The organism is Bacillus stercoris (assembly GCF_029772985.1).
Taxonomy (GTDB): Bacteria; Bacillota; Bacilli; order Bacillales; family Bacillaceae; genus Bacillus; species Bacillus stercoris.
Genome location: NZ_CP121861.1, coordinates 2,637,786 through 2,753,128, shown reverse-complemented (window position 1 = coordinate 2,753,128; position 115,343 = coordinate 2,637,786). Strand labels below are relative to the sequence as shown.

117 protein-coding genes, 1 pseudogene, 2 riboswitches and 1 other annotated feature (2 of these 121 cut by a window edge) are annotated in these 115,343 nt (G+C 43.8%); of the genes and pseudogenes, 116 read left to right on the top strand and 2 right to left on the bottom strand.

Annotated features, from left to right (window positions below):
* The 41 genes and pseudogenes from murB to sirC form a co-directional block, all read left to right on the top strand.
* Positions 1–827: the 3' portion of a UDP-N-acetylmuramate dehydrogenase gene (murB, locus tag QA442_RS14275; protein WP_095431263.1), read on the top strand. 85 nt of this gene lie to the left of the window's left edge; the window shows 827 of its 912 coding nt (coding positions 86–912); the start codon falls outside the window, past its left edge; its stop codon occupies positions 825–827.
* A 129-nt stretch (positions 828–956) separates the two neighbouring features.
* Positions 957–1,748 carry a cell division protein DivIB gene (divIB, locus tag QA442_RS14270; RefSeq protein ID WP_014663890.1) on the top strand — a complete coding sequence of 264 codons (792 nt, stop codon included), beginning with the start codon at positions 957–959 and terminating at the stop codon, positions 1,746–1,748.
* The gene (locus tag QA442_RS14265) at positions 1,745–2,440 is read left to right on the top strand and encodes a DUF881 domain-containing protein (protein ID WP_014663891.1); all 696 of its coding nucleotides are present in this window, start codon (positions 1,745–1,747) and stop codon (positions 2,438–2,440) included. Before divIB ends, QA442_RS14265 begins: the two co-directional genes overlap by 4 nt.
* A gap of 22 nt (positions 2,441–2,462) precedes the next feature.
* The gene (locus QA442_RS14260; RefSeq protein ID WP_041521328.1) at positions 2,463–3,170 is read left to right on the top strand and encodes a DUF881 domain-containing protein; all 708 of its coding nucleotides are present in this window, start codon (positions 2,463–2,465) and stop codon (positions 3,168–3,170) included.
* Between the two features lie 17 nt (positions 3,171–3,187).
* On the top strand, positions 3,188–3,553 hold the full coding sequence (locus QA442_RS14255; RefSeq protein WP_003238683.1) for a small basic family protein: 366 nt from the start codon (positions 3,188–3,190) through the stop codon (positions 3,551–3,553).
* Between the two features lie 173 nt (positions 3,554–3,726).
* Positions 3,727–5,049, top strand: a complete 1,323-nt coding sequence (gene ftsA / locus QA442_RS14250; protein ID WP_003238682.1) for a cell division protein FtsA — start codon at positions 3,727–3,729, stop codon at positions 5,047–5,049.
* Between the two features lie 35 nt (positions 5,050–5,084).
* Positions 5,085–6,233, top strand: coding sequence for a cell division protein FtsZ (gene ftsZ, locus QA442_RS14245; protein WP_014663893.1), 1,149 nt, complete (start codon positions 5,085–5,087; stop codon positions 6,231–6,233).
* Positions 6,234–6,533: 300 nt separating this feature from the next.
* On the top strand, positions 6,534–10,835 hold the full coding sequence (locus QA442_RS14240) for a bacillopeptidase F (protein WP_095431264.1): 4,302 nt from the start codon (positions 6,534–6,536) through the stop codon (positions 10,833–10,835).
* A 194-nt stretch (positions 10,836–11,029) separates the two neighbouring features.
* A complete protein-coding gene (gene spoIIGA / locus QA442_RS14235) occupies positions 11,030–11,959 on the top strand; it encodes a sigma-E processing peptidase SpoIIGA (RefSeq protein ID WP_040083797.1) in 930 nt (309 codons plus the stop codon).
* 62 nt (positions 11,960–12,021) lie between these two features.
* Positions 12,022–12,741, top strand: coding sequence for an RNA polymerase sporulation sigma factor SigE (gene sigE / locus QA442_RS14230; RefSeq protein WP_003221446.1), 720 nt, complete (start codon positions 12,022–12,024; stop codon positions 12,739–12,741).
* A 139-nt stretch (positions 12,742–12,880) separates the two neighbouring features.
* Entirely contained in the window at positions 12,881–13,663 is a 783-nt protein-coding gene (gene sigG / locus QA442_RS14225) for an RNA polymerase sporulation sigma factor SigG (protein WP_014663896.1), read from the top strand.
* 146 nt (positions 13,664–13,809) lie between these two features.
* Positions 13,810–14,604: an ABC transporter ATP-binding protein gene (locus QA442_RS14220; protein ID WP_279473274.1), complete on the top strand. Its 795-nt coding sequence runs from the start codon at positions 13,810–13,812 to the stop codon at positions 14,602–14,604.
* A 10-nt stretch (positions 14,605–14,614) separates the two neighbouring features.
* Positions 14,615–14,716: riboswitch (TPP riboswitch) on the top strand.
* An 84-nt stretch (positions 14,717–14,800) separates the two neighbouring features.
* Positions 14,801–16,081: an N-formyl-4-amino-5-aminomethyl-2-methylpyrimidine deformylase gene (gene ylmB, locus QA442_RS14215; RefSeq protein ID WP_095431266.1), complete on the top strand. Its 1,281-nt coding sequence runs from the start codon at positions 14,801–14,803 to the stop codon at positions 16,079–16,081.
* An 82-nt stretch (positions 16,082–16,163) separates the two neighbouring features.
* A complete protein-coding gene (locus QA442_RS14210; protein ID WP_003232153.1) occupies positions 16,164–16,409 on the top strand; it encodes a YlmC/YmxH family sporulation protein in 246 nt (81 codons plus the stop codon).
* A gap of 162 nt (positions 16,410–16,571) precedes the next feature.
* Positions 16,572–17,408: a peptidoglycan editing factor PgeF gene (gene pgeF / locus QA442_RS14205; RefSeq protein ID WP_095431267.1), complete on the top strand. Its 837-nt coding sequence runs from the start codon at positions 16,572–16,574 to the stop codon at positions 17,406–17,408.
* A 5-nt stretch (positions 17,409–17,413) separates the two neighbouring features.
* Positions 17,414–18,106, top strand: coding sequence for a YggS family pyridoxal phosphate-dependent enzyme (locus QA442_RS14200; protein WP_014663902.1), 693 nt, complete (start codon positions 17,414–17,416; stop codon positions 18,104–18,106).
* Positions 18,103–18,558: a cell division protein SepF gene (gene sepF / locus QA442_RS14195; protein ID WP_014476753.1), complete on the top strand. Its 456-nt coding sequence runs from the start codon at positions 18,103–18,105 to the stop codon at positions 18,556–18,558. Before QA442_RS14200 ends, sepF begins: the two co-directional genes overlap by 4 nt.
* A gap of 6 nt (positions 18,559–18,564) precedes the next feature.
* Positions 18,565–18,837: a YggT family protein gene (locus QA442_RS14190; RefSeq protein WP_003221463.1), complete on the top strand. Its 273-nt coding sequence runs from the start codon at positions 18,565–18,567 to the stop codon at positions 18,835–18,837.
* A gap of 60 nt (positions 18,838–18,897) precedes the next feature.
* Positions 18,898–19,671: a YlmH family RNA-binding protein gene (locus QA442_RS14185; protein ID WP_095431268.1), complete on the top strand. Its 774-nt coding sequence runs from the start codon at positions 18,898–18,900 to the stop codon at positions 19,669–19,671.
* Between the two features lie 93 nt (positions 19,672–19,764).
* Positions 19,765–20,259, top strand: a complete 495-nt coding sequence (gene divIVA / locus QA442_RS14180; RefSeq protein ID WP_003221468.1) for a septum site-determining protein DivIVA — start codon at positions 19,765–19,767, stop codon at positions 20,257–20,259.
* 62 nt (positions 20,260–20,321) lie between these two features.
* Positions 20,322–20,548: a binding site (T-box leader), on the top strand.
* Positions 20,549–20,600: 52 nt separating this feature from the next.
* Complete coding sequence (gene ileS / locus QA442_RS14175) at positions 20,601–23,366, top strand: isoleucine--tRNA ligase (protein WP_095431269.1); 2,766 nt, start codon at positions 20,601–20,603, stop codon at positions 23,364–23,366.
* Positions 23,367–23,511: 145 nt separating this feature from the next.
* The gene (gene ylyA, locus QA442_RS14170) at positions 23,512–23,886 is read left to right on the top strand and encodes a sporulation-related RNA polymerase-binding protein YlyA (RefSeq protein WP_014476755.1); all 375 of its coding nucleotides are present in this window, start codon (positions 23,512–23,514) and stop codon (positions 23,884–23,886) included.
* Between the two features lie 103 nt (positions 23,887–23,989).
* Positions 23,990–24,454: a signal peptidase II gene (gene lspA, locus QA442_RS14165; RefSeq protein WP_014663906.1), complete on the top strand. Its 465-nt coding sequence runs from the start codon at positions 23,990–23,992 to the stop codon at positions 24,452–24,454.
* Position 24,455: 1 nt separating this feature from the next.
* Positions 24,456–25,367: an RluA family pseudouridine synthase gene (locus QA442_RS14160; RefSeq protein WP_014476756.1), complete on the top strand. Its 912-nt coding sequence runs from the start codon at positions 24,456–24,458 to the stop codon at positions 25,365–25,367.
* 181 nt (positions 25,368–25,548) lie between these two features.
* A complete protein-coding gene (gene pyrR, locus QA442_RS14155) occupies positions 25,549–26,094 on the top strand; it encodes a bifunctional pyrimidine operon transcriptional regulator/uracil phosphoribosyltransferase (protein ID WP_095431270.1) in 546 nt (181 codons plus the stop codon).
* A gap of 174 nt (positions 26,095–26,268) precedes the next feature.
* The gene (gene pyrP / locus QA442_RS14150) at positions 26,269–27,576 is read left to right on the top strand and encodes a uracil permease PyrP (protein WP_040083209.1); all 1,308 of its coding nucleotides are present in this window, start codon (positions 26,269–26,271) and stop codon (positions 27,574–27,576) included.
* 144 nt (positions 27,577–27,720) lie between these two features.
* Positions 27,721–28,635 carry an aspartate carbamoyltransferase catalytic subunit gene (locus QA442_RS14145; protein WP_095431271.1) on the top strand — a complete coding sequence of 305 codons (915 nt, stop codon included), beginning with the start codon at positions 27,721–27,723 and terminating at the stop codon, positions 28,633–28,635.
* Positions 28,619–29,905 carry a dihydroorotase gene (locus QA442_RS14140; protein ID WP_040083207.1) on the top strand — a complete coding sequence of 429 codons (1,287 nt, stop codon included), beginning with the start codon at positions 28,619–28,621 and terminating at the stop codon, positions 29,903–29,905. The genes QA442_RS14145 and QA442_RS14140 overlap by 17 nt, the downstream gene beginning before the upstream one ends.
* Positions 29,902–30,996 (top strand): carbamoyl phosphate synthase small subunit, encoded by a 1,095-nt coding sequence (locus tag QA442_RS14135; protein ID WP_095431272.1) that lies wholly within the window; start codon positions 29,902–29,904, stop codon positions 30,994–30,996. The genes QA442_RS14140 and QA442_RS14135 overlap by 4 nt, the downstream gene beginning before the upstream one ends.
* Entirely contained in the window at positions 30,981–34,196 is a 3,216-nt protein-coding gene (carB, locus tag QA442_RS14130; protein ID WP_095431273.1) for a carbamoyl-phosphate synthase (glutamine-hydrolyzing) large subunit, read from the top strand. The genes QA442_RS14135 and carB overlap by 16 nt, the downstream gene beginning before the upstream one ends.
* Positions 34,193–34,963, top strand: coding sequence for a dihydroorotate oxidase B electron transfer subunit (gene pyrK / locus QA442_RS14125; RefSeq protein WP_095431274.1), 771 nt, complete (start codon positions 34,193–34,195; stop codon positions 34,961–34,963). The genes carB and pyrK overlap by 4 nt, the downstream gene beginning before the upstream one ends.
* Positions 34,963–35,898, top strand: coding sequence for a dihydroorotate dehydrogenase (locus QA442_RS14120; protein WP_069838792.1), 936 nt, complete (start codon positions 34,963–34,965; stop codon positions 35,896–35,898). Before pyrK ends, QA442_RS14120 begins: the two co-directional genes overlap by 1 nt.
* Complete coding sequence (pyrF, locus tag QA442_RS14115; RefSeq protein WP_095431275.1) at positions 35,867–36,586, top strand: orotidine-5'-phosphate decarboxylase; 720 nt, start codon at positions 35,867–35,869, stop codon at positions 36,584–36,586. Before QA442_RS14120 ends, pyrF begins: the two co-directional genes overlap by 32 nt.
* Complete coding sequence (gene pyrE / locus QA442_RS14110; RefSeq protein WP_303621173.1) at positions 36,583–37,215, top strand: orotate phosphoribosyltransferase; 633 nt, start codon at positions 36,583–36,585, stop codon at positions 37,213–37,215. The genes pyrF and pyrE overlap by 4 nt, the downstream gene beginning before the upstream one ends.
* A gap of 145 nt (positions 37,216–37,360) precedes the next feature.
* A riboswitch (SAM riboswitch) is annotated at positions 37,361–37,466 on the top strand.
* Positions 37,467–37,628: 162 nt separating this feature from the next.
* Entirely contained in the window at positions 37,629–38,330 is a 702-nt protein-coding gene (locus QA442_RS14105) for a phosphoadenylyl-sulfate reductase (protein ID WP_003238646.1), read from the top strand.
* 11 nt (positions 38,331–38,341) lie between these two features.
* The gene (gene cysP, locus QA442_RS14100; RefSeq protein WP_095431277.1) at positions 38,342–39,406 is read left to right on the top strand and encodes a sulfate permease; all 1,065 of its coding nucleotides are present in this window, start codon (positions 38,342–38,344) and stop codon (positions 39,404–39,406) included.
* A 48-nt stretch (positions 39,407–39,454) separates the two neighbouring features.
* Positions 39,455–40,604, top strand: a pseudogene (gene sat, locus QA442_RS14095) (sulfate adenylyltransferase).
* 12 nt (positions 40,605–40,616) lie between these two features.
* Complete coding sequence (gene cysC, locus QA442_RS14090) at positions 40,617–41,210, top strand: adenylyl-sulfate kinase (protein WP_015252120.1); 594 nt, start codon at positions 40,617–40,619, stop codon at positions 41,208–41,210.
* Positions 41,211–41,309: 99 nt separating this feature from the next.
* Positions 41,310–42,083, top strand: a complete 774-nt coding sequence (gene cobA, locus QA442_RS14085; RefSeq protein WP_014663921.1) for a uroporphyrinogen-III C-methyltransferase — start codon at positions 41,310–41,312, stop codon at positions 42,081–42,083.
* Between the two features lies 1 nt (position 42,084).
* Positions 42,085–42,870 (top strand): sirohydrochlorin chelatase, encoded by a 786-nt coding sequence (sirB, locus tag QA442_RS14080; RefSeq protein WP_095431279.1) that lies wholly within the window; start codon positions 42,085–42,087, stop codon positions 42,868–42,870.
* Positions 42,851–43,339 (top strand): precorrin-2 dehydrogenase, encoded by a 489-nt coding sequence (gene sirC / locus QA442_RS14075; RefSeq protein ID WP_095431280.1) that lies wholly within the window; start codon positions 42,851–42,853, stop codon positions 43,337–43,339. The genes sirB and sirC overlap by 20 nt, the downstream gene beginning before the upstream one ends.
* Positions 43,340–43,378: 39 nt before the next feature.
* Here sirC and rqcH read toward each other — a convergent pair whose 3' ends face one another.
* Entirely contained in the window at positions 43,379–45,091 is a 1,713-nt protein-coding gene (gene rqcH / locus QA442_RS14070) for a tRNA modification protein RqcH (RefSeq protein WP_176465930.1), read from the bottom strand.
* Between the two features lie 121 nt (positions 45,092–45,212).
* On the opposite strand from rqcH, the gene QA442_RS14065 reads away from it, so the two are divergent.
* From QA442_RS14065 to spoVM, 17 genes are all read left to right on the top strand, one after another.
* Positions 45,213–47,885 carry a calcium-translocating P-type ATPase, SERCA-type gene (locus QA442_RS14065; RefSeq protein WP_095431282.1) on the top strand — a complete coding sequence of 891 codons (2,673 nt, stop codon included), beginning with the start codon at positions 45,213–45,215 and terminating at the stop codon, positions 47,883–47,885.
* Positions 47,886–47,967: 82 nt separating this feature from the next.
* The gene (locus QA442_RS14060) at positions 47,968–48,843 is read left to right on the top strand and encodes a YicC/YloC family endoribonuclease (RefSeq protein WP_095431283.1); all 876 of its coding nucleotides are present in this window, start codon (positions 47,968–47,970) and stop codon (positions 48,841–48,843) included.
* Between the two features lie 76 nt (positions 48,844–48,919).
* Positions 48,920–49,189 carry an extracellular matrix/biofilm regulator RemA gene (gene remA, locus QA442_RS14055; RefSeq protein WP_003154355.1) on the top strand — a complete coding sequence of 90 codons (270 nt, stop codon included), beginning with the start codon at positions 48,920–48,922 and terminating at the stop codon, positions 49,187–49,189.
* Between the two features lie 7 nt (positions 49,190–49,196).
* Positions 49,197–49,811 carry a guanylate kinase gene (gmk, locus tag QA442_RS14050; protein ID WP_003232083.1) on the top strand — a complete coding sequence of 205 codons (615 nt, stop codon included), beginning with the start codon at positions 49,197–49,199 and terminating at the stop codon, positions 49,809–49,811.
* Between the two features lie 3 nt (positions 49,812–49,814).
* Positions 49,815–50,018: a DNA-directed RNA polymerase subunit omega gene (rpoZ, locus tag QA442_RS14045; protein WP_003221520.1), complete on the top strand. Its 204-nt coding sequence runs from the start codon at positions 49,815–49,817 to the stop codon at positions 50,016–50,018.
* A gap of 80 nt (positions 50,019–50,098) precedes the next feature.
* Positions 50,099–51,319 (top strand): bifunctional phosphopantothenoylcysteine decarboxylase/phosphopantothenate--cysteine ligase CoaBC, encoded by a 1,221-nt coding sequence (gene coaBC, locus QA442_RS14040; protein ID WP_095431284.1) that lies wholly within the window; start codon positions 50,099–50,101, stop codon positions 51,317–51,319.
* Entirely contained in the window at positions 51,316–53,733 is a 2,418-nt protein-coding gene (priA, locus tag QA442_RS14035; RefSeq protein ID WP_095431285.1) for a primosomal protein N', read from the top strand. The genes coaBC and priA overlap by 4 nt, the downstream gene beginning before the upstream one ends.
* 26 nt (positions 53,734–53,759) lie before the next feature.
* Positions 53,760–54,242: a peptide deformylase gene (def, locus tag QA442_RS14030; protein ID WP_040083192.1), complete on the top strand. Its 483-nt coding sequence runs from the start codon at positions 53,760–53,762 to the stop codon at positions 54,240–54,242.
* Between the two features lie 4 nt (positions 54,243–54,246).
* On the top strand, positions 54,247–55,200 hold the full coding sequence (fmt, locus tag QA442_RS14025) for a methionyl-tRNA formyltransferase (protein ID WP_095431286.1): 954 nt from the start codon (positions 54,247–54,249) through the stop codon (positions 55,198–55,200).
* Entirely contained in the window at positions 55,187–56,530 is a 1,344-nt protein-coding gene (rsmB, locus tag QA442_RS14020) for a 16S rRNA (cytosine(967)-C(5))-methyltransferase RsmB (protein ID WP_095431287.1), read from the top strand. Before fmt ends, rsmB begins: the two co-directional genes overlap by 14 nt.
* Positions 56,531–56,533: 3 nt before the next feature.
* A complete protein-coding gene (rlmN, locus tag QA442_RS14015) occupies positions 56,534–57,625 on the top strand; it encodes a dual-specificity RNA methyltransferase RlmN (RefSeq protein WP_014663932.1) in 1,092 nt (363 codons plus the stop codon).
* Positions 57,626–57,631: 6 nt separating this feature from the next.
* Positions 57,632–58,396 (top strand): protein-serine/threonine phosphatase PrpC, encoded by a 765-nt coding sequence (prpC, locus tag QA442_RS14010; RefSeq protein ID WP_014663933.1) that lies wholly within the window; start codon positions 57,632–57,634, stop codon positions 58,394–58,396.
* Positions 58,390–60,336 (top strand): serine/threonine protein kinase PrkC, encoded by a 1,947-nt coding sequence (gene prkC / locus QA442_RS14005; RefSeq protein WP_095431288.1) that lies wholly within the window; start codon positions 58,390–58,392, stop codon positions 60,334–60,336. Before prpC ends, prkC begins: the two co-directional genes overlap by 7 nt.
* A 14-nt stretch (positions 60,337–60,350) precedes the next feature.
* On the top strand, positions 60,351–61,247 hold the full coding sequence (gene rsgA / locus QA442_RS14000; protein ID WP_095431289.1) for a ribosome small subunit-dependent GTPase A: 897 nt from the start codon (positions 60,351–60,353) through the stop codon (positions 61,245–61,247).
* Positions 61,248–61,251: 4 nt separating this feature from the next.
* Complete coding sequence (gene rpe / locus QA442_RS13995; protein WP_069840339.1) at positions 61,252–61,902, top strand: ribulose-phosphate 3-epimerase; 651 nt, start codon at positions 61,252–61,254, stop codon at positions 61,900–61,902.
* Between the two features lie 76 nt (positions 61,903–61,978).
* Positions 61,979–62,623 (top strand): thiamine diphosphokinase, encoded by a 645-nt coding sequence (locus QA442_RS13990; RefSeq protein ID WP_040083187.1) that lies wholly within the window; start codon positions 61,979–61,981, stop codon positions 62,621–62,623.
* Between the two features lie 72 nt (positions 62,624–62,695).
* Positions 62,696–62,776: a stage V sporulation protein SpoVM gene (gene spoVM, locus QA442_RS13985; protein WP_003221545.1), complete on the top strand. Its 81-nt coding sequence runs from the start codon at positions 62,696–62,698 to the stop codon at positions 62,774–62,776.
* A gap of 72 nt (positions 62,777–62,848) precedes the next feature.
* Here spoVM and rpmB read toward each other — a convergent pair whose 3' ends face one another.
* Positions 62,849–63,037, bottom strand: coding sequence for a 50S ribosomal protein L28 (rpmB, locus tag QA442_RS13980; protein WP_003221548.1), 189 nt, complete (start codon positions 63,035–63,037; stop codon positions 62,849–62,851).
* 276 nt (positions 63,038–63,313) lie between these two features.
* Between rpmB and QA442_RS13975 the strand changes: the two genes are divergently transcribed.
* The 58 genes from QA442_RS13975 to flhA all read left to right on the top strand — a co-directional run.
* Positions 63,314–63,676: an Asp23/Gls24 family envelope stress response protein gene (locus QA442_RS13975; RefSeq protein WP_014663939.1), complete on the top strand. Its 363-nt coding sequence runs from the start codon at positions 63,314–63,316 to the stop codon at positions 63,674–63,676.
* 15 nt (positions 63,677–63,691) lie between these two features.
* Positions 63,692–65,353: a DAK2 domain-containing protein gene (locus QA442_RS13970; RefSeq protein ID WP_095431290.1), complete on the top strand. Its 1,662-nt coding sequence runs from the start codon at positions 63,692–63,694 to the stop codon at positions 65,351–65,353.
* A 138-nt stretch (positions 65,354–65,491) separates the two neighbouring features.
* A complete protein-coding gene (gene sdaAB, locus QA442_RS13965) occupies positions 65,492–66,154 on the top strand; it encodes an L-serine ammonia-lyase, iron-sulfur-dependent subunit beta (RefSeq protein WP_014663941.1) in 663 nt (220 codons plus the stop codon).
* Between the two features lie 24 nt (positions 66,155–66,178).
* Entirely contained in the window at positions 66,179–67,081 is a 903-nt protein-coding gene (gene sdaAA, locus QA442_RS13960) for an L-serine ammonia-lyase, iron-sulfur-dependent, subunit alpha (protein ID WP_003232049.1), read from the top strand.
* On the top strand, positions 67,059–69,107 hold the full coding sequence (recG, locus tag QA442_RS13955; protein ID WP_279473272.1) for an ATP-dependent DNA helicase RecG: 2,049 nt from the start codon (positions 67,059–67,061) through the stop codon (positions 69,105–69,107). Before sdaAA ends, recG begins: the two co-directional genes overlap by 23 nt.
* A 108-nt stretch (positions 69,108–69,215) precedes the next feature.
* A complete protein-coding gene (gene fapR, locus QA442_RS13950; RefSeq protein WP_003232044.1) occupies positions 69,216–69,782 on the top strand; it encodes a transcription factor FapR in 567 nt (188 codons plus the stop codon).
* 13 nt (positions 69,783–69,795) lie between these two features.
* The gene (gene plsX / locus QA442_RS13945; protein ID WP_227098535.1) at positions 69,796–70,797 is read left to right on the top strand and encodes a phosphate acyltransferase PlsX; all 1,002 of its coding nucleotides are present in this window, start codon (positions 69,796–69,798) and stop codon (positions 70,795–70,797) included.
* A gap of 18 nt (positions 70,798–70,815) precedes the next feature.
* The gene (gene fabD, locus QA442_RS13940) at positions 70,816–71,769 is read left to right on the top strand and encodes an ACP S-malonyltransferase (RefSeq protein WP_279473271.1); all 954 of its coding nucleotides are present in this window, start codon (positions 70,816–70,818) and stop codon (positions 71,767–71,769) included.
* Positions 71,762–72,502: a 3-oxoacyl-[acyl-carrier-protein] reductase gene (gene fabG / locus QA442_RS13935; RefSeq protein ID WP_014113766.1), complete on the top strand. Its 741-nt coding sequence runs from the start codon at positions 71,762–71,764 to the stop codon at positions 72,500–72,502. Before fabD ends, fabG begins: the two co-directional genes overlap by 8 nt.
* 83 nt (positions 72,503–72,585) lie before the next feature.
* A complete protein-coding gene (acpP, locus tag QA442_RS13930) occupies positions 72,586–72,819 on the top strand; it encodes an acyl carrier protein (protein WP_003154310.1) in 234 nt (77 codons plus the stop codon).
* A 139-nt stretch (positions 72,820–72,958) separates the two neighbouring features.
* A complete protein-coding gene (gene rncS / locus QA442_RS13925) occupies positions 72,959–73,708 on the top strand; it encodes a ribonuclease III (RefSeq protein WP_151257034.1) in 750 nt (249 codons plus the stop codon).
* A gap of 100 nt (positions 73,709–73,808) precedes the next feature.
* Positions 73,809–77,369 (top strand): chromosome segregation protein SMC, encoded by a 3,561-nt coding sequence (gene smc / locus QA442_RS13920; protein WP_095431295.1) that lies wholly within the window; start codon positions 73,809–73,811, stop codon positions 77,367–77,369.
* A gap of 19 nt (positions 77,370–77,388) precedes the next feature.
* On the top strand, positions 77,389–78,378 hold the full coding sequence (gene ftsY, locus QA442_RS13915; protein WP_014663946.1) for a signal recognition particle-docking protein FtsY: 990 nt from the start codon (positions 77,389–77,391) through the stop codon (positions 78,376–78,378).
* An 84-nt stretch (positions 78,379–78,462) separates the two neighbouring features.
* Entirely contained in the window at positions 78,463–79,233 is a 771-nt protein-coding gene (locus QA442_RS13910; protein WP_095431335.1) for a phosphotransferase family protein, read from the top strand.
* A 121-nt stretch (positions 79,234–79,354) separates the two neighbouring features.
* The gene (locus tag QA442_RS13905; RefSeq protein ID WP_003238590.1) at positions 79,355–79,687 is read left to right on the top strand and encodes a putative DNA-binding protein; all 333 of its coding nucleotides are present in this window, start codon (positions 79,355–79,357) and stop codon (positions 79,685–79,687) included.
* Between the two features lie 13 nt (positions 79,688–79,700).
* Complete coding sequence (gene ffh, locus QA442_RS13900; protein WP_014663948.1) at positions 79,701–81,041, top strand: signal recognition particle protein; 1,341 nt, start codon at positions 79,701–79,703, stop codon at positions 81,039–81,041.
* 105 nt (positions 81,042–81,146) lie between these two features.
* Positions 81,147–81,419, top strand: coding sequence for a 30S ribosomal protein S16 (gene rpsP / locus QA442_RS13895; protein ID WP_003220815.1), 273 nt, complete (start codon positions 81,147–81,149; stop codon positions 81,417–81,419).
* Positions 81,419–81,664, top strand: coding sequence for a KH domain-containing protein (locus QA442_RS13890; RefSeq protein ID WP_014663949.1), 246 nt, complete (start codon positions 81,419–81,421; stop codon positions 81,662–81,664). Before rpsP ends, QA442_RS13890 begins: the two co-directional genes overlap by 1 nt.
* Positions 81,665–81,785: 121 nt before the next feature.
* Positions 81,786–82,172: a YlqD family protein gene (locus QA442_RS13885; RefSeq protein WP_014663950.1), complete on the top strand. Its 387-nt coding sequence runs from the start codon at positions 81,786–81,788 to the stop codon at positions 82,170–82,172.
* 4 nt (positions 82,173–82,176) lie between these two features.
* On the top strand, positions 82,177–82,701 hold the full coding sequence (gene rimM, locus QA442_RS13880) for a ribosome maturation factor RimM (RefSeq protein WP_095431296.1): 525 nt from the start codon (positions 82,177–82,179) through the stop codon (positions 82,699–82,701).
* Positions 82,698–83,429: a tRNA (guanosine(37)-N1)-methyltransferase TrmD gene (trmD, locus tag QA442_RS13875; RefSeq protein ID WP_003232011.1), complete on the top strand. Its 732-nt coding sequence runs from the start codon at positions 82,698–82,700 to the stop codon at positions 83,427–83,429. Before rimM ends, trmD begins: the two co-directional genes overlap by 4 nt.
* Positions 83,430–83,568: 139 nt before the next feature.
* Entirely contained in the window at positions 83,569–83,916 is a 348-nt protein-coding gene (gene rplS / locus QA442_RS13870) for a 50S ribosomal protein L19 (protein ID WP_003220825.1), read from the top strand.
* 144 nt (positions 83,917–84,060) lie between these two features.
* Positions 84,061–84,909 (top strand): ribosome biogenesis GTPase YlqF, encoded by an 849-nt coding sequence (gene ylqF, locus QA442_RS13865; RefSeq protein WP_069149587.1) that lies wholly within the window; start codon positions 84,061–84,063, stop codon positions 84,907–84,909.
* 70 nt (positions 84,910–84,979) lie between these two features.
* Positions 84,980–85,747 (top strand): ribonuclease HII, encoded by a 768-nt coding sequence (gene rnhB, locus QA442_RS13860; protein ID WP_095431297.1) that lies wholly within the window; start codon positions 84,980–84,982, stop codon positions 85,745–85,747.
* Positions 85,748–85,776: 29 nt separating this feature from the next.
* On the top strand, positions 85,777–87,504 hold the full coding sequence (locus QA442_RS13855) for a hypothetical protein (protein ID WP_095431298.1): 1,728 nt from the start codon (positions 85,777–85,779) through the stop codon (positions 87,502–87,504).
* Positions 87,501–87,782 (top strand): FlhB-like flagellar biosynthesis protein, encoded by a 282-nt coding sequence (locus QA442_RS13850; protein WP_014663956.1) that lies wholly within the window; start codon positions 87,501–87,503, stop codon positions 87,780–87,782. Before QA442_RS13855 ends, QA442_RS13850 begins: the two co-directional genes overlap by 4 nt.
* A 174-nt stretch (positions 87,783–87,956) precedes the next feature.
* Positions 87,957–89,114: an ADP-forming succinate--CoA ligase subunit beta gene (sucC, locus tag QA442_RS13845; protein ID WP_014663957.1), complete on the top strand. Its 1,158-nt coding sequence runs from the start codon at positions 87,957–87,959 to the stop codon at positions 89,112–89,114.
* 28 nt (positions 89,115–89,142) lie between these two features.
* The gene (sucD, locus tag QA442_RS13840) at positions 89,143–90,045 is read left to right on the top strand and encodes a succinate--CoA ligase subunit alpha (RefSeq protein ID WP_003238566.1); all 903 of its coding nucleotides are present in this window, start codon (positions 89,143–89,145) and stop codon (positions 90,043–90,045) included.
* Positions 90,046–90,105: 60 nt separating this feature from the next.
* Positions 90,106–90,999 (top strand): DNA-processing protein DprA, encoded by an 894-nt coding sequence (gene dprA / locus QA442_RS13835; RefSeq protein ID WP_071580709.1) that lies wholly within the window; start codon positions 90,106–90,108, stop codon positions 90,997–90,999.
* A gap of 187 nt (positions 91,000–91,186) precedes the next feature.
* Complete coding sequence (gene topA, locus QA442_RS13830) at positions 91,187–93,262, top strand: type I DNA topoisomerase (RefSeq protein WP_014663959.1); 2,076 nt, start codon at positions 91,187–91,189, stop codon at positions 93,260–93,262.
* A 75-nt stretch (positions 93,263–93,337) separates the two neighbouring features.
* On the top strand, positions 93,338–94,645 hold the full coding sequence (gene trmFO, locus QA442_RS13825) for an FADH(2)-oxidizing methylenetetrahydrofolate--tRNA-(uracil(54)-C(5))-methyltransferase TrmFO (protein WP_069149591.1): 1,308 nt from the start codon (positions 93,338–93,340) through the stop codon (positions 94,643–94,645).
* A gap of 67 nt (positions 94,646–94,712) precedes the next feature.
* Positions 94,713–95,627 carry a tyrosine recombinase XerC gene (gene xerC, locus QA442_RS13820; RefSeq protein WP_095431299.1) on the top strand — a complete coding sequence of 305 codons (915 nt, stop codon included), beginning with the start codon at positions 94,713–94,715 and terminating at the stop codon, positions 95,625–95,627.
* A 12-nt stretch (positions 95,628–95,639) separates the two neighbouring features.
* Complete coding sequence (gene clpQ / locus QA442_RS13815; protein ID WP_003238555.1) at positions 95,640–96,185, top strand: ATP-dependent protease subunit ClpQ; 546 nt, start codon at positions 95,640–95,642, stop codon at positions 96,183–96,185.
* A gap of 16 nt (positions 96,186–96,201) precedes the next feature.
* On the top strand, positions 96,202–97,605 hold the full coding sequence (hslU, locus tag QA442_RS13810) for an ATP-dependent protease ATPase subunit HslU (protein ID WP_014476801.1): 1,404 nt from the start codon (positions 96,202–96,204) through the stop codon (positions 97,603–97,605).
* 39 nt (positions 97,606–97,644) lie between these two features.
* The gene (gene codY / locus QA442_RS13805) at positions 97,645–98,424 is read left to right on the top strand and encodes a GTP-sensing pleiotropic transcriptional regulator CodY (RefSeq protein ID WP_003220850.1); all 780 of its coding nucleotides are present in this window, start codon (positions 97,645–97,647) and stop codon (positions 98,422–98,424) included.
* 380 nt (positions 98,425–98,804) lie between these two features.
* Entirely contained in the window at positions 98,805–99,194 is a 390-nt protein-coding gene (gene flgB / locus QA442_RS13800; RefSeq protein WP_014663964.1) for a flagellar basal body rod protein FlgB, read from the top strand.
* Positions 99,194–99,646: a flagellar basal body rod protein FlgC gene (gene flgC, locus QA442_RS13795; protein ID WP_014663965.1), complete on the top strand. Its 453-nt coding sequence runs from the start codon at positions 99,194–99,196 to the stop codon at positions 99,644–99,646. The genes flgB and flgC overlap by 1 nt, the downstream gene beginning before the upstream one ends.
* Before the next feature lie 10 nt (positions 99,647–99,656).
* Positions 99,657–99,977 carry a flagellar hook-basal body complex protein FliE gene (fliE, locus tag QA442_RS13790; protein WP_003238544.1) on the top strand — a complete coding sequence of 107 codons (321 nt, stop codon included), beginning with the start codon at positions 99,657–99,659 and terminating at the stop codon, positions 99,975–99,977.
* A 45-nt stretch (positions 99,978–100,022) separates the two neighbouring features.
* The gene (gene fliF, locus QA442_RS13785) at positions 100,023–101,633 is read left to right on the top strand and encodes a flagellar basal-body MS-ring/collar protein FliF (RefSeq protein WP_040083177.1); all 1,611 of its coding nucleotides are present in this window, start codon (positions 100,023–100,025) and stop codon (positions 101,631–101,633) included.
* Positions 101,634–101,645: 12 nt separating this feature from the next.
* Positions 101,646–102,662 (top strand): flagellar motor switch protein FliG, encoded by a 1,017-nt coding sequence (gene fliG / locus QA442_RS13780; protein ID WP_014663967.1) that lies wholly within the window; start codon positions 101,646–101,648, stop codon positions 102,660–102,662.
* A complete protein-coding gene (gene fliH, locus QA442_RS13775; protein ID WP_041521507.1) occupies positions 102,655–103,407 on the top strand; it encodes a flagellar assembly protein FliH in 753 nt (250 codons plus the stop codon). The genes fliG and fliH overlap by 8 nt, the downstream gene beginning before the upstream one ends.
* Complete coding sequence (fliI, locus tag QA442_RS13770) at positions 103,404–104,720, top strand: flagellar protein export ATPase FliI (RefSeq protein WP_014663969.1); 1,317 nt, start codon at positions 103,404–103,406, stop codon at positions 104,718–104,720. Before fliH ends, fliI begins: the two co-directional genes overlap by 4 nt.
* Positions 104,721–104,723: 3 nt before the next feature.
* On the top strand, positions 104,724–105,167 hold the full coding sequence (gene fliJ / locus QA442_RS13765) for a flagellar export protein FliJ (RefSeq protein ID WP_014663970.1): 444 nt from the start codon (positions 104,724–104,726) through the stop codon (positions 105,165–105,167).
* Between the two features lie 11 nt (positions 105,168–105,178).
* Entirely contained in the window at positions 105,179–105,784 is a 606-nt protein-coding gene (locus tag QA442_RS13760; protein WP_095431300.1) for a MotE family protein, read from the top strand.
* 12 nt (positions 105,785–105,796) lie between these two features.
* Positions 105,797–107,260 (top strand): flagellar hook-length control protein FliK, encoded by a 1,464-nt coding sequence (locus QA442_RS13755; RefSeq protein WP_095431301.1) that lies wholly within the window; start codon positions 105,797–105,799, stop codon positions 107,258–107,260.
* Positions 107,257–107,679 carry a flagellar hook assembly protein FlgD gene (flgD, locus tag QA442_RS13750; RefSeq protein WP_014663973.1) on the top strand — a complete coding sequence of 141 codons (423 nt, stop codon included), beginning with the start codon at positions 107,257–107,259 and terminating at the stop codon, positions 107,677–107,679. Before QA442_RS13755 ends, flgD begins: the two co-directional genes overlap by 4 nt.
* A 21-nt stretch (positions 107,680–107,700) precedes the next feature.
* The gene (gene flgG, locus QA442_RS13745; RefSeq protein WP_040083173.1) at positions 107,701–108,495 is read left to right on the top strand and encodes a flagellar basal body rod protein FlgG; all 795 of its coding nucleotides are present in this window, start codon (positions 107,701–107,703) and stop codon (positions 108,493–108,495) included.
* A 39-nt stretch (positions 108,496–108,534) separates the two neighbouring features.
* Positions 108,535–108,750 carry a swarming motility protein SwrD gene (swrD, locus tag QA442_RS13740; RefSeq protein ID WP_040083172.1) on the top strand — a complete coding sequence of 72 codons (216 nt, stop codon included), beginning with the start codon at positions 108,535–108,537 and terminating at the stop codon, positions 108,748–108,750.
* Positions 108,747–109,169, top strand: coding sequence for a flagellar basal body-associated protein FliL (fliL, locus tag QA442_RS13735; RefSeq protein WP_014663976.1), 423 nt, complete (start codon positions 108,747–108,749; stop codon positions 109,167–109,169). Before swrD ends, fliL begins: the two co-directional genes overlap by 4 nt.
* Before the next feature lie 33 nt (positions 109,170–109,202).
* Positions 109,203–110,201: a flagellar motor switch protein FliM gene (gene fliM, locus QA442_RS13730; RefSeq protein ID WP_003220879.1), complete on the top strand. Its 999-nt coding sequence runs from the start codon at positions 109,203–109,205 to the stop codon at positions 110,199–110,201.
* A complete protein-coding gene (fliY, locus tag QA442_RS13725) occupies positions 110,191–111,330 on the top strand; it encodes a flagellar motor switch phosphatase FliY (protein ID WP_014663977.1) in 1,140 nt (379 codons plus the stop codon). The genes fliM and fliY overlap by 11 nt, the downstream gene beginning before the upstream one ends.
* A 25-nt stretch (positions 111,331–111,355) precedes the next feature.
* Positions 111,356–111,718: a chemotaxis protein CheY gene (gene cheY, locus QA442_RS13720; protein ID WP_014476812.1), complete on the top strand. Its 363-nt coding sequence runs from the start codon at positions 111,356–111,358 to the stop codon at positions 111,716–111,718.
* 14 nt (positions 111,719–111,732) lie between these two features.
* Positions 111,733–112,389 carry a flagella biosynthesis regulatory protein FliZ gene (gene fliZ, locus QA442_RS13715; protein WP_071580715.1) on the top strand — a complete coding sequence of 219 codons (657 nt, stop codon included), beginning with the start codon at positions 111,733–111,735 and terminating at the stop codon, positions 112,387–112,389.
* Positions 112,382–113,047, top strand: a complete 666-nt coding sequence (gene fliP, locus QA442_RS13710) for a flagellar type III secretion system pore protein FliP (RefSeq protein WP_003245692.1) — start codon at positions 112,382–112,384, stop codon at positions 113,045–113,047. The genes fliZ and fliP overlap by 8 nt, the downstream gene beginning before the upstream one ends.
* 14 nt (positions 113,048–113,061) lie before the next feature.
* Positions 113,062–113,331 (top strand): flagellar biosynthesis protein FliQ, encoded by a 270-nt coding sequence (fliQ, locus tag QA442_RS13705; RefSeq protein WP_003220888.1) that lies wholly within the window; start codon positions 113,062–113,064, stop codon positions 113,329–113,331.
* 7 nt (positions 113,332–113,338) lie between these two features.
* A complete protein-coding gene (fliR, locus tag QA442_RS13700; protein ID WP_014663979.1) occupies positions 113,339–114,118 on the top strand; it encodes a flagellar biosynthetic protein FliR in 780 nt (259 codons plus the stop codon).
* Entirely contained in the window at positions 114,118–115,200 is a 1,083-nt protein-coding gene (gene flhB, locus QA442_RS13695) for a flagellar biosynthesis protein FlhB (RefSeq protein ID WP_095431302.1), read from the top strand. Before fliR ends, flhB begins: the two co-directional genes overlap by 1 nt.
* 32 nt (positions 115,201–115,232) lie before the next feature.
* Positions 115,233–115,343, top strand: the beginning of a protein-coding gene (gene flhA / locus QA442_RS13690; RefSeq protein WP_095431303.1) for a flagellar biosynthesis protein FlhA. Its footprint extends 1,923 nt past the window's final position; the window shows 111 of its 2,034 coding nt (coding positions 1–111); the start codon lies at positions 115,233–115,235; the stop codon falls past the right edge of the window.

Genomic DNA, 115,343 nt, shown 5'->3' with positions numbered 1-115,343 from the left:
AAATCGGCGGACCTGCGGATGTATTGGTCATTCCAAGCAGTGTAGATGCTGTTAAAGACATCATGGACGTGATTAAAAAATATGATGTGAAGTGGACAGTCATCGGACGCGGATCAAATCTTCTTGTTTTAGACGAAGGAATAAGAGGCGTAGTGATTAAGCTGGGCGCGGGTCTTGACCACTTGGAGCTTGAAGGGGAACAAGTAACAGTCGGAGGCGGTTATTCAGTGGTCCGCCTTGCTACATCATTGAGCAAAAAAGGCCTGTCCGGTTTGGAATTTGCTGCCGGCATTCCAGGATCAGTCGGCGGCGCGGTTTATATGAATGCCGGCGCTCACGGTTCTGATATGAGCGAGATCCTCGTCAAAGCGCACATATTATTTGAAGACGGTACGATTGAGTGGTTGACAAATGAACAGATGGATTTCAGCTACAGGACATCTGTATTGCAAAAGAAACGCCCGGGCGTTTGCCTTGAAGCTGTTTTGAAGCTGGAGCAGAAGGATAAGGAATCAATCGTTCAGCAAATGCAAAGCAATAAAGACTATAGAAAAAATACACAGCCGTATTCAAGCCCATGTGCGGGAAGCATCTTTAGAAATCCGCTTCCGAATCATGCCGGGAACCTTGTTGAAAAAGCAGGCTTGAAAGGACATCAAATCGGCGGTGCAAAGATATCGGAGATGCATGGAAACTTTATCGTCAATGCGGGGGGAGCATCAGCAAAGGATGTACTTGATCTTATTGACCATGTGAAAAAGACAATCCGTGAAAAATACGAGATTGATATGCACACAGAGGTTGAAATCATCGGCGGAAATCGCTGATTCAAGTTCTGACTGAAGCTGTTCATATGATATACTGTAAGCAAACGACAAACGGCATCATAGCATGCCGTTTGTTTTGGAATAGACAGACTTTTAACAGCTGTTTCATTTGAATGAGGTGAACAGGCAATGAACCCGGGTCAAGACCGAGAAAAAATCGTTAACATTGAAGAGCGTATCCCTAAAATTAAAGAGCAGAGGAAACAGAAGGCAAACCGCCGTCTCATTTCATTTATTATGCTCTTTTTTATTATGGTGCTGGTCATTGTGTACCTGCAAACGCCAATCAGTAAAGTATCAACAATCTCTGTTACTGGGAATGAAAATGTATCTAAAAAGGAAATTATCGACCTTTCCGATATTAACAGCGGAGATACTGAGTTTTGGAGTTTGGACAAGCAAAAAACAGAAAAGAAGATTCAGCAAAATAAATTAGTGAAAAAAGCGGAGATCAGCAAATCGCTTCCTAATAAAATCAACATTGCAATCGAAGAATATAAAGCGATTGCTTATTTAGAAAAAGACGATGTGTACTATGAAGTGCTTGAAAATGGCTCAGTTCTGCCAAATGAAGTAACACCGGATGATGCCGGGCCAATTTTGGTGAATTGGACAAATGCGAAGAAACGCTCTCAAATGGCCAAGCAGCTTGATGAGTTGTCAAATTCGCTAAAACAGTCGATTTCAGAAATTTATTATACGCCTGTAAAAATGGATGAAAACCGTATTAAGTTGTACATGAACGACGGTTATGTTGTCACCGCGTCTATTAAAACCTTTGCAGACCGAATGAAGACGTATCCTTCTATCATTTCACAGCTTAGTAGCAATAAAAAAGGAATTATTCATTTAGAAGTTGCCACCTATTTTGAAGAGTTCGGAAAGAACGATAAAGCTGCCAAAAAGGAAGATGAAAATTGAGGGGCAAATCAGCAGTCCTTCTTTCCTTGATTATGCTTATCGCAGGCTTTTTGATTTCATTTTCTTTTCAAATGACAAAAGAAAACAACAAAAGCGCGGCTGAGACGGAAGAGTGGAAAAAAGAATATGCACTGAGAGATGAACTTCTGAAACAAGAGAAAGAAAATAGGAAGCTTGAAAAAGAATTATATCAAAAGCAAAACAAAGTCCGCCAGGCGGAAAATAAGCTGAAGAAAGAGAAGACGGAATACTATAACGTCCTCGAAGATACAGAAAAATACAGGATGTATATTGGGGAAGTCGGCGTGCAGGGAGAAGGCGTTGAGGTGACATTGGAAGATGCGTCATACATACCGGAAGGGGAGAATGTGAACAGTTATATCGTTCACGAAAGCCATATCTTCCAAGTGGTAAACGAACTGTATATCTCGGGAGCAGCTGCCGTCGCCGTAAATGGACAGCGGTTGACGCATGATTCTTATATCAAGTGCAATGGTCCTGTTGTAACGGTAGACGGGGTGCAGCATCCCGCTCCGTTTACGATATCTGCTATTGGAGATCCGGATGTCCTGCTGCCTTCGTTAAATATCGCAGGAGGCCTGATCGATCAGCTGTCACTGGATCATATTTCTGTTTCGGCAGAAAAAGAGAAAAACGTACAAATGAAACCGATTCTGAAAACGAAGGAATGACTGAAAAAGCGGGTGAAACAGATTGAAAATAAAGCGTTCCTTCATAAGCATCAGTGTGCTTATGGTCATCTTCGGCCTGATGATTTCTGTTCAGTTTAATTCATTAAAACACCCTCAAGTCCGGGATACAAGAGATATGTGGGACATTAGGGAAGAGCTGACATCAGAGCAGAAGAAGCAGGAAAAGCTGCTGGCTGAAATAAACAAATATGATAAACTGCTGAATAGCTATTCGCAAACGAAAGAAATGACAAAAGAAACCGCGCTCAATAATACCTTGCAAACCTTAAAAAAAACAGCCGGCATGACCGATATAACAGGTAGCGGAATTGTCATCACTATTTCCCCGCTTTTTTCTGAAAGCTTAACAGGAGAGGCGATCGAAAATCCGCCTCCGGATTTGCTGAAAAAGCTGATGAATGAACTCAACTTCTTCGGTGCAGAGCATATCTCAATTAACGAGCGAAGAGTTGTGAATCATACAGTCATCAGAGATATCAACGGCACAACAAAAATAGACGGGTACGCTCTTGACGATTATCCTTTAACAGTAAAAGTGCTTGCCAAAGATCCGGACATGTTGTACAGCAGAGTGAAGGGGTCAGGCCTTGAGGATCTTTTTGCATCTGAAAATTTAGCATTAAAAGCCGGTAAATCTGAAAGCAAACTAACATTAAAAGCATATGACAGACCATTAGACGTACAACAGCTGAAACTGCTTAAAGACTGAAAAGGAGGAGAATTGTCATGTGGCTGCCCGTGTTGGGACTGGTGCTCGGAATAGCGATTGGACTGATGACAAACTTAACGATACCGAGTGAATACTCAAACTATTTATCGCTTGCGGTGCTTGCAGCACTTGATACATTAATCGGCGGAATCAGGGCGCATTTACAAGGTACATATGATGAAATGGTATTTGTTTCCGGTTTCTTTTTTAATATTATATTGGCAATAAGTTTAGCTTTTCTGGGAGTCCATCTTGGTGTAGACTTGTATTTAGCAGGTATATTTGCTTTTGGAGTCAGATTATTTCAGAATATAGCCGTTATCAGAAGAAATCTACTAACAAAGTGGACTCTTTCTAAAAAAAATAAAAAAAATGTGATATAAAAGAGGATATACATAGGATATAACGAATATTTTCAATAAACATAAAATGTGAATAGCACATAAAAATATTCTGTTGTTATTTTTTGTTACACACTTGTAAAGCCACATTCATTGTATTGTTGTTCCGCAAATAATAGAATAGAAATGATCGAAATGTGAGGAGGTGCCATAGAATGAACAACAATGAACTTTACGTCAGTCTTGACATCGGTACGTCCAATACAAAAGTGATCGTCGGAGAAATGACAGATGATTCCCTTAATATTATCGGTGTGGGAAATGTACCGTCTGAAGGGTTGAAAAAAGGCTCAATCGTTGATATAGATGAGACCGTTCATTCTATAAGAAAAGCGTTTGACCAAGCTGAAAGAATGGTAGGTTTTCCGCTTAGAAAAGCTATTGTCGGCGTTAATGGAAATTATATCAATATTCAAGATACAAACGGCGTTGTAGCAGTTTCCAGTGAAAATAAAGAAATTCAGGTTGAAGATGTACGCCGTGTCATGGAGGCGGCACAGGTTGTTTCAGTACCGCACGAACAGCTGATTGTCGACGTCATTCCTAAACAGTTTATCGTAGATGGAAGAGATGAAATCACCGACCCGAAAAAAATGCTGGGTGTGCGTTTAGAAGTAGAGGGCACCTTGATCACCGGTTCAAAAACAATCTTACATAATTTACTCCGCTGTGTTGAAAGAGCTGGTATTGAAATAACTGATATTTGTCTTCAGCCGCTGGCAGCCGGTTCTGCTGCATTATCAAAGGACGAGAAAAACCTTGGTGTGGCTCTCATTGATATAGGGGGAGGGTCAACAACCATTGCCGTATTCCAGAACGGACATCTCACTTCTACCCGTGTCATTCCTCTCGGAGGCGAAAATATCACCAAAGATATCTCCATCGGATTGAGAACGTCAACAGAAGAAGCAGAACGCGTGAAAAAGCAATTTGGACATGCCTACTATGACGAAGCCTCGGAGGATGAAGTATTTGAGGTAACCGTTATAGGCACCAATCAAAAACAAACATTTACACAGCAAGAAGCAGCGAATATCATTGAAGCGAGAGTAGAAGAAATTCTTGAAATTGTTTCAGAAGAGCTTCGCAGTATGGGAATTACCGATCTGCCGGGAGGCTTCGTGCTGACAGGAGGACAAGCGGCAATGCCGGGTGTCATGTCTTTGGCACAGGATGTGCTGCAAAATAACGTCAGGGTGGCAAGCCCGAATTATATCGGTGTAAGAGATCCTCAATACATGACGGGAGTGGGCCTGATCCAATTCGCCTGCCGGAATGCAAGAATCCAAGGCAGAAAAATAGGCTTTAAGATGCCTGAAGAAGCGATACAGGAAATCGCAGTCTCATCATCTGAGGAACAAGAGCAGCATCATCATCAAAATGAGGTGCAGCAGCGGCCAAAAGGAAAACAAAAAACACAAGCCGAACATAATAAACAGAGCAAAATGAAAAAACTATTAAGCATGTTTTGGGAATAGATAGATAGTCATTCGGCAGATTAGGAGGATTTAGCATGTTGGAGTTCGAAACAAACATAGACGGCTTAGCATCAATTAAAGTAATCGGAGTAGGAGGCGGCGGTAACAACGCCGTTAACCGAATGATTGAAAATGAAGTGCAAGGAGTAGAGTACATCGCGGTAAATACGGACGCTCAAGCTCTTAACCTGTCAAAAGCAGAAGTGAAAATGCAAATCGGCGCAAAGCTGACTAGAGGATTGGGAGCAGGTGCGAATCCGGAAGTCGGAAAAAAAGCCGCTGAAGAAAGCAAAGAGCAGATTGAAGAAGCGTTAAAAGGAGCTGACATGGTATTCGTGACAGCTGGTATGGGCGGCGGAACAGGAACAGGTGCCGCACCGGTTATCGCACAAATCGCGAAAGACTTAGGCGCATTAACAGTTGGAGTTGTAACAAGACCGTTTACCTTCGAAGGACGCAAAAGACAGCTTCAGGCTGCAGGCGGAATCTCGGCAATGAAAGAAGCGGTGGATACACTGATTGTGATCCCGAACGACCGTATCCTTGAAATTGTTGATAAAAACACACCGATGCTTGAAGCATTCCGTGAAGCGGATAACGTACTCCGCCAAGGGGTCCAAGGTATATCTGACTTGATTGCTACACCTGGTCTTATTAACCTTGACTTTGCTGATGTGAAAACGATCATGTCAAACAAAGGATCTGCTTTGATGGGTATCGGTATTGCTACCGGGGAAAACCGTGCGGCAGAGGCAGCGAAAAAAGCCATTTCCAGCCCGCTTCTTGAAGCAGCCATTGACGGTGCGCAAGGCGTTCTCATGAACATCACTGGGGGAACAAACCTCAGCCTATATGAAGTTCAGGAAGCAGCAGACATTGTCGCTTCGGCGTCTGATCAAGACGTAAACATGATTTTCGGTTCTGTTATTAATGAAAATCTAAAAGATGAGATTGTGGTGACAGTGATTGCAACTGGCTTTATTGAACAAGAAAAGGACGTGACGAAGCCTCAGCGCCCAGGCTTAAATCAAAGCATTAAAACACACAATCAAAGTGTTCCAAAGCGTGAGCCAAAACGTGAGGAGCCTCAGCAGCAGAACACAGTAAGCCGTCATACTTCACAGCCGGCTGATGATACGCTTGACATCCCGACATTCTTACGAAACCGTAATAAACGCGGCTAAGGTAAAGGACAAAATCGTTTTCGATTTTGTCCTTTTTGTTTTTCTCATCAAACTTTCTTCTTATATAGCCTTTTTCCCTATTACCTCCTTCATTTAGTAATGAAATAGATGAATAGACCTATTTATTTTCATGACAATTTTATCATTTTCATATATATGGAAATTAGCTGACATGAAACGACAATATCTGTAATTCATATTGTCTACAGTTAACATACAGCGATGTTCTGACAAACCATTCATTTTTAAAAGGAGGGACGACATATTTTTTACAAAGCATGTTGAAAAAGGGGGATGAAAATGAGGAAAAAAACGAAAAACAGGCTCATCAGCTCTGTTTTAAGTACGGTTGTCATTAGTTCACTGCTGTTTCCGGGAGCAGCCGGGGCAAGCAGTAAAGTCACCTCACCTTCTGTTAAAAAGGAGCTTCAATCTGCGGAATCCATTCAAAACAAGATTTCGAGTTCATTAAAGAAAAGCTTTAAAAAGAAAGAAAAAACGACTTTTCTGATTAAATTTAAAGATCAGGCTAACACAGAAAAAGCGGCAAAAGCGGCTGTTAAAAAAGCGAAATCGAAGAAGCTGTCTGCGGCTAAAACGGAATATCAAAAGCGCTCTGCCGTTGTGTCATCTTTAAAAGTCACAGCCGATGAATCCCAGCAAGACGTCCTAACATACTTGAACACCCAGAAAGATAAAGGAAATGCAGATCAGATTCATTCTTATTATGTGGTGAACGGGATTGCTGTTCATGCCTCAAAAGAGGTTATGGAAAAAGTGGCGCAGTTTCCCGAAGTGGAAAAAGTGCTTCCTAATGAGAAACGGCAGCTTTTTAAGTCATCCTCCCCATTTAATATGAAAAAAGCGCAAAAAGCAGTTAAAGCAACTGACGGTGTGGAATGGAATGTCGACCAAATCGATGCTCCAAAAGCCTGGGCGCTTGGATACGATGGAACTGGTACAGTTGTTGCCTCTATTGATACCGGTGTGGAATGGAACCATCCGGCATTAAAAGAGAAATATCGCGGATATAACCCGGAAAATCCCGATGAGCCTGAAAATGAAATGAACTGGTATGATGCTGTAGCAGACGGGGCAAGCCCTTATGATGATTTGGCTCACGGAACCCATGTGACAGGTACGATGGTGGGATCTGAACCTGATGGAACAAATCAAATTGGTGTAGCGCCTGGCGCAAAATGGATCGCTGTTAAAGCGTTCTCGGAAGATGGCGGCACTGATGCTGACATTTTGGATGCTGGTGAATGGGTTTTAGCACCAAAGGACGCAGAGGGCAACCCTCACCCGGAAATGGCTCCTGATGTTGTCAATAACTCATGGGGCGGAGGATCAGGACTTGATGAATGGTATAGAGACATGGTCAATGCCTGGCGTGCGGCCGACATTTTCCCTGAGTTTTCTGCGGGGAATACAGACCTCTTTATTCCTGGCGGGCCTGGATCTATCGCAAACCCTGCAAACTATCCGGAATCGTTTGCAACTGGAGCGACTGATATCAATAAAAAGCTCGCTGACTTTTCTCTTCAAGGGCCATCTCCATATGATGAAATAAAGCCGGAAATTTCTGCACCGGGCGTAAATATTCGTTCATCCGTTCCCGGTCAGACATATGAGGACGGATGGGACGGCACATCAATGGCAGGGCCGCATGTATCGGCTGTTGCTGCACTGTTGAAACAGGCGGATGCCTCACTTTCTGTCGATGAGATGGAGGATATATTAACCAGCACGGCTGAACCGCTGACAGATTCAACATTCCCTGATTCTCCGAATAACGGATATGGCCATGGTTTGGTGAACGCTTTTGATGCTGTATCCGCTGTCACAGATGGGTTAGGCAAAGCAGAAGGACAAGTCTCTGTAGAAGGGGATGATCAAGAGCCTCCTGTCTTCCAGCATGAGAAAGTGACAGAAGCGTATGAAGGTGGCAGCCTGCCGCTGACTATAACAGCTGAAGACAATGTGAGTGTGACATCTGTAAAACTGTCCTACAAGCTTGATCAAGGTGAATGGTCAGAAGTAACGGCTAAACGAATCAGTGGTGATCATCTAAAAGGAACGTATCAGGTAGAGATTCCAGACATCAAAGGAACTAAGCTAAGCTATAAGTGGATCATTCAGGATTTTGGCGGACATATGGTTTCGTCTGATATATATGATATAACAGTGAAACCAAGTATTACGGTGGGATATAAGCAGGATTTTGAAACTGCAGCCGGCGGCTGGATTGCAAGCGGAACAAATAATAACTGGGAATGGGGCGTTCCGTCAACTGGCCCAAATACAGCAGCATCCGGAGAAAAAGTATATGGAACAAATCTGGCGGGGAATTATGCCAACTCGGCAAACATGAACCTTGTTATGCCTCCTGTTAAAGTGCCTGATTCAGGAAATCTGTTTCTTCAATTTAAAAGCTGGCACAATTTAGAGGATGACTTTGATTACGGCTACGTTTTTGTTCTGCCTGAGGGAGAAAAGAATTGGGAGCAGGCCGGTGTTTATAATGGAAAGACATCAAGCTGGACGAATGAAGAAATTGATTTATCGGCTTATAAAGGCCAAAACATTCAAGTGATGTTTAACCTACAATCAGATGAAAGTATTAACAAAGAGGGCTGGTACATTGATGATGTAGCGCTTTCTGACAAATCAGCCGGAAAAACAGCCAAAAAGAATAAGCTGGGCGTCGAAAAGCCGTCTGGAAAACAAAAGAAAAAGGCAGTAAATCCGAAAAAAGCAAAGCCATCTCAACATACAGCTGTAAAAACCGAGAGTAAAGCTATACAGCCGCAAGTTTTGCCGCTCAGGGCACAAGTCAGTGTAGTGGAAACAGGAAAATCAACATATTCCGATCAATCCACAGGGCGGTACACGCTGACGCACAAAGCGGGAGACTATACGCTTATTGCAGAAGCATACGGTTATCAATCGAAAACACAAAAAGTGTCTTTGCAGGCGGACCAGACGACACAAGCTAATTTTACGTTAGAAGAAATGAAGAAGGGCACATTAAAAGGTATGGTTATCAATAAAACGACAAAAGAGCCGGTAAAAGGCGCTTCCATTTATGTTGTAGAGGATGCTGCGGTTGAACCGGCTACGACGAACGACAAAGGTGAATATACGCTCGAGGCCTATGAAGGCGCTTATACGATTAAAGTCGCTGCACCGGGTTATTACAGCGATGAATTTTCCGTTGAATTAAAAGGTAATGTTACAAAAGAAACTGCATTGAAGCCTTTCGTTGGTTATCCAGGTGAAATTGCATATGATGACGGGACAGCCGAGAATGCCAATTCTTATTTTGCTGCCGGGAACGGATGGGCGGTAAAAATGACGCTGGCTGACGGCAAGGACAAGGGCATGCTTACAGGAGGACTGTTTAGATTCTGGGATACAGAGTTCCCAGATCCAGGCGGTACAGAGTTTAAGGTTGAGGTATACGATGCTACAGGAAAAGACGGAGCACCGGGCAAGAAAATTGCCGGGCCGTTTAACGCTGAAGCTCTTCGCAATGGCGAGTGGACTAAGGTAGATCTCAGTTCAAAAGGGATTATGGTCGATAAAGACTTTTATCTCGTATATATCCAGTCGAAACCTGACCCGTATTCACCTGGACTGGCAATGGATGAAACCGGCAAGAATTCCGGCCGCAACTGGCAGTATATAGGTGGAAAATGGGAGCCGGGTGACGAAGCAGACGGCAACTATATGATTCGCGCATTAGTTGATTACGAAGCTGCTGTGCCTGAGATTACTTCACCGACAGACAAGTCATACACAAATAAGGAGAACGTCACTGTAAAAGGAAAAGCTTCACCTGGTACAATGGTACACATTTATAATGAAGAGAAAGAAGCAGGAGAAACAAAAACTGCCGCGGACGGCACGTTCCAGACAGGCATCACACTCGGCAAGGGCGAAAATAAGCTGACGGCAACTGCATCAACAGATAACGGAGCAACGGATGCCTCCCGCCCAATCACGGTTACGCTTGATCAAGAAAAGCCTGAATTAACACTGGACAATCCAAAGGATGGCGAGAAAACAAATAAAGAAACGCTGACTGTCAAAGGGGCTGTATCCGATGACAATCTGAAAGACGTCAAGGTGAATGGCAAAAAAGCAACAGTAGCTGATGGTTCATACTCAGCCCGTATTCTTTTGGATAATGGAAGAAATGAAATCAAGGTGATTGCTACAGACCTTGCAGGCAACAAAACGACGAAAAAGACAGTCATTGATGTCAACTTTGACAAGCCTGTCATTTCTGGCTTGATTCCGGGAGAGGATAAAAACTTAAAAGCCGGTGAATCTGTGAAAATCGCTTTCTCAAGCGCTGAGGATTTGGATGCAACGTTTATCATTCGTATGCCGCTGACAAATGCAAGAGCGAGTGTGCAAAACGCCACCGAGCTCCCGTTAAGAGAAATTTCTCCGGGGAGATATGAAGGCTATTGGACAGCCACTTCTTCTATTAAAGCAACCGGAGCAAAAGTAGAAGTGATCGTACGAGATGATTATGGAAATGAAACGAGAAAAACTGCGAATGGAAAACTTAATATCAACACAGAAAATTAAGTGGAAAAAAAGCTGCCGTCACTGGCAGCTTTTTTTATATCCTCTCATTACACTTCCTCGACAAATTAAGCAGATTTCCCTGAAAAATTGTATTTTCCTCTCAACATTAATTGACAGACTTTCCCACAGAGCTTGCTTTATACTTATGGAGCAAGAAGAGGAACAGCGTGAGGCAAGAAAGAAAGGAGTCAGATGTGAAAATCTATTTAGATGTCATTTGGCTGTTAAACTTTTGTTTTGATGCACTTTTGCTTTTGCTCACGGCATTTATTTTAAAACGTCATGTAAAAAAAAGAAGACTGATAGGCGGGGCGTTCATCGGTTCGAGTATTGTCCTTTTGATGTTTACTCCTTTTTCGCCGATTGTTGATCATCCGGCTGGGAAGCTAGCTTTTTCAGTTGTGATTGTACTGGTGACATTTGGCTTTAAAAGATTTCGCTTTTTCTTTCAAAATTTGTTTTCCTTTTATTTTGCCACTTTTTTAATGGGGGGAGGAATTATCGGAGCTCATTCTTTGCTGCAGTCAAATTCTATTGTTCGAAACGGTGTCATGATTACCAATCAAACAGGGTTTGGAGACCCGATCAGCTGGTTGTTTATTGTTGCTGGCTTTCCAGCATTATGGTTTTTTTCTAAAAGAAGAATCGAAGATATTGAAACAAAAAACATTCAATATGAGGAACGAGTCAGCGTGCAGGCCGATTTGGGCAACCAAACACTTCATGTCAGAGGCCTGATTGATTCGGGCAATCAGCTGTACGATCCTCTTACAAAAACACCGGTTATGATCATTTACGTTGATAAATTGGAGCCGATTTTCGGAGCAGCCGAAACGATGATCATTCGAAACACAGACCCGCTGGAAGCCATCGAACAGCTTGATGATTCATTTCGCTTTTTAGATAAAATGAGGTTGATTCCATACAGGGGAGTTGGTCAGCAAAATCAATTTTTATTATGCGTTAAACCGGATCACGTAACGATTATGACAAAAGAAGAAATGATTTGTGCAGATAAATGCTTAATCGGTATCAGCACAACAAAGCTTTCGGCAGATGGAGAGTTTGATGCGATTATTCATCCGAAAATGCTTTCGGGCAAGGCTGTCAAACACGTTTCATAAAGTTCACAAATGTCCGTTACTTATCATACTCAAACGGCGGTACATTTAGAAGGGAGAGGAAGATGAAAAAACTAAAATTACGGTTGACGCACCTCTGGTATAAGCTGCTGATGAAACTTGGGCTGAAAAGTGATGAAGTCTACTACATAGGTGGGAGTGAAGCCCTGCCGCCTCCATTGTCTAAAGATGAGGAGCAGGTGTTGTTAATGAAGCTCCCAAACGGCGATCAGGCGGCACGTGCCATTTTAATTGAACGCAATTTGCGCCTGGTCGTTTATATCGCCCGTAAATTTGAAAATACGGGAATTAATATAGAGGATTTAATCAGCATCGGTACCATCGGATTGATCAAAGCTGTGAATACATTCAATCCAGAAAAGAAAATTAAGCTGGCGACCTATGCCTCCCGCTGTATAGAAAATGAAATTCTGATGTATTTGAGGAGAAACAACAAAATCCGTTCAGAGGTTTCCTTTGATGAACCGCTTAATATTGATTGGGACGGCAATGAGCTTTTGCTTTCTGATGTGCTCGGCACAGACGATGACATCATTACTAAAGACATAGAAGCTAACGTAGATAAAAAGCTTTTGAAAAAAGCGCTTGAACAGCTTAATGAGAGGGAAAAGCAAATTATGGAGCTGCGGTTTGGGCTTGTCGGTGAAGAAGAAAAAACCCAAAAGGATGTAGCGGATATGATGGGGATTTCACAATCCTATATTTCACGGCTTGAGAAACGAATTATAAAAAGATTGAGAAAAGAGTTCAACAAAATGGTGTAAAAAATTTTATGGGTAGAACCCCTTGATTTTACAGGGATTTCCTGATTTCGACAGTTTTTCGGCCTGAGTGCAGTGCATATTTTTCCCACCCAAGGAGATACTTAACGGTGTACAGCAGCTCCTGTAGGGAGGGAAAAAAGTGTCGAGAAATAAAGTCGAAATCTGCGGGGTGGATACCTCCAAATTACCAGTACTCAAGAATGAAGAGATGAGAAAGCTGTTTAGGCAGCTGCAGGATGAAGGCGATGATTCAGCAAGAGAAAAGCTTGTAAATGGGAACTTGCGTCTTGTCTTAAGTGTCATTCAACGATTTAATAACAGAGGGGAGTATGTTGATGACTTATTTCAAGTCGGCTGCATCGGACTAATGAAATCCATTGATAATTTTGACCTAAGCCACAATGTTAAGTTTTCAACATACGCTGTACCTATGATTATCGGAGAGATCCGCAGGTATTTACGCGATAATAACCCGATCCGTGTTTCAAGATCACTCCGGGACATCGCTTACAAGGCGCTTCAGGTAAGAGAGCGGTTAATCAGTGAGACAAGCAAGGAGCCGACTGCAGAAGACATCGCAAAAGTTCTTGAAGTACCGCATGAGGAAATTGTATTTGCGCTTGATGCCATTCAGGATCCGGTTTCTCTATTTGAACCGATCTATAACGACGGCGGAGACCCGATTTATGTGATGGACCAAATCAGTGATGAGCGCAATACAGATACACAATGGATTGAAGAGCTGGCTTTAAAAGAGGGCATGAGAAGGCTGAACGATAGGGAAAAAATGATTTTGAGAAAGCGATTCTTCCAAGGGAAAACCCAAATGGAAGTTGCCGAGGAAATCGGAATATCCCAAGCACAGGTGTCCAGACTTGAAAAAGCGGCTATCAAACAAATGAATAAAAATATTCATCAATAATGAAAAGCCTTTAAAACGATTTTGTTTTAAAGGCTTTTCTATTGTTTACCGATGGTTTACGTTTTGGAAAAAATAAGGTATCCTAGTTTGTACAAAGTTTTAAGAAAATTAAAACAATTAAAAAGGCAATCAAGAGGAGGACCACGATGATTTTGCAGCTTGACAATGTCTCATTAAAACGGAATGGGAAATGGATACTGAGGGATATTCATTGGAAGGTGGAAGAAAAGGAAAATTGGGTGCTTTACGGCCTAAATGGCGCCGGGAAGACAGCACTGTTAAATATGCTTTGCTCTTATTATTTTCCAACATCAGGCGAGATGCAGGTGCTTGGCCATGAATTTGGCAAAACAGAGCTTGGGGAAAAACTCAGACGTAAAATTGGCCTCGTCTCAGCAGCTCTTCAGCAAAAATTGTACCCGGCAGATTCAGCCTTTGAAATTGCTTTGAGCGGAGCTTACGCTTCGATTGGATTATATGAAACACCAAGTAAGAAAATAAGGGAAAAAGCGATTGGTTTGTTAGAGGACTTGGGAGCAATTGAATATGCCGACCGTCGCTATGAAACCCTTTCTCAAGGGGAAAAACAAAGAGCATTGATTGCAAGAGCACTAATGGCCGATCCGGAGCTGCTGATACTGGATGAACCAGGCACAGGGCTGGATTTTATTGCCCGGGAAAAGTTGTTAGATACGATTACATACTTTGCAAACAAAGAAAATGCACCATCTATCCTTTATGTGACTCATCATGCTGAGGAAATTTTGCCTGTCTTTGATAAAGCTCTTTTATTAAAGCAGGGAGAGGTCTTTGGAGCCGGAGAAATAAAGGAAATGCTTACTGATCAAATACTTTCCGCTTTTTTTGATACGCCAATCCATGTATTATGGAACCAAGATCGGCCGTTTTTAACAAGAGCTGAGCCGATAACGAATGCCTGACAAACACATAGATTCATCCTAGGGGTGCTTTGCGAAGCTGAGAGAGACTTTGTCTCAACCCTTTTGACCTGATCTGGATCATGCCAGCGGAGGGAAGCGGTGAAGAAACAGAGTGCATAGGACTCTGTTTGTTTTTATTGAGCCGTTTCATAACTTGAAGCGGCTTTTTATTTTTGAAGAATAGGAGCGGATTAGATTGGATCAACAAATAGACTCTTTGCTCAAAAAAGTGGAAGAACAAAAGGAGGAGCTTATTCAGCTGGCAAAAACGCTGATTTCTTATCAAACACCTGCTCCGCCTGCAAGAAATACAGAGGGGATTCAGTCATGGATTTCGGGATTTTTAAATGAATTAGGATTTTCGATCGACAAATGGGATGTGTACCCTGGAGACCCCAATGTTGTAGGCCAGCTAAAGGGAACAGGTTCAGCAGATTATCATAGCCTGATCATCAATGGCCATGTAGATGTGGCAGAGGTAAAAGAGGATGAGGAATGGGAGCACGATCCATTTCATCCAATTGAAAAAAACGGTCTCTTAATCGGGCGAGGCGCTTCCGATATGAAGGGCGGAATGGCATGTGTACTGTTTGCTGTCAAATTAATTCGTGAAGCAGGCATTGAACTTCCCGGTGATCTGATTCTGCAATCGGTTATCGGGGAGGAAGTTGGAGAAGCTGGCACGCTTGAATGCTGCAAGAGGGGCTACCACGCTGATTTTGCAATTGTCGCGGATACGAGCGATATGCATATTCAAGGCCAAGGCGGTGTCATTACAGGCTGGATCGAAATCAAAAGCAGTCAAACATTTCATGATGGAACGAGACGAAATATGATTCACGCAGGCGGAGGAACATTCGGAGCAAGCGCAATTGAAAAAATGGCGAAAATCATTGCGGGGCTCGGTGAACTTGAGCGCCACTGGTCCATTATGAAACGTTATCCCGGCTTTAAACCTGGAACAAATACAATTAACCCGGCTGTTATAGAAGGCGGCAGACATGCGGCTTTTATAGCGGACGAATGCCGGCTGTGGATCACAGTCCATTTTTATCCGAATGAAACCCATGACCAAGTGGCAGCGGAAATAGAAGATTACGTCAATCGGCTGAGTGACAGTGATATTTGGCTTAGGGAAAACCGCCCCGTATTTAAGTGGGGAGGCTCATCGATGATTGAAGACAGAGGAGAAATTTTTCCGGCATTGGAAGTTGACCCTGGCCACCCAGGCGTCTTAGCGCTTACTGCCTCTCATGAGAAAGTGAAGCGGGAGAGTCCAATTATTGACGTTTCTCAATCGGTTACAGATGGTGGGTGGCTGTATGATGCCGGTATTCCATGCGTGATATACGGTCCTGGCGATCTGCACAATGCACACTCCGTGAACGAGAAGGTATCGATTGAGCAGCTAGTAGAGTATACAAAAATTATCCTCGATTTTATCATGAGCTGGTGCAGCCGGAAAAAAGAACAATGAAATGAAAATTTCTTCTTGCTGACAAGGTTCAGCCTGCCCGTTCATATACTTGAACAAAAGGACGGAAAAAGGACGTGATGGAATGATCAGCATTTCAGAATTTCAGGTGAAGGATGTCGTCAATGTCTCAAACGGAAAAAAGCTGGGGAGTATTGGTGATATTGATATCAATGTGACCACTGGTAAAATTCAGGCGATCATACTAGGAGGAAATGGGAAAGTTCTCGGATTTTTTGGAAAAGAAGAGGAATTGGTCATTCCATGGCGAAATATAGTAAAAATCGGGGAAGATGTAATCTTGGTCCGATTAAGTGAACCGCATGCATAAACCTGCTTTTCTGCCGCGGATTGGCAAATGCCGGAAGTCTCGTTTCTTCCGGCACATTTCATTTAGAAATATGCAAATCGGCGCTCAACGAATGCAGAAAGATGTGGTAAAATAAGTGGGAAATTCCGCTTTTTTAAATGTTTGTCGAAAGGTTGGATCATCATGAATACATATCACCCATTTAGTCTTACCACACCCTCGACACTCATGATACAAGACTGGGCTCAAACGAATCAAAACAACAAAGAAGTCATTGCCGGATTTACGACGAAAAACGGCGGTGTCAGCCAAAAGCCTTTTGAATCGTTAAATACAGGATTGCACGTTCATGACAAAGATGCAGATGTAGTTAAAAATCGTGAATATATTGCCGATATGTTTAATACTGATTTGCAGTCTTGGGTATTCGCTGATCAGACACATGATAATCGCGTTCAGAAAGTGACGCAGAGGGATAGGGGAAAAGGCGCCCGTGAGTATCACACAGCGCTAAAAGCAACGGACGGGCTCTATACCAACGAAAAAAATGTATTTTTAGCATTATGCTTTGCTGATTGTGTGCCTCTTTTCTTTTATGATCCGGTTAAATCACTTGTCGGAGTTGCCCATGCCGGGTGGAAAGGCACTGTCAAACAGATTGGCAGAGAAATGGTGAAGCAATGGACTGAGAAGGAAGGTTCAAATCCTTCAGATATTCAGGCTGTTATTGGCCCATCTATCAGCGGAGCATGCTATACGGTAGATGACCGTGTCATGGATGCTGTCCGCGCATTGCCGGTTTCAGCAGACCGTGCCGTTAATCAGACGGCAATGGCACAATATCAGCTTGATTTGAAAGAGCTGAACCGCCTCATACTGATAGACAGCGGTTTGGCAAATGAACAGATTTCTGTCAGCGGTTTATGCACGGAAAGCGAGCCGTCTCTTTTCTATTCTCACCGCCGCGATCAGGGGAAAACTGGACGGATGATGTCCTTTATCGGAATGAAGGAGGCATAAAGATCTTGCGTGTTGTTGATAATTTACGACATATAAACGAACGAATAAACGAAGCATGTAACAGATCGGGCCGCAGCTCCGATGAAGTTACGGTTATTGCAGTCACAAAATATGTATCACCTGAAAGAGCACAGGAGGCAGTAGATGCTGGCATCACCTGCCTCGGAGAGAATCGGGATGCGGAACTGCTCCGCAAACAGGAATTGATGAAAGGGAATCCGGAATGGCATTTTATCGGCAGTCTGCAATCAAGAAAAGCAAAATCTGTCGTCAATGCGGTTTCTTATATCCATTCCCTAGACCGGCTCTCATTAGCGAAAGAAATTGAAAAACGGGCTGAAGGTACTGTCCGATGCTTTGTGCAGGTCAATACCTCTCTTGAGCCTTCTAAACACGGCATGAAAAAAGAAGAAGTCATTCCATTCATACAGGAGCTTTCCGGTTTCGAACATATCCAAGTGGCCGGACTGATGACAATGGCTCCGCTGACTGATGATCAAGATCAGATCAGAAGCTGTTTCAGGTCGCTGAGAGAACTCCGTGACCAGGTTCAGAAACTGAAGCAGCCGAACGCTCCGTGTACTGAACTGTCGATGGGCATGTCAAATGATTTTGAAATTGCAATTGAAGAAGGGGCTACTTATATTAGAATCGGCTCATCGTTAGTCGGAAATGAAACAGGGGGTGTACAGCAATGAGTATGAAAAATAAACTGAAAAACTTTTTCTCGATGGAAGATGAAGAATATGAATATGAATATATTGAGACAGAGCGGGAATCGCATGAGGAGCATGAGCAAAAAGAAAAGCCGGCTTATACCGGGAATAAACCTGCGGGCAAACAGAATGTAGTGAGCTTGCAAAGTGTTCAGAAATCCTCTAAAGTGGTGTTGAGTGAGCCGCGCGTGTATGCGGAGGCGCAGGAAATAGCCGACCATTTGAAGAACCGGCGGGCAGTTGTCGTCAATCTTCAGCGGATACAGCATGACCAGGCGAAGCGGATTGTTGACTTTTTAAGCGGAACCGTCTATGCCATCGGCGGAGATATTCAAAGAATCGGCTCAGATATCTTTCTCTGCACGCCTGATAACGTAGATGTATCAGGCACAATTTCTGAGCTCATATCTGAAGACGAACATCAGAGGTGGTAAAGCGAGATGATCCTTTATCAAGTTTTTTCGGTTTTAAGCTTATTAATCACAATATACTCATTTGCCCTGATCATATACATTTTTATGTCATGGGTGCCGAGTACGAGGGAAACAGCAGTCGGGCGTTTTTTAGCATCGATTTGTGAACCATATCTCGAACCATTCAGAAAAATCATCCCTCCGATTGCAATGCTGGATATTTCACCAATCGTAGCAATCCTTGTGCTTCGATTTGCGACTACCGGCTTGTGGGGACTTTATCGCATGATTGCGTTTTAATGTGACAGTTTGATAGGGGCTTGGCAGCAGCCAAGCCTCTTTACATAGAAGGGAAAGACGATGAGCGATATCTATCAGCACTTCAGAAAAGACGAGCGGGCCTTTATTGATCAGGCGCTCGAATGGAAAAGAATTGTCCAGGAGCAGTACAGAATGAAGCTGACCGACTTTTTAGACCCTCGAGAGCAGGTCATCCTCACTGCTGTTACGGGACAGACAGACGTCGGGCTTGCTTTTTCCGGCGGCTATGACAGAGCGGAGCGGAAACGGGCGATTCTGTATCCAGAATACATTACTCCAGAAGAATCGGATTTTGAACTGCAGGCGTTTAACGTCCGTTATGCTGACAAGTTTGTCTCAGTAGATCACCGTTCTCTGCTTGGTGCATTAATGGGCATAGGATTAAAGCGGCAAAAATTCGGTGACATCGTGTTTTCTGAATCAGCTGTGCAATTGATTGTATCAGCCGATACCGCTGATTTTGTGGCCGCACAGCTGACTCAAGCAGGCAAAGCGACGGTCAGCCTTGAGAAAATTGGCTTGTCAGACCTTAACATTCCGGCTATTGATGTCGAAATAAGAGATGACACGGTTTCTTCTTTAAGGCTTGACGCTGTCTGCGCCTCTATGAGCAGGCAATCCCGCCAGAAATCACAGACACTTGTGAAAAACGGGCACGTAAAAGTGAACTGGAAGGTAGTTGAAGATCCTTCCTACATAGTGGCAGAAGGGGACATGCTGTCTATCAGAGGCTTTGGCCGCTGCAGTTTATCCAAAATCGAAGGAAAAACCAAAAAAGACAAATGGAGAGTTACGTTTGAACGACAAAAATAGTCGGTTTTTCAGTTTTTTTCTCCATCTGTGCGAAATTTGTTTTATAATGTGAACTAGATAACCGTACTGAAATGTAAAAATGGAGGTGGCATCATGCCATTAACGCCAAATGATATTCACAACAAGACGTTTACAAAAAGTTTTCGCGGATATGATGAAGATGAAGTAAATGAATTTCTAGCGCAAGTCAGAAAAGATTATGAAATTGTTCTCCGTAAGAAAACGGAACTAGAAGCGAAAGTCAATGAGCTAGATGAAAGAATCGGACACTTTGCCAATATTGAAGAAACATTGAATAAATCGATTTTAGTTGCCCAAGAAGCAGCTGAAGACGTAAAACGCAATTCTCAAAAAGAGGCAAAGCTGATCGTACGGGAAGCGGAGAAAAATGCTGATCGCATTATCAACGAATCGTTATCAAAATCAAGAAAAATCGCCATGGAAATCGAAGAGCTGAAAAAACAGTCTAAAGTGTTCAGAACACGTTTCCAAATGCTGATTGAGGCTCAGCTCGATCTTCTGAAAAATGACGATTGGGATCATCTCCTTGAGTATGAAGTCGACGCTGTATTTGAGGAAAAGGAATAAATTCTCTGATTATCTTGACATTTTCTTAGCTTGTCGAATATAATACGTTCATAAATTCAGATGAAAAAACGGTTGAAAGGGACAGTCATGTTTCCTTCAGGCCTTCATAGCGACCCGGAGATGGTGAGAGTCCGGGATGGCCGGAATCATGTAGATCAGCCCTTAAGTTTCCTTTCTGAACTCACAGTAGGTTAGGACGTTCATCACGTTACGATGCTCAAGAGGAAAAAGCGTATGCTGGCTTTTTCTAAAAGGGTGGTACCGCGAGATAAGCTTTCTCGTCCCTTATGGGATGAGAGGGCTTTTTTTATTTTCTGAAAAAATGCAGTGGAGGAATGAAAATGGATTTTAAAGACACGCTCTTAATGCCAAAAACAGATTTCCCGATGCGTGGAAATTTGCCAAACCGTGAGCCTGACATTCAAAAGAAATGGGAGGAAGAGGATATCTATCGTCTTGTGCAGGAACGGACGAAAGACCGCCCGAAATTTGTTTTACATGACGGACCTCCGTATGCTAACGGCGACATTCATATGGGCCACGCGCTTAACAAGATTTTGAAGGATTTCATTGTCCGCTTTAAATCAATGAGCGGCTACAACGCACCGTATGTTCCAGGCTGGGATACACACGGATTGCCAATTGAAACAGCTCTGACAAAAAACAAAAAAGTCAACCGCAAAGAAATGTCAGTAGCGGAATTCCGCAAACTGTGCGAAGAGTACGCTTGGAAGCAAATCGAAGGACAGCGTGAGCAATTTAAACGTCTTGGTGTCCGCGGTGATTGGGAAAACCCATATGTAACATTAAAACCGGAATACGAAGCGCAGCAAATCCGCGTATTTGGTGAAATGGCAAAACGGGGCTACATTTACAAAGGTCTTAAACCGGTTAACTGGTCACCTTCAAGTGAGTCTGCTTTGGCTGAAGCCGAGATCGAATATCAAGACAAACGTTCAGCATCAATTTACGTTGCTTTTGGTGTAAAAGACGGAAAAGGCGTTCTTGAGAATGGAGAACGTATCATCATCTGGACAACAACGCCTTGGACAATTCCGGCGAACCTCGGAATCTCAGTGCACCCTGATCTTGAGTACAGCGTGATTGCAGTAGGTGAAGACCGCTTTGTCGTAGCAAGTGCTTTAGTCGAAAATGTTGCGTCTGCATGCGGATTTGATCAGTATGAAGTGACAAGAACGGTCAAAGGGAAAGACCTTGAGAACATTATCGCTGAACACCCGCTATATGGCAGAGATTCTCTCGTTATGCTTGGTGAACACGTAACAACTGATGCCGGAACAGGCTGTGTTCATACAGCGCCAGGACATGGGGAGGATGACTTTATCATCGGCCAAAAATACGGCTTAGATGTGCTTTGCCCAGTTGATGCAAAAGGTGTCATGACAAGCGAAGCTCCTGGCTTTGAAGGCATGTTCTATGACGATGCAAACAAAGCGATCACACAGCAGCTTGATGAAAAAGGCGCACTTGTGAAGCTTGAATTTATTACTCATTCTTATCCGCACGATTGGAGAACAAAAAAACCAACCATTTTCAGAGCGACAGCGCAATGGTTTGCGTCTATTAAAGATTTCAGATCAGACCTGCTGGACGCCATCAAAGAAACCAAATGGGTTCCTGAATGGGGCGAGCAGCGTTTGCACAACATGGTTCGGGACCGCGGAGACTGGTGTATTTCCAGACAGCGTGCGTGGGGTGTGCCGATTCCGGTATTTTATGCCGAAAATGGGGAACCGATTATTACGGATGAAACCATTGAACATGTTTCTGAATTGTTCAGGCAGCACGGATCAAACATTTGGTTTGAAAAAGAAGCAAAGGATCTTCTTCCGGAAGGGTTTACACATCCTGGAAGCCCGAACGGCACATTTACAAAAGAACAGGATATCATGGATGTTTGGTTTGATTCAGGCTCTTCCCATCAAGCAGTGCTTGAAGAACGTGATGACCTCGTTCGCCCGGCTGATTTATACCTAGAGGGATCTGACCAATATCGCGGCTGGTTTAACTCTTCCCTTTCTACAGCAGTAGCCGTAACAGGGAAAGCGCCGTATAAAGGTGTGCTCAGCCATGGGTTCGCACTGGATGGAGAAGGACGCAAGATGAGTAAATCAATCGGTAACGTTGTTGTTCCGGCTAAAGTTATGAAACAGCTTGGTGCGGACATCTTAAGGTTATGGGTATCTTCAGTGGATTATCAGGCGGATGTTCGCGTGTCTGACGCCATTCTGAAGCAGGTTGCGGAAGTATATCGTAAAATCCGCAATACGTTCCGTTTCCTTCACGGCAACCTTTTCGATTTTGATCCAAAAACAAATGCGGTGGCTGTTGAAGAACTTCGTGAAGTGGATCAGTATATGCTGATTAAGCTGAACAAACTGATTGATAAAGTGAAAAAAGCGTATGATGAGTACGAATTTGCGGTTGTGTATCACAGCATCCATAATTTCTGCACAATCGAATTAAGCTCATTCTATCTCGATTTTGCAAAGGATATTGTTTACATCGAGCATGCGGATCATCCGGATAGACGCAGCATGCAGACAGTATTCTACGAAACGCTTCTTGCATTAGTGAAGCTTTCAGCGCCTATCCTTCCGCATACGGCTGACGAATTATGGTCTCATTTAACATTTGTTGAAGAGCAGAGCGTTCAGCTGACAGATATGCCGGAAACAATCGCAATTCCAAACAGTGAAGCGACTGAAGAAAAATTTGACCGCTTTATGGCTCTTCGTGATGACGTGCTAAAAGCATTAGAAACTGCGCGGAATGAAAAAATTATCGGTAAATCATTGGAAGCTAACCTGAAATTGTATCCAAATAAAGAAAACAAAGAGCTCTTGGCTTCCATTAAAGAAAATCTTTCTCAGCTGTTTATTGTGTCAGAACTGACAATCAGTGAAGAACAGGAAGCGCCGAACGATGCGCAAAGCTTTCCGACGGGTAAAATCGCTGTCGAGAAAGCGGAAGGCGAAATGTGTGAGAGATCACGTGTGATTTCAAAAGATGTAGGGGCAAATCCGAAATATCCTACACTTTCATTACGCAATGCTGAAATCGTTGAAAAATATTATGAAAAATAATGCAAAAGGGGCCCGGCGTAAAAGCCGGGCTTTTTTTGTGCCAAGAGTGACATCCTTTAGAACGGCAGGAAAAATCTTATGGGCTTTAGATCATCATTCATAGGCAACAATAAAGGTACTACGTTAAGAGCAGGAGTTGTGAAGAATGAATGATCAACTGACCGCAATTTACACGGAACTTCTTCTGATGAAAGAAGAATTACAGTCGAGATTATTTGAGTATTCTTGCTTTCAGGTTTCTACAAGCCCGCAAGCAGCAATCAATCATAAACAAAAAGCAACTCTGATCTATCACATTAAAGAAGAGCTTCAAGACGTTCTCCTTGCATTGTCAAAAATCGAAAACGGCACATTCGGATACTGTGAAGAAACCGGGGCCCCCATTCCTCTTTCAAAGCTGGCGGTGCTGCCGACGGCCCGAACAGCAAACGATTTTCTTTATTCTGTCCAATTCGAAAAAAAAACGCTTCCGATATGGAAATCAACGGATATCGAATATGGTCAGGCACTGTATGAATAAACAGTGTCTGACCAGTTAATATGCCTGATATTTCTTTACTCCAGTGCTTTTTATTGATAAAATGCATAATGGATTAAAGTAACCGTAAACTGGAGGAACGTTTGTGCTGTATTATATAATTGCACTACTTATTATTGCAGCCGATCAATTGACAAAATGGCTAGTCGTTAAGAACATGGAACTTGGCCAAAGCATTCCGATCATTGATCAGGTATTCTATATCACCTCCCATCGCAATACGGGTGCTGCATGGGGGATATTAGCGGGTCAGATGTGGTTTTTCTACCTCATAACAACCGCTGTTATTATTGGTATTGTTTATTACATACAGCGTTACACAAAAGGACAAAGGCTTCTTGGCGTTGCCCTTGGGCTTATGCTTGGCGGTGCCATCGGCAACTTTATCGATCGGGCTGTCAGACAAGAAGTTGTGGATTTTATCCATGTTATAATTGTGAATTACAATTACCCGATTTTTAACATCGCGGACTCTTCACTATGTGTCGGCGTAATGCTTTTATTTATACAAATGCTGTTGGACAGCGGGAAAAAGAAAAAGGAGCAATAGCATGAATCAAATTGATATAACCGCTTCAGAAGAACAAAAAAGTGAGCGGATTGATAAATTTTTGGCATCAACTGAGAATGATTGGTCAAGAACCCAGGTTCAGCAATGGGTAAAAGACGGACAGGTTGTCGTGAACGGGAGCGCGGTGAAAGCGAATTATAAAATTCAGCCGGGTGATCAGGTGACCGTCACTGTACCCGAACCGGAAGCGCTCGACGTCCTGGCAGAACCTATGGATCTTGATATTTATTATGAAGATCAGGATGTGCTGGTTGTCAATAAGCCTCGCGGAATGGTTGTACACCCAGCACCCGGTCATCTTACGGGCACACTTGTAAACGGCCTTATGGCTCATTGTACAGACCTTTCCGGAATAAATGGTGTGATGCGGCCGGGGATTGTTCACAGAATCGATAAGGACACGTCCGGCTTATTAATGGTGGCGAAAAATGATATGGCACACGAGTCACTTGTAAACCAATTGGTCAACAAAACGGTCACGCGAAAGTATACGGCTGTTGTCCACGGGCTTATTTCTCATGATGACGGCACAATTGACGCGCCGATCGGGCGGGATAAAAAAGACCGTCAAAGCATGACTGTGACACGTGATGGCAAAAACGCTGTCACTCATTTTCATGTGCTTGAGCGTTTTCAGGACTTTACGTTAGTGGAATGCCAGCTTGAAACAGGGAGAACCCATCAAATTCGTGTTCATATGAAATATATCGGATTCCCATTAGCGGGCGACCCGAAATATGGTCCGAGAAAAACAATCGACTTTAACGGCCAGGCGCTTCACGCGGGCGTTTTAGGTTTTGACCACCCGCGAACAGGAGAATATGTCGAATTTGAAGCGCCGCTTCCTGAGGATATGGCAGAATTAATCGAAACCCTCAGAAAAAACGGTTGACAGAGTGTTTCTTTTCTGAAATAATAAACGAAGCTGAATAGATTCTTTAAAACAGTCCAGAGAGGCTGAGAAGGATAACGGATAGACGGGATGCGTGTATAGTGCGCACCTTGTCCTAAAACCCCTCTATGCTCTGGCAGGAGGGGTTTTTTCTTCTATATAAACTGTGAGGTGTCACACATTGAATCAAAAAGCTGTCATTCTCGACGAACAGGCAATCAGACGGGCCTTGACCAGGATTGCGCACGAAATGATCGAACGCAATAAAGGGATGAATAACTGCATTCTTGTCGGCATTAAGACAAGAGGGATTTACCTGGCAAAACGCCTTGCGGAACGAATTGAACAGATTGAAGGAAATCCTGTTACAGTTGGTGAAATTGATATTACCCTTTACAGAGACGATCTTTCTAAAAAAACGAGCAACGAAGAACCGCTTGTGAAAGGTGCAGATATTCCGGTAGATATCACAGATCAAAAAGTCATTCTTGTTGATGATGTCCTGTATACCGGAAGAACAGTCAGAGCAGGTATGGATGCGCTTGTTGATGTAGGCAGACCTTCCTCCATTCAGCTGGCTGTGCTTGTTGACAGGGGACACCGGGAGCTGCCGATACGAGCGGATTATATTGGGAAAAACATCCCGACATCAAAGGTTGAAAAGGTTATGGTTCAGCTTGTTGAGGTAGATCAAAACGATCTCGTCGCCATTTATGAAAATGAATAATAGATCACCTTTTTAAGGGCAATCCAGAGAGGTTGCAAAGAGGTGCACAACAAAGACCCGAAAAGCATTCGGCAGGTCTTTGTATGCCTCTTTGCGTAAAAATAGCAAAGAGGTTTTTTTATACAGCCATTGAGTCATCCTAAAATGAAAGTCAACAATCAGGGGGAAATCATCATGAGTAAGAAAAAAGTAAATTTAGGGGTCAGGGATGTCCCGACACCTTTCTCTTGGGTTTCATTCAGCCTTCAGCATTTGTTTGCCATGTTTGGCTCAACCATTTTGGTTCCGAAGCTCGTCGGAATGAGTCCTGCTGTGGCGTTGGTGACAAGCGGCATCGGAACACTGGCGTACCTTCTTATTACGAAAGGGCAAATTCCGGCGTATCTCGGTTCATCCTTCGCCTTTATTTCTCCGATCATACTGGTAAAAGCGACCGGCGGGCCGGGAGCGGCAATGGTTGGGGCGTTTCTTGCAGGGCTGGTATACGGGCTGATTGCCTTATTGATCAGGCAGCTTGGCACAGGATGGCTGATGAAGATTCTCCCGCCTGTAGTCGTAGGACCTGTTATTATCGTCATCGGGCTGGGGCTTGCAAGCACTGCGGTAAACATGGCGATGTATGCTGATCCGAATGCGAGTGAATTGGTCTACAGCTTAAAGCACTTCAGTGTTGCAGGCGTTACGCTGGCTATCACGATTATTTGCGCGATTTTCTTGCGAGGATTCTTAAGCCTGATTCCGGTTTTGATCGGAATCATCGGCGGATACCTGTTCGCCCTTACTCAAGGGATTGTCAACTTCCAGCCGGTGCTTGACGCGAAATGGTTCGCAGTGCCTGAATTTATCATCCCGTTCAAAGACTATTCGCCGTCAGTAACACTCGGCATCGCGGCCGCAATGGTACCGGTCGCGTTTGTGACAATGTCGGAGCATATCGGCCACCAAATGGTGCTGAGTAAGGTTGTTGGACAAGATTTCATTAAAAAACCGGGACTGCATCGCTCCATTATGGGTGACAGCGTGGCGACAATTCTTGCTTCTCTGATCGGCGGCCCGCCGACGACGACTTACGGAGAAAACATTGGCGTGCTGGCCATCACAAGGGTATTCAGCGTCTTTGTCATCGGAGGCGCGGCAGTGATTGCCCTTTGCTTCGGCTTTATCGGCAAAATTTCAGCGCTGATCAGTTCAGTGCCGTCAGCGGTCATGGGAGGCGTCTCCTTCCTGCTGTTCGGAATCATTGCTTCAAGCGGTCTGAGAATGCTGATTGACAACAAAATTGATTATGAAAATAACCGAAACCTCATTATCACATCGGTGATCCTTGTGATCGGTGTAGGAGGCGCATTTATCCAAGTATCACAAGGCGGATTCCAAGTGTCAGGGATGGCGCTTGCCGCAATTGTCGGTGTCATCTTAAACCTGATTCTTCCGGAAGCGAAGGAAGAGCAGGCTGACACATCTGAACAACATCATATTTAAAACCTTTTAATGAAAGTCCAGAGAGGCTTGGAAGGGTTATGAAGAGAAGGAAGCTTCAATGCTGCCCTCTATTTAACCATACCCCGAGTCTATCCTAGACCCGGGGTTTTTTCAGCCTTAAGTTGAAATGAGAGGGGAAAGAACATGAAGCATGTAACGACGATGAATGAACTCAGCACTGAGGAAATCAAAGATTTGCTTCACACAGCACAAGACCTCAAAAACGGAAAAACAGACAATCAGCTTACAGGAAAGTTTGCAGCAAACCTGTTTTTCGAACCGAGCACGAGAACGCGGTTCAGCTTCGAGGTCGCAGAAAAAAAGCTGGGCATGAATGTGCTGAACCTTGATGGAACAAGCACAAGCGTACAAAAAGGCGAAACCTTATATGATACGATTCGGACGCTCGAATCAATCGGTGTGGACGTGTGCGTCATCAGGCACAGTGAAGATGAGTATTATCAAGAGCTTGTCAGCCAGGTGAGCATTCCGATTCTGAATGCGGGAGACGGATGCGGCCAGCATCCGACACAATCACTGCTTGATTTAATGACGATTTATGAAGAGTTCAGTACGTTCAAAGGGCTTACCGTCTCCATTCACGGTGACATCAAGCATAGCAGAGTGGCAAGGTCAAATGCGGAAGTGTTGACAAGATTGGGTGCCCGGGTCCTGTTTTCCGGTCCTGCGGAATGGCAGGATGAAGAAAATACATTCGGCACGTATGTCTCAATGGATGAAGCAGTGGAGTCTTCCGATGTCGTCATGCTGCTGCGCATTCAAAATGAACGGCATCAGTCCGGTGTCAGCCAGGAAGGCTATTTAAACAAATTCGGATTGACCGTAGAACGGGCTGAGCGTATGAAGCAGCATGCGATCATCATGCATCCTGCTCCGGTAAACAGAGGAGTGGAGATTGATGACAGCTTAGTAGAAAGCGAAAAATCAAGAATCTTCAAGCAAATGCAAAATGGCGTATTTATCAGAATGGCAGTGATACAGCGTGCCTTACAAACCAATGTGAAAAGAGGAGAAGCATCTTATGTCATATCTCATTAAAAACGGCTGGATACTTAACGAAAATGGTGAAAAAACAGAAGCGGATATCCGAGTGACTGGAGAAACCATTACTGCAATCGGCAAGCTTGATGCAACGGATAATGAAACTGTAATTGATGCAAAAGGTTTGCTTGTTTCACCTGGGTTTGTTGATCTCCACGTTCATTTCAGAGAGCCGGGCGGAGAGAAAAAAGAAACAATTGAAACCGGGGCGAAAGCAGCGGCGCGCGGCGGCTATACAACAGTAGCAGCAATGCCGAATACGCGGCCGGTTCCCGATACAAAGGAGCAGATGGAATGGGTGCAAAACAGAATTAAAGAAACATCATGTGTCAGAGTTCTTCCATATGCATCCATTACGATCAGGCAAATCGGCGATGAAATGACAAACTTTGAAGCGTTAAAAGAAGCCGGGGCATTTGCCTTTACAGATGACGGCGTTGGGATACAGACAGCAGGCATGATGTATGAAGCGATGAAACGGGCAGCCGCAATTGACAAAGCGATTGTTGCACATTGCGAGGACAACTCCTTAATTTACGGAGGAAGCGTACATGAGGGGACATTCTCCAAAGCGAACGGGCTAAACGGCATTCCTTCTGTGTGTGAATCGGTTCATATTGCCCGCGATGTGCTGCTGGCTGAGGCGGCAAACTGCCATTATCATGTATGCCATATCAGCACGAAAGAATCTGTCAGAGTTGTACGCGATGCGAAAAAAGCGGGAATCAGAGTGACAGCAGAAGTGTCGCCGCATCATTTGCTGCTTTGTGATGAGGACATCCCGGGGCTGGACACAAACTATAAAATGAATCCTCCGCTCCGCAGCGCAGAAGACAGGGCTGCTTTAATTGAAGGTCTTTTAGACGGAACGATTGATTTTATCGCAACAGACCATGCACCGCATACGGAAGAAGAGAAAAACACGGAAATGAAGCTGGCGCCATTCGGAATTGTCGGCTTAGAAACAGCATTCCCGCTTCTTTACACACACTTTGTCAAAAATGGCAGCTGGTCATTGAAGCAGCTCATTGACTACATGACAATCAAGCCATGCGAAGCGTTCGGTCTCCCATATGGAACATTACAAACGGGGCAAGTTGCTGACATGACATTAATTGATTTAGAAAAAGAAGCAGTTATAGACAAAGAGACATTTTTATCAAAAGGAAAAAATACACCATTCAATGGCATCAGCTGCACCGGCTGGCCGGTCGCTACAATTGCGGCAGGAAAGCTTGCTTATGAAGAAGGGAGACTTGTCAAATGAAGAGACGATTAGTACTGGAAAACGGAGCGGTATTCGAAGGAGAAGCCTTCGGGAGCTTAGAACACAACATGGGAGAAGTCGTTTTTAATACTGGGATGACAGGCTATCAGGAAATTTTATCTGACCCTTCTTACTGCGGGCAGATCGTAACATTGACATACCCGCTTATCGGAAATTACGGCATTAACCGTGATGATTTTGAATCCATTACCCCTTTTGTCAAAGGGCTGATCATCAAAGAATTATGTGAACTGCCTTCCAACTGGCGTTCAGCATACACATTAGACGAGTACCTAAAAATGAAAAACATTCCCGGACTCCAGGGGATTGATACAAGGAAGCTGACAAGAATGATTCGCACGGCAGGCGCGCTAAAAGGAACATTCGCTTCATCTGATGAAGACATCGAAGCTGTGCTGAAAAGACTGAACGAAACGGAATTGCCAAGAAATCAAGTATCACAAGTATCAGCCAAAACAGCATATCCGAGCCCGGGAAGAGGCAAACGCATTGTCTTGGTTGACTTCGGCATGAAGCACGGGATTCTAAGGGAGCTGAACAAACGGAAATGTGACGTCATCGTTGTGCCTTACAACATTACAGCAGAAGAAGTGCTTCAGCTGAAACCGGACGGCATCATGCTTTCTAACGGACCTGGAGACCCGAAGGATGTGCCTGAAGCGATTGAAATGATTAAAAGGGTTCTCGGAAAAGTGCCTTTATTCGGAATATGTCTCGGCCACCAATTATTCGCGCTGGCGTGCGGGGCGAATACTGAAAAAATGAAATTCGGCCACAGAGGTTCAAACCACCCGGTAAAAGAGCTGGCTACAGGGAAAGTTGCCTTAACATCTCAAAACCATGGTTATACAGTTTCATCTATCAGTGAAACAGAACTTGAAGTGACGCATATCGCAATCAACGACGATACGATTGAAGGGCTGAAGCATAAAACATTGCCGGCATTTACAGTTCAATATCATCCCGAAGCCTCACCTGGTCCTGAGGATGCTAACCATCTATTTGACAGATTCATCGAAATGATCGAAACAACAGAGAAAGAAGGGGAAGCGGTATGCCAAAACGCGTAGACATTAACAAAATTTTAGTAATCGGATCTGGGCCGATCATCATCGGCCAAGCAGCAGAATTTGACTATGCGGGAACGCAAGCCTGTCTTGCTTTAAAAGAAGAAGGCTATGAAGTCATCCTTGTCAACTCAAACCCTGCCACGATCATGACAGATACAGAAATGGCTGATCGGGTTTACATCGAACCGCTCACACCTGAATTCCTGACACGAATCATCAGAAAAGAGCGCCCAGATGCCATTCTTCCTACGCTCGGAGGCCAAACCGGTTTGAATCTTGCGGTTGAGCTTTCTGAAAGAGGCGTTTTGGCAGAATGCGGCGTCGAAGTGCTTGGCACGAAACTGTCTGCGATTCAGCAAGCTGAAGACCGTGACTTGTTCAGAACATTAATGAATGAACTGAATGAACCGGTGCCTGAAAGTGAGATTATCCATTCCCTCGAAGAAGCGGAAAAATTCGTCAGCCAAATTGGATTCCCTGTCATTGTCCGCCCGGCATATACATTAGGCGGAACAGGCGGAGGCATCTGCTCGAATGAAACAGAGCTAAAAGAAATTGTTGAGAACGGCTTGAAATTAAGCCCGGTACACCAATGTCTGCTTGAAAAGAGCATTGCCGGCTATAAAGAAATCGAGTATGAAGTCATGAGAGACAGCCAGGATCACGCCATAGTTGTTTGTAACATGGAAAACATTGATCCGGTTGGAATCCATACTGGAGACAGTATTGTTGTCGCGCCGAGCCAAACACTCAGCGATCGCGAATATCAGCTCCTGCGGAATGTATCGTTAAAACTGATTCGCGCGCTTGGAATCGAAGGCGGATGTAACGTCCAGCTCGCCTTAGATCCAGACAGCTTCCAATATTACATCATTGAAGTAAATCCGCGTGTCAGCCGTTCATCTGCCCTTGCATCAAAAGCAACGGGATACCCGATAGCAAAGCTCGCTGCTAAAATTGCAGTCGGCCTTTCATTAGATGAAATGATGAACCCGGTAACAGGAAAAACATATGCAGCATTTGAACCTGCTCTTGACTATGTCGTATCCAAAATTCCGCGCTGGCCGTTTGATAAATTTGAATCAGCAAACAGAAAGCTCGGCACGCAAATGAAAGCGACTGGTGAGGTCATGGCGATCGGCCGCACGCTTGAAGAATCATTGCTGAAGGCTGTGCGTTCACTGGAAGCTGATGTGTATCATCTTGAATTGAAGGACGCTGCTGACATTTCAGATGAACTTCTTGAAAAGCGAATTAAAAAGGCCGGTGATGAACGCTTATTCTACTTAGCTGAAGCGTACAGAAGAGGTTACACGGTAGAAGACCTCCATGAATTTTCCGCTATCGATGTCTTCTTCCTGCATAAGCTGTTCGGAATCGTACAGTTTGAAAAAGAATTGAAGGCGAATACGGGCGATACAGATGTGCTGAGACGGGCAAAAGAACTCGGCTTCTCTGACCAGTACATCAGCCGCGAGTGGAAAATGAAAGAATCCGATCTATACAGCTTGAGAAAACAAACGGGGATTGCGCCGGTATTCAAGATGGTAGATACGTGCGCGGCGGAATTTGAGTCAGAAACGCCATACTTCTATAGCACATATGAAGAAGAAAATGAATCTGTCGTTACAGATAAGAAAAGTGTGATGGTGCTTGGTTCGGGTCCGATTCGAATCGGTCAGGGTGTCGAGTTCGACTATGCGACTGTTCACTCTGTATGGGCAATTAAACAAGCAGGCTATGAAGCCATTATTGTCAATAACAACCCGGAAACCGTTTCAACAGACTTCAGCATCTCAGACAAGCTGTATTTCGAACCGCTTACGATTGAAGATGTTATGCACATCATTGACCTCGAACAGCCAATAGGCGTTGTCGTACAATTTGGCGGACAAACTGCGATTAACCTTGCTGACGAGCTTTCTGCGCGCGGAGTGAAAATCCTTGGAACTTCATTAGAAGATTTAGACCGTGCGGAAGACCGGGATAAATTTGAACAAGCGCTTGGAGAACTTGGTGTTCCGCAGCCACTTGGCAAAACAGCGACATCGGTTGATCAGGCAGTAAGCATCGCGAGTGATATCGGATACCCGGTATTGGTGCGCCCTTCCTATGTACTTGGCGGCCGGGCGATGGAGATTGTGTATCATGAAGAAGAGCTGCTTCATTACATGAAAAACGCAGTCAAAATCAATCCGCAGCACCCTGTATTAATTGACAGATATTTGACTGGGAAAGAAATTGAAGTTGATGCAGTATCTGACGGTGAAACAGTCGTCATTCCGGGAATTATGGAGCACATTGAACGTGCGGGCGTTCACTCCGGAGACTCGATCGCTGTTTATCCGCCTCAATCGCTCACTGAGGACATTAAGAAAAAAATTGAACAATACACGATCGCACTTGCTAAAGGGCTGAACATTGTCGGTTTGCTCAATATTCAATTCGTCTTATCACAAGGCGAGGTGTACGTGCTCGAAGTGAACCCGAGATCAAGCAGAACCGTACCGTTCTTAAGCAAAATTACGGGTATCCCAATGGCGAATCTCGCAACAAAAATCATTCTCGGTCAAAAGCTGGCTGCGTTTGGCTATACAGAGGGCCTTCAGCCTGAGCAGCAAGGTGTATTTGTAAAAGCGCCGGTCTTCTCCTTCGCCAAGCTGAGAAGAGTGGACATTACGTTAGGGCCTGAAATGAAATCAACAGGTGAAGTCATGGGGAAAGATTCGACCCTTGAAAAGGCGCTCTATAAAGCCTTGATTGCTTCAGGTATTCAAATCCCGAACTACGGTTCCGTGCTTTTAACAGTAGCTGATAAGGACAAAGAAGAAGGGCTTGCCATTGCTAAGCGGTTCCACGCGATTGGCTACAACATTTTAGCGACGGAAGGAACGGCAGGCTACCTGAAAGAAGCTTCTATTCCAGCGAAGGTTGTCGGAAAAATCGGTCAGGATGGTCCGAACCTGCTTGATGTCATCAGAAACGGTGAAGCACAGTTTGTCATCAATACGCTGACAAAAGGAAAGCAGCCGGCAAGAGACGGATTTAGAATCAGACGTGAATCAGTAGAAAATGGTGTTGCCTGCTTAACATCATTAGATACGGCAGAGGCGATATTGCGAGTGCTGGAAAGCATGACATTCCGCGCTGATCAAATGCCGGCAGTCAACACAAATCAGGAGGCGGCAGTCACTATATGAAAAAAGCGTATTTGACAGTATGTTCTAACCAGCAAATTGCAGACCGGGTGTATCAAATGGTTCTGAAAGGGGAGCTTGTCCAAGGGTTTACAACCCCGGGGCAGTTCCTTCATCTTAAAGTGAGCGAAGCGGTTACGCCTCTTTTGAGGAGGCCAATCAGCATCGCCGACGTCAATTTTGAAAAAAGTGAAGTCACCATCATTTATCGAGTAGATGGGGAAGGTACAAGGCTATTGTCTCTGAAACAGCAGGGAGAGCTTGTGGATGTCCTCGGGCCTTTGGGAAATGGCTTTCCTGTCAATGAAGTCCAACCCGGAAAGACGGCTTTGCTGGTAGGAGGCGGTGTAGGTGTGCCGCCTCTCCAAGAGCTGTCGAAACGCTTGATTGAAAAAGGGGTAAATGTCATCCACGTTTTAGGATTCCAATCGGCAAAGGATGTTTTTTACGAGAAAGAATGCCGGCAGTATGGAGACACGTTTGTGGCAACAGCTGACGGAAGCTACGGGGAAACCGGATTTGTCACAGATGTGATTAAACGGAAACATCTAGAGTTTGATATCCTTCTCAGCTGCGGGCCGACACCGATGCTCAAGGCGCTAAAACAGGAATATGCCCATAAAGAAGTATATTTGTCCATGGAGGAACGAATGGGCTGCGGAATCGGCGCATGCTTCGCGTGTGTGTGCCATACAAACGAAAGTGAGACATCCTATGTAAAAGTATGTCTCGACGGGCCTGTATTTAAAGCTCAGGAGGTGGCGCTGTAATGCTCAAGGTGAAATTGCCGGGACTTGATTTGAAAAATCCAATCATTCCTGCATCAGGCTGCTTCGGTTTTGGAAAAGAATTTTCACGTTTTTATGATTTGTCTTGTCTTGGAGCCATCATGATTAAGGCTACGACAAAGGAGCCTCGCTTCGGGAATCCGACGCCGCGGGTAGCTGAGACTGGTGCTGGAATGCTTAATGCGATCGGTCTCCAAAATCCGGGGCTGGATAGCGTGTTGCATCATGAACTGCCGTGGCTTGAGCAGTTTGATACGCCGATCATTGCCAATGTCGCAGGTTCTCAAGTCGAGGATTATGTTGAAGTCGCAGAGCAAATCAGCAAAGCGCCTAATGTTCATGCACTTGAATTGAATATTTCCTGCCCGAATGTGAAAACAGGCGGAATCGCTTTTGGCACGAACCCTGAAATGGCTGCCGATTTGACAAAAGCGGTGAAAGAGGTTTCAAATGTACCCGTTTATGTGAAGCTTTCCCCGAACGTGGCTAATATCACAGAAATTGCATTAGCGATCGAGGAAGCGGGAGCGGACGGCCTTACGATGATCAACACACTAATCGGCATGAGACTCGATTTAAAAACCGGCAAACCGATATTAGCGAATAAAACAGGAGGACTTTCCGGCCCTGCTGTGAAGCCGGTTGCCATTCGCATGGTGTATGAAGTCAGCCAGGCGGTCAACATCCCGATTATCGGAATGGGAGGCGTGCAGTCGGCCGAAGATGCCCTGGAATTTCTTCTCGCTGGAGCAAGCGCGGTCGCTGTCGGAACAGCAAACTTTGTGAATCCTTTTGCGTGTCCAGAGATTATTGAACAGCTTCCATCTGTTTTGCGCCAATACGGCTATCAATCAATTGAAGAATGCATCGGAAGGAGCTGGAATCATGAAAAACAACCTGCCCATCATCGCGCTTGATTTTGCATCAGCTGAAGAAACACTTGCGTTCTTAACGCCTTTTCAGCAAGAACCGTTATTTGTAAAGGTTGGAATGGAGCTTTTTTACCAAGAAGGACCATCTATCGTGAAACAGCTAAAAGAAAGAAACTGCGAGCTGTTTTTGGATCTAAAGCTTCATGACATTCCGACCACTGTAAACAAGGCGATGAAGCGTCTTGCCAGTCTCGGCGTAGACCTCGTCAATGTTCATGCGGCCGGGGGCAAAAAAATGATGCAAGCAGCTCTTGAAGGCTTAGAAGAAGGTACGCCGGCGGGGAAAAAACGCCCGTCACTTATTGCGGTAACCCAGCTGACAAGCACATCTGAACAAATCATGAAGGATGAACTGCTGATCGAAAAGCCTCTGATCGATACGGTTGTGCACTACAGCAAACAGGCGGAAGAAAGCGGACTGGATGGAGTGGTCTGCTCTGTTCATGAAGCAAACGCCATTTACCAAGCAGTGTCGCCTTCATTTCTGACTGTCACTCCAGGGATCAGAATGTCAGAGGATGCTGCGAATGACCAAGTCCGCGTGGCGACACCTGCAATTGCAAGAGAAAAAGGTTCATCAGCGATTGTAGTAGGACGCTCGATTACAAAAGCGGAAGATCCGGTAAAAGCCTATAAGGCTGTCAGACTTGAATGGGAGGGAATCAAATCTTGAAACAAATCATCGCAAAACATCTATTAGACATCCAAGCAGTATTTTTACGTCCGAACGAGCCGTTCACATGGGCAAGCGGCATTTTATCACCAATCTACTGTGACAACCGCCTGACGCTATCTTTCCCAGAGGTCAGAAATGATGTCGCCTCAGGCATCAGCAAGCTTGTCAAAGAGCATTTTCCCGAAGCTGAAATGATAGCAGGAACAGCAACTGCGGGTATTCCTCATGCTGCTCTGGCGGCTGACCGTTTGAATCTTCCGATGTGTTATGTGAGGAGCAAGCCGAAAGCGCACGGAAAAGGCAATCAGATTGAGGGAGCTGTGCAGAAAGGGCAAAAAACGGTCGTTATTGAAGACTTAATCTCCACAGGAGGCAGCGTGCTTGAAGCTTGTGTAGCTTTACAAGCGGCTGGCTGTGAGGTGCTTGGTGTCGTCTCAATCTTTACGTACGGACTTCCCAAAGCAGAAGAAGCCTTCGCAAAGGCAGAACTGCCATACTACTCATTAACTGATTACGATACGCTCACAGAGGTCGCACTTGAGAACGGAAATATTCATTCAGATGATCTAAAAAAGCTGAAAACATGGAAACGAAATCCCGAGTCAAAAGATTGGTTTAAAAAATAAAAAATAAATTCCAACGATGTAAAGAGGCTTCAAAGCCTTGCTGTACTTAAAAACAGGCCATGAGGCCTGTTTTTTTATTAATCCTATAAAAAAAGTCGGGTTGACTTATGTTAGAATTGTGCTAAAATTTACTACAAATCTGAAAAACTTATCAAGAGCGGCTGAGGGACTGGACCTATGAAGCCCGGCAACCTGCATAGTTTGTAAGGTGCTACTTCCAGCAAAATGAATTCCATTTTGAAAGATAAGGGCTACATGCTGTTCCTGTCTTTCTTTCCGCCGGATTGAAAGTTTTTTATTTTAAGAGGCAAAAAGGCTGTTTGAAATCACCAGCCAAGAATCACATTACAATTGGGAAAAGACAACCGGCAGGAAGCTACTGTTTGTTTGTCTCCGAAAGGAGGAAAGAAGAAATGTTAACGTATGATAATTGGGAAGAACCAACGATTACATTTCCGGAAGACGATCCTTATAAAGGAGCGCTGTCAGTTTTAAAGTGGGCATACGGCCATTACGGCAACCAGCTTGTTTATGCCTGCAGTTTCGGAATTGAGGGAATCGTTTTGATTGACTTAATTTATAAAGTGAAAAAAGACGCAGAGATTGTGTTTCTTGATACAGGACTTCATTTTAAAGAGACCTATGAAACAATTGAACGAGTGAAAGAGCGTTATCCAGGTCTTAACATCATCCTGAAAAAACCAGACCTCACCCTTGAGGAACAAGCCGAAGAATATGGTGACAAACTGTGGGAAAGAGAGCCGAATCAGTGCTGCTACCTTAGAAAGGTCGTTCCTTTAAGAGAGGCGCTTTCAGGACATCCAGCCTGGCTTTCCGGTCTGCGCCGTGATCAAGGGCCAAGCCGTGCCAATACGAATTTCTTAAACAAAGATGAAAAATTCAAGTCAGTAAAAGTTTGCCCGCTCATCCATTGGACTTGGAAAGACATTTGGAGATACACATCACGGAATGAACTGGACTACAATCCGCTTCATGACCAAGGATACCCAAGTATTGGCTGCGCGCCTTGCACTGCTCCCGCTTTTACCGCAGAGGATCTGCGTTCAGGCAGATGGAATGGTATGGCGAAAACAGAATGCGGACTGCATGAATAAGGAGCTGCAAAATGGAACTAGCCGCTATTTTATTTAGCTTGTTTTTCGCGATGAATATTGGTGCAAGCGGCGCTGCAGCTTCGATGGGAGTTGCTTACGGCTCTGGAGCCATCAAAAAGAAAACTTACGCTTTGATCCTATGCGCAGTCGGTGTCTTGGCCGGGGCGGTCATTGGCGGAGGCGAGGTCGTAAAAACAATCAGCTCTGGCATTATCCCCGAACAGACGATTACACTGACGATTGTTTGCATCATTATTGGAGCTGCTGCGCTGTCGCTCTTTACGGCAAATCTGCTCGGCATTCCTTTATCGACAAGTGAAGTGACGGTCGGCGCGGTTGTCGGCGTGGGAGTGGCTTATAAAGTATTGTTGGTGAATAATCTTCTGATCATTGTGACATTTTGGGTTTTTGTCCCGCTGTTCGCTTTTGGCTTCACCTATTTCGTATCTAAGCTGTTTCGTTATTTTAAGATTGAAGTGAAATCTTCTAAAAAGCAAAAAATCCTCGGCATTGTTTTGTTAGTTGCCGGATTTTTCGAAGCATTCTCTGCCGGCATGAATAATGTGGCGAATGCCGTTGGCCCGTTAGTGGCTGCCGGTGTGCTTGATGTCGTAAAAGGGACCTTGTACGGAGGAGCTTTTGTTGCGCTCGGCGCACTGTTATTAGGTCGGCGTGTATTAGAAACAAACGGGAAGAAAATTACGAGATTTTCAAAAGGAGAAGGCATTCTCTTATCCGGCACAGGAGCGGGACTGGTAATAATCAGTTCTGTATTTGGGATGCCGGTGCCCTTGGCGCAAGTCACGTCATCGTCTATTATCGGCATAGGCATGGCAAAAAACGGTCCGAACGTGTTCCATAAACAAGTTGTTCAAACGATGCTGAAGGTATGGATCGTATCGCCGTTTTTATCTTTATCGATTTCTTATCTGCTTGTATCCTTGTTTTTAAAAGCGGATTATTATTCGATCTTTATCATGGTAAGTGTGCTTTTAGCGGCGGGCGGTGCCGTAAGCCTGACAAAGGCCATTCGTAAAGAGAGACGCTCAGTCCACGAACAAGGCGGGGGAATCTGAACATTAATCTGAGTAATTTTATAAGTTAACTAGGAGGAGATGGATGTTATGAGCTTAGCACCACACGGAGGTACATTAGTAAACAGAGTAGATGAATCATATGATGTGAGCAGCATTCAAAAAGAAATTGAACTTGATTTAATTTCTTTCGCGGATTTGGAATTGATCGGTATCGGCGCATACAGCCCGATTGAAGGTTTCTTTAATGAAAAAGATTACGAATCTGTTGTCGAAAACATGCGTCTTTCTTCCGGCGTTATCTGGTCTCTTCCAATCACACTTCCGGTCGATGCGCAAAAAGCAGCGGAACTGTCAGTTGGCGAAACGGTAAAGTTAACGTATGAAGGAGACACATACGGCGTTATCCAAATCGAAGACCTGTATGTGCCTGACAAACAAAAAGAAGCTATCAATGTGTACAAAACGGATGAGCAGGAGCATCCGGGTGTTAAAAAACTGTTCAGCCGCGGCAATACATATGTCGGCGGACCGATCACGTTGATTAAAAAAGCTTCAAAACAGTTCCCTGAGTTTACTTTTGAACCTAAGAGAAACAAGACGCCAGTTTGCTGAAAAAGGCTGGGAAACGATTGTCGGCTTCCAAACAAGAAACCCTGTTCACAGAGCGCATGAATACATTCAAAAAACGGCTCTTGAAACAGTAGACGGCTTGTTCTTGAATCCGTTAGTAGGTGAAACAAAATCCGATGACATCCCAGCTGATGTACGGATGGAAAGCTACCAAGTTCTTCTTGATCATTATTACCCGAAAGATCGCGTGTTCCTTGGTGTCTTCTTGGCGGCGATGCGTTATGCAGGCCCGAGAGAAGCAATTTTCCACGCGCTTGTCAGAAAGAACTATGGCTGCACACATTTCATCGTTGGCCGTGATCATGCAGGTGTAGGTGACTATTACGGAACATACGAAGCACAGGAGCTGTTTGACACATTCAAACCTGAAGAACTCGGGATTACACCGCTGAAATTCGAGCACAGCTTCTTCTGTAAAAAATGCGGAAATATGGGAACAGCGAAAACATGCCCTCATGGCAGAGAGCATCACGTCATTTTATCAGGCACTAAGGTAAGAGGTATGCTGAGAGACGGTGTGCTGCCTCCTGCCGAATTCAGCCGAAAAGAAGTCGTAGAAGTGTTAATCAAAGGGATGAAGAAAAAAGAAGAAGTAGGCGTATCTTAAGGAGGACTGGCAGTGACAAATCGCGATATTGTATGGCATGAAGCCTCTATCACAAAAGAAGAGTACCAGCAAAAAAACAAGCATAAAAGCTCCATTCTCTGGCTGACAGGGTTAAGCGGCTCAGGCAAATCAACCATTGCCAACGCCGCTGCGAGAGAATTGTTTGAGCAAGGCTACCAAGTCATTGTGCTGGACGGGGATAATATCCGTCACGGCTTAAATAAGGATCTTGGTTTTTCTGATGAAGACCGAAAAGAAAACATCCGCCGAATCGGAGAGGTGGCAAAACTTTTTGTTCAGCAGGGAACCATTGTCATTACTGCTTTTATCTCTCCTTTCCGCGAGGACAGACAACAGGTTCGCGAGCTTGTGGAAGCTGGCGAATTCAATGAAGTATACATTAAATGTGACCTTGATATTTGTGAACAAAGAGATCCGAAAGGGCTCTACAAAAAAGCAAGAAACGGAGAGATTCCGTTTTTTACAGGAATTGATTCTCCTTATGAGGAACCGGAAGCGCCAGAGCTCGTTCTTGATTCAGGACAGCATGACCGTGAAGCGTGTAAAAATCAGCTGATCGAGTTTGTCAAACAAAAATTGAGCTGAATATGATCTGCTGCGTTCTTCTCAGATGCCGGAATGCAAGCGAGAACAACATCACAAGTGAATGTTCTGGAAGAACTCGAATAGATCGGGGGAAATACGATGGGAAAAGTATATATTGTAGGAGCGGGTCCCGGTGATCCTGATCTGCTGACGATTAAAGCGCTGAAAGCCATTGAAAAAGCTGATGTTATCTTATATGACAGATTAGTAAATAAAGAGATTTTACAATATGCCAAAGAGCAAGCAGACCTGATCTACTGCGGGAAGCTTCCAGATTTTCATACGATGAAGCAGGAAACCATCAATCGATTTCTTGTGAAGTATGCGCAAAAAGGGAAAATAGTTGTCAGACTGAAAGGCGGTGACCCTTTTGTGTTCGGCAGGGGAGGGGAAGAAGCGGAATGCCTCTCTGAAAATGGCATACCGTTTGAAATCATCCCTGGCATTACGTCAGGAATCGCGGCAGCCGCTTATGCCGGGATTCCTGTTACTCATCGGGATGCGGGCTCTAACGTCGCATTTGTAACGGGTCATTATAAAAGTGATGAAGATTTTGAGGAAAAGTGGAAAGCTCTGGCTACAGGAATTGATACACTTGTCATCTATATGGGTATCAAAAACGTGCAGCAGATTGAAAGAAAACTCCTTGAAAACGGCCGGGACGGTTCTACGCCGGCAGCCTTTATTCATTGGGGAACAACGGACAAGCAAAAATCTGTTTTTTGTACAGTTGACACCCTTTCAGAAACAGTGATAAAAGAAAACATTACAAATCCGAGTTTAATTGTCATTGGAAATGTTGTAAATTATCACTATAAGCTGGAATGGTTTGAATCTGAACTGAAAAAACAAGATTTAAGCGAGGCGTTGTAAAATGAAACAAGCGATTTTATATGTCGGCCACGGCAGCCGGGTCAAAAAAGCTCAGCAAGAAGCCGCAGCCTTTTTGGAAGGGTGTAAGGCACACATCTCTGTGCCAGTACAAGAAATCAGCTTTTTAGAGCTTCAGGAGCCGACAATTGAGACAGGATTTGAAGCATGTGTGAAGCAAGGCGCCACTCATATCGCAGTGGTGCCTCTGCTTCTTTTAACAGCTGCTCATGCAAAACATGATATTCCGGAAGAAATTGCGCGTGCTGCATCCCGATTTCCGTCAGTCCATATTTCATACGGAAAGCCGATCGGGATTGACGAAGAAGTAGTCAAGGCTGTATATCACAGAATGAAAGACATTGGTGTTCCGTATGAAAATGCCAGAGTGGTGCTCATCGGAAGGGGAAGTTCAGATCCAGATGTCAAAAGAGACGTGACCGGTATTGCTCATCTTCTTCAGGAAATGGTTCCAGTCAAGGAAGTCATTCCGTGCTTTTTGACAGCATGCGGCCCGAATTACAAAGAGGTTTTTTCAGAACTTGAAAAAGATGACGGCATAACAACCTTTATCGTTCCGTATTTGCTCTTTACGGGTATGCTGATGAATGAAATCGAACGAGAGGTTCAGACATTAAAAGCTCATAATCCGAATGTCTACCTCTCTTCTTATATCGGTTTCCACCCTCATGTGAAGAGCGCATTTTTAAACCGTGTGAGAGAAACTGCGGCAAATCCTGAGGGACAATTTGATTTTGATGGAGGTTCATATGCTTCCGCTGCACATTAGCCTGGAAAAGAAGAAGGTTGTCATTGCGGGGGGCGGCAGCATCGCTCTCAGAAGACTGAAAACGGTGATTTCTGAAGGAGCTGATATAACGCTTGTCAGTCCGGATGTTGAACCGGAAATCAAGCAAATGGCAGAAGATCGACGCATCAAATGGAAAAAACGGACGATCGAAAAAGAAGATTATCTCAATGCTTTTTTCATTATTGCCGCGACGGATGATGCGGCAGTGAACAAAGAAATTGCCCAATCCGCTTCGCCTTTTCAGCTTGTCAATTGTGTCAGTGACGCTGAGCTTGGCAATGTATATATGCCGAAAATCGTAAAAAGAGGGCATGTCACGGTGTCCGTTTCTACAAGCGGAGCCAGTCCAAAGCACACAAAAGAGCTTGCTGAAAACGTGGATAAGCTGATTGACGGCGAATTTGTTGCTGAAGTGGATAGGCTTTATCAAGTGAGAAGAAAGAAATAAGCCAGAGCATACAAAGGCTCTGGCTTTTCTTTATGTGGATCAGCTTTTTTTTAGCTTGATGACAGTATCAGCATCTGGCGTGACAAAGACGGTATGCTGGCTGTCATAGGTGACGAAACCGGGTTTCGCGCCGTTCGGTTTTTTGACATGCCTGATTTTTGTATAATCTACAGGCACGGAGCTTGAATCTTTAGCTTTTGAAAAATAAGCTGCAATTGTCGCGGCTTCAATGATTGTTTGCTCATCCGGTTCGCTGCTTCTGATCACAACGTGGGAGCCAGGAATGTCCTTCGTGTGAAGCCAAATATCATCTCTGGCAGCCGCTCTTGTCGTTAAATATTCATTTTGGCGATTATTCTTACCCACTAAAATCGTCAGTCCTGAGGAGGATTCGTATGTTTCTAACACCGGGTTGTGCGTTTTTTGCTTTTTCTGGCCTTTTTGCTGCTTAGGGCGTAAATATTTACCCTCCACAAGCTCTTCCCTGATTTCACTGATATCCCGGGGAGAAGCGGAGGAAAGCTGCTGAATCAGCTGATCGAAGTATTCGATCTCTTCCTGTGCCAGCCTGATTTGCTCCTCTACAACCGCGACCGAATTTTTCGCTTTCTGATACTTCGTGAAGTAGGCCTGGGCGTTTTCGGAAGGTGTTTTGTTCGGGTTTAAAGGAATCGTGATCGTCGGGCTTTCTTCATCATAATAGTTGATGACCTCAGCCTGTTTATCACCTTTTTTCAGCATATATAAATTAGCAGTTAAAAGCTCCCCGTAAAGCTGGAATTCCTTCGCATTTTCCGAATACTCCAGTGTTTTCTCTAATTTTTTGATTTTGTTGGCATTTTTCTTCCGTTCGTTGACAACAAACCGCTCAAGATCTTGAGCCTGCTGTTTGACCCGGTCTCGTTCAGCTTTTCCGAAATAAAAACGGTCGAGCAGGTCGCTTAATGAATCAAAACGGCGCGCTTCGCCTTTTAGATGAGTCAGCTCCAGCAGATAAAAATATTCCTTTCCGTTAACAGTCGTAATGTTGGGAATGAAACGGTGCTCTTTTACTTCGGCAAACAGTGCCAGTAATGCTTTTGGCAGTGTGATTTTGTTGGCGAGGCCAGCTCTGTGAACCGCTTCTTTGGCGAAAAGCGGAGACACCCCTGAAAAGTGGTCGACAATTTGTTTATCAAGCCGTCCTTCTTGAAAACTGAGGTGACGCAAAATATCATCTTCTGACGCCTCAAGCGGTGATATTTTGTCCTGGGCAGGCGGAAGCTTATAATCTTGGCCGGGCAGTACTGTACGGTAGCTGTTCATTGACGGCGATAAATGCTTAAGTCCGTCGATGATCACATTTTCTGCAGCGTCGGTCAAAATAATATTGCTGTGGCGGCCCATAATTTCTACATAAAGCTTTCGTACGGTTTCATCGCCAATTTCGTTTCGGCTTTTGATATGAAAAATCATAATGCGGTCTAAGCCCGCTTGTTCGATTTTCTCAATGAATCCGCCTTCGATATGCTTTCTCAGCAGCATGCAAAACATTGGTGGTTCGCTTGGATTTTCATAAGTTTGTGTCGTGATATGCACCCGTGAATAGCTCGGATGTGCCGATAATAATAGTTTTTGGTTTTTTCCCTTGGCACGGATGTGGAAAATCACATCGTGCTTATATGGCTGATGGACTTTTGTAATTCGTCCGCCCATTATTTTCTCGTTAAGTTCGTGTGTCATTCCGTATGTAAACATGCCATCAAACGACATATGCAATACACCCTCTCATTCTTCCTGCATTCGATAATTATAGCATGAAATGGGACGAGTCAGAATAAGCATGCTTATAGAGTGATATCTCTATAAGAGAGCAGGGGAGTGGACGAGCGGAATGAAGTTTCATGAAATGGGACAAACAGATTTACTAGAGGCAACCAATACGTCCATGAAACAAGGATTAACAGAAAAAGAAGTGAAAAAACGCCTTGACAAGCATGGGCCAAACGAGCTGCAAGAAGGGAAAAAAACGTCAGCGCTTCTCTTGTTTTTCGCGCAGTTCAAAGATTTTATGGTGCTTGTGCTTCTGGCGGCAACGTTAATCTCGGGATTTCTTGGTGAATATGTAGATGCGGTTGCGATTATTGCGATTGTGTTTGTGAATGGCATACTCGGTTTCTTTCAAGAAAGGCGAGCTGAGCAATCTCTTCAAGCTTTAAAAGAGCTTTCAACACCGCATGTCATGGCACTCAGGGAAGGAAGCTGGGCAAAGATTCCTTCTAAGGAACTTGTGCCGGGGGATATTGTGAAATTTACGAGCGGGGACAGGATTGGTGCGGACGTTCGAATTGTTGAAGCGAGAAGCCTTGAAATAGAAGAATCAGCGCTCACCGGGGAATCAATCCCGGTTGTGAAGCACGCTGATAAACTGAAAAAACCGGATGTTTCACTTGGCGATATTACCAATATGGCATTTATGGGAACGATTGTAACCCGCGGCAGCGGTGTCGGGGTTGTCGTCGGGACAGGGATGAATACGGCAATGGGGAAAATTGCTGACATGCTTGAATCGGCAGGGACGCTGTCAACCCCGCTGCAAAGAAGACTGGAGCAGCTCGGGAAGATTTTGATTGTTGTTGCATTGCTTCTGACCGTTCTTGTTGTTGCTGTCGGTGTTATTCAGGGTCATGATCTGTACAGCATGTTTTTAGCGGGTGTCTCATTAGCGGTAGCCGCCATTCCAGAGGGGCTGCCAGCGATTGTCACCGTGGCGCTCTCGCTTGGTGTACAGCGGATGATTAAACAAAAATCCATTGTTAGAAAGCTTCCTGCTGTTGAAACGCTTGGGTGTGCGTCTATCATTTGTTCAGATAAAACAGGGACAATGACCCAAAACAAAATGACTGTGACACATGTCTGGTCCGGAGGGAAAACATGGAGAGTGACAGGGGCCGGGTATGAACCGAAAGGAAGCTTCACACTGAACGAAAAAGAGGTCAGTATCAATGAACATAAGCCCCTTCAGCAGATGCTTCTGTTCGGGGCGCTCTGTAACAACTCCAATATTGAAAAAAGAGACGGCGAATATGTGCTTGACGGAGATCCGACAGAGGGAGCGCTGCTCACCGCGGCAAGAAAAGGCGGTTTTTCAAAGGAGTTTGTTGAATCAAACTACAGGGTGATTGAAGAATTTCCGTTTGATTCTGCACGGAAAATGATGACTGTCATCGTAGAGGATCAGGACAGAAAGCGCTATATCATTACAAAAGGTGCACCGGATGTACTGATGCAGCGATCTTCCCGTATTTATTATGACGGCTCAGCCGCTCTTTTTTCAAATGAAAGAAGAGCAGAAACAGAGGCGGTATTAAGACATTTGGCATCTCAGGCGCTCAGAACGATAGCGGTCGCCTACAGGCCGATAAAAGCAGGCGAAACACCGTCAATGGAGCAGGCGGAAAAAGATCTGACGATGCTCGGCCTTTCAGGTATCATTGACCCGCCGCGACCGGAAGTCAGACAGGCGATTAAAGAGTGCCGTGAAGCGGGAATTAAGACCGTCATGATTACAGGTGATCATGTGGAGACCGCTAAAGCGATAGCGAAAGATCTGCGCCTCCTTCCGAAAAGCGGAAAAATTATGGACGGGAAAATGCTGAATGAACTTTCTCAAGAAGAGCTTTCTAATGTAGTGGAGGATGTGTATGTATTTGCCCGCGTTTCTCCTGAGCATAAACTGAAAATTGTAAAAGCCTATCAGGAGAACGGGCATATCGTGGCGATGACGGGAGACGGCGTCAATGATGCCCCTGCCATTAAACAAGCTGATATCGGCGTCTCTATGGGCATTACCGGGACAGATGTAGCTAAAGAAGCGTCATCTCTTGTGCTCGTGGATGATAATTTTGCGACGATTAAATCAGCGATAAAAGAAGGCAGGAACATCTACGAAAATATCAGAAAGTTTATTAGATACCTGTTGGCTTCTAATGTAGGAGAAATCCTTGTCATGCTGTTTGCGATGCTCCTCGCCCTTCCTTTGCCGCTTGTTCCGATTCAGATTTTGTGGGTCAACTTGGTGACGGACGGATTGCCGGCAATGGCGCTCGGCATGGATCAGCCAGAAGGAGACGTAATGAAGCGCAAGCCCCGTCATCCGAAAGAAGGGGTATTTGCCCGCAAGCTAGGGTGGAAGGTCGTCTCCAGAGGATTTTTAATCGGAGCTGCCACTATTTTAGCGTTTATCATTGTGTACCACCGCAATCCGGAAAATTTGGCTTATGCCCAGACGATCGCATTTGCAACATTGGTGCTGGCTCAGCTTATTCACGTTTTTGACTGTCGAAGCGAGACTTCTGTTTTCTCCAGAAATCCGTTTCAAAACCTGTATTTAATCGGTGCGGTATTGTCATCCATTTTGCTGATGCTTGTCGTGATCTACTATCCGCCGCTTCAGCCGATTTTCCATACCGTAGCCATCACCCCGGGAGACTGGATGCTCGTCATCGGTATGTCCGCCATCCCTACTTTTTTGCTGGCGGGGTCACTTTTAACAAGAAAAAAATAAATCCATATGATATAATCTTAGGGGGAATAGCATGTCTATTGCCCTTTTATTATGAGAACAGGGAAGAATTGGGTGTTTTAAAATGATACGAAGTATGACAGGCTTCGGCAGTGCAAGCAAAACACAAGATGATCTCTCTGTAAGCGTAGAACTTAAATCTGTGAACTACAGATTTAAAGAAGTGAACGCTCGTTTGCCAAGGCCTTTGCTATATTTTGAAGATAAGCTGAAACAGACCATTCTGCAGCATATCCAGCGCGGAAGAATTGAGCTTTTCGTATCTGTTGACAGTGATATGCTTGTTGAGAAAAAGCTTGAGATTGATTGGCCGCTGCTCGATGAGTTTGTCGCAGCTGCGAGAGATATGAAGAAGCGGTATCAATTGACTGCTGAGCCCGATGTGATGGATTTCTTTAAGCTTGATCACGTCGTCCAGGTTCATGAAGAACAGACGCAAAATGACAAGCTGGAGGCATTGATCACCGATGCTGCAGAGGAAGCGGTAAAAGGCCTCTGTGAAATGCGTGAAAAAGAGGGGCTGCTCTTAGCGAAAGACTGCCTGATGCATATTGATCAGCTTGATGAGCTGGTGAGAGAAACTGAATTGCTTGCTGCAGATGTCGTATCTCGTTACCGAGAACGGCTGTACGCCAGAATCAAAGAATGGACTGAAGATGTATTAGACGAGAGCCGGCTTGTAACAGAATGCGCTATTTTTGCAGACCGCTCTGATATTACTGAAGAGATTACCAGGCTGAAGAGCCACTTCGCCCAGTTTCGTGATATATTAGCTAGTGGCGGAGCTGTCGGGCGCAAACTCGACTTTCTCGTTCAGGAGCTCAATCGGGAAGCAAATACGATCGGCTCAAAAGCAAATGATCATCAGATCACAAAGCTTGTCGTTGAAATGAAAAGTTCTATTGAAAAAATAAAAGAACAAGTGCAAAATATAGAATAGTGACTGTGCGTATTGTTTACAGACGGTCTTACTAGGCTAAACTAGAGACGTCTATTTTACAGGGGGAACGTAGAAGATGACGATTAAACTGATTAATATCGGATTTGGCAATATAATCTCCGCCAATCGGATGATTTCGATTGTCAGCCCGGAGTCTGCGCCAATCAAACGGATGATCCAGGATGCAAGAGACCGCGGAATGCTAATTGACGCTACATACGGACGAAGAACCCGTGCAGTTGTCGTCATGGATAGTGATCACATTATCTTATCTGCCGTCCAGCCTGAGACAGTTGCACACAGACTTTCTGTTAAAGAAGAAATTATGGATGAAGGGCAGGGATAATTGCCGCATGAAAGAAAGAGGGTTATTAATCGTTCTCTCAGGTCCCTCAGGAGTTGGTAAAGGAACGGTTCGGCAAGCGATTTTTTCGCAGGAAGACACAAAATTTGAATATTCGATTTCAGTAACCACTAGAAGTCCAAGAGAGGGCGAAGTGAACGGAGTCGATTATTTTTTCAAAACAAGAGACGAATTCGAGCAAATGATTGCGGACAACAAGCTGCTTGAATGGGCTGAGTATGTCGGCAATTATTACGGCACGCCTGTCGATTATGTTGAACAGACGCTTCAAGATGGAAAAGACGTCTTTTTAGAAATTGAAGTCCAAGGGGCTCTTCAAGTGAGAAATGCTTTCCCGGAAGGCCTGTTTATTTTCCTTGCGCCTCCAAGCCTTTCTGAACTGAAGAACAGAATCGTGACACGAGGCACAGAAACAGACGCTCTGATTGAAAATCGAATGAAAGCCGCAAAAGCTGAGATTGAAATGATGGATGCTTATGATTATGTTGTTGAAAACGATAATGTAGAAACGGCTTGCGATAAAATCAAAGCAATCGTTCTTGCTGAACATTTGAAGCGTGAACGTGTTGCACCAAGATATAAGAAAATGCTGGAGGTTGAATAATCAATGTTAGATCCGTCAATTGATTCTTTAATGAATAAATTAGATTCCAAATACACGCTCGTGACTGTTTCTGCGAGACGTGCCCGTGAAATGCAAATCAAAAAAGACCAAATGATTGAACATACGATTTCACACAAATATGTAGGCAAAGCTTTAGAAGAAATTGATGCAGGCCTGCTTTCGTTTGAAAAGGAAGACCGCGAATAGTAGCACAAGTAGCAACCTATATCATGTAGGTTGTTATTTTTTTCCGTGCGGTTTTGTAAAGTGCAGAGGGGGAGAATTCATTGCTTAACAATCGAAATGTGTTACTTTGCGTGAGCGGAGGCATCGCTGTTTATAAAGCCTGTGCGTTAACGAGCAAGCTGGTTCAGGCAGGAGCAAATGTGAAAGTGATTATGACTGAATCAGCTTGCCGATTCGTTTCACCGCTGACATTTCAGGCATTGAGCCGCCACGAAGTTTATACAGATACATTTAAAGAACAAAATCCAAGCGTCATTTCTCATATTGACGCCGCAGACTGGGCTGACTTGATTATCGTGGCGCCGGCTACGGCTAATGTGATTGGAAAACTGGCTAACGGCATCGCTGATGATATGCTGACGACAACATTGTTGGCAGCGACGGCTCCCGTTTGGATCGCGCCGGCGATGAACGTTCATATGTATGACCACCCGGCAGTCAAACGAAATATTTCTGTATTGTATCAGGACGGTTATCGTTTTATTGAGCCGAGTGAGGGCTATTTAGCATGCGGTTACGTCGGAAAAGGAAGATTGGAAGAGCCTGAAAATATCGTAAAACTGGCCGAAAAACATTTTGCTGATGAATCATCCGCCCCTTTAGAAGGCAAACGTGTGGTCATTACAGCCGGCCCAACACGGGAAGCGGTTGATCCTGTCCGGTTTTTCACCAATAAATCGACGGGCAAAATGGGCTACGCATTAGCGGAGGCTGCAGTCCGGCTTGGTGCACGGGTAACTTTAATTTCTGGGCCTGTTTCACTTGATCAGCCCAAAGGACTTGCTCAGTTTATCCCTGTTCAATCGGCTGCGGATATGCACGAAGCTGTGCTCTCCGTGTATGAAGCAAGCGATATTGTCATCAAAACAGCTGCGGTAGCCGATTTTACGCCAAAAACAGTATTTGACCATAAAATGAAAAAACAAGACGGCGGTATGACCTTAGAACTGAAAAGAACGGTCGATATTTTGAAAGAATTGGGCGAGAAAAAGAAAGAGCAGATTTTAGTCGGATTTGCCGCTGAAACACAAGACATTGAACACTATGCACGTAAAAAGCTCGCTGCCAAAAATCTTGATATGATTGTGGCAAATGATGTGAAAGCAAATGGGGCCGGTTTTGGTGCTGATACGAATATTGTGACAATCTTTTTCAAAGACGGGCATAAACGCGAACTTCCGATCATGTCTAAGCTCGATGTTTCGTTTGAAATTCTTCAGGAGATCGCAGCCCTCTCAAAACAAACCGGAGAAAGAACATGAATTTTGCAGAGGTCATCGTGGATGTCAGCACCAAAAATATAGACAGGCCTTTTGATTACAAAATCCCAGACCATCTCAAGGGTATGATCAAAACGGGGATGCGGGTCATTGTTCCGTTTGGCCCCCGTAAGATTCAGGGGTTTGTAACAGCAGTCAAAGAAGAATCTGACCTATCGGGGAAATCTGTCAAGGAAGTAGAGGATTTATTAGATCTTACACCTGTTCTGACAGAGGAGCTTATGGATCTGTCATCATGGCTGTCCGACAAAACGCTGTCTTTTAAAATAACGGCACTTCAAGCAATGCTGCCTGCCGCATTAAAGGCAAAATATGAAAAAGAATTAAAAATTGCAAACGGAGCTGAGCTTCAGCCGCAAGTGGAGCGGCTGTTTTCTGAAACAAAGACGCTGCTGTATTCAGATATACCCGATCATAATACGTTGAAACTGATTCAAAAGCATGTTCAAAAAGGGAGCATAGACGTGACCTATAAAGTCGCGCAAAAAACAAATAAAAAAATGGTGAGGCATATTCAGGCAAATGCGAGTAAAGAAGAGCTTGCTAAGCAGGCTGAGGGATTGTCCCGTCAAGCAGCCAAGCAGCAGGCGATTCTTCACTTTTTCATCTCTGAGCCAGAAGGTGTGAAAATCCCTGCGGCGGACTTGTGCAAAAGAACGGACGCGAGCTCTGCGACCATCAAAACCCTTATCCAAAAAGGGCTTTTGAGGGAAAGCTATGAAGAGGTCTACAGAGATCCCTATCAGGATAAAATGTTCAAAAAAACAGAGCCGCTGCCGCTGACAGACGAACAGAGAGCTGCCTTTGAGCCCATACGCGAGACATTGGATAAGGATGAGCATAAAGTGTTCCTCCTTCACGGCGTGACAGGCAGCGGAAAAACGGAAATTTATCTGCAATCAATTGAAAAAGTACTGGCGAAAGGAAAAGAAGCCATCGTCCTCGTACCGGAAATATCGCTGACTCCGCAAATGGTCAATCGCTTTAAGGGCCGCTTCGGCTCCAAGGTGGCAGTCATGCACAGCGGTTTATCCACAGGGGAAAAATATGACGAGTGGCGTAAAATCCACCGGAAGGAAGTACGGCTTGTCGTCGGTGCCAGATCCGCAATTTTTGCTCCGTTTGAAAATCTCGGAATGATTATCATCGATGAAGAGCACGAGTCTTCTTATAAACAGGAAGAAATGCCGCGCTATCACGCGAAAGAGGTGGCAATCAAGCGTGCTGAGCATCACAGCTGCCCGGTTGTATTAGGGAGTGCTACGCCGACATTAGAGTCATATGCACGGGCGCAAAAGGGCGTGTACGAGCTTCTCTCACTGAAGCACCGCGTTAACCATCAAGTGATGCCTGAGGTTTCGCTTGTCGATATGAGAGAGGAGCTTCGAAGCGGCAATCGCTCGATGTTTTCTGTTGAATTGATGGAAAAGCTTGAAGAAACGATTGCCAAGGGTGAGCAGGCGGTGCTGTTTTTAAATAAAAGAGGCTATTCTTCCTTTGTGATGTGCAGGGATTGCGGCTATGTCCCGCAATGTCCGCACTGCGACATTTCCATGACGTATCATCGTTACGGCCAAAGGCTGAAATGTCATTATTGCGGACATGAAGAGCCTGTTCCGCATACTTGTCCTGAATGCGCAAGCGAGCATATCCGCTTTTTCGGAACGGGAACACAGCGAGTGGAGGAAGAGCTGACAAAAGTGCTGCCAAATGCGAGAGTGATTCGGATGGATGTTGATACGACATCAAGGAAAGGCGCCCATGAAAAACTACTGTCAGCTTTCGGAGAAGGAAAAGCGGATATTCTTCTCGGAACGCAAATGATCGCGAAAGGGCTTGATTTTCCGAATGTCACGCTTGTTGGAGTGTTAAGTGCCGATACAACACTTCATATTCCTGATTTCAGATCGGCTGAAAAAACATTTCAGCTGTTAACGCAAGTCAGCGGCCGGGCAGGCAGGCATGAAAAGCCCGGCCATGTCACCATTCAAACGTATACACCGTCTCACTACAGTATCCAGCTGACGAAAACGCATGATTATGAAACGTTCTATCAGCATGAAATGGCGCACAGGAGAGAGCAATCCTATCCGCCCTACTACTTTTTGGCTCTTGTGACGGTTTCTCATGAGGAAGTGGCGAAAGCAGCGGTTACAGCTGAAAAAATCGCTCATTTTTTGAAAGCAAACTGCGGAGCTGACACGAAAATTCTCGGGCCAAGCGCGTCGCCGATAGCCAGGATCAAAGATAGATATCGCTATCAATGCGTGATAAAATACAAACAGGAAACCCAGTTATCCGCTTTATTGAAGAAGATACTGGAACATTATAAACGCGAAATTGAACAAAAGCATGTAATGATTTCAATTGATATGAATCCTTATATGATGATGTAAGATCTCACGTCTTGGAGGGTAACAAATTGGCAGTAAAAAAGGTCGTCACACATCCGGCGGAGGTTTTGGAAACACCGACGGAAAGCGTGACTGTTTTTGATAAAAAGCTAAGAAAACTGCTTGATGATATGTACGACACCATGCTTGAAATGGATGGAGTCGGACTGGCAGCGCCGCAAATCGGCATCTTAAAAAGAGTGGCTGTCGTAGATATCGGGGATGACAGAGGCAGAATTGATCTCGTTAATCCTGAAATTTTAGAGAAAAGCGGTGAGCAAACCGGAATTGAAGGATGCCTGAGCTTTCCTGGCGTCTATGGTGATGTCACACGTGCTGATTATGTCAAAGTGCGTGCGTTTAACCGTCAGGGAAAACCGTTCATTCTGGAAGCGCGAGGCTTTTTGGCGAGAGCCGTGCAGCACGAGATGGACCACTTAGACGGTGTGCTGTTTACATCTAAAATAAGTAAATACTATACAGAAGATGAACTAGCGGATATGGAAGGATGATTTGATGACGAGAATCGTATTTATGGGGACGCCGGATTTTTCAGTTCCTGTTTTAAGAACCCTGATTGAGGACGGATATGAAGTAGTGGGGGTCGTCACACAGCCGGACCGTCCGAAAGGCAGAAAAAAAGTGATGACACCTCCTCCGGTCAAGGAAGAGGCATTGCGTCACGGCATCCCGGTTCTTCAGCCGGAAAAAGTCAGATTGAAAGAAGAGATTGAAAAAGTGCTGGCATTAAAGCCTGACCTTATTGTAACGGCGGCATTCGGACAAATTTTGCCTAAGGAGCTTCTCGACAGCCCGAAATACGGCTGCATTAACGTTCACGCGTCTCTTTTGCCGGAACTGCGCGGCGGGGCTCCGATCCATTACTCTATTTTGCAGGGAAAGAAGAAAACCGGGGTTACCATTATGTATATGGTAGAAAAATTGGATGCCGGGGACATGATCTCAAAAGTGGAAGTGGACATTGAAGAAACCGATAATGTCGGAACGCTGCACGATAAATTAAGCGTTGCTGGCGCGAAGCTCTTGTCTGAGACAGTTCCAAACGTCATTGCCGGCAGCATATCACCCGAAAAGCAGGATGAAGAGCAAGCGACGTACGCGCCTAATATCAAAAGAGAGCAAGAACTGCTCGACTGGTCCAGAACGGGCGAAGAGCTTTACAACCAGATCCGCGGATTAAATCCATGGCCTGTTGCTTATACAACTCTAAACGGACAAAACTTGAAAGTGTGGGCGTCGAAAAAAACACCAGCACCAACAACAGCTGAGCCTGGCACAGTCGTTGCAGTTGAAAAGGAAGGGATTATCGTTTCCACAGGTAATGATACGGCCCTGTTATTAACTGAGCTTCAGCCGGCCGGCAAAAAACGCATGAAAGGCGAGGACTTTGTGCGGGGCGCTCATGTTGAAGCCGGAGATGTGTTAGGAGTAAATAATGAAAAAAACTAGTGTTCGTGACATCGCCCTTGAAGCGCTGATCAAATTAGAACAAAACCAGGCATACAGCAACCTGCTGCTGAAATCGGTCATTAAATCAAATGAACTGAGTGATCAGGACAGAGGGCTTTTGACTGAACTTGTCTATGGTACATTACAAAACAAAATCGCGCTTGATTATATGCTTAAACCGTTTATCAATAAGCCTCAAAAAGTAAAGCCGTGGGTGATTCAGCTTCTTCGCCTATCCTTATATCAAATGGAATATTTGGAGAAGATTCCAGATAGGGCAGCCATCCATGAAGCGGTTGAGATTGCTAAAATCCGCGGACACAAAGGCATTGCTTCTTTTGTCAATGGCGTGCTTCGTTCTATCCAGCGCGAAGGTGTTCCATCCTTTGACGCCATCGAAGATCCTGTACGTCGGCTGGCGACAGAAACAAGCCATCCGGAATGGCTTGTGAAAGAGTGGGCGGATGCGTATGGGTTTGACGCGGCTGAAAAGATTTGCCGTATCCACCTCATACCGCCGAAGCAAACGCTGCGTGTCAATCAAATGAAAGCAGACAGAGCTGAGCTGCTTGATCAAATGGCTGCTGAGGGAATCGAAGTTGAAAAAGGCGATCTCGCTGAGGATGCTGTGAAGCTCTTAAAGGGATCAATTGCCGGAACTCATTTCTTCCGAAACGGCGAAGTATCCATCCAGGATGAGAGCTCCATGCTCGTCGCCCGAGCCCTTGATCCTAAGCCTGATGAAACAGTGCTTGACGCGTGTGCGGCGCCTGGCGGCAAATCGGCTCATATCGCAGAATTAATGAAGAACGAGGGGAGCGTTACGTCGCTTGATCTTCACAAACATAAAGTGAAGCTGATCAAAGAAGCGGCAGACCGTCTTGGCCTGACAATTATTCATGCGGAGACAATGGATGCAAGAAGAGCAGGGGAAACGTTTGAAAACGAACAGTTTGACCGGATATTGGTTGATGCCCCGTGCTCTGGTTTCGGCGTTATCAGAAGAAAACCGGATATGAAATACACGAAAAAGCCTGATGACAGCGCGCGTCTAGCTGAAATCCAGCTGTCGATCCTGAGGGAAATCGCACCATTAGTAAAAAAAGGTGGCACTCTTGTCTACAGTACGTGTACAATGGACCGGACAGAAAATGATGAAGTAATACATGCGTTTATACAAGAACATCCTGATTTTGAACCCGATTTGTCTCTTGAAAAGCGGCTGCCCGAAAAGGCGAGACCCTTTGTTCGGGATGGAAGGCTGCAAATCCTTCCTCATTATTTCGGAACAGATGGTTTCTTTATTTGCAGCATGAGAAAGAAGGGATAAGCAATGGCAGAACTTAATAAAACAAAAGTAAGAAAAGAGTTGCGGACAGAGCGTCCGTCTATTTATTCTTTTGAATTAGATGAAATCAAACAATGGCTGACAGACAACGGGGAGAAACCGTTCCGGGCAGCTCAGATCTTTGAATGGCTATATGAAAAACGCGTATCTTCTTTTGAAGAAATGACAAACCTGTCAAAGGATCTGCGTGAGAAATTAAACACTCACTTTGTGTTAACAACGCTGAAAACGGCTGTTAAACAAACCTCTCAAGACGGTACGATGAAGTTTTTGTTTGAGCTTCATGACGGTTATACCATCGAAACCGTTTTAATGAGACACGAGTATGGCAATTCTGTATGTGTAACGACACAAGTCGGCTGCCGTATTGGCTGCACATTCTGCGCGTCAACGCTTGGAGGCTTAAAACGAAACCTTGAAGCAGGTGAAATTGTCGCTCAAGTAGTTAAAGTGCAAAAAGCTCTTGATGAAACGGATGAACGCGTCAGCTCTGTCGTGATCATGGGAATCGGTGAACCTTTTGATAACTTTAACGAAATGCTCGCTTTCTTGAAAATCATTAACCATGACAAGGGCCTGAATATCGGTGCTCGCCATATTACGGTCTCTACGAGCGGAATCATCCCGAAAATTTACGAATTTGCTGATCAGAAAATGCAGATTAACTTTGCAATTTCTCTACACGCGCCGAACACAGAAATCAGAAGCCGTTTGATGCCGATTAACAGAGCCTATAAACTGCCTGATCTCATGGAAGCCGTTAAATATTATATTAATAAAACGGGACGTCGCATCAGCTTTGAATACGGTCTGTTTGGAGGCGTAAACGACCAGGTGGAACACGCCGAAGAGCTTGCCGACTTGCTGGAAGGAGTCAAATGCCACGTGAACTTGATTCCGGTAAACTACGTGCCTGAACGGGACTATGTGCGCACACCGCGTGATCAGATTTTCGCTTTTGAAAAAACATTGAAATCCCGTGGAGTAAATGTCACAATCCGAAGAGAGCAAGGACATGATATTGACGCAGCCTGCGGTCAGCTTCGCGCGAAGGAGCGTCAAGACGAGACGAGGTGATGAGGGTTGTTAACAGCCTTAAAAACAGATACAGGAAAAATCCGCCAGCATAATGAAGATGATGCGGGGATATTCAAGGGGAAAGATGAATTTGTATTAGCGGTTGTCGCTGATGGCATGGGCGGCCATCTTGCTGGAGATGTTGCGAGCAAGATGGCTGTGAAAGCCATGGGGGAGAAATGGAATGAAGCAGAGACAATTCCACAAGCGCCCTCGGAATGTGAAAAATGGCTCATTGAACAGATTCTTTCAGTAAACAGCAAAATATACGATCACGCTCAAGCCCACGAAGAATGCCAAGGCATGGGGACGACAATTGTATGTGCGCTATTTACGGGAAAAACGGTTTCTGTTGCCCATATCGGTGACAGCAGATGCTATTTGCTTCAGGACGATGATTTCATTCAAGTGACAGAAGACCATTCGCTTGTAAATGAACTGGTTCGTACTGGAGAGATTTCCAGAGAAGACGCTGAACATCATCCGCGAAAAAATGTGTTGACGAAGGCGCTTGGAACAGACCAGTCAGTCAGCATCGACACACGTTCCTTTGACATCGAACCCGGAGACAAACTGCTTTTGTGTTCTGACGGACTGACGAATAAAGTGGAAGGCACTGAGTTAAAAGACATCCTGCAAAGCGATTCAGCTCCTCAGGAAAAAGTAAACCTGCTTGTGGACAAAGCCAATCAGAATGGCGGAGAAGACAACATTACAGCAGTTTTGCTTGAGCTTGCTTTACATGTTGAAGAGGGTGAAGATCAGTGCTAATCGGCAAGCGGATCAGCGGGCGTTACCAAATTCTCCGCGTCATAGGCGGCGGGGGAATGGCCAACGTGTATTTAGCTGAGGATATTATTCTAGACCGTGAAGTCGCGATCAAAATCCTGCGGTTTGACTATGCAAATGACAATGAATTTATCAGGCGTTTCCGCAGAGAAGCCCAATCCGCATCAAGCCTCGATCACCCGAATATTGTCAGCATTTACGACTTGGGCGAGGAAGATGATATTTATTATATTGTCATGGAATACGTCGAAGGCATGACGCTTAAAGAATACATAACAGCAAATGGGCCGCTTCACCCTAAAGAAGCGCTGAACATTATGGAGCAAATTGTCTCAGCCATCGCTCATGCCCATCAAAACCAGATTGTTCACAGAGATATCAAGCCGCATAACATTTTGATTGACCACATGGGGAATATCAAAGTAACGGATTTTGGAATTGCGACGGCATTAAGTTCGACCACAATCACCCATACCAATTCTGTCCTGGGCTCAGTCCACTACTTATCACCTGAACAGGCCCGGGGCGGCTTAGCGACAAAAAAATCGGATATTTATGCCCTTGGAATCGTTCTATTTGAGCTTTTAACGGGCCGTATTCCGTTTGACGGAGAGTCAGCAGTCAGCATCGCCTTGAAGCATCTTCAAGCGGAAACTCCTTCGACTAGAAGGTGGAACCCGTCAGTCCCCCAAAGCGTTGAAAACATCATACTAAAGGCAACGGCCAAAGACCCTTTTCATCGCTACGAAACGGCTGAAGACATGGAAGCTGACATAAAAACCGCTTTTGATGCTGACAGACTCAATGAAAAGAGATTTACGATTCAAGAAGATGAAGAGATGACAAAAGCGATACCGATCATTAAAGATGAAGAACTCGCTAAAGCTGCTGGCGAAAAAGAAGCTGATTTGACAACCGCACAAGAAAACAAAACAAAGAAAAACGGCAAAAGAAAAAAGTGGCCGTGGGTTTTGCTCACGATATGCCTCGTTTTTATCACGGCTGGAATTCTTGCTGTCACTGTTTTTCCGTCGCTTTTTATGCCTAAGGATGTCAAAATACCTGATGTCTCCGGAATGGAATACGAAAAAGCAGCAGGCCTCTTGGAAAAAGAAGGTTTACAAGTTGATTCCGAGGTGTTGGAAATCTCAGACGAAAAAATTGAAGAGGGCCTGATGGTAAAAACGGATCCCAAAGCGGAAACCACAGTCAAAGAAGGCGCCACGGTCACCCTTTATAAGAGCACCGGAAAAGCAAAGACGGAGATCGGTGATGTGACAGGCCAAACGGTCGACCAGGCAAAAAAAGCGCTGAAGGACCAAGGGTTTAAACATGTAACGGTAAATGAAGTGAATGACGAGAAAAACGCGGGCACTGTCATTGACCAAAATCCTTCAGCAGGGACTGAGCTTGTCCCGAGTGAAGATCAAGTCAAACTCACAGTCAGTATCGGCCCCGAAGACATTACGCTTAGAGACTTGAAAACCTACAGTAAAGAAGCGGCGTCTGGATATCTGGAAGACAACGGATTGAAGCTTGTAGAAAAAGAAGCATACTCAGATGATGTTCCAGAAGGACAGGTTGTCAAACAAAAACCAGCAGCAGGTACGGCAGTAAAGCCGGGAAATGAAGTGGAAGTGACATTCTCTCTAGGACCTGAGAAAAAACCTGCGAAAACAGTGAAAGAAAAGGTCGAGATCCCTTATGAACCAGAAAATGAAGGGGACGAACTTCAAGTGCAAATCGCGGTTGACGATGCGGATCACAGCATCTCTGACACTTACGAAGAATTTAAGATAAAAGAGCCGACTGAACGAACGATCGAACTAAAGATTGAACCCGGCCAAAAAGGGTACTATCAAGTAATGGTAAACAATAAAGTTGTCAGCTACAAAACCATTGAGTATCCAAAAGATGAATAACAAGGAGGGAAAATATGCCTGAGGGCAAAATTATTAAGGCGCTAAGCGGCTTTTACTATGTACTGGATGAATCAGAGGATTCAGATAAAGTAATACAATGCAGAGGGAGAGGCATTTTCAGAAAGAACAAAATTACTCCTCTCGTCGGTGATTACGTTGTGTATCAGGCTGAAAATGACAAAGAAGGATATCTGATGGAAATCAAAGAAAGAACCAATGAGCTTATCAGGCCGCCAATTTGCAATGTTGATCAAGCGGTCCTTGTTTTCTCAGCGGTTCAGCCTTCTTTCAGCACGGCGTTGCTCGACCGCTTCCTGGTTCTCGTCGAAGCCAATGATATTCAGCCGATCATATGCATTACTAAAATGGATCTGATTGATGATCAAGATACAAAAGATACGATACAAGCCTATGCAGATGACTATCGGAATATTGGTTATAACGTGTATCTTACCTCCTCTAAGGACCAAGACAGTTTAGCGGACATCATCCCGCATTTTCAGGATAAAACAACGGTATTTGCCGGTCAATCCGGTGTTGGAAAATCCTCGCTTCTCAATGCGATCAGTCCCGAGCTCGGATTGAAAACAAACGAGATTTCCGAGCATTTGGGCCGCGGGAAACACACAACCCGCCACGTGGAGCTGATACACACGTCCGGAGGCTTGGTTGCGGATACGCCAGGATTCAGCTCGCTTGAATTTACAGACATTGAGGAAGAAGAACTGGGCTATACCTTCCCAGATATAAGAGAAAAAAGCTCTTCCTGCAAATTTAGAGGCTGTTTACATCTAAAAGAGCCGAAATGTGCGGTGAAACAAGCTGTTGAAGACGGGGAAATAAAGCAGTACCGCTATGACCATTATGTTGAATTTATGACGGAGATTAAAGACAGAAAGCCGAGGTATTAGCATAATGATAAAGGTTGCACCATCTATTCTTTCCGCTGATTTTGCTTCTTTAGGCAATGAGATTAAAGATGTAGAAAAAGGCGGAGCTGATTATATTCATATTGATGTTATGGACGGCCATTTTGTCCCGAATATCACAATCGGTCCGCTGATTGTAGAAGCAGTCCGGCCGGTAACGGATCTGCCGCTCGATGTTCATTTAATGATAGAAGAGCCCGATCGCTATATCCCGGCTTTTGCGAAAGCCGGCGCAGATATCCTGTCTGTGCATGCTGAGGCATGTCCGCACCTGCACCGTACCATCCAGCTTATTAAAGAGCAAGGAGTGAAGGCCGGTGTTGTTCTAAACCCGCATACTCCTGTACAAGTCATCGAGCATGTTTTCGATGATCTCGACCTTGTTCTATTAATGACGGTGAACCCAGGGTTCGGCGGACAGAAATTTATTCATTCAGTCCTTCCTAAAATAAAAGAGGTTAAGCGAATGGCGGATGAAAAAGGAAAAAAAGATCTCTTAATTGAAGTAGACGGCGGCGTCAACAAAGAAACCGCTCCGCTAGTCATTGAAGCGGGCGCGAATTTACTCGTAGCCGGTTCAGCTGTTTATGGCCAGTCTGACCGCAAAAAAGCAATTTCTGAAATCAGAGGAAAATAAATAAACAGCTTTAGAAAAGAGCTGGGCATACAATAGCCTAAGCTCTTTTTCCTGTATGCAGAGAAAGGAATCAGAGATGAAAACAATTAATATCGTTGCGGGAGGCCCGAATAATCTCATTCCCGATCTAACCGGCTACTCGGATGAACACGCGCTTTGGATCGGTGTTGACAAAGGCACCGTCACTCTTCTAGATGCCGGGATCATTCCTGTTGAAGCCTTCGGAGATTTTGACAGCATAACAGAGCAAGAACGCCGGCGGATAGAACAAGCCGCTCCCGCCCTTCATGTGTATCAAGCAGAAAAAGATCAAACAGATTTAGACCTCGCCCTTGATTGGGCGCTGGAAAAGCATCCGGATATCATTCAGATTTTCGGCATTACAGGCGGCAGAGCTGATCATTTTTTAGGAAACATTCAGCTTCTGTTTAGAGGTGTAAAAACGAACATAAAAATTAGGCTGATAGACAAACAAAATCATATTCAAATGTTCCCTCCTGGTGAATATGATATTGAGAAGGATGAAAATAAGCGATATATCTCCTTCATACCGTTTTCCGAAGAAATACATGAGCTGACTCTGACTGGTTTTAAATATCCTCTAAATAATTGTCATATTACGCTCGGTTCAACACTATGTATTAGTAACGAACTCATTCATTCACGAGGTACTTTTTCGTTTACAAAAGGCATATTAATAATGATAAGAAGCACGGATTAAGCATGTGCTTTCATTCATTTGCTGAAAACAATGAACAAGGTGGTTACGGGACGTTATAGGAGGGGACAAAAAATGAAATTTTACACCATTAAATTGCCGAAGTTTTTAGGAGGAATTGTCCGGGCGATGCTGGGCTCATTTAGAAAAGATTAATGCCCAGGGGTTCAAAGCCCTCTTTCACCACATAAAAACGCCTGCCACATATTGAGGCAGGCGTTCATTTTGTTATACACGCTCAACTTTACCGGATTTCAAAGCTCGAGCAGATACATATACTTTTTTAGGTTTTCCGTTCACAAGGATACGAACCTTTTGAAGATTCGCGCCCCAAGTGCGCTTAGAAGCGTTCATTGCGTGAGAACGGTTATTCCCAGCTGTTGTTTTTTTACCTGTGATAACGCATTTACGTGCCATTTGTTTCCCTCCTCACTTGCACAAAACATCTACTTTTTAACATTCATATGATCTTAGATGCTTTCGATATGGATACTTTAAATAATTTACCACAGCTAAAAAACGTTTGCAACTATTGTTTCATCATCTTTCAAGAAAATTCACTTGACATCTTGCGGAAACAGCAGCGCTATAGTATATGTAGAGGTACGGCCAGCAATTATTGCCTGGTCTTTTCATAATGGAAACCATATAGTAGAATAGCTGTAACTCTATGCATTCGAAGGAGGAAATAGTGTGTCCATTGAATTAAGAACGAAGTACGGGCAGATTGATATATCTAATGAAGTCATCGCAATGGTTGCAGGAGGCGCGGCTGTTGATTGCTACGGCATTGTCGGCATGGCTTCTAAAAACCAGATTAAAGACGGACTGACTGAAATCCTTCGGAAAGAGAATTTCAGCAGGGGTGTCCAAGTTCGCCAAGTAGGAGAACAGATACATATCGACATGTATATCATAGTCAGCTACGGCACGAAAATTTCTGAAGTGGCACATAATGTCCAAACAAAAGTAAAGTACACAGTAAATCAAACCATCGGACTCGCAGTGGACTCGGTCAATATTTATGTCCAAGGCGTACGAGTGACGAACCCGTAGTTAGGAGGAGTAGGATTGTCTATTAGAACATTAGACGGCAGAACCTTTGCCGAGATGATTCTTGCGGGAGCGCAGAATCTGTCTCAAAACGCCAGTGCAGTTGATGCGCTGAACGTGTTCCCTGTGCCGGACGGTGATACGGGAACAAATATGAACCTGTCGATGACTTCCGGAGCAAGAGAAGTTGAACAAATGGATACGGATGATATCGGGAAGGTGGGCTCCGCGTTATCTAAAGGACTGCTCATGGGAGCGCGTGGAAATTCAGGAGTCATCCTGTCCCAATTGTTCCGCGGATTCAGCAAAAGCATTGAATCGAAAAAAGAAATTAATGCGCTGGAATTTGCAGCTGCACTGCAAGCAGGTGTAGACATGGCGTATAAAGCTGTCATGAAACCTGTAGAGGGCACCATTTTAACAGTTGCAAAAGACGCTGCGAAAAAAGCGATGGCCTTAGCAGAAAAAGAAACCGATATCACTGCGCTGATGACTGCAGTGACAGAAGAAGCGGAGGCGTCTTTAAACCGCACCCCTGAATTGCTTCCTGTTCTAAAGGAAGTAGGAGTTGTCGACAGCGGGGGCAAAGGTCTGCTTTGTGTGTATGAAGGTTTCCTTGCTTCATTAAAAGGTGAAGCTGTACCTCAGAAAGCAGTTCTTCCGTCACTTGACGACATGGTCAACGCGGAGCATCACAAGAGCGCCCAAAGCATGATGAATACCGAAGATATTGAATTTGGTTTCTGTACCGAAGTGATGGTGAGGCTTGATCAGGCAAAAAGAGAATTCGACGAAGGTACGTTCAGACAAGACCTCAGCCAGTTCGGTGATTCACTGCTCGTGATTGCGGATGAATCGCTGGCGAAGGTTCATATTCATGCTGAAGAGCCTGGGAACGTGTTAAACTACGCCCAGCATTACGGTGAATTGATCAAAATAAAAATAGAAAATATGAGAGAACAGCATACCTCTATCATCAGTCAAGAAAGCAAGCCCGCTGGCAACGAAAAAACGCCGGCAAAACAGCCGTATGGCATTGTAACTGTGGCGATGGGGGAAGGAATTTCAGACCTATTCAAAAGCATCGGCGCTTCTGTTGTGATTGAAGGCGGTCAGACGATGAACCCGAGTACTGAGGATATCGTCGAAGCCGTGAAGTCTGTAAATGCAGAAACGGTGTTTATCCTGCCGAACAACTCTAACATTATTATGGCTGCTAACCAAGCGGCCAGCGTAATGAATGAACAGGTTTTAGTCATTCCGGCCAAAACGGTTCCACAAGGGATGTCAGCACTGCTGGCCTTTAACCCGGATCAAGAAGCTGAAGCGAACGAGGCCAATATGCTCAGCGCCATTCAGCAAGTAAAAAGCGGACAGGTGACATATTCAGTCAGAGATACTCATATTGACGGTAAAGATATTAAAAAAGGCGACTTTATGGGCATTCTAAATGGAACGATTATCGGCACTTCTGAAAATCAACTGTCAGCCGCGAAAATGCTGCTGTCAGAAATGATCGGAGAAGACGATGAAATCGTGACCATTCTATATGGTGAGGATGCGTCTCGGGAAGAAGCTGAGCAGCTTGAAGCATTTCTCAGTGATAAGTACGAGGAGATTGAGGTTGAGATCCACAATGGGAAACAGCCGCTGTATTCGTATATCGTTTCTGCAGAATAGAAGGGCAATTTGCCCTTCTATTCTTATGTCTGCTTTTAAATGCGGCAGCGCTGTAACGCGCCCGCTTGCCATTTTATATCTGATCAATTAGTCTAGAAGCAAAGCGCTAATAAGCTCTGGTTCATAAGGAGGAATAGCATGAAATACAGAAGCGTTTTTGATATTATCGGTCCGGTTATGATCGGTCCGTCCAGCTCTCATACAGCGGGAGCTGCCAGAATCGGGAGAGTGGCCAGAAGTTTATTTGGCAGAGAGCCTGAGCGCATCATCGTATCTTTTTACGGGTCTTTTGCGGAAACGTATAAGGGCCACGGCACAGATGTCGCTATTATCGGCGGATTGCTTGATTTTGATACATTCGACGAACGGATTAAAACCGCTATACAAATTGCAGAAGATAAAGGAATTCATATAGAGTTTCGGGTTGAAGACGCAGTTCCGGTCCATCCGAACACAGCCAAAATCACCATTTCTGATGAAAAGGGAGAGCTTGAGCTGACGGGTATTTCGATTGGCGGAGGAAAGATCGAAATCACAGAATTGAATGGTTTTGAACTCCGGCTGTCAGGAAATCATCCGGCCATATTAGTTGTTCATAATGACAAATTTGGCACCATCGCCGGTGTTGCCAATGTTCTTGCGAAATTTTCAATCAACGTAGGACATATGGAAGTAGCCCGGAAAGATATCGGCCAGCTTGCGCTGATGACAATAGAGGTCGATCAAAATATTGACGACCATATTCTCGACGAGCTGTCAAAGCTGCCGAATATTATTCAAGTGACAAAGATTGCTGACTAGCGAAAGGGTCAGGAGGAGCCAGTTATGTTTCGTAATGTAAAGGAATTAATTGAGATTACTAAAGAAAAACAAATATTGATCTCTGATGTGATGATCGCTCAAGAGATGGAAGTAACAGAAAAAACAAAAGAGGACATTTTTCAGCAGATGGATCATAACCTGTCTGTTATGGAAGCGGCGGTTCAGAAAGGACTCGAGGGAGTGACGAGTCAAACGGGTTTAACGGGCGGAGACGCCGTTAAATTACAGGCTTATATTCGATCAGGAAAAAGCCTGTCTGGCCCGCTGATTTTAGATGCTGTATCGAAAGCCGTTGCAACAAATGAAGTAAATGCAGCTATGGGAACCATCTGTGCGACACCGACTGCAGGTTCTGCCGGTGTGGTGCCCGGCACGTTATTTGCTGTAAAAGAAAAGCTGAATCCAACGAGAGAACAAATGATCCGCTTTTTGTTTACGGCTGGAGCTTTCGGATTTGTCGTTGCCAATAACGCAAGTATTTCCGGTGCTGCCGGAGGATGTCAGGCAGAGGTTGGATCAGCTTCAGGCATGGCGGCTGCGGCCATTGTTGAAATGGCAGGAGGAACACCTGAACAAAGTGCGGAGGCCATGGCCATTACATTAAAAAATATGCTAGGCCTCGTGTGCGACCCTGTAGCGGGGCTTGTTGAGGTGCCCTGCGTGAAACGGAATGCGATGGGCGCGTCAAATGCGATGATCGCCGCTGATATGGCATTGGCGGGCATTACTAGCCGTATTCCATGTGATGAGGTTATCGATGCCATGTATAAAATAGGCCAAACGATGCCAACTGCGCTTAGGGAAACAGGCCAGGGCGGTTTAGCGGCCACACCGACTGGAAGAGAGTTAGAGAAAAAAATTTTCGGAGGAGCGCTAGGTTCACGTGAAACAACATCAGCAAACTAGTATAGCTAACATTAAGGGTATTGGGCCGGAAACAGAAAAAACATTACACGAACTCGGAATTTATGACATTTCTGATCTTCTGAATTATTTCCCTTATCGCTATGATGACTACGAGCTGAGGGATTTAGAAGAAGTAAAGCATGATGAAAGAGTCACAGTCGAAGGGAAGGTTCATTCAGAGCCTTCTCTTACCTATTACGGAAAAAAACGAAACAGGCTGACATTCAGGCTTCTTGTCGGCAACTATTTAATCACAGCCGTATGTTTTAACAGGCCTTATTTGAAGAAAAAGCTTTCGCTCGGCTCTGTTGTGACGGTCTCAGGTAAATGGGACAAGCACCGCCAAACGATCTCTGTACAGGAGTTGAAAAACGGGCCGCATCAAGAAGATAAAAGCATTGAACCAGTGTATTCTGTGAAAGAAAATGTTACCGTCAAAATGATGAGGCGCTTTATTCAGCAGGCGCTGACCCAATATGCAGAATCACTTCCTGATCCTCTTCCGGAAAAGCTAAGAAAAAGCTATAAACTGCCTGACTATTATCAGGCGTTAAAAGCAATGCACCAGCCTGAAACAAGGGAAGCATTAAAGCTTGCCAGACGACGGTTTGTTTACGAAGAATTTTTGCTGTTTCAGTTGAAAATGCAGGCGTTCCGAAAGGCGGAAAGAGAGCAGACACAAGGGATACGGCAGGTTTTTTCAAACGAAGAACTCATGAGATTTATCAAAAGCCTCCCGTTTCCCCTCACAAATGCCCAGTCACGCGTTCTTCGCGAAATAACAGCAGACATGTCTTCTCCATACAGAATGAACCGTCTTCTTCAAGGGGACGTTGGATCAGGAAAAACAGCAGTCGCTGCGATTGCGCTGTATGCCGCGATCTTATCCGGATACCAAGGAGCGCTCATGGTGCCGACAGAAATTCTGGCCGAACAGCATGCTGATTCGCTTGTTTCACTATTTGAAAAATGGGATGTCAGCGTGGCTCTTTTGACAAGCTCCGTTAAAGGGAAGCGGCGAAAAGAATTGCTTGAACGTCTTGCGGCGGGAGAGATTGATATTCTTGTAGGAACCCACGCTTTAATCCAAGATGAGGTGGAGTTTAAGGCGCTGAGTCTTGTTATTACAGATGAACAGCATCGTTTTGGGGTTGAGCAGCGCAAAAAGCTTCGGAACAAAGGGCAGGATCCCGATGTTCTCTTTATGACAGCCACTCCGATTCCAAGAACGTTAGCGATCACAGTGTTCGGTGAAATGGACGTATCAGTTATTGATGAGATGCCTGCTGGACGAAAGCAAATCGAAACCTATTGGGTAAAACATGACATGCTGGATCGCATTTTGGCATTTGTCGAAAAAGAATTAAAGCAAGGCAGACAGGCTTATATCATCTGTCCGCTGATTGAAGAATCAGACAAGCTTGATGTGCAAAACGCCATTGACGTGTACAATATGCTTTCTGATATTTTTAGGGGGAAATGGAACGTCGGCCTTATGCACGGAAAGCTGCATTCAGATGAAAAAGACCAGGTCATGAGAGAATTCAGCGCCAATCATTGTCAAATTCTCGTATCCACCACTGTCGTTGAGGTCGGCGTGAATGTTCCGAATGCAACGATTATGGTGATTTATGACGCCGACCGTTTCGGGCTGTCACAGCTTCACCAGCTGCGCGGCCGAGTCGGACGGGGGGAACATCAATCTTTCTGTATTCTGATGGCTGATCCAAAATCAGAAACAGGGAAAGAACGGATGAGGATCATGTCAGAGACCAATGACGGGTTCGAGCTGTCTGAAAAGGATCTGGAACTGAGGGGTCCCGGTGATTTCTTTGGGAAAAAACAAAGCGGAATGCCGGAATTCAAGGTGGCGGACATGGTTCATGATTACAGAGCGCTTGAAACGGCAAGGCAGGATGCTGCGAATCTTGTGGCTTCCGACGCGTTCTGGAAGGAGCCGGAATACGCTGTGTTAAGAGAGCATTTGCTGAAGAGCGGAGTAATGGACGGGGAAAAATTAAGCTGAGCATCAGAAGTTTTTGGTGTTCAGCCAGAAACAATCGTTGCATTCCAATCTATGAAATTATATACTACTATTAGTACCTAGTCTTAATTGTCCGGATGGTGTTTAGATATGAGAAGAAATAAGAGGGAACGCCAGGAATTACTTCAGCAGACGATTCAAGCAACCCCTTTTATTACAGATGAAGAATTAGCTGGTAAATTCGGGGTGAGCATCCAGACGATACGTTTGGACCGCTTAGAGCTTTCCATACCGGAGCTGAGAGAAAGAATTAAGAACGTGGCAGAGAAAACACTTGAGGACGAAGTAAAGTCCCTGTCACTTGATGAAGTTATCGGAGAAATTATTGACCTTGAGCTGGATGATCAGGCGATATCCATTTTAGAAATAAAACAGGAGCATGTGTTCAGCCGGAATCAGATTGCGAGAGGACACCATTTATTTGCACAGGCGAATTCTTTGGCCGTTGCAGTCATTGATGACGAGCTGGCGCTGACTGCAAGTGCAGACATCCGCTTTACAAGACAGGTAAAGCAGGGAGAACGCGTCGTAGCGAAAGCGAAAGTAACGGCTGTCGAAAAAGAAAAAGGAAGAACGGTTGTCGAAGTGAACAGCTACGTTGGCGAAGAAATTGTTTTTTCTGGACGCTTTGACATGTATCGTTCAAAACATTCATAAAGGTGGAGCATGCATGAGAATAGCTGTAGATGCAATGGGAGGAGACCACGCTCCCAAAGCTGTTATTGACGGAGTTATAAAAGGTATAGAGGCATTTGATGATCTCCATATCACACTTGTCGGTGACAAATCAACGATAGAATCACATTTAACAACAACATCAGATCGCATCACGGTGCTGCACGCAGATGAAGTGATTGAGCCTACGGATGAACCGGTCCGCGCCGTGCGAAGAAAAAAGAACTCATCAATGGTTCTTATGGCGCAGGAGGTTGCGGAAAACAGAGCTGACGCCTGCATTTCAGCAGGGAATACCGGTGCGTTAATGACAGCCGGTCTCTTTATCGTCGGAAGAATTAAAGGAATTGACCGTCCGGCGCTTGCCCCGACACTTCCGACCGTTTCGGGAGACGGATTTCTTCTGCTTGATGTCGGCGCCAATGTCGATGCCAAACCGGAGCACCTCGTTCAATACGCCATCATGGGCTCTGTTTATTCTCAGCAAGTGCGCGGTGTCTCTTCACCGAGAGTCGGGCTTTTAAATGTCGGAACAGAAGATAAAAAAGGAAACGAACTGACGAAACAAACGTTTCAAATGTTAAAAGAAACAGAGAACATCAATTTTATCGGAAACGTGGAAGCGCGAGACCTATTAGATGATGTGGCGGATGTTGTAGTAACAGACGGCTTTACCGGGAATGTTACACTCAAAACGCTGGAAGGCTCTGCGTTGTCTATTTTTAAAATGATGAGAGAAGTAATGACGTCTACTTTCACATCCAAGCTTGCAGCAGCTGTGCTGAAGCCAAAGTTGAAAGAAATGAAAATGAAAATGGAGTACTCGAATTATGGTGGAGCAAGCCTTTTTGGCTTAAAAGCCCCTGTGATCAAGGCGCACGGCTCATCAGATTCTCATGCAGTATTTCATGCGATTCGGCAAGCAAGAGAGATGGTCAGCCAAAATGTGGCTGAACTCATTCAGGAAGAAGTAAAAGAAGAAAAAACAGATGAGTAGTCTGGAGGTTTTTACATCATGAGTAAGATTGCATTTTTATTCCCGGGTCAGGGTTCACAATTTATCGGCATGGGAAAAGAGCTTTATGAGCAGGTGCCTGCTGCAAAGCGTCTGTTTGATAAAGCCGATGAAACGTTAGAAACAAAACTCAGCTCGCTTATTTTTGAGGGTGCTGCTGAAGAATTAACACTTACATACAATGCGCAGCCTGCTTTGCTTACGACAAGCATTGCTGTTCTTGAGAAATTTAAAGAATCTGGCATTACACCTGATTTCACAGCAGGGCACAGCCTTGGTGAATATTCTGCACTGGTTGCGGCTGGCGCCCTGTCCTTCAAAGATGCTGTTTACACCGTCAGAAAACGCGGAGAGTTTATGAATGAAGCGGTACCGGCTGGCGAAGGAGCAATGGCTGCGATTCTCGGCATGGATGCTGAAGCGTTAAAGCAAGTAACTGATAAAGTCACGAAGGAAGGCAATCTTGTACAGCTTGCGAATCTCAACTGTCCTGGACAAATCGTTATTTCCGGAACAGCTAAAGGGGTTGAGCTTGCATCTGAACTGGCAAAAGAGAATGGTGCAAAACGCGCGATTCCGCTTGAAGTAAGCGGTCCGTTCCATTCCGAACTGATGAAACCGGCAGCTGAAAAGCTGAAAGAGGTATTGGATGCTTGTGACATAAAAGACGCTGACGTTCCGGTCATCTCAAATGTTTCTGCTGACGTGATGACTGAAAAAGCTGAAATCAAACAAAAACTCATTGAGCAGCTTTACTCTCCTGTTCGTTTTGAGGAGAGCATTAACAAGCTGATTGCAGAGGGCGTTACGACTTTTGTTGAAATCGGTCCCGGAAAAGTGCTTTCAGGCCTTGTGAAAAAAGTAAACAGACGATTAAAAACAATTGCTGTATCAGATCCGGAAACGATCGAGCTGGCAATTCAAACGCTTAAGGAGGAGAATGATAATGCTTAATGATAAAACGGCTATTGTCACTGGCGCATCCCGCGGAATTGGCCGCTCAATCGCCCTTGACCTGGCAAAAAGTGGCGCGAATGTTGTCGTGAACTACTCCGGCAATGAAGCGAAAGCAAATGAAGTGGTTGATGAAATCAAATCAATGGGCAGAAAAGCAATTGCTGTCAAAGCGGATGTATCAAATCCCGAAGATGTACAAAACATGATAAAAGAAACGCTTTCTGTTTTTTCTACGATTGATATTCTGGTTAATAATGCGGGAATTACAAGAGACAATCTCATCATGAGAATGAAAGAAGATGAATGGGATGATGTCATTAACATTAACCTGAAGGGTGTTTTCAACTGCACAAAAGCTGTGACAAGACAAATGATGAAACAGCGTTCAGGCCGTATTATTAACGTATCGTCTATCGTAGGCGTCAGCGGAAACCCTGGACAAGCCAACTACGTGGCTGCAAAAGCCGGCGTCATAGGTTTAACCAAATCTTCCGCTAAAGAGCTGGCCAGCCGAAATATTACGGTAAATGCGATAGCGCCAGGATTTATCTCAACCGATATGACAGATAAACTTGCAAAAGACGTTCAAGATGAAATGCTGAAACAAATTCCGCTCGCGCGCTTTGGCGAACCCGGCGATGTCAGCAGTGTTGTCACGTTCCTTGCTTCAGAGGGAGCACGTTACATGACAGGCCAAACACTTCATATTGACGGCGGAATGGTGATGTAAGTTTTTTCTCGAAAATTTCATCATAGTTTCTCTAGTTTTTTAAAAACGAATCCACTATAATACTTGAGGGGAGGTGAATTGCTATGGCAGATACATTAGAGCGTGTAACGAAAATCATCGTAGATCGCCTTGGCGTTGATGAAGCAGACGTCAAACTTGAAGCTTCTTTCAAGGAAGACTTAGGTGCTGATTCCCTAGATGTAGTTGAGCTTGTTATGGAACTTGAAGACGAGTTTGATATGGAAATTTCTGACGAAGATGCTGAAAAGATTGCAACAGTCGGCGACGCTGTGAACTACATACAAAACCAGCAATAAGCTGATGCTAAAAGTCCCGCCGAAACGCGGGGCTTTAGCCCTTTATTCGTGCAGTTATTACAGCATGCCGCTTTTACGCGCGCTGTATCCGGTTTAGTCAGAGAAGCGCGGTGAACCTGATGTGCCTATGGAGGTTACTATGTCAAAACACTCACATTATAAAGATAAAAAAAAGTTCTATAAAAAAGTAGAACAATTTAAAGAGTTTCAAGAACGGATTTCGGTTCACTTTCAAAATGAAAAGCTTTTGTATCAAGCATTTACACATTCATCTTATGTGAATGAGCATCGGAAAAAGCCGTATGAAGATAATGAAAGGCTTGAATTTTTAGGTGACGCTGTTTTGGAACTGACGATCTCCAAATTCTTATTTGCCAAATACCCGGCTATGAGTGAAGGAGATTTGACGAAATTGAGAGCCGCAATTGTTTGCGAACCGTCTCTCGTTTCATTGGCTCACGAACTGTCATTCGGCGACCTTGTCCTGTTGGGAAAAGGTGAGGAAATGACAGGCGGAAGAAAGCGTCCTGCTCTATTGGCAGATGTTTTTGAGGCATTTATCGGAGCCTTGTATCTTGACCAAGGATTAGAGCCGGTCGAAAGTTTCTTAAAAGTTTATGTGTTCCCTAAAATTAACGATGGTGCTTTTTCTCATGTGATGGATTTCAAAAGCCAGCTGCAGGAATACGTGCAGCGGGACGGCAAAGGCTCTCTGGAGTATAAAATCTCCAACGAAAAAGGACCTGCGCACAACCGTGAATTTGAAGCCATCGTATCTCTAAAAGGTGAACCACTCGGTGTCGGAAATGGCCGTTCAAAGAAAGAAGCCGAACAGCACGCTGCTCAGGAAGCTTTAGCTAAATTGCAAAAACACCATACGAAACAATAAAATCCCCCTTATAATTCAGGGGGATTTCAGTATGTATGCCGTCTTATTTCACCAATGTTTATGATAGAATTGAAATACTTATTACATAAGGAGGATCGCTATGTTCCTCAAACGTTTAGACGTTATAGGATTTAAATCATTTGCAGAACGGATTTCCGTAGACTTCGTGAAAGGCGTGACAGCGGTTGTCGGCCCGAACGGAAGCGGAAAAAGCAACATCACGGATGCCATTCGCTGGGTTCTCGGCGAACAATCGGCACGCTCTCTTCGCGGCGGAAAAATGGAAGACATTATTTTTGCCGGCAGTGATTCAAGAAAGCGATTAAATCTAGCTGAAGTTACGCTTACTCTTGATAATGACGATCATTTCTTGCCAATTGACTTCCACGAGGTTAGTGTCACAAGACGTGTGTACAGATCAGGCGAAAGTGAGTTTCTGATTAACAATCAGCCATGCCGCTTAAAAGATATTATTGATTTATTTATGGACTCCGGCCTTGGTAAAGAAGCATTTTCTATTATCAGCCAAGGGAAAGTGGAAGAGATTTTAAGCAGCAAAGCAGAGGATCGCCGCAGTATCTTTGAAGAAGCGGCCGGGGTGCTTAAATATAAAACGAGAAAGAAAAAAGCAGAAAATAAACTGTTTGAAACACAAGACAACCTAAATCGGGTAGAAGATATATTACATGAGCTTGAAGGACAGGTTGAACCTCTTAAAATTCAAGCTTCAATAGCGAAAGATTACCTTGAGAAAAAGAAAGAGCTGGAGCATGTTGAAATTGCGCTGACTGCCTATGATATCGAAGAACTGCATGGCAAATGGTCAACGCTTAAAGAGAAAGTGCAGCTTGCAAAGGAAGAAGAGCTCGCTGAATCGTCTGCGATTTCTGCGAAAGAAGCGAAAATCGAAGATGCGAGAGATAAAATTCAAGCGCTTGATGAATCAGTAGATGAACTCCAGCAAGTTTTACTGGTAACAAGTGAAGAGCTGGAAAAGCTTGAAGGCCGTAAAGAAGTCCTGAAAGAACGAAAGAAAAACGCTGTGCAAAACCAAGAACAGCTTGAAGAAGCCATTGTTCAGTTCCAGCAAAAAGAAACGGTGCTGAAAGAAGAGCTTGCGAAGCAGGAAGCTGTCTTCGAAACACTTCAAGCAGAGGTGAAACAGCTAAGGGCTCAAGTAAAAGAAAAACAACAGGCTCTAAGTCTTCACAACGAAAATGTCGAAGAGAAAATCGAGCAGCTGAAAAGTGATTACTTTGAGCTGTTAAACAGCCAGGCTTCGATTCGCAACGAGCTCCAGCTCCTAGATGATCAGATGTCCCAATCTGCTGTCACATTGCAGAGACTCGCGGACAACAATGAAAAGCATATACAGGAACGGCGTGATATTTCTGCGCGAAAAGCAGCATGTGAAACAGAATTTGCCCGAATTGAGCAGGAGATTCACAGCCAAGTTGGTGCATATCGTGATATGCAGACAAAATATGAGCAGAAAAAGCGCCAATACGAAAAAAATGAATCCGCTCTGTATCAGGCATACCAATACGTTCAGCAAGCGAGAGCAAAAAAGGACATGCTTGAGACGATGCAGGGGGATTTCTCCGGCTTTTATCAAGGTGTTAAAGAAGTGCTGAAAGCGAAAGAGCGCCTTGGCGGAATTCGCGGAGCGGTCCTTGAGCTGATCTCGACAGAACGGAAGTATGAAACGGCCATTGAAATAGCGCTCGGCGCTTCTGCTCAACACGTCGTGACCGACGATGAACAGTCTGCCCGCAAAGCGATTCAATATTTAAAGCAGAATTCCTTCGGCCGGGCGACGTTTTTGCCTCTTTCTGTTATTAGAGACCGCCAGTTTCAAAGCCGTGACGGGGAAACAGCCGCTCGGCACTCATCATTTCTCGGGGTTGCCAGTGAACTTGTCACATTTGATCCTGCATATCGAAGCGTCATACAGAATCTTCTTGGGACCGTGCTGATCACAGAGGATTTAAAGGGTGCAAACGAGCTTGCGAAGCTTCTCGGGCACCGGTACCGCATCGTAACCCTTGAGGGAGATGTTGTGAACCCTGGTGGCTCAATGACGGGCGGCGCGGTTAAAAAGAAAAATAACTCCCTTCTCGGAAGAAGCCGGGAGCTAGAAGATGTGACGAAACGGCTCGCTGAAATGGAAGAGAAAACTGCTCTGCTTGAACAAGAGGTCAAAACCCTTAAGCACTCCATTCAGGATATGGAGAAAAAACTGGCTGACTTAAGAGAAACCGGAGAAAGCTTAAGGTTAAAGCAGCAGGATGTGAAGGGCCAGCTGTACGAACTTCAAGTTGCCGAGAAAAATATCAACACCCATTTAGAGCTCTATGATCAAGAAAAATCTGCTCTGTCAGAAAGCGATGAAGAGAAAAAAGCGCGCAAACGCAAGCTTGAAGAAGAGCTCTCTGCCGTATCTGAAAAGATGAAGCATCTTGAAGAGAACATAGACAGACTGACAAAACAAAAACAATCGCAATCCTCAACGAAAGAGTCTCTCTCCAACGAGCTGACTGAGCTGAAGATCGCAGCGGCCAAAAAGGAGCAGGCATGCAAGGGGGAAGAGGACAACCTTGCCAGATTAAAGAAAGAGCTCACAGAAACTGAGTTTGCGTTAAAAGAAGCAAAAGAAGACTTAAGCTTCTTAACGTCAGAGATGTCATCAAGCACCAGCGGCGAAGAAAAGCTGGAAGAAGCCGCAAAACATAAATTGAATGACAAAACGAAAACGATCGAACTGATTGCGTTAAGGCGCGATCAGCGCATCAAGCTTCAGCATGGGCTTGATACGTATGAGCGTGAGCTAAAAGAAATGAAACGCCTGTATAAACAAAAAACAACACTCTTAAAAGACGAGGAAGTCAAACTTGGGCGAATGGAAGTAGAGCTCGATAATTTACTCCAGTATTTGCGGGAGGAATACAGCTTGTCCTTTGAGGGGGCAAAAGAGAAATATCAGCTTGAAACCGATCCAGAGGAAGCCAGAAAGCGCGTGAAGCTGATTAAACTCGCAATTGAAGAGCTTGGTACCGTGAACCTCGGAAGCATAGATGAGTTTGAGAGGGTCAACGAACGGTACAAGTTTCTGTCGGAACAAAAAGAAGATTTAACAGAAGCGAAAAATACCCTGTTCCAAGTGATTGAAGAAATGGATGAAGAAATGACGAAACGCTTTAACGACACATTCGTCCAAATCCGCTCACACTTTGATCAAGTCTTCCGCTCCTTATTCGGAGGGGGGCGAGCTGAATTGAGGCTCACCGATCCTAACGATCTGCTTCACTCAGGAGTTGAGATTATCGCACAGCCGCCGGGGAAAAAACTGCAAAACTTAAATCTCCTGTCAGGCGGAGAGCGTGCGCTTACGGCTATAGCGCTCTTATTCTCAATTTTAAAAGTTCGCCCAGTGCCGTTTTGCGTCCTTGACGAAGTAGAGGCTGCGCTTGACGAAGCGAATGTGTTCCGGTTTGCGCAGTATTTAAAAAGATACAGCAGAGATACCCAGTTTATTGTGATTACCCACAGAAAAGGGACGATGGAGGAAGCGGATGTCCTATACGGCGTAACCATGCAGGAGTCCGGTGTGTCCAAGGTAATCTCAGTTAAGCTGGAAGAAACAAAAGAATTCGTTCAGTAACGAGGAAAGAGGTTAAAAGATGAGCTTTTTTAAAAAATTAAAAGAGAAAATCACAAAACAGACAGATTCCGTATCTGAAAAGTTTAAGGATGGCCTTGAAAAAACAAGAAACTCCTTTCAAAACAAAGTGAATGATCTTGTATCCCGTTACCGTAAAGTGGATGAGGATTTCTTCGAAGAGCTTGAAGAGGTTCTTATCAGCGCGGATGTCGGTTTTACAACCGTTATGGAATTGATAGATGAACTAAAAAAAGAAGTCAAACGCAGAAATATCCAAGATCCGAAGGAAGTCCAGTCAGTCATTTCTGAGAAACTGGTCGAGATTTATAACAGCGGGGATGAGCAAATTTCAGAGCTGAATATCCAGGATGGGCGTTTAAACGTAATCCTTCTGGTAGGTGTAAACGGCGTTGGGAAAACGACAACGATCGGAAAGCTTGCTCATAAAATGAAACAAGAAGGAAAATCTGTCGTGCTTGCTGCCGGAGACACTTTTAGAGCGGGAGCCATTGAACAGCTGGAAGTATGGGGAGAGCGTACAGGAGTGCCTGTCATTAAGCAGACGGCCGGAAGCGATCCGGCGGCTGTCATCTACGATGCTGTTCATGCTGCAAAAGCAAGAAATGCCGATGTATTAATTTGTGATACGGCAGGTCGTCTCCAAAACAAAGTCAATCTCATGAAAGAGCTTGAAAAAGTGAAACGTGTTATCGAAAGAGAGGTTCCTGAAGCGCCGCATGAGGTGCTGCTTGCCCTTGATGCCACAACTGGCCAAAATGCAATGGCCCAGGCAAAAGAGTTCTCTAAAGCGACAAATGTTACCGGCATTGCTTTAACGAAGCTTGATGGTACGGCAAAAGGCGGTATCGTCCTTGCGATTCGCAACGAGCTTCACATCCCGGTTAAACTAGTCGGGTTAGGTGAAAAAGTTGATGACCTCCAGGAATTTGATCCAGAATCGTATGTGTACGGGCTCTTTTCAGATTTAGTGGAAAAAGCCGAGGATTAATGAATAAAAAGCGAGTATAAAATGGACAGTTTTATACTCGTTTTTTTATACGCATTGATATATCGGAATGGAGGGTGCAGATTGTTGGACAAATGGCTGAAAGCTGAATTGGAAAAAAAGATCGGCGCAATAAAACACATGTCGCTGTTGGATGAACAGGGAGGCACTTCAACCGTTCGAAAAATAGTGACAAGCCAAGCCGCATATCTGTTGAAAAGTTCTTCTCACTTGAGGTATCGGGAATGGTTAAGGAGAGAAGCCCTTGTTTTACAAAAGCTTACCGAAACTCATCGTCTGCCTGTCCCTGTTTATTATGGGTTTATCCAGCAACAGCATTCCAGCCATATCGTCATGTCGTTTGAAGATGGAATTACACTGACTTCTGCTTTAAGAAAAGCAAAGGGAGATACTGAAAAGAAAAAGCTGATCAAAAGCTTCGGCCAGTTTCTCAATCGACTGCATGAAACCGAACTTGTCCCTGATTTACAGCCGGAAATAGATTGGCTCGATTTGCAAATCAAACGAGCCGGTGAATATGTCGAAAAAGGACAAGCTGAAGGCAGCGCATGGCTTTTGAAGGAATTGGACCAGCACAGGCCTGTTCCTGTTCAGCAGACAATGATTCATGGTGACTGCACAACTGATAATGTGCTGGTGAAAGACGGAGAGGTTTGTCTGTTTATTGATGCTGCGGGAATATCAGCGGGAGATCCGCGATATGATGAATCATTGGCGATCAGAAATTTTGCCACAAATGAAGCATTTCTCAATGCTTTTTACGAAGGCTATTGCCGCTATCGAGTATCTAAACAAGAATTCGAGTATTTTAACGGCGGTCTATATGAATTTTTCTGAATGAATTTATTATGCAAAAAGAGCAGCATGCTTTGACAAGATAAAAACTTGACAGTGTCAATAAAACCGTGTAAACTAAGTTATCGTAAAGGGATTTGACTTAACAAAGGGGAGAGCTCAAATGTCACTCGAAAAGACAACGAGAATGAATTATCTGTTTGATTTTTATCAGTCGTTGTTGACGTCAAAACAGAAGAGCTATATGTCGCTTTATTATTTGGACGATTTCTCCCTAGGCGAAATAGCCGAAGAATATGAGGTTTCAAGACAAGCTGTTTATGATAACATCAAACGAACAGAAGCGATGCTTGAACAATATGAAGAAAAGCTGCTCCTTTTGAAAAAGTTTCAGGAGCGTAAAGAGATGTTTAATAAGCTGAAGGAGCTTGCTTCCGGTTCAAAAGAAGAGGAAGAAATTACAGCTCTGATTGAAGCCCTTGAGAAATTAGATTAGGAGGCGGCAAACTATGGCATTTGAAGGATTAGCCGACCGACTGCAGCAGACGATTTCTAAAATCCGCGGAAAAGGGAAAGTCAGCGAACAAGATGTTAAAGATATGATGCGTGAGGTTCGTCTTGCGCTGCTTGAGGCTGACGTTAACTTTAAAGTAGTCAAGGATTTTGTCAAAAAAGTAAGTGAACGCGCTGTAGGCCAAGACGTCATGAAAAGTCTGACGCCCGGCCAGCAGGTCATTAAAGTTGTTCAAGAGGAACTGACTGAGCTGATGGGCGGCGAAGAGAGCAAAATCGCCGTCGCAAAAAGGCCGCCGACCGTTATTATGATGGTCGGTCTCCAAGGTGCCGGTAAAACGACAACAAGCGGTAAGCTTGCGAATCTGCTGCGCAAAAAGCATAATCGCAAACCGATGCTGGTTGCTGCCGATATTTACCGCCCAGCCGCAATTAAGCAGCTGGAAACGCTCGGCAAACAGCTAGATATGCCTGTTTTCTCTCTTGGTGATCAGGTCAGTCCTGTAGAAATAGCGAAACAAGCGATTGAGAAAGCCAAGGAAGAACATTATGACTATGTCATTTTGGATACGGCAGGCCGCTTGCATATCGACCATGAACTGATGGATGAACTGACCAACGTCAAAGAAATCGCGAATCCGGAAGAAATCTTCCTTGTTGTCGATTCAATGACCGGTCAGGACGCTGTGAATGTTGCCAAAAGCTTTAATGAACAGCTCGGTTTAACCGGTGTTGTGTTAACGAAGCTGGATGGAGACACACGCGGCGGGGCTGCGCTTTCTATTCGCGCGGTCACAAACACGCCGATTAAATTCGCGGGTATGGGCGAAAAGCTTGATGCGTTAGAGCCGTTCCATCCTGAACGCATGGCATCAAGGATTCTCGGCATGGGCGACGTGCTGACATTGATTGAAAAAGCACAGGCCAGCGTTGATGAAGACAAAGCCAAAGAGCTCGAACAAAAAATGAGGACGATGAGCTTCACATTGGACGATTTTCTGGAGCAGCTCGGGCAAGTCAGAAACATGGGACCGCTTGATGAACTTCTGCAAATGATGCCGGGTGCAGGCAAAATGAAAGGCCTGAAAAACATCCAAGTTGACGAAAAACAGCTGAATCATGTGGAAGCCATCATCAAATCAATGACTGTTCTTGAAAAAGAACAGCCGGATATCATCAATGCCAGCCGGCGGAAGCGGATTGCAAAAGGAAGCGGGACATCCGTACAGGAAGTCAACCGTCTGCTTAAGCAGTTTGACGAAATGAAAAAAATGATGAAGCAGATGACAAATATGTCAAAAGGCAAGAAAAAAGGGTTTAAGCTACCTTTTATGTAATCGGTTATACATGATAAAACCATTGTTAAGAAAAAACACTTTACAAACACTTTTATCATTGTTAATATACTATCTTGTTGAAATATTTTCGGAGGTGCTAGTAAAATGGCAGTAAAAATTCGTTTAAAACGTATGGGAGCAAAAAAATCTCCTTTCTATCGTATTGTTGTAGCAGATTCTCGTTCACCACGTGACGGCCGTTTCATTGAAACAGTCGGAACTTACAACCCGGTTGCAAAACCAGCGGAAGTAAAAATTGACGAAGAGCTTGCTCTTAAATGGCTTCAAACTGGAGCGAAACCATCTGATACAGTTCGCAACTTGTTCTCTAGCCAAGGAATCATGGAAAAATTCCACAACGCTAAACAAGGCAAGTAATGACTGATCAACACTTGGAAGATTTGATTGTCCGAATTGTGACCCCGCTTGTTGATCATCCAGATGACATTCGCGTCACAAGAGAAGAAACCGATCAAAAGATTGCGCTGCGCTTATCTGTCCATAAGTCAGATACCGGTAAAGTTATCGGAAAGCAAGGCCGGACTGCAAAAGCGATTCGAACAGCTGTATTTGCAGCTGGCGCACAGTCTTCTAAGAAAGTTCAATTTGAGATATTTGACTAAAAGGGAGAGGGCCGGCACCTCCCCTTTTTTTACACGCAAAAAAAGGGTAAACTGATAGAAGCTTAGGCAAAATAGAAAAGCCTGAGCGAGAAAAAGTTTTAAAAGCGGGGAGCTTGGTGCGATGCAAATTATTCACCGTGTAGCCGTTATGCAAGTCTTAACCGAGCGCAGCAAAGAACAGCTTTTAGCTTCTTTTGCCGAAAAGAAACAAATGCTTGAACGAGAATGCAGCCAGCTCTATTTTCAGCTTAGAAAACACGAGAAAGAACAACAAAACCCTGATATGATTGAACAATTTAAAAAGGCAATAGAAAAGCGAAAAGATGATATAAAGATCATCGATTTTCAAATTGCTCAAGTACATACATTGCCGCTTGGCAGTGAGTTGAGAGAAAAGGAAGTCGATGCCCTGCTGACGATTGAAGCCGGGGATGACTGGCATGAAAAAACAGCAGCGAACACCATCGTCATAAAAGACGGAAAAGTAATTGAAATTCGCCAGAGGTGATCATATGACAAAGCGATGGTTTAATGTAGGCAAAATCGTGAATACCCACGGAATCAAAGGCGAAGTGCGTGTGATTTCGAAAACAGATTTTGCCGAAGAACGATACAAGCCGGGAAACACGCTGTATTTGTTTATGGACGGCCGTAACGAACCAGTGGAAGTAACGGTAAACACGCATAGACTGCATAAGCAATTTCATCTGCTGCAGTTTAAAGAAAGACAAAGCCTAAATGAAGTAGAAGAGCTGAAAAACGCAATCATTAAAGTGCCTGAAGAAGATTTAGGAGAGCTGAATGAGGGTGAATTTTATTTTCACGAAATCATTGGGTGTGAAGTACTTACTGAGGAAGGCGAACTCATTGGAAAGGTCAAAGAAATTTTGACGCCTGGTGCTAATGACGTTTGGGTCATCGAACGAAAAGGAAAAAAAGATGCACTCATTCCTTACATTGAATCAGTGGTCAAACATATCGATGTCAGCGAAAAGAAAATTGAGATTGATCTCATGGAAGGGTTAATAGACGAATGAAAATCGACTTTTTGACGCTGTTTCCAGAAATGTTTGAAGGTGTGCTCGGCTCATCGATTCTTCAAAAAGCCCAGGAAAAAGATGCGGTGCAGTTTCAAGTCGTCAATTTCCGGGAGTACTCTGATAACAAGCACAATACTGTTGATGATTATCCTTATGGCGGCGGTGCAGGTATGGTTCTCAAGCCTCAGCCTGTTTTTGACGCGGTCGAGGACCTGACATCAAAGGCAGCAGCTGCTCCGCGTATTATCCTCGTATGCCCGCAAGGTGAGCGTTTTACCCAAAAAAAAGCCGAACAATTAGCAAAGGAAGAGCATTTGCTATTCATTTGCGGCCACTATGAAGGCTATGATGAACGCATCCGCGAGCATCTGGTAACGGATGAAATATCAATTGGCGACTTTGTACTGACGGGCGGTGAGCTCCCTGCAATGATGATCGCAGACAGCGTGGTCAGACTGCTTCCAGGTGTACTGGGTAAAGAGGCTTCCCATATTGAGGATTCATTCAGCACTGGACTCTTAGAGCACCCGCATTATACAAGACCGGCAGATTACAAAGGTTTAAAAGTGCCTGAAACACTCTTGTCAGGAAACCATGCAAAAATTGAAGAATGGCGGAATAAAGAATCGATCAGAAGGACCTACCTAAGACGTCCGGATCTGTTGAAAGACTACCCGCTTACAGAGCAGCAAAGAAAGTGGATTTCTGAATGGGAAAAAGAATAGATTTTATTGCATAGGCTATGAAATTGTGATAAGATACTACTTGTGGCTTAAGCGGGCTTATCCGCTGCAAGCTTGAAAACGATGTTCCGCTGTGCTGTGTTTTGTGGCCAAGAGCATCTGTTGGAAGGAGTTGAAAACGATGCAAAAACTAATTGAAGATATCACAAAAGAACAACTTCGTACTGATCTTCCTGCGTTCCGTCCTGGTGACACTTTACGTGTACACGTTAAAGTTGTTGAGGGTAACCGTGAGCGTATCCAGATCTTTGAAGGTGTTGTGATTAAGCGTCGTGGTGGTGGAATCAGCGAAACGTTCACAGTTCGTAAGATTTCTTACGGTGTTGGCGTTGAACGTACTTTCCCTGTACACACACCAAAAATCGCGAAAATCGAAGTTGTACGTTACGGTAAAGTACGCCGTGCTAAACTTTACTACCTACGTGAACTTCGCGGAAAAGCGGCTCGTATTAAAGAGATCAGACGATAATGATAACGAACGAAAAGAGCTTGTTACCTGTAACAAGCTCTTTTTTTATACAGAATTTGAAAATGCCGGACAGGCATCGTAAAATACATAAAGAACAACAATGAATCATGCATACTGAAGAGATAAAGGCGGTGTTCGTGTCACATGACAATTCAATGGTTCCCGGGCCATATGGCAAAGGCAAGAAGGGAAGTAACCGAAAAATTAAAATTAATCGATATCGTATATGAATTGGTAGATGCCAGAATTCCAATGTCATCAAGAAACCCAATGATTGAAGATATTCTAAAAAATAAGCCGCGAATTATGCTGTTAAACAAGGCTGACAAAGCAGATGCGGCAGTTACACAGCAATGGAAAGAGCACTTTGAGAACCAGGGGATCCGCTCTCTGTCCATTAATTCTGTAAATGGACAAGGATTAAATCAAATTGTGCCTGCATCAAAAGAGATCCTCCAAGAAAAATTTGACCGAATGCGGGCGAAAGGTGTGAAGCCGAGAGCGATTCGCGCCTTGATTATCGGTATTCCAAATGTCGGGAAATCGACGCTCATTAACCGCCTTGCAAAGAAAAACATAGCAAAAACGGGAGACAGACCTGGTATTACGACATCTCAACAGTGGGTCAAAGTTGGGAAAGAATTAGAGTTATTAGATACACCGGGGATTTTGTGGCCTAAATTTGAGGATGAGCTTGTCGGTTTGAGACTGGCAGTCACCGGGGCTATTAAGGACTCGATAATCAATTTGCAGGATGTAGCCGTGTTCGGTCTTCGTTTTCTTGAAGAACATTATCCAGAACGGCTTAAAGAGCGCTACGGCCTTAATGAGATCCCGGAGGACATTGCCGAGCTGTTTGATGCAATAGGTGAAAAACGCGGCTGTCTCATGAGCGGTGGTCTTATTAACTACGATAAGACGACTGAAGTCATCATTCGCGATATCCGCACTGAAAAGTTCGGCAGGCTGTCATTTGAACAGCCGACGATGTAAAGGCGCGCAGAAATGCGGGTCTTTATTTTTTCTTGGCCGAACCGATACATACAGTAAGGGAGAAGAGAAAGTGAATACATTAACCGTAAAGGACATTAAAGACCGTTTGCAGGAAGTGAAGGATGCACAAGACCCATTTATTGCCCAGTGCGAAAACGACCCGAGAAAAAGCGTTCAAACGCTTGTAGAGCAATGGCTTAAAAAGCAAGCGAAAGAAAAAGCGCTGAAAGAACAATGGGTGAATATGACTTCCTATGAAAGGCTGGCAAGAAACAAAGGATTCCGTTTGATTGCAGGTATTGACGAGGTCGGACGGGGGCCATTGGCAGGGCCAGTTGTCGCCAGTGCAGTCATCCTGCCAGAGGAATGTGAAATACTTGGGCTGACAGACTCCAAAAAGCTTTCAGAGAAAAAACGTGAGGAATTTTACGAGCTTATTATGAAAGAAGCACTGGCGGTCGGGATAGGAATTGTAGAAGCTGCAGTCATTGACGAAATCAATATATATGAAGCTTCTAAAATGGCAATGGTGAAAGCGATACAGGATTTGTCGGATACACCTGATTATTTGCTTGTTGACGCAATGACACTGCCGCTCGACATGGCTCAGTCGTCAATTATAAAAGGAGATGCCAAAAGTGTGTCTATTGCGGCAGGTGCGTGTATCGCAAAAGTGACGAGAGACCGAATGATGAGCGCTTATGCCGAAACGTACCCTATGTACGGGTTTGAAAAAAATAAAGGTTATGGAACAAAAGAACATTTGGAAGCTCTCGCTGCATACGGCCCAACTGAATTGCACCGCAAAACTTTCGCTCCTGTTCAATCTTTCAGCTAAATCAATGGACAAGGAGGCACTTTTTTTAAATGAACATACGAAATGATGTGCAAAAGGCGCTGCAGCACCTTTTTGGGCGTACAGCAGTCCCGCAGGAAACATCAAATGTAAACGAAGCGCTAAACGGGGAGTACCGTCTCCTCTTGGGCAAAGTGCTTCGTTTACTAGGAGATCAGCATGCCCTGATCCAAGTCGGCAATCAAACTGTTCAGGGAAAACTAGAAACCCAGCTTCGTCCTCAGGCATACTATTGGTTTTCCTACGAAAAAACGGCAGAACAGACAGGACGTCTTCAGGTCGTTCAAAGCTTTGAGCAAAATCCTAAAATCATTCAGGATGCAGCTGGCAAGCTTTTAAATGCCATTTCAGTGAAGCCGTCAAATGCAGCTCTCATGATGACAGGAGCGATGCTGAAGAGCAAAACACCCGTAACAGAAAATGATATTAAAACAGCTGTCCGCTGGATGGACACGCTGCCGTCGCAAGACGCCAAAAAAGCGATTGAAACGGTTCTCTTCGCTTTAAAGCGCGATCTTCCCATTCACTCCGAGGTTTTGAGCGGTGTTCATGCTGTGAAATCGCCTGTTCCGTTGCATCAGCATATATCCCAGCTGGTTCAGGCAATCGAACAAAACCCTCAGCAGAGCCAAATGATGTCAAAGCTAAAGGAGGCAGTTACAGCGCTTTTAAATAGTGAAATTGATGTTCATGCAGAACGGCTGATCGATAAGCTTATATCTTTAACGGAGACTGCGAAAACACCCTCTTCCGCCAATACAGCTGGAAACAGGGAACTTAGCACACCAGCAGGCTCCCCCGAAAAGGCCAGCCTGCCGGTTGCAAATCATCTAGCAGAACAGAGAAACATACAAGGAGAGCCTGTTAAAACAGCCTCAGACATTCCAATCAAAGAAGCCCGCCAGCTGCTGGCAAAGCTGACGGAATCTGCTGAAAAAAACAGTCTCCAAATTGTGAAAGAAGCAGCAAATTGGATTAAAGCGGCTGGTTCAACGGGTGATAGTAAGTCACTTGCAGCTTCAGCTCATTTACAGGCGGCACAAATCACAGACCAGGAAGCCGAAGTTTTTTTAAAGGCTGTTCAGCAGACAGCACCTCATTTAGCGGATAAGGCAGATGTTCTTTCCTTCTTATCCAAAGTGAAAACGGCAATTGGCGCAAGGGACGAGCTTGCGTTCATTAAAGCGTTTGAACAAGGAAGCGCAGACACATCTGACGAAATGCAGTCCATCAAGCTGGCTCTTCATGCCATAAGAGCATCGCATGAGGTAGCCGAACCAATCAAGCAAGAAGCCGATCAGCTTTTTCATAAATTAAATGGCCAGCTTTTCATGCAGCAGGACCATCCGTCATACAGCCAAATTGTACTGTCATTTCCGATGTTTTCGAAGTCAGGAATTCAGGACATGACCGTTCTGTTTAAAGGAAAGAAAGAAGCGGATGGCAAGCTTGATCCTTCCCATTGCCGCCTTTTATTTTTGCTGCAGCTTGATACATTAAAAGAAACCGTCGTTGATTGCTTGATACAGCAAAAAGTCATGACCATTACAATAGAGACTGATTTTGAGCTGCAGGCTGCGATAGATCCGATGGTTCCCGCGCTTAAACAGGGGTTAAAAGAAATGGGATACAGCCTTTCAGGGGTAAACGCGAAAAAAAGGGTTCACACCGAAGAAAAGGCTTCAATCGATCAATATATAACAAGTATCAGTGATCAAGAAGTGGATGTGAAAATATGAAAGAGCAGACACCGATCAGAAAAGCTGTGGCTCTTCATTATGACGAACAAAAAGACAAGGCGCCGAGAGTGCTTGCCACAGGAAAGGGCCATGTAGCCGACAACATTATTAAAGAAGCGAAAAAGGCAGGGGTCCCGATTCAAGAAGATCGGACCCTTGTCGAATTAATGCGCCATTTGACGGTAGATGATCAAATCCCTGAGGCTCTTTATGAAACGGTAGCCGAGATTTTTTCATTCATTTACAGATTGGACGAAAGCGTAAAAAACAAAAAATAGCTAAAATATTCCCCATCCTCTGTTTGAAAATTTATGTTTTTAATAAAGTAAAAGTTTGAATGTTTAGAAGGATTAAAAGATTTTGCACCGAAGTGTAGACAATTCTTCCAGTATTATTATAGAATGAAAGCGCAGTCTATTTTAGTTTTGTTACATAAGTTAGGAGGATGGGAAATGAATATCCATGAGTACCAGGGAAAAGAAGTCCTCAGAAAATATGGGGTATCTGTTCCTGAAGGTAAAGTGGCTTTTACAGCAGAAGAAGCAGTTGAGAGTGCAAAGAGCTTATCCAGCTCGGTTTATGTCGTAAAGGCTCAAATTCATGCTGGCGGTCGAGGCAAAGCTGGTGGGGTAAAAATAGCAAAATCATTAGACGAAGTAAAAGCGTATGCCGAAGAACTATTAGGGAAGACCCTAGTTACACATCAGACGGGTCCGGACGGCCAAGTAATAAAACGCTTACTTATTGAAGAAGGCTGCGATATTAAAAAAGAATATTACGTGGGTCTTGTGCTTGACCGCGCTACTTCCAGAATCGTTCTGATGGCTTCTGAAGAAGGCGGAACGGAAATTGAAGAAGTTGCGGAGAAAACACCGGAAAAAATCAAAAAAGCTGTCATTGATCCGGCTGTGGGCCTTCAAGGCTATCAAGCCAGAGAAATTGCATTCGCTATTAATATTCCAAAAGAGCTTGTGGGGAAAGCTGCTAAATTTATGCTTGGACTATATAAAGCGTTTGTTGAAAAAGACTGCTCAATCGCCGAAATCAACCCGCTTGTTGTTACCGGGGACGGAAATGTGATGGCGCTTGATGCAAAATTGAATTTTGACAGCAATGCGTTGTACAGACAAAAGGACATTATGGAATACAGAGATTTGGATGAAGAAGATCCGAAAGAAATCGAAGCGTCCAAATATGACCTAAGCTACATTTCCCTTGATGGAAATATCGGCTGTATGGTAAACGGCGCGGGACTTGCAATGTCCACAATGGATATTATCAAGCATTACGGTGGAGAACCGGCAAACTTCCTTGATGTGGGCGGCGGTGCAACCGCGGAAAAAGTCACGGAAGCATTTAAAATCATTCTTTCTGATCAAAACGTTAAAGGGATTTTTGTCAACATTTTCGGCGGCATTATGAAATGTGATGTCATCGCAGAAGGGGTTGTTGAAGCGACTAGACAAGTTGGTTTGACATTGCCGCTTGTTGTCCGTCTTGAAGGCACAAACGTGGATCTAGGGAAGAAAATCCTTAGTGAATCAGGATTAAACATTACATCTGCGGAATCAATGGCTGACGGCGCGCAGAAAATCGTATCCTTAGTTTAAGAAAGAATGAAAGGCAGGGGACCATATAATGAGTGTTTTTATTAATAAAGATACAAGAGTTATTGTACAAGGGATTACAGGTTCTACCGCTTTATTTCATACGAAGCAGATGCTCGAATACGGCACAAATATCGTAGGCGGTGTAACACCTGGAAAAGGCGGAACTGAAGCGGAAGGTGTTCCTGTATTTAATACAGTGGCTGAAGCAGTTCAAACGACCGGCGCTAACGCGTCTGTTATATATGTGCCTGCACCGTTTGCAGCTGATGCGATTATGGAAGCGGTAGATGCGGAGCTTGATCTCGTGATTTGTATCACAGAACACATTCCGGTTTTGGATATGGTGAAGGTCAAACGTTTCATGGAAGGCAAGAAAACGAGACTGATAGGGCCGAACTGCCCTGGTGTCATTACGCCTGAAGAATGTAAAATCGGCATTATGCCCGGATACATCCATAAAAAGGGTCATGTAGGCGTTGTATCACGTTCAGGAACATTAACATACGAAGCGGTGCACCAGCTCTCAGAAGCGGGCGTAGGACAGTCTACAGCTGTTGGAATCGGCGGAGACCCTGTAAATGGAACAAACTTTATTGACGTTTTAAAAGCGTTTAACGAAGATCCTGACACACACGCTGTCATCATGATTGGCGAAATCGGCGGTACTGCCGAAGAGGAAGCGGCAGAGTGGGTAAAAGCCAACATGACAAAACCGGTAGTCGGTTTTATCGGCGGTAAGACAGCACCTCCTGGGAAGCGCATGGGGCATGCAGGCGCCATTATTTCCGGCGGAAAAGGGACAGCTGATGAAAAAATCAAAACCCTTAATGCATGCGGAATTGAAGTTGCAGAGACACCTTCTGTTATGGGTGAAACCTTAATTAAGGTGCTGAAAGAGAAGAACCTGTTCGAAACTTGTAAAACGCATTAATAAAAAAGGGACAGCCGTTAAGGCTGTTCCTGCTTTTTCTGTCAAAAGGAGGTCAATCTATTGGATCAGGCCGCTGCCTGCTTAACGACTTGCAGAATCAATCAATTATTATCCCCATCCCTTCTATTAAAATGGTGGAAAGCCGATCCGTCTATGTCGCTGACATCATCGGTGTTACAAACGGTTACTCGTGATAAAATGAAAGCAGCTGCATTAAAAAAGAAAATAGAAGAATTTTACCCAAAGCTCCAACGCGTACTTGCTGCTTATCGTGAGCAAGGCATTAACACCATTCCTATCTCTTCAAAGCAATATCCTTTCTGGCTTAAAACCATTTATGATCCTCCCGCCGTTCTGTTTGCAAAGGGTGATATGACTCTTCTTTCGAAAGGAAGAAAAATTGGAATTGTAGGGACAAGAAATCCAACAGCTTACGGGAAACAAGTTGTCAATCATCTTACAGAAGAGCTATGTCGTAAAGGTTGGGTGATTGTCAGCGGACTGGCGTCTGGGATAGACGGAATGGCCCATGCTGCAAGTATTAAGGCGAAGGGGCGGACAATTGGCGTCATTGCAGGCGGATTTCAACACATTTATCCCCGGGAAAACCTTCAATTAGCAGATCACATGGCTAAACACCATATCCTTCTGTCAGAGCACCCACCTGAAACTAAACCCCAAAAATGGCATTTCCCTATGAGAAACCGTATCATCAGCGGACTGAGTGAAGGCGTTATTGTCGTACAGGGCAAGGAAAAAAGCGGTTCGCTGATAACTGCCTATCAAGCATTGGAGCAAGGTAGAGAAGTGTTTGCCGTACCCGGTTCATTATTTGACCCTTACGCCGGAGGTCCTATAAAACTGATCCAGCAGGGGGCTAAAGCCATAAGGTCAGCAGAGGATATTTTCGAGGAGCTTCCCGAGAGAAACGTTCAATATACGGAACCCTTTTGAATTATCGTTTGACAAACGGCATTGTAATATTTAATAATAGTGAGGATTTAAAGTTGCATATTGTTTTCTATTTAATGAATGACGTTCATGATAAAGAATGAAATGTTGAAAGCCAAATAAAGACAGCTGCAAAAATAAAATTGAAATATCTTGAAAAGAGAGAGAACACCTCTTGAGGGGGATGAAAATGTCTGATTATCTAGTCATCGTGGAATCGCCCGCTAAGGCGAAAACGATTGAACGTTACTTAGGTAAAAAATATAAAGTAAAAGCATCAATGGGACATGTCCGGGATCTTCCAAAAAGTCAAATGGGAGTTGACATAGAACAGAATTTCGAACCGAAATATATTACCATTCGAGGTAAAGGTCCGGTATTAAAAGAACTGAAAACGGCTGCCAAAAAAGCCAAAAAAGTGTATCTCGCGGCCGACCCCGACAGAGAAGGGGAAGCGATTGCATGGCACTTGGCACACAGCCTTGATTTAGATCTTAATTCAGACTGCCGTGTAGTGTTTAACGAAATTACAAAAGACGCTATTAAGGAATCGTTTAAGCATCCACGCATGATTAATATGGATTTAGTGGATGCACAGCAAGCGAGACGTATTTTAGACAGGCTTGTCGGATATAAAATCAGTCCGATCTTATGGAAAAAAGTCAAAAAAGGGCTTAGCGCAGGACGTGTGCAATCCGTTGCCCTCCGTTTGATTATCGACCGTGAAAAAGAGATTAACGACTTTAAGCCTGAGGAATATTGGACAATTGACGGTACGTTCTTAAAAGGCCAGGAAACCTTTGAAGCAAGCTTTTTCGGAAAAAACGGCAAAAAACTTCCTTTAAATAGTGAAGCTGATGTAAAAGAGATTCTTTCTCAGCTCAAAGGGAATAAATATACAGTCGAAAAAGTAACCAAAAAAGAACGCAAACGTAATCCTGCTTTGCCTTTTACCACCTCAACCCTGCAGCAGGAAGCGGCTCGCAAGCTCAATTTCAGAGCGAAGAAAACGATGATGATTGCACAGCAATTATATGAAGGAATTGATCTAGGAAGAGAAGGAACTGTTGGTCTGATCACGTATATGAGAACGGATTCAACCCGTATTTCAAATACGGCTGTTGATGAAGCTGCTGCTTTTATCGATCAGACATATGGAAAAGAGTTCCTAGGCGGAAAACGGAAGCCTGCGAAAAAGAATGAAAATGCTCAGGATGCCCACGAAGCAATTCGGCCGACATCAGTTCTCAGAAAACCAAGTGAATTAAAAGCAGTTCTCGGCAGAGACCAAATGAGACTGTATAAATTAATTTGGGAGCGTTTTGTTGCCAGCCAAATGGCGCCGGCTGTTCTAGATACAATGAGTGTCGACCTGACAAACAATGGTTTGACATTTCGTGCAAATGGAAGTAAAGTCAAGTTTTCCGGGTTTATGAAGGTGTATGTTGAAGGAAAAGACGACCAAATGGAAGAAAAAGACCGGATGCTGCCTGACTTAAAAGAAGGCGATACGGTATTATCAAAAGATATAGAACCGGAGCAGCATTTTACCCAGCCGCCTCCGAGGTATACTGAGGCACGGCTTGTGAAAACGCTTGAAGAACTCGGCATAGGCCGTCCATCCACATATGCTCCGACGCTTGATACTATTCAACGGCGCGGCTACGTGGGTTTGGATAATAAACGCTTTGTTCCGACTGAATTAGGTCAGATCGTTCTTGACTTGATCATGGAGTTTTTCCCGGAGATCATTAACGTTGAGTTTACAGCTAAAATGGAGAGAGATCTTGATCATGTTGAAGAAGGAAATACCGAATGGGTCAAGATTATTGATAATTTCTACACCGATTTTGAAAAACGCGTCAAAAAAGCCGAATCAGAAATGAAGGAAGTTGAAATCGAACCAGAATATGCTGGAGAGGATTGTGAATTGTGCAGTTCGCCGATGGTATATAAAATGGGACGGTACGGTAAATTCTTAGCTTGCTCCAACTTCCCTGACTGCCGGAACACGAAACCGATTGTGAAACAAATCGGCGTGAAGTGTCCGAGCTGCGGAGAAGGAAACATTGTTGAGCGAAAATCGAAAAAGAAACGGGTGTTTTACGGCTGTGACCGTTATCCGGACTGTGAATTCGTATCCTGGGACAAACCAATTGAACGAAAATGCCCGAAATGCGGAAAAATGCTCGTCGAGAAAAAACTCAAAAAAGGCATACAAGTCCAATGCGTGGAATGCGATTATAAGGAAGAACCACAGAAGTAGCGGTGAGCAGGGTCTTGCTCACCTTCTTTGTGTGTTAAAAGAAGGCCTTGAATAATAAACTAGGAGATGTGAAAGATGAACCAACAAACAGTGAATGTAATCGGAGCCGGACTCGCAGGAAGTGAAGCAGCATGGCAGCTTGCCAAACGCGGGATTCAAGTCAAATTGTATGAAATGCGGCCTGTGAAACAAACGCCTGCGCACCATACTGATAAATTTGCCGAGCTAGTCTGCAGCAACTCTCTTCGCTCTAATACACTTGCTAACGCGGTCGGTGTATTAAAGGAAGAGATGCGTGCGCTTGATTCAGCCATCATCGCGGCTGCTGACGAATGTTCGGTGCCTGCCGGAGGGGCTCTTGCAGTAGACCGTCATGAATTTGCCGCAAGTGTGACAAATCGGGTGAAAAATCATCCAAACGTAACCGTTATTAATGAAGAAGTGACTAAGATTCCTGAAGGTCCTACCATTATCGCAACGGGACCGTTAACATCTGAATCGCTGTCTGCCCAGCTGAAGGAGCTGACTGGAGAGGACTATTTATATTTTTATGACGCAGCGGCGCCAATTGTTGAAAAAGACAGCCTTGATATGGATAAAGTGTACTTGAAATCCCGCTATGATAAAGGTGAAGCAGCATATTTGAACTGCCCTATGACAGAAGAAGAATTTGACCGTTTCCATGAAGCTTTAACATCAGCAGAAACAGTCCCGTTAAAAGAATTTGAAAAAGAGATTTTCTTTGAAGGCTGCATGCCGATTGAAGTCATGGCAAAACGCGGTAAGAAAACAATGCTTTTCGGTCCGATGAAACCGGTTGGGCTAGAGCATCCTGTTACAGGAAAACGTCCTTATGCCGTCGTTCAGCTCAGACAGGATGATGCTGCGGGCACACTTTATAATATTGTAGGATTCCAGACACATTTAAAATGGGGAGATCAAAAGGAAGTCCTCAAATTGATTCCAGGGCTTGAAAATGTAGAAATCGTCAGATATGGCGTGATGCACAGAAATACATTTATTAACTCTCCTAGCTTGTTAAAGCCGACTTATCAATTTCAAAACCGCAGTGACCTGTTCTTTGCAGGCCAAATGACGGGAGTAGAAGGATATGTGGAATCAGCTGCTTCAGGACTGGTAGCAGGCATTAATGCGGCGAAGCTTGTATTGGGAGAAGAGCTTGTTATTTTCCCGCAGGAAACGGCAATTGGCAGTATGGCTCATTATATTACAACAACAAACCAGAAGAACTTCCAGCCGATGAATGCAAACTTTGGGCTTTTAAAAGAACTGCCTGTTAAAATTAAAAATAAAAAAGAACGAAATGAACAATACGCGAATCGTGCAATTGAAACAATTCAAACAATTTCGAAAACAATATAGGTATTGATTGCAACCTGAACGCGATTTGTGATACCATTTAAAAGCCCTTCCTGGGGAGGTATTAGGCATGGAGAATGTTAAGAATTTCGTAAAGTTATTCGTTGAATATTTACAAATTGAAAAAAATTATTCACAATATACTATTGTGAATTATGTGGATTCAATTGAAGAATTCGAGACTTTCCTGCGCGTTCAAGGTATAAATGGATTTGAAGAAGCTGCATATCAAGATACTAGGATTTTTTTGACAGAAGCCTATGAAAAAGGTTTATCGAGAAGAACAATAAGCAAAAAGATATCTGCATTAAGAAGCTTTTATAAGTTTCTAATGCGGGAAAAGCTTGTTGAAGAAAATCCGTTTCAGCTTGTTCATCTGCCGAAACAAGAGAAACGGATACCGAAGTTTCTATATCAAAAAGAGCTTGAGGAGCTGTTTGAAGTTTCAGATATAAGCCAGCCGGCCGGAATGAGGGATCAAGCGCTGTTAGAGCTGCTCTATGCTACCGGAATGAGGGTCAGTGAATGCTGTTCCATAACTGTTAATGATGTTGATTTATTTATGGACACTGTGCTTGTTTACGGTAAAGGCAAGAAGCAGCGCTATATCCCCTTTGGGTCTTATGCCCGCGAAGCGTTGAAGGTATACATGAATAGCGGAAGACAGTGCTTGCTGATGAAGGCAAAAGAACCTCATGATCTATTATTCGTAAATCAAAGAGGCGGACCGCTTACAGCCCGTGGCATCAGACATATTTTAAGCGGGCTTGTTCAAAAAGCGTCCGGCACTTTACATATCCATCCGCATATGCTTCGACACACGTTCGCCACCCATCTGTTAAATGAAGGAGCGGATTTGAGAAGCGTTCAAGAACTGCTCGGGCATTCCAATCTGTCTTCGACACAGATATACACGCACGTTTCGAAGGAAATGTTGAGAAACACATATATGTCCCACCACCCAAGAGCATTTAAGAAAAATTAAAGGAGGCCCTTTATGTCATCTTTTCATGCGACCACAATATTTGCCGTACAGCATAAAGGACGAAGCGCTATGTCTGGAGACGGCCAAGTAACGTTTGGTCAGGCTGTTGTCATGAAACACACGGCACGAAAAGTGAGAAAACTGTTTAACGGCAAGGTTCTTGCTGGCTTTGCGGGATCTGTTGCAGACGCTTTCACTTTATTCGAAAAGTTTGAAGCCAAGCTTGAAGAATATAACGGCAACTTAAAACGGGCGGCTGTTGAGCTTGCGAAGGAATGGCGCAGCGATAAAGTGCTTAGAAAGCTTGAAGCCATGCTGATTGTGATGAATCAGGATACTTTGCTTCTCGTATCGGGAACAGGCGAGGTGATCGAACCAGATGACGGTATCCTTGCAATTGGATCAGGAGGCAATTACGCTTTGGCAGCCGGAAGAGCCTTGAAAAAGCATGCCGGCGAAAGTATGTCCGCAAGTGAGATTGCAAGAGCCGCGTTAGAAACAGCAGGCGAAATTTGTGTTTACACGAACGATCAAATCATACTGGAAGAGCTTGAATAGAAAGGACTTGAGGCGCATGGAAAAAAAACCGTTAACTCCTAGACAGATTGTAGATCGGTTAGACCAATATATTGTCGGTCAGCAAAACGCGAAAAAAGCTGTCGCCGTGGCATTAAGAAACCGCTATAGAAGAAGTCTTCTGGATGAAAAGCTGAAGGACGAGGTCGTTCCGAAAAACATTTTAATGATGGGGCCTACCGGCGTTGGGAAAACTGAAATTGCCAGACGAATCGCTAAGCTTTCAGGTGCGCCATTTATCAAAATTGAAGCAACTAAATTTACTGAAGTCGGCTATGTAGGCAGAGATGTCGAATCAATGGTCAGAGATCTTGTGGAGACTTCTGTTCGGCTTATAAAAGAAGAGAAAATGAACGAAGTAAAGGAACAGGCAGAAGAAAATGCAAATAAACGCATTGTTCGTCTGTTAGTTCCTGGGAAGAAAAAACAATCAGGCGTTAAAAATCCGTTTGAAATGTTTTTTGGCGGCAGCCAGCCGAATGGTGAAGATGAGGCGGAGAGCCAGGAAGAAGCAAATATTGAAGAAAAAAGAAAACGAATGGCGCATCAGCTGGCCTTAGGAGAGCTCGAAGACTACTATGTAACAGTAGAAGTCGAAGAACAGCAGCCTTCTATGTTTGACATGCTGCAGGGCTCGGGTATGGAGCAGATGGGCATGAACATGCAGGATGCGCTGAGCGGATTAATGCCAAAGAAAAAGAAACGGCGCAAAATGACAGTCAGAGAAGCCAGAAAAGTCCTGACGAATGAAGAAGCTAGCAAACTCATCGATATGGATGAAGTCAGCCAGGAAGCTGTTCAGAGAGCAGAAGAGAGCGGGATTATCTTTATCGATGAGATTGATAAAATCGCCAAAAACGGCGGTGCATCTTCTTCTGCCGATGTTTCAAGAGAAGGCGTTCAGCGGGATATCCTGCCGATTGTTGAGGGTTCTACCGTTGTCACAAAATATGGTTCTGTAAAAACAGATCATGTATTATTTATTGCAGCAGGAGCGTTTCATATGGCCAAACCATCTGATTTGATTCCTGAACTGCAGGGGCGTTTCCCGATTCGTGTAGAACTGAACAAACTCACGGTGGATGACTTCGTGAGAATTTTGGTTGAGCCGGATAATGCGCTCTTGAAACAATATCAGGCATTATTGCAGACTGAAGGTATATCTCTTGAATTTTCTGACGAAGCTATTCATAAGATTGCTGAAGTTGCTTATCATGTGAACCAGGACACAGATAATATCGGTGCGAGACGCCTTCATACAATACTTGAACGCCTATTAGAAGATTTGTCGTTCGAAGCTCCTGATGTAACGATGGAGAAAATAACGATTACACCACAGTATGTCGAAGAAAAACTCGGAACGATAGCCAAAAACAAAGATTTAAGTCAATTTATATTGTGAAAAATTTAATATGAGGAATGTTTAGGAGGATTATTTATCATGGCTTTATTACAAAAAACAAGAATTATTAACTCCATGCTGCAAGCTGCGGCAGGGAAACCGGTAAACTTCAAGGAAATGGCGGAGACGCTGCGGGATGTCATTGATTCCAATATTTTCGTTGTAAGCCGCAGAGGGAAACTCCTTGGGTATTCTATTAACCAGCAAATTGAAAATGATCGTATGAAAAAAATGCTTGAGGATCGTCAATTCCCTGAAGAATATACGAAAAATCTGTTTAATGTCCCTGAAACATCTTCTAACTTGGATATTAATAGTGAATACACTGCTTTCCCTGTTGAGAACAGAGACTTATTCCAAGCTGGTTTAACGACAATTGTGCCGATCATCGGAGGAGGGGAAAGATTAGGAACACTCATTCTTTCACGTTTACAGGATCAATTCAATGATGATGACTTAATTCTAGCTGAATACGGCGCAACAGTTGTCGGAATGGAAATCCTAAGAGAAAAAGCAGAAGAAATTGAAGAGGAAGCAAGAAGTAAAGCTGTCGTACAAATGGCTATCAGCTCGCTTTCTTACAGTGAGCTTGAAGCAATTGAGCACATTTTTGAGGAGCTTGACGGAAACGAAGGCCTTCTCGTTGCTAGTAAAATCGCTGACCGCGTCGGCATTACCCGTTCGGTTATTGTGAACGCACTGAGAAAGCTGGAGAGTGCCGGCGTCATTGAGTCAAGATCATTAGGAATGAAAGGTACTTATATCAAAGTGCTAAACAACAAATTCCTAATCGAATTAGAAAATCTAAAATCTCATTAATCAAAAAAAGAACCCCCTTTAAGGGGTTCTTTTTTTATTTCAAATAAAGGAAATCAATAAGCTTTATTTCCTGGGTTGAAAGTCTTTCTGTGTAATGATTTTAATAAATCTTGCATATTTCTTCAAAAAGTTTCAAAAATGACGAAAAGAAAGGAGAAAAAACAGAAATTCTGCTATTTTCAGGCTTATATCAAGGCGGGAAATGTAGTTCTAACAATCTAGGACTTTATGCCTAGATGTAAAATAGATAATTGTGAGGACATTTTTTTACACGAACTTCATAGACTTTATGCCTGTTATTTCTTACAATAAGCATATAGTTTTACAATTCTCGACAAGGATATTGAGGGTGAAAAAAACTGAAATGGAGGTAAGTGGATTTGAGCTTATTTTCTGGAACGATACAAAATCTTGAAAATGCCTTGAGCAGAGCGGATATTAAGCAAAAAGTCATAACTAATAATATCGCCAATATAGATACACCGAACTATAAGGCAAAAAAAGTCTCTTTCCAAAATTTATTAGATCAAGAATCCTCACGTCTTGATGCGATAAAAACAGACTATCGTCATGTTGATTTTTCTGATACTGATTCGAATTATTCAATTGTTGCGAGCGGAGATACATCGTATCAGCAAAATGGAAACAATGTCGATGTTGACAAAGAGATGACAGAATTGGCGCAAAATCAAATCAACTATCAAGCTTTGGTTGAAAGAATGAACGGTAAATTTAATTCACTGAAGACCGTATTAACAGGAGGAAAATGATGACAGCTTTTCAGAGCTTAAATGTTTCAGCATCTGCTTTAACAGCTCAGCGGGTCAGAATGGATGTTGTATCATCTAACTTAGCAAATATGGATACGACAAGAGCTAAGCAGGTGAATGGAGAGTGGGTGCCTTACAGAAGAAAAATGGTCTCCCTTCAGTCAAAAGGTGAATCGTTCTCTTCCATTCTTAATTCTCAAATGAGCGGAAGCGGTCATGCTGGAAACGGTGTGAAGGTTTCAAAAATTACGGAGGATAAATCGGATTTTAATCTTGTCTATGATCCGACAGATCCTGATGCAAACGCTGAAGGATATGTGCAAAAACCTAATGTAGATCCATTAAAGGAAATGGTTGACCTTGTCAGCAGCACCAGATCATATGAGGCGAATGTCACTGCGATGAATGCCACAAAGGGAATGCTGATGAAGGCATTAGAAATCGGAAAGTAGGTGAATGAATGTGATTAATGCAATTTCTCCTTTTCAGGTTCAAAATACTCAAAACACTCAAAATGCAACAAATCAAGTAAACAATAGCCAAAAAACAGATTCTTCAAATCAAACAAGCTTTTCGGAGCTTTTAAAAAACTCTATTAGTTCGTTAAATGAGTCCCAAGTAGCTTCTGACAACATGACTAATGCCTTGGCTGCAGGAAAAGATGTAAATCTTGATGAGGTCATGATCGCCGCTCAAAAAGCTAGCATCTCTCTAACTGCAGCAACAGAGTTCCGCAATAAAGCTGTGGAAGCTTATCAGGAGATTATGAGAATGCAAATGTAGGGGGTCTGACGATTTAGAGAAAGAGTGGAATGACCGGGGGTTAACATGAATCGTACTCTAATGCAAATGAAAAACAAAACGAGTGAGTTTTGGAAAAATAGATCTAAATTACAAAAGATTTTAATGGTTAGTGTGTTAGCGGCAATTATTATTATTGGAATTATTATTAGTGTTTTTGCTTCCAGTACAAAGATGGCTCCGCTTTACAAAGATTTATCTGCCGAAGAAGCAGGAAAAATCAAAGAAGAATTGGATGCGAAAAAAGTACCAAACGAACTTTCAAGTGGCGGTACAGTGATTAGCGTTCCGGAGGATCAGGTTGATTCTTTGAAAGTGCAGCTGGCTGCAGAAGGACTTCCTAAAACAGGATCAATTGATTACTCGTTTTTTGGGCAGAATGCCGGCTTTGGTTTGACAGACAATGAGTTTGATATGGTAAAAGTGAAAGCGACACAGACAGAACTGTCAAACTTGATCAATGAAATGGACGGTATTAAAAACTCAAAAGTAATGATTAATCTCCCGAAAGACGCTGTGTTTGTCGGTGAAGAGCAATCTGCAGCTTCTGCTTCAATCGTTCTGCAGATTCAACCGGGTTACACACTTGACCAAAGCCAGATCAACGGACTGTATCATCTGGTATCTAAAAGCGTGCCGAACCTAAAAGAAGATAATATCGTCATCATGGACCAAAATTCTACATACTACGACAAATCAGACAGCAATGCAGGGTCCTACGCGGATAGTTATTCTTCTCAGCAAGGAATTAAGTCTCAAGTTGAAAAAGACATTCAAAAACATGTTCAGTCACTGCTAGGTACGATGATGGGCCAAGATAAAGTCGTTGTCTCCGTTACAGCAGACATCGATTTCACAAAAGAAAATCGTACAGAAGACATTGTCGAACCTGTGGATAAAGAAAACATGGAAGGCATTGCAGTCAGCGCGGAAAAGGTATCTGAAACATACCAGGGCGACGGTGCAGCCAACGGCGGAACTGCCGGAACCGGCGAGGATGATGTCACAAATTATAAGGCTGATGGTGAAAATGCCGAAAGCGGGAACTACGAAAAAAATAGCAACAAAATCAATTACGAGGTTAACCGAATCCATAAAGAAATCGCTGAAAGTCCTTATAAGGTCAGGGATTTAGGGATTCAAGTCATGGTAGAGCCGCCTGATGCCAAAAACACAGCGTCACTATCAACTGAAAGACAGGATGATATACAAAAAATCCTTTCAACTGTAGTCAGAACATCTTTAGATAAAGATGAAACGCAAAACCAGAATTTATCTGATGCTGATATCAATAATAAAATTGTTGTCTCCGTTCAGCCATTTGACGGAAAAGTCAATTTGGATACAAACACGGAGAAATCCTCAGGTATCCCGCTGTGGGCATATATTACAGGCGGTGTTTTAATCGCTGCGATTATTGTTCTGATCATTATGCTTATCAGAAAGAAACGGGCGCAAGAGGATGAATTCGAGGAGTATGAGTATGAGGTTCCTCAAGAACCAATCAATTTGCCTGATATCAACGAAGAGGAAAATGAAACAGCGGAAACAGTCAGACGAAAACAGCTTGAAAAGATGGCGAAAGACAAGCCGGAAGATTTTGCAAAACTGCTGAGAAGCTGGCTGGCCGAGGATTAGGAGGAATAAGAAATGGCGAGACGTGATCAAGATAAGCTTACAGGAAAACAAAAAGCAGCCATTCTCATGATTTCCTTGGGGTTAGATGTGTCAGCTTCTGTTTATAAGCACTTAACCGATGAAGAAATTGAAAGGCTTACGCTGGAAATATCAGGTGTTCGAAGCGTCGATCATCAAAAAAAGGATGAAATCATAGAAGAATTTCACAATATAGCCATTGCACAAGATTATATTTCTCAAGGCGGTTTAAGCTATGCAAGACAAGTTCTAGAAAAGGCGCTTGGAGAGGATAAAGCGGAAAACATTCTAAACAGGCTGACGTCTTCTTTACAGGTGAAGCCATTTGATTTCGCCAGAAAAGCGGAGCCTGAACAAATTTTGAATTTTATCCAGCAAGAGCATCCTCAGACAATGGCTTTAATCTTGTCTTATTTAGATCCTGTGCAGGCCGGGCAAATTTTATCGGAGCTGAATCCTGAAGTTCAGGCTGAGGTTGCGAGAAGAATTGCGGTCATGGATAGAACGTCACCAGAAATTATTAATGAGGTAGAACGGATTCTGGAACAAAAATTATCTTCTGCATTTACTCAGGATTATACACAAACAGGCGGAATTGAAGCTGTTGTGGAAGTGTTAAACGGAGTAGACAGAGGGACAGAGAAGACGATCTTGGATTCATTGGAAATTCAGGATCCCGATCTTGCTGAAGAGATTAAAAAGCGGATGTTTGTCTTCGAAGATATTGTCACACTTGATAACCGTGCTATTCAGAGAGTCATTCGCGATGTTGAGAACGACGATTTGCTCCTTTCATTAAAGGTTGCAAGCGAGGAAGTCAAAGAAATTGTATTCAGCAATATGTCACAGCGTATGGTTGAAACCTTCAAAGAAGAAATGGAATTTATGGGCCCTGTACGCTTGAAAGACGTAGAAGAAGCTCAATCGAGAATTGTAAGCATCGTCAGAAAGCTTGAAGAAGCCGGTGAAATTGTGATAGCAAGAGGCGGAGGGGATGATATTATTGTCTAATATCATTAAACAAGAATCATCTTTTTCTCCACAAAAGGAAAAAAGAAAACTTTCTATACAAGAGGTGCGTATTGATCATTCCCACCTTTTGCAGGCTGAAGAGAACCCGGAGGCTCTTATGGCCCGAGTGAAAGAGGAAGCTGACCGGATTTCTGAGCAGGCGAACAGTCATATAGAAAACACTCGCCGTCAAATTGAGCAGGAGAAAAATGATTGGGCGGCTGAAAAACAGAAGCTGATTGAGGAAGCAAAAGCCGAGGGCTTTGAAGAAGGAGTAGCATTGGGCAAAGCTGAGGCAATGCAACAGTATGCCGAACTGATCGGCCAAGCGAACAGAATTACTGAAATGTCCAGAAAAGCTGTTGAGGACAAGCTTGAAGACGCTAATGAAGAAATCGTTGAGCTTGCCGTTGCATTGGCAAAAAAAGTATGGCAGCAAAAATCTGATGATAAAGAGGCATTCCTCCTGCTTGTACAACAGGTTGTAAACGAAGTGAAGGAGTATGACGATATATCAATTTATGTTGATCCATATTACTATGAGACAATCTTTCAGCAAAAAGATGAAATCCAGCAGCTTCTTTATAAAGAATGCCGTCTTGGCATATATGCTGATGAAAAAGCTCAAAAAGGAACCTGTTATATTGAAACTCCTTTTGGCAGGGTAGATGCGAGTGTTGACACACAATTGATGCAATTGAAAGATAAACTTCTGACAGCGCTGGAAGCGGGTGCAGCTGAATGAAGACACAGAGTCTGATAGATTGTATAGAAATGACAGACTCGTATAAACGGTACGGAAAAGTCAAGCGGGTCATCGGCCTGATGATTGAATCAAAAGGCCCTGCAAGCTCAATTGGCGACGTATGCCTGATTTATGCAAAAGGACAATCTGGGAAAGTCATTAAAGCCGAGGTAGTCGGCTTCCAAGAAGAAAATATTTTGCTTATGCCGTATTTAGAGGCTGCGAGTATTGCACCAGGCAGCATTGTAGAAGCTACTGGGGAATCTCTTCGGGTTAAAGTTGGATCTGGACTGATCGGGCAAGTCATCGATGCTTTTGGAGAACCGCTTGACGGAAAACTTCTGCCGAAAGGACTTTCGCCTGTATCGACGGAGCAATCACCGCCCAACCCGATGAAACGGCCGCCTATCCGTGAAAAAATGGGTGTTGGCGTCAGATCCATTGACAGCTTGCTGACAGTCGGTAAAGGCCAGCGGATTGGAATATTTGCCGGAAGCGGTGTCGGAAAAAGCACATTAATGGGAATGATCGCCAAGCAGACAGAGGCTGACTTAAACGTCATTGCACTTGTCGGAGAACGCGGACGAGAGGTCCGGGAGTTTATTGAAAAAGATCTTGGGAAAGAGGGGCTGAAACGATCGATTGTAGTTGTTGCCACCTCAGACCAGCCAGCATTAATGAGATTGAAAGCGGCATATACAGCGACTGCAATTGCCGAGTATTTTCGAGATAAAGGCCAAAATGTCATGTTTATGATGGATTCTGTTACAAGGGTGGCGATGGCGCAGCGTGAGATTGGTTTAGCTGCTGGAGAACCACCGACGACAAAAGGCTATACACCCTCTGTGTTCGCTATTTTACCTCGTTTATTAGAACGAACAGGTGCAAACGAGCACGGAACCATTACGGCATTTTATACAGTGCTGGTAGACGGCGATGACATGAATGAACCGATTGCCGATACCGTACGCGGAATTTTAGACGGACATATTGTGTTGGACAGGGCGCTTGCCAATAAAGGCCAGTTTCCGGCAGTTAATGTCCTAAAAAGCATCAGCAGGGTGATGTCAAACATATCGACAAGACAGCACCTGGATGCGGCAAATAAATTCCGCGAACTTTTATCGACATATCAAAATTCGGAAGATCTCATTAATATCGGAGCTTACAAAAGAGGCTCCTCAAGAGAAATTGATGAAGCGATACAATTTTATCCGCAGCTTATTCAATTTTTAAAGCAGGGAACAGATGAACCGGCATCATTGGAAGAAAGCATTGCTGCATTAACTAGTTTGACAGGAAATGAGGAATAAAACGTGGCTTATCAATTTAGATTCCAAAAGCTGCTGGAACTAAAAGAAAATGAGAAAGACCAATCCTTATCCGATTATCAGCAATCAGTTTCTGAATTTGAAAACGTTGCTGAAAAATTATATGAGAGTATGAGCAAAAAAGAATTACTAGAACAAAATAAAGAAAAGAAATTAAAAAGCGGCATGAGTGTACAGGAAATGAGGCACTACCAACAATTTGTCTCAAATCTTGATAATACGATTTATCACTATCAAAAGCTTGTCATTATGAAAAGAAATCAAATGAATCAAAAACAAGAAATTTTGACAGAGAAAAATATTGAAGTGAAAAAGTTTGAAAAAATGCGTGAAAAACAGTTTAAAATGTTTGCTCTTGAAGACAAAGCTGCAGAAATGAAAGAAATGGACGATATTTCGATTAAGCAGTTTATGATTCAAGGCCATTAGGAGCGAATGTAATGTCCGGCAAAAAGAAAGAATCAGGTAAGTTCCGTTCGGTTTTGCTTATCATTATCCTCCCGCTGATGTTTCTTCTAATCGCAGGGGGGATTGTTCTTTGGGCTGCTGGTGTCAATGTGATCCAGGATGCTGCGGCAAAAACGCCGGTTCTTAAGGAATTGGTTCCTGAAACCGAAAATAAAAAAGACACAGCATCAAGTAAGGATAGCAGTAATACGGCAGCTCTGGAAAAGACCATTAAAGATCAAAAAAGTGAAATCAGTATATTGAATAAAGATTTAGAAACAAGCAAATCGGAAATCGATAGGCTCAATCAAAAGATTCGTTCACTTGAAAAGACGGCGGAGGACCAAAAAAAGTCATCTGAAGATCATACTGAGGGAACATCAGACTCGAAAGCTTCTTCTAAAAATGACAAAGTGATCAGTGTGTACAAAAGCATGGACAGCGGAAAGGCTGCGAAAATTATTGCCCAATTAAAGGAGCAAGAAGCACTGAAAATATTGAATGGCCTAAGCAAAAAGCAGCTTGCTGACATATTGGCAAAAATGACTCCTGAGCAAGCAGCAACCTATACAGAAAAAATTGCTGCCAGCCAAGAATAGGGGGAATTAAAGGTGAAGCTGCTTGAATTATCGGGACCTTTGCTGCAAACGACAACGGGTTCTGCCGCTAAAAGCATGAAAAGTAGCCCGGGTGTTTTTCAAAACTGGCTTATATCTGAGGCAGGTTTAAAGGAACTCTCAGAACAAGAAAAGGGTACTCCGAATTCCGGAGGTCAGCTTTTAGAAGATGCGCTTAAAAAGATCGGTGAATGGCTAAAAGCAAGTCCTGAAGATCAAGACAAACAAAATGCGGGTCTTCTGCAAACATTAAGCAAACTGACAGGGAAGCAATTGGATGCGAATGCTCTGCAAATGTTGCAAAATCTTTTGCAAGCAGTTGAATCAAGATTGTCAGGCGGGATGGATCAATTGCTCACAGAAACGGAGAAAATCTTTTCAGAAGCTAAAACGGCTCTGAGTGCCAATGATTCTGCTCCTGACATTAATGGACAACTGAAGACCGATACAGAGCAATCAAATCAGGAAAATGAAGTATCCGAGGCTGCTAAAGAATTGATCTATATCCAGATGTTCATTAGCCAGCTTGTAGAAGGGAATAAGCTGACTGATCGAGGGAACGGCAATGAAGCTCATGCCATTTACCAAAATGGGGATCAATTTCTTTCTGCATTAGAAAAAAAGGGTGTATCTCAACAGCTAATTCAGGATCTTAAACAGCAAATGTTCACCAAAGATGAGTCGAGTTCAAAACTTTATTCGATGACAGCGTCAGAGCTGAAAAGTTTTCAAAGCTTAATGGATCAAATGTCTATGCTCCCTCAAAAAGGGACCAATGAATGGAGTTTAGCTGAAAGCCAGCTGAAAGCTTTCTTGTTATCGAAATCATCCGAATCATCACAAGACTTTGGGAAGCGTGTTTTCACACCGCTTTCGCAGAGTTCATCCAGCAAAAGTGCATCGGATGTTTCTGGAAGTATTCAGCCTGTAGATAGTAAATCAGGACTCCAAATGATGTTTTCAGGGTATCGGGGCATAGGAGGAGTTCAAACACTTGATCTGCAGCAGATGTCATCTGATATACCAAATGCTGAAACAAAAACGGTGGCTGATCAAGTGATCAATGCGTGGAAGCAGATGAAATATACGCCTTTCGGCAGATCAACGGGAAGCTTCACCATTCGGTTGAACCCTGAACATTTAGGATTTGTCACAATCAAGCTGACAAATGAAAATGGAATGTTTCAGAGTAAAATCATTGCATCTAGCCAATCAGCAAAAGAATTGCTTGAACAGCATCTTCCGCAGCTGAAGCAATCATTGCCGAATATGGCCGTCCAAATAGACCGTTTTACTCTTCCGGTCCAAAGCGGGGATCAGCCGATATACGGCCAGCTTGCTGATGAACAGAAACAGCAGCAAGAGGGGCAGAGACAGCAAAGACAGAAAAAGCAATCAAATGATTTTGGCGATCTGCTCGATGAAGTGTCGATGGTTGAAATGGAGGAGGAAGAATGACTTCTATAAGTTCAGAATATAAATTGCCTGAAAAAACGAATACCGTGTCGACGAACAACAGCAGCTTGGGGAAAGATGAGTTTTTAAAAATTTTAATGACTCAAGTTCAAAACCAAGATCCGCTCAACCCGGTTGACGATAAAGAATTTATCAGCCAGATGGCGACTTTTTCAAGCTTGGAACAGATAATGAATCTGAATACAACGATGACTAAATTCGTTGAAAATCAAGATCCGTTTACAACGTATGTTGATTGGATGGGAAAAGAAGTATCTTGGACTGATGGTAAAAGTGCAACAGATAAAACAGGCACAGTAAGCTCTGTTAAACATTCTAAAGGAAATTATTATCTCGTTCTTGATGATGGGACCGAGATCAGTCCTGCGAATGTCATGTCTGTGGGACAATCATCTAAATAAAAAAATCTGGGGGAATACATTATGTTACGTTCACTTTATTCTGGAATCAGCGGTATGAAAAACTTTCAAACAAAGCTTGACGTAATCGGTAACAACATTGCAAACGTGAATACAGTAGGATTCAAAAAGAGCCGTGTGACTTTTAAAGATATGGTAAGCCAAACAATTGCCGGCGGTTCTGCGGCCGGTGCAACTATCGGCGGTACGAACTCTAAGCAAATCGGTTTAGGTTCATCATCTGGCACAATTGATACAATTCATTCAACAAGCGCCACACAAAGTACAGGAAGAGCACTTGATTTAGCAATTGACGGTGACGGTTACTTCCGGATTGATACAGGTGATGGAACAGCTTATACAAGAGCAGGGAACTTCTATTTAGATAATACCGGAACATTGGTTACAGGTGATGGCTACCATGTGTTAAATATGAATGGAGGAACAATTAAAATTCCTACTGATGCTCAAAGCTTTAGCATTGGTCCTGATGGAAAGGTGTCAATTGTTGATGCCGGCGGTCAACCACAAGACGGCGGACAAATCGGGATTGTGACTTTTGCCAACAGTGACGGCTTAGATAAAATCGGGAGCAACTTATACCGTGAATCTTTAAACTCGGGTACGGCCAGTGCAGCGAACCAGCCCGGTGATGGCGGAACAGGTTCTCTTAAATCAGGATTTCTCGAAATGTCTAACGTTGATTTAACTGACGAATTTACTGAAATGATCGTAGCCCAGCGCGGATTCCAATCAAACTCAAAAATTATTACAACATCTGATGAAATCCTTCAAGAACTGGTTAACCTTAAACGTTAAGGAGGGAGGGGAGGCGAGTAATCGCTTCTCCGCTGTTTTATGATAAAAGTAACCCGTTTGAACGGGCAGCCCTTTACACTGAATGCGCTATTTATTGAACAGATTGAATGCTTTCCGGATACTACAATCACTCTGTCAAACGGTAAGAAGTTTGTAGTAAAAGAAGATGAAGAAGCTGTTCTGGAAAAGATCGCATCTTTCTACCGAAACATACAAATATTTTCAATGGATCAAGGAATAGAGGAACCGGAATGAAGAAAAAGTTAATGATCATCTTACTAATTATTCTTATCGTAATTGGTGCTCTCGGGGCAACGGCTTATTTTGTGTTAGGCGGAAAGTCCGAAAAAAGTGAAGCGAAAAAAAGTATTGATGAAATTGTTTCATCTTCTGTTGATGTAGAAGAAATCACAACAAATTTAAAGTCTGATAACATTATCCGTCTTGCTATTAAACTTGAAACTGATTCTGATAAATCAAAAGAAGAACTTGAGAAACGTGATTTTCAAGTGAAAGACGCTGTTATATCACTGCTGGCTGATACGAATGCTGATCAGATTGAGGGAGACAAGGGAAAAGAAACCTTTAAGAAGGAACTAAAAGATAAAATAAATAGCTACCTCCAAGAAGGAAAAGTAGAAAAAGTGTATATTACCTCCTTTAATCTGCAATAAAGCATAATTTGACAGAATACGGAGGTGAGGAAAATGTCAGGAGAAGTTCTCTCCCAAAATGAAATAGATGCACTGCTTTCTGCAATATCAACTGGTGAAATGGACGCTGAAGAGCTGAAAAAAGAAGAAAAAGAGAAGAAAGTCAAGGTTTATGATTTCAAACGTGCGCTGCGGTTTTCTAAGGATCAGATCCGCAGTTTAACGAGAATTCATGACAATTTTGCAAGACTTCTTACCACTCATTTTTCGGCTCAGCTCAGAACCTATATTCATATATCTGTCAGTTCTGTTGACCAGGTCCCTTATGAGGAATTTATCAGATCGATCCCGAACATGACGATTCTGAATCTATTTGATGTCCATCCGATGGAAGGCAGAATTATGATGGAGGTTAACCCCACGATAGCTTATACGATGATGGACCGAGTCATGGGTGGGATTGGAATCAGTCATAACAAGGTTGACAGCTTGACAGAAATTGAAACCAAAATCATTTCTAATTTATTTGAAAATGCACTGGGTAATTATAAAGAAGCTTGGCAGTCAATTGCTGATATTGAACCGGAAATGACTGAGTTTGAAGTGAATCCGCAATTCGTTCAGATGGTGTCTCCTAATGAAACAGTCGTGGTGATCTCACTTAATACTCAAATCGGTGAAATCAGCGGTGTCATTAATCTCTGTATCCCGCATATCGTCCTCGAGCCGCTCATACCGAAGCTTTCAGTCCACTATTGGATGCAATCAGACCGAAATGAGCCAAAGCCTGAGGAAACAAAGTCGCTTGAAAAACGTATCATGACAGCACAAATACCTGTCGTGGCCGAGCTCGGCACATCTGAACTGACAATAGAAGAGTTTTTAAGTTTAGAAGTCGGAGACTGCATAACTTTGGACAAATCAGTCACGGATCCTCTTACTGTATTGGTCGGAGATAAGCCGAAATTTTTAGGACAAGCCGGCCGGGTGAATCGAAAACAGGCAGTGCAAATTTTAGATCACGACATAAGAGGTGAACAAGATGGAGAATAATAGATTATCTCAAGATGAGATTGACGCGCTTCTTAACGGTACTGGCAGCACGCTTGATGAGCCAGAGGTTCCAGAAGTAGATGACTTATCGGAAATGGAGCGTGATGCGATCGGTGAAATCGGTAATATTTCATTCGGCAGTTCTGCGACAGCATTGTCAACACTTTTAAATCAAAAGGTCGATATTACGACTCCGAGCGTAACGGTTATCCCAAAAAGTAAAATCAGCGATGCGTTTCCTGAACCGTATGTAGCGATTGAAGTAAATTATACGGAGGGCTTCAGCGGCAGCAACCTGTTAGTCGTGGAACAAAGTGACGCGGCGATCATTGCTGATTTAATGATCGGGGGAGACGGAAAAGGTGCGGATCCTTCACTGGGGGAAATCCATTTAAGTGCGGTTCAAGAAGCAATGAACCAAATGATGGGATCGGCAGCCACATCAATGTCTACTGTATTCAGTAAAAAAATTGATATTTCACCGCCTCGGGTTGAATTGCTCGATGTAACTGAAGAAAAGGGCACAGACCGTATTCCTGATGATGAAATGCTGGTGAAAGTTTCTTTCAACTTAAAGGTGGGAGAATTAATAGACTCCAGTATTATGCAGCTTTACCCATTAACATTTGCGAAAGATTTAATTTCAAGCCTTATGAATTCAGGAAATGCAGAGGAAGCAACAACGGCGCAGCCTGATGCTACATACGAGCAGCCGAAAGAGCCTGTGACGCCAGAGCCTCGTATTGAACCGAAGCAACAGCAGCCGCAGCCGCCAAAAAGGCAGGGAACAGCAAAAAAAGCAGCGCCAGTTCAGGTTTCACCGGTGGAATTTTCTGCGTTTGATCCAAATGAGGCGACACAAGCCCCTATTAATAATCTGGATATGCTTTTAGATATCCCGCTTTCAATTACTGTTGAGCTCGGCAGAACAAAGAGAAGTGTTAAAGAAATTTTAGAGCTTTCTGCAGGTAGTATTATTGAGCTTGATAAATTAGCTGGTGAGCCGGTAGATATTTTAGTTAATCAGCGTATCGTTGCCAAAGGCGAGGTTGTTGTCATTGAAGAAAACTTCGGCGTAAGAGTCACTGACATTTTAAGCCAGGCAGAGCGCATTAATAATTTAAAATAACGAAACACAAGGAGAGAGATAAATTATGGCACATAGAATTTTAATTGTAGATGACGCAGCATTTATGCGAATGATGATTAAAGATATTTTGGTTAAAAACGGTTTTGAAGTAGTAGCGGAAGCTGAAAATGGAGCACAAGCAGTAGAGAAATATAAAGAGCATTCTCCTGACCTTGTTACGATGGATATCACAATGCCTGAAATGGATGGGATTACAGCATTAAAAGAAATTAAACAAATTGATGCTCAGGCAAGAATCATTATGTGTTCTGCTATGGGACAGCAATCAATGGTTATTGATGCCATTCAGGCCGGCGCTAAGGATTTCATTGTGAAACCTTTCCAAGCTGACCGTGTGCTTGAAGCAATCAACAAAACATTAAGTTAAAGGGTGTACGATTGTTGAAAAAGAGTCAATATTTCATCGCTTTTATTTGTTTTTTCGTTTTATTCACTGTACATCCAATTGCTGCTGCGGCAGACTCTGAGAATTCAACTGTAAACGAATGGTTTCAAAAGAAAGATGAGAAAACTGCAGATAAGTCAGGGCAAAAGGAAGAAAAAACAACAAAAACTGCTGATGAGACGGAGGGAGCGGCTGCTCCTTCTGTCTCAGCTTTTGATTTTGTAAAGATGATTTTCGCTTTACTGTTTGTTATCGTGCTGATTTACGGGCTGGTTAAGCTCATGAACAAAAGAAATCGGCTCCTCAAGCCTTTTCAATATGTTGAAAATATTGGCGGCACATCGGTCGGCCAGAACAGATCCATACAATTGATCAAGGTCGGAAAAAGCGTGCTCGTCGTCGGTGTAGGAGAGACGATCCAGCTGCTGAAAGAAATTGAGGATGAAAAAGAGATTGAAGTCATTCTCAGTCAGCATGAAGAGGCAATGTCAAGCAAAATAGAGTGGCAAAAGTTTGTGAAGCCGCTTAAGAGTTCTGAGCATCAGCCGCAGCAAAAACTGCCTTCATTTTCAAAAGCATTAAAAGAGCAACTTGAAGAGTTAAAACAAAACCGTTCTGAAGGAAAGAAGAAAGGCCCACGTCATCATGAATGAGTTTATAAATATTTTCAGTTCAAGCGATCCGGAAAACGTAAGTTCAACTGTTAAATTACTATTATTGTTAACTGTATTTTCAGTGGCGCCTGGAATATTGATTCTTATGACTTGCTTTACTCGCATCGTCATCGTTCTGTCATTTGTCAGAACTTCACTTGCGACGCAATCTATGCCCCCAAACCAGGTTCTTATCGGGCTTGCGCTGTTTTTAACATTTTTTATTATGGCTCCTACTTTTTCAGAAATTAATAAAGAAGCGCTGACCCCATTGATGGACAACAAAATCAGCTTGGATGAAGCGTATACGAAAGCTGAGGAACCGATTAAAGAATTTATGAGTAAACACACAAGGCAGAAGGATTTGGCGCTGTTCATGAATTACGCAAAAATGGATAAACCTGAATCATTAAAGGATATTCCGCTAACAACAATGGTTCCGGCTTTTGCTATATCAGAGCTTAAAACTGCATTTCAAATAGGGTTTATGATTTTTATCCCGTTTTTAATTATAGATATGGTAGTGGCGAGCGTCTTGATGTCAATGGGAATGATGATGCTCCCTCCAGTTATGATTTCTCTGCCCTTTAAAATATTACTTTTTGTTTTGGTAGACGGCTGGTATTTAATTGTGAAATCTTTGCTTCAGAGCTTTTAGGGTAGGTGCTAAACGTGAGTTCAGAATTTGTAATTTCTATGGCGGAAAAAGCCGTATACGTAACACTGATGATCAGCGGGCCGTTATTGGCCATTGCTTTACTGGTCGGTTTAATTGTCAGCATATTTCAGGCGACAACTCAAATACAGGAACAGACTTTGGCGTTTATTCCGAAAATCGTGGCGGTTCTTCTGGCTCTCATTTTTTTTGGTCCGTGGATGCTGTCGACGATTCTTTCATTTACAACAGAGCTGTTTTCTAATCTAAATCGTTTTGCAGGGTAATGCAGAGATGAATTCAATTATTGACTTATTTCCTGCTTTTTTATTGGTTTTTATTAGAATCTCTGCTTTTTTTGTAACGATTCCGCTATTCGGACATCGAAATGTCCCAGCTGTTCACCGCATAGGCTTTGCTTTTTTTCTGGCGGTTATTTGTTTCAGCACCATTGATAAACCGCCCTCTTTGGAGATAGATGAGCAATATATGCTCTTGGCTTTTAAGGAAGCCTTGGTTGGCCTATGTCTCGGCTTAATCGCTTATATGATGATTGCCGCAGTACAGATTGCCGGCTCGTTTATTGATTTTCAAATGGGATTTTCAATAGCAAACGTTATTGATCCGCAAACCGGAGCGCAAAGTCCGTTGATTGGCCAGTTTATTTATACGATGGCACTTTTGTTTATGCTGAGTGTCAATGCCCACCATTTGCTGCTGGACGGTATTTACTACAGCTTTCAGTATATTTCAGTTGATCAGGCATTTCCGAATTTCGGCGATGAAAAGTTTGCTTATTTTATCGCGAAAAGCTTTAATGCGATGTTTATTATCGCTTTTCAAATGTCAGCGCCTGTTGTGGCCAGTTTATTTCTAGTTGATTTAGCTTTAGGTATCGTGGCTCGAACTGTTCCGCAATTAAATGTATTTGTGGTCGGTCTGCCTTTAAAGATCGCTGTCAGTTTCATCATGCTCATTGTATGTATGTCCGTTATCTTCGTCGTTGTACGGAATGTTTTCAGTTTAACGATTGAAACGATGCGGAATCTTTTAGCATTGGTCGGTGTTTCTTAATGAAGCTTAGAATTGACCTGCAGTTTTTTGCCGGGGAGAAGACTGAAAAAGCCACTCCGAAAAAACGGAAGGATACGCGAAAAAAAGGACAGGTAGCCAAAAGTTCGGATGTCAATACCGCCATTTCTTTACTTGTTATTTTCCTTTCGCTTATTGCAATTGGCCCGTATATGAGAGACAGGCTGCTGTCATTTATAGAAACTTTTTATACCGAATCGCTCACAATGAAGCTCTCAGAATCAAATGTGCATACTTTGTTTGTCAGCTTATTAAAGGATACGGGCATGATACTTGCACCTATCTTGCTTGTAGCTCTTGTTGCAGGGGTTGTAAGCAACTATATGCAGGTTGGATTCTTGTTTTCTGCTGAAGTGATACAGCCTAAGCTTGAAAAACTCGATCCGATCAAAGGCTTTAAACGAATATACAGTATGAGGGCGATTGTGGAGTTGATTAAATCAATTTTGAAAATCGCAGTTGTCGGTTTTGCGGCATTCGCTGTGCTTTGGGTGCATTATGGAGAAATTCTCCGGCTTCCTCTCCTGACACCTGAAGAGGTACTTTCTTTCGTTTCAAAACTCACTTTGTGGATGGGACTGAGCGGTGCAGGTGCTTTATTAATTCTTGCTGGTCTTGACTATTTATATCAGAGATTTGATTATGAGAAAAATATCAAAATGTCAAAACAAGATATAAAAGACGAGTACAAAAAATCTGAAGGTGACCCGATTATTAAGTCTAAAATTAAACAAAGACAGCGGGAAATGGCGATGAGGCGGATGATGCAGGAAGTTCCCAAAGCAGATGTCATCATCACAAACCCTACTCACTATGCGATTGCCCTGAAATATGACGAAGAAAAAATGGACGCTCCTTATATTGTTGCAAAAGGTGTTGACCACCTGGCGTTAAAAATCAGGAAAATTGCTAAAGAGCATGATGTCATGATGGTAGAGAACAGACCGCTAGCCCGTGCGTTATATGATCAGGTGGAAATTGACCAGGCAGTGCCGGAAGAATTTTTTAAAGTCTTGGCAGAAATTCTGGCTTACGTATATAAAACAAAACAAAAAGTATATTGAATTTTTCGATTTAAAAGGAGAGAAAAAACAGCATGTCAACAAGAGATTTATCCGTTTTAATAAGTGTTGTCCTCATTGTGGCGATGCTGGTGATTCCATTTCCTCCATGGCTGTTAAGTATTTTGATCATTATTAATATTTCT

Bases quoted from the DNA above. Each gene is read 5' to 3' on its own strand.
- rpmB (WP_003221548.1), bottom strand. From the start codon at position 63,037: ATGGCACGTAAATGCGTTATCACAGGTAAAAAAACAACAGCTGGGAAT.
- QA442_RS14105 (WP_003238646.1), top strand. From the start codon at position 37,629: ATGTTAACGTATGATAATTGGGAAGAACCAACGATTACATTTCCGGAA.
- QA442_RS14120 (WP_069838792.1), top strand. From the start codon at position 34,963: ATGCTCAAGGTGAAATTGCCGGGACTTGATTTGAAAAATCCAATCATT.
- rimM (WP_095431296.1), top strand. From the start codon at position 82,177: ATGACAAAGCGATGGTTTAATGTAGGCAAAATCGTGAATACCCACGGA.
- remA (WP_003154355.1), top strand. From the start codon at position 48,920: ATGACGATTAAACTGATTAATATCGGATTTGGCAATATAATCTCCGCC.
- rsmB (WP_095431287.1), top strand. From the start codon at position 55,187: ATGAAAAAAACTAGTGTTCGTGACATCGCCCTTGAAGCGCTGATCAAA.
- sigE (WP_003221446.1), top strand. From the start codon at position 12,022: ATGAAAAAACTAAAATTACGGTTGACGCACCTCTGGTATAAGCTGCTG.
- fliR (WP_014663979.1), top strand. From the start codon at position 113,339: ATGAATTCAATTATTGACTTATTTCCTGCTTTTTTATTGGTTTTTATT.
- QA442_RS14255 (WP_003238683.1), top strand. From the start codon at position 3,188: ATGTGGCTGCCCGTGTTGGGACTGGTGCTCGGAATAGCGATTGGACTG.
- hslU (WP_014476801.1), top strand. From the start codon at position 96,202: ATGGAAAAAAAACCGTTAACTCCTAGACAGATTGTAGATCGGTTAGAC.
- cysP (WP_095431277.1), top strand. From the start codon at position 38,342: ATGGAACTAGCCGCTATTTTATTTAGCTTGTTTTTCGCGATGAATATT.
- fabG (WP_014113766.1), top strand. From the start codon at position 71,762: ATGCTTAATGATAAAACGGCTATTGTCACTGGCGCATCCCGCGGAATT.
- QA442_RS13760 (WP_095431300.1), top strand. From the start codon at position 105,179: ATGTCCGGCAAAAAGAAAGAATCAGGTAAGTTCCGTTCGGTTTTGCTT.
- QA442_RS14140 (WP_040083207.1), top strand. From the start codon at position 28,619: ATGTCATATCTCATTAAAAACGGCTGGATACTTAACGAAAATGGTGAA.
- fmt (WP_095431286.1), top strand. From the start codon at position 54,247: ATGACGAGAATCGTATTTATGGGGACGCCGGATTTTTCAGTTCCTGTT.
- flgG (WP_040083173.1), top strand. From the start codon at position 107,701: ATGTTACGTTCACTTTATTCTGGAATCAGCGGTATGAAAAACTTTCAA.
- rpe (WP_069840339.1), top strand. From the start codon at position 61,252: ATGATAAAGGTTGCACCATCTATTCTTTCCGCTGATTTTGCTTCTTTA.
- QA442_RS14210 (WP_003232153.1), top strand. From the start codon at position 16,164: ATGATCAGCATTTCAGAATTTCAGGTGAAGGATGTCGTCAATGTCTCA.
- ileS (WP_095431269.1), top strand. From the start codon at position 20,601: ATGGATTTTAAAGACACGCTCTTAATGCCAAAAACAGATTTCCCGATG.
- QA442_RS14240 (WP_095431264.1), top strand. From the start codon at position 6,534: ATGAGGAAAAAAACGAAAAACAGGCTCATCAGCTCTGTTTTAAGTACG.
- QA442_RS14145 (WP_095431271.1), top strand. From the start codon at position 27,721: ATGAAGCATGTAACGACGATGAATGAACTCAGCACTGAGGAAATCAAA.
- QA442_RS14220 (WP_279473274.1), top strand. From the start codon at position 13,810: ATGATTTTGCAGCTTGACAATGTCTCATTAAAACGGAATGGGAAATGG.
- sucC (WP_014663957.1), top strand. From the start codon at position 87,957: ATGAATATCCATGAGTACCAGGGAAAAGAAGTCCTCAGAAAATATGGG.
- fapR (WP_003232044.1), top strand. From the start codon at position 69,216: ATGAGAAGAAATAAGAGGGAACGCCAGGAATTACTTCAGCAGACGATT.
- flgC (WP_014663965.1), top strand. From the start codon at position 99,194: ATGACAGCTTTTCAGAGCTTAAATGTTTCAGCATCTGCTTTAACAGCT.
- fliG (WP_014663967.1), top strand. From the start codon at position 101,646: ATGGCGAGACGTGATCAAGATAAGCTTACAGGAAAACAAAAAGCAGCC.
- trmFO (WP_069149591.1), top strand. From the start codon at position 93,338: ATGAACCAACAAACAGTGAATGTAATCGGAGCCGGACTCGCAGGAAGT.
- QA442_RS14160 (WP_014476756.1), top strand. From the start codon at position 24,456: ATGAATCAAATTGATATAACCGCTTCAGAAGAACAAAAAAGTGAGCGG.
- rncS (WP_151257034.1), top strand. From the start codon at position 72,959: ATGTCAAAACACTCACATTATAAAGATAAAAAAAAGTTCTATAAAAAA.
- fliL (WP_014663976.1), top strand. From the start codon at position 108,747: ATGAAGAAAAAGTTAATGATCATCTTACTAATTATTCTTATCGTAATT.
- carB (WP_095431273.1), top strand. From the start codon at position 30,981: ATGCCAAAACGCGTAGACATTAACAAAATTTTAGTAATCGGATCTGGG.
- divIB (WP_014663890.1), top strand. From the start codon at position 957: ATGAACCCGGGTCAAGACCGAGAAAAAATCGTTAACATTGAAGAGCGT.
- QA442_RS13850 (WP_014663956.1), top strand. From the start codon at position 87,501: ATGAAAGAGCAGACACCGATCAGAAAAGCTGTGGCTCTTCATTATGAC.
- QA442_RS13855 (WP_095431298.1), top strand. From the start codon at position 85,777: ATGAACATACGAAATGATGTGCAAAAGGCGCTGCAGCACCTTTTTGGG.
- fliF (WP_040083177.1), top strand. From the start codon at position 100,023: ATGAATCGTACTCTAATGCAAATGAAAAACAAAACGAGTGAGTTTTGG.
- rsgA (WP_095431289.1), top strand. From the start codon at position 60,351: ATGCCTGAGGGCAAAATTATTAAGGCGCTAAGCGGCTTTTACTATGTA.
- sepF (WP_014476753.1), top strand. From the start codon at position 18,103: ATGAGTATGAAAAATAAACTGAAAAACTTTTTCTCGATGGAAGATGAA.
- rpsP (WP_003220815.1), top strand. From the start codon at position 81,147: ATGGCAGTAAAAATTCGTTTAAAACGTATGGGAGCAAAAAAATCTCCT.
- fliI (WP_014663969.1), top strand. From the start codon at position 103,404: ATGAAGACACAGAGTCTGATAGATTGTATAGAAATGACAGACTCGTAT.
- pyrK (WP_095431274.1), top strand. From the start codon at position 34,193: ATGAAAAAAGCGTATTTGACAGTATGTTCTAACCAGCAAATTGCAGAC.
- QA442_RS14185 (WP_095431268.1), top strand. From the start codon at position 18,898: ATGAGCGATATCTATCAGCACTTCAGAAAAGACGAGCGGGCCTTTATT.
- QA442_RS13885 (WP_014663950.1), top strand. From the start codon at position 81,786: ATGCAAATTATTCACCGTGTAGCCGTTATGCAAGTCTTAACCGAGCGC.
- rlmN (WP_014663932.1), top strand. From the start codon at position 56,534: ATGGCAGAACTTAATAAAACAAAAGTAAGAAAAGAGTTGCGGACAGAG.
- sirB (WP_095431279.1), top strand. From the start codon at position 42,085: ATGAAACAAGCGATTTTATATGTCGGCCACGGCAGCCGGGTCAAAAAA.
- sdaAA (WP_003232049.1), top strand. From the start codon at position 66,179: ATGTTTCGTAATGTAAAGGAATTAATTGAGATTACTAAAGAAAAACAA.
- QA442_RS14060 (WP_095431283.1), top strand. From the start codon at position 47,968: ATGATACGAAGTATGACAGGCTTCGGCAGTGCAAGCAAAACACAAGAT.
- plsX (WP_227098535.1), top strand. From the start codon at position 69,796: ATGAGAATAGCTGTAGATGCAATGGGAGGAGACCACGCTCCCAAAGCT.
- QA442_RS14190 (WP_003221463.1), top strand. From the start codon at position 18,565: ATGATCCTTTATCAAGTTTTTTCGGTTTTAAGCTTATTAATCACAATA.
- spoVM (WP_003221545.1), top strand. From the start codon at position 62,696: ATGAAATTTTACACCATTAAATTGCCGAAGTTTTTAGGAGGAATTGTC.
- sirC (WP_095431280.1), top strand. From the start codon at position 42,851: ATGCTTCCGCTGCACATTAGCCTGGAAAAGAAGAAGGTTGTCATTGCG.
- divIVA (WP_003221468.1), top strand. From the start codon at position 19,765: ATGCCATTAACGCCAAATGATATTCACAACAAGACGTTTACAAAAAGT.
- acpP (WP_003154310.1), top strand. From the start codon at position 72,586: ATGGCAGATACATTAGAGCGTGTAACGAAAATCATCGTAGATCGCCTT.
- pgeF (WP_095431267.1), top strand. From the start codon at position 16,572: ATGAATACATATCACCCATTTAGTCTTACCACACCCTCGACACTCATG.
- smc (WP_095431295.1), top strand. From the start codon at position 73,809: ATGTTCCTCAAACGTTTAGACGTTATAGGATTTAAATCATTTGCAGAA.
- trmD (WP_003232011.1), top strand. From the start codon at position 82,698: ATGAAAATCGACTTTTTGACGCTGTTTCCAGAAATGTTTGAAGGTGTG.
- clpQ (WP_003238555.1), top strand. From the start codon at position 95,640: ATGTCATCTTTTCATGCGACCACAATATTTGCCGTACAGCATAAAGGA.
- rqcH (WP_176465930.1), bottom strand. From the start codon at position 45,091: ATGTCGTTTGATGGCATGTTTACATACGGAATGACACACGAACTTAAC.
- ftsZ (WP_014663893.1), top strand. From the start codon at position 5,085: ATGTTGGAGTTCGAAACAAACATAGACGGCTTAGCATCAATTAAAGTA.
- flgD (WP_014663973.1), top strand. From the start codon at position 107,257: ATGACTTCTATAAGTTCAGAATATAAATTGCCTGAAAAAACGAATACC.
- priA (WP_095431285.1), top strand. From the start codon at position 51,316: ATGAATTTTGCAGAGGTCATCGTGGATGTCAGCACCAAAAATATAGAC.
- rplS (WP_003220825.1), top strand. From the start codon at position 83,569: ATGCAAAAACTAATTGAAGATATCACAAAAGAACAACTTCGTACTGAT.
- flhB (WP_095431302.1), top strand. From the start codon at position 114,118: ATGAAGCTTAGAATTGACCTGCAGTTTTTTGCCGGGGAGAAGACTGAA.
- ffh (WP_014663948.1), top strand. From the start codon at position 79,701: ATGGCATTTGAAGGATTAGCCGACCGACTGCAGCAGACGATTTCTAAA.
- cobA (WP_014663921.1), top strand. From the start codon at position 41,310: ATGGGAAAAGTATATATTGTAGGAGCGGGTCCCGGTGATCCTGATCTG.
- sdaAB (WP_014663941.1), top strand. From the start codon at position 65,492: ATGAAATACAGAAGCGTTTTTGATATTATCGGTCCGGTTATGATCGGT.
- topA (WP_014663959.1), top strand. From the start codon at position 91,187: ATGTCTGATTATCTAGTCATCGTGGAATCGCCCGCTAAGGCGAAAACG.
- ftsA (WP_003238682.1), top strand. From the start codon at position 3,727: ATGAACAACAATGAACTTTACGTCAGTCTTGACATCGGTACGTCCAAT.
- QA442_RS13990 (WP_040083187.1), top strand. From the start codon at position 61,979: ATGAAAACAATTAATATCGTTGCGGGAGGCCCGAATAATCTCATTCCC.
- rpoZ (WP_003221520.1), top strand. From the start codon at position 49,815: ATGTTAGATCCGTCAATTGATTCTTTAATGAATAAATTAGATTCCAAA.
- ftsY (WP_014663946.1), top strand. From the start codon at position 77,389: ATGAGCTTTTTTAAAAAATTAAAAGAGAAAATCACAAAACAGACAGAT.
- xerC (WP_095431299.1), top strand. From the start codon at position 94,713: ATGGAGAATGTTAAGAATTTCGTAAAGTTATTCGTTGAATATTTACAA.
- QA442_RS14065 (WP_095431282.1), top strand. From the start codon at position 45,213: ATGAAGTTTCATGAAATGGGACAAACAGATTTACTAGAGGCAACCAAT.
- ylqF (WP_069149587.1), top strand. From the start codon at position 84,061: ATGACAATTCAATGGTTCCCGGGCCATATGGCAAAGGCAAGAAGGGAA.
- pyrP (WP_040083209.1), top strand. From the start codon at position 26,269: ATGAGTAAGAAAAAAGTAAATTTAGGGGTCAGGGATGTCCCGACACCT.
- fliM (WP_003220879.1), top strand. From the start codon at position 109,203: ATGTCAGGAGAAGTTCTCTCCCAAAATGAAATAGATGCACTGCTTTCT.
- fliY (WP_014663977.1), top strand. From the start codon at position 110,191: ATGGAGAATAATAGATTATCTCAAGATGAGATTGACGCGCTTCTTAAC.
- pyrF (WP_095431275.1), top strand. From the start codon at position 35,867: ATGAAAAACAACCTGCCCATCATCGCGCTTGATTTTGCATCAGCTGAA.
- fabD (WP_279473271.1), top strand. From the start codon at position 70,816: ATGAGTAAGATTGCATTTTTATTCCCGGGTCAGGGTTCACAATTTATC.
- fliP (WP_003245692.1), top strand. From the start codon at position 112,382: ATGAATGAGTTTATAAATATTTTCAGTTCAAGCGATCCGGAAAACGTA.
- QA442_RS13905 (WP_003238590.1), top strand. From the start codon at position 79,355: ATGTCACTCGAAAAGACAACGAGAATGAATTATCTGTTTGATTTTTAT.
- swrD (WP_040083172.1), top strand. From the start codon at position 108,535: ATGATAAAAGTAACCCGTTTGAACGGGCAGCCCTTTACACTGAATGCG.
- QA442_RS14135 (WP_095431272.1), top strand. From the start codon at position 29,902: ATGAAGAGACGATTAGTACTGGAAAACGGAGCGGTATTCGAAGGAGAA.
- cheY (WP_014476812.1), top strand. From the start codon at position 111,356: ATGGCACATAGAATTTTAATTGTAGATGACGCAGCATTTATGCGAATG.
- gmk (WP_003232083.1), top strand. From the start codon at position 49,197: ATGAAAGAAAGAGGGTTATTAATCGTTCTCTCAGGTCCCTCAGGAGTT.
- ylyA (WP_014476755.1), top strand. From the start codon at position 23,512: ATGAATGATCAACTGACCGCAATTTACACGGAACTTCTTCTGATGAAA.
- sucD (WP_003238566.1), top strand. From the start codon at position 89,143: ATGAGTGTTTTTATTAATAAAGATACAAGAGTTATTGTACAAGGGATT.
- codY (WP_003220850.1), top strand. From the start codon at position 97,645: ATGGCTTTATTACAAAAAACAAGAATTATTAACTCCATGCTGCAAGCT.
- QA442_RS13890 (WP_014663949.1), top strand. From the start codon at position 81,419: ATGACTGATCAACACTTGGAAGATTTGATTGTCCGAATTGTGACCCCG.